Below are 114,345 nucleotides of genomic sequence, written 5' to 3'. Positions count from 1 at the left end.
CCTGGTCGTCGGCGTCCTGCTGCTCGGACCGGTGCACCGACTGGTCGCCGGCAAGCTGGACCGGCGCTGGACGCTGTTCGGCGCCGACGCGCTGCGCGCCGTGCTGATCGGCGTCGCGCCGTGGTGGATCGTGTGGCTCGGCTCCGGCCCGAAATCCGGGGCCGCCACCTACGTCCTGCTCGCCACCGTCTTCGTGACCGGTGCCGCCGAGCGCGTGTGGGCCGTCGCCAAGGACGCGGCCGTCCCCGGCCTGCTGCCGCCCGCCGACCCGTACGCCCCCGTCGCCGAGCAGCGGCCGTCCGCGGCCAACCTGGAGACCGTCCGCACCGTCGACCGGTTCACCGGCTGGGTCTCCCTGCCGCTCGCCGCCGTCGGCCTGGTCGTCTGCACCCTGGTCAACAACGTCTTCGCGGCGCTCGGCTCGGACTGGCTCCGGGCCCACCAGGTGACCGTCGCCGCCCTCGGCGCGGCCGGCCTGTTCACCGCCTCCGCCGTCCGCGGCTACCTCCAGCAGCTGGCCGTCGGCCCGGTCACCGTCGCCCCGTACCCGCCGCTGCGGGGCCTGCGCGCCCCGACCGACGCGGCCAACCCGGCGCCCACCACCACCCGTGCCGGAGACGCTCCGCGTCGCCCCTCCCGTGTCCCCGCCCTCAAGAAGGGCCGCACCGGTAGCGCCCCCTACTTCACCTTCGCCGTCGCCGCCGCCTACGCCTCGATGGCCGGCGTCGCCGCCCTCGCGCTGCTCACCGCCGCCGAGCACCGGGCCGGGCCGATCGGCTACGGCCTGCTCGTGCTCGCCGCCACCGGCGCGCCGGCCGCCGGCGTCCGGCTCACCCGGGCCACCCTGCCCGCCCTCTCCCGCCGCCGGCTGCTCGCGCTGGCGCTGATCACCGAGGGCGTGACCCTGATCCTGGCCGGGCTCGTGCTCGACTACGTCCTGGTCCTCCTGCTCACCGTGCTGGCCGGCCTCGCCGCCGGGATCGTCGTCTCGGCCGGGCGCACCCTGCTCGCCCAGGAGGTCGAGGAGGCCCGGCTGCCCAAGGTCACCGAGCACCTGTACGCGGTGCTGCGGGCCGTCGTCGGCGCCGCGCTGGTCGCCGTCCCGCTGATCGCCGCCGCCTACGGCGACGTCGAGTACGGCACGGTCGAGCCCGGCTCGTTCACCTTCATCCACGGCGGCGCGGCCCTCGCCGTCGCCACCGCCGGCCTGCTCACCCTGGTGCTCGCCGCCGTCGTGCTGGTCAAGACCGACGACCGGCGCGGCACCGCCCCGTTCGGCCGCGACCTGATCGACGCCGTGCGCGGCGGCAGCGGCCCTGCGGCGCACCGCACCACCGGCACCGGTTTCTTCATCGCCCTGGAGGGAGGCGACGGCGCCGGCAAGTCCACCCAGGCCCAGGCGCTCGCCGAGTGGATCCGCGGCAAGGGCCACGAGGTCGTGCTGACCCGCGAGCCCGGCGGCAGCCCGGTCGGGCAGCGGCTGCGCGGCCTCGTCCTGGACGTCGGCAACACCGGCCTCTCGCACCGCGCCGAGGCCCTGATCTACGCGGCCGACCGCGCCGAGCACGTCGAGAACGTCATCCGTCCCGCCCTCGCGCGCGGCGCCGTCGTCATCACCGACCGGTACATGGACTCCTCCATCGCCTACCAGGGCGCCGGGCGCGACCTCGCCGCGACCGAGGTCGCGCGGATCTCCCGCTGGGCCACCGGCGGCCTGGTGCCCGACCTGACCGTCGTCCTGGACGTCGACCCGACCAAGGCCCGGGAGCGCTTCACCGAGGCGCTGGACCGGCTGGAGTCCGAGCCGACCGAGTTCCACCAGCGGGTCCGGGCCGGCTTCCTCGCCCTCGCGGCGGCCGACCCGGCGCGCTACCTGATCGTCGACGGCAGCCAGGCGCCCGGCTTCGTCACCACCGCGATCCGCCACCGGCTCGACCGCGAGCTGCCCCTCTCCGAGCAGGAGAAGGCCGCCCGCGCCGAGCAGGAGCGGCTCGCGCGGGAGGAGGCCGAGCGGCGCGCCGCCGAGGAGGCCCGCAAGAAGGCCGAGGCGGAGGCCGCCGAGCGCAAGCGGCAGGAGCTCCTGGAGCAGCTGCGGGCCGAGCAGGCCGAGCAGGAGCGGCTGGCCAAGGAGGAGGCCGAGCGGGTCGCCGCCGAGGCGCGCCGCAAGGCCGAGGAGGAGGCGCGGCGCCGCGCCGAGGAGGAAGCCCGCCGACGGGCCGAGCAGGAGGCGCGCCGCAAGGCCGAGGAGGAGGCCCGCCTCGCCGCCGAGGCCGCCGAGCGCAAGCGGCTCGCCGCCGAGGCGGCCGCGCAGGCGGAGCTCCAGCGGCAGCGGGAGCTCCAGCGCGAGGAGCAGCGCCGCCGGGCGGAGGAGGCGCTGCAGCGCGCCGAGGAGGCCCGGCTGGCCCAGGCCGCCGCGCTCGCCGCGGCTGCTGCCGCGGCCGAGACGGCGGCGGGGCGTGCCGGGGACGCGGCCACCACGCAGCTGCGGGCGCCGGAGGGCGCCGGGACGCCGGGTGCTTCGGGTTCGGTTCAGGAAGCCGACGAGACCACGCGCGAGCTGTCGCTGCGGGACCGGCAGCCGGTCGCGGAGCAGACCGCGAAGCTGCCGGCGGTTCCGCCCGCTCCGTCCGCTCCGCCAGTTGCGGGCGCTGCGGCGGAGGAGACCGCGGTGCTGCCGCGGGTGCCGGGCGGGGCGGCCGCCGACGAGACGGCGAAGCTGCCGCGGGTGGCGGCCGGGCCGACTGCGGCGGACGAGACCGCCGTGCTGCCGAAGGTGGCGGCAGAGGACGACCGGACCGCGGTGCTGCCGAAGGTCGAGCCCGGCCGTGCCGAGGACCGGGTCCCCCCGGGCCTGTGGCGCGAGGAGCCCGCGGAGACCACCCGGGAGCTCCCGGTGGTCGGCGAGGGGCAGACCCCGGCCGACGCCGCCGAGGCGCGCCCGCGGCCGGACTGGGCCGAGGAGACGCCGATGGACGACCTCCCGAGCCTCACCGACACGCTGCTCGGCTCGCGCGACGAATGGTCCCGCTGGGAGCAGGACGACGACCCCGGCCAGGGCCCGCGGCCTCCGCGCGGCGAGGCCGGCGCGGGCAGCGGCGCCGAGGCCGGCGACGACCATGGCAAGGGCAAGGGCCGCCGCTGGGGGCGCAAGAGCTGATCCCGCGCTGCGGGTGGTGCGAACGGACGACGGGCGGCGTCACCGGGCCGAGGAGGCCGGGTGGCGCCGCTTGCGTCTGCAGGGAGGGGGCGGAGGCGCGCTCGGACTTTCCGTTGCGCGCGGGCGGGGTGGCGGGCGTCCGGCGGGACTCGGGTTGCCCGCGGTGTCGCTCGGCGGGGCCGGGCGGGGCGGCTCGGCTGTGCCGGCGCCGCGGTGATGCGGAGCCGCGGTGAGGGTCGGTCGGCCAGGGCGGCAGAGCCGTCGCCCGGACGGCGCAGTGGGTGTCGGGGCGGGCACGTATGCTCGACGGCGGAGCGCAGCCGTACGGAGCTTGGGAGCAGCAGTGGCCGTCTGGGACGACCTGGTGGGCCAGGAGCGGGTGGTCGAGCAGCTGACGGCCGCCGCGATGGCGGCCGGGGCGACGGTGGCGGCCGGCCGCGGCGCCGGGCCGGCCGAGGGGGCCAACGCCTCCCTGATGACGCACGCCTGGCTGTTCACCGGGCCGCCCGGGGCCGGGCAGGTCACGGCCGCGCGGGCGTTCGCCGCGGCGCTCCAGTGCACCAGTCCGGACCTCGCGCTCGGCGGTACGCCCGGGTGCGGGTTCTGCGAGGGCTGCCACACCGTGCTGGCCGGCAGCCACGCGGACGTGAAGTACGTCCGGACCGACGGGCTGTCGATCGGCGTCGGCGACATGCGCGACCTCGTGCTGCGCGCCTCCAGCTACCCGACCGGCGGGCGCTGGTCGGTGATCCTCGTGGACGCCGCGCACCGGCTCACCGAGGCCGCCGCGAACGCGCTGCTCAAGGGCGTCGAGGAGCCCTCCCCCCGGACGGTCTGGCTGCTCTGCGCGCCGTCCGTCCAGGACGTGCTGCCGACCATCCGCTCGCGCTGCCGCCTGCTCGTGCTGCGCACCCCGGCCGCCGAGGCGGTCGCCGACATGCTGGTCCGCCGCGACGGCGTCGACCCGGGCACGGCGCGCCTGGCCGCGCTCGCCGGGCAGGGTGACGTCGAGCGCTCCCGCCGCCTGGCCATCGACGAGCAGGCCAGGACCCGGCGCACCGAGGTGCTGCGGATCCCCCTGGAGGTCTCCGACATCGGTGGCTGCCTGGCCGCCGCCCAGCGCCTGGTGGACACCGCCAAGGCCGACGCCGAGGCGCTCGCCGAGACGCAGGACGCCAAGGAGACCGACGACCTGAAGGCCGTCTACGGCGCCGCCGAGGGCGGCAAGGCGCCGCGCGGCATGGCCGGTGCGGTCAAGGAGCTGGAGAAGCGGCAGAAGAGCCGGGCCACCCGCACCCGTCGCGAGACCCTCGGCGTCGCGCTGCTCGACCTGCTCGGCTTCTACCGCGACGTGCTCGCGCTCCAGCTCGGCTCCACCGGCGCGCTGGCCAACGAGGACCAGCGGCAGGTGCTGAACCGGGTCGCCCAGGCGGGCCCGGCGGAGGGCACGCTGCGCCGCATCGAGGCGGTGCTCGCGTGCCGCCGGGCGCTGGACCGCAACGTCGATCCGCTGCTCGCGGTCGAGGCGATGACGGTGGCGCTGCGCGCGGGCTGAGGCGCTCACGGTGCGGCGAGCGGGCTGAGGCGCTCACGGTGCGGAGCGCGGGCCGCTCCGGGGGCGGGCGCGTTCCGCTTCCCGCCCTACCCGGGTGTCCCACCTTCGAGTGAACGGGCGATACGCGCCGGGCACACCCGCGTGTGACGGCCGGGTCGTCCCGCACGCTGGGGGCCGACTGCGCCCCGGTGCCGGGGCAGTCTGTCCCGTACGGCGCCGGGTCCGCCCCGGTCGTCCGGTCCTCCGCCCTAGGTGGTGCGTCCCGTGGTCCGTTCGCTCCTCGTCATCCCCCTGCTCGCGGCCGCCCTCGGCGGCCTCTGGCTGGCCCGCGGGGCCCACCAGCGTTGGCGCGACCTGCGGGCCGCCCAGGTGTACGAGTTGGCCGGGGACCGGTGGCCGATGCTGCTGAGGGCGGCCGGCGCGATGGTCTGCGGAGTGTGCGTCACGGCGCTGACGCTGCTCACCGCCTTCGGCGCGTTCGGTGGGATGAACCGGACCGACGACGAGTCGGCGGAGCGCGCGGAGCCCGCCGTGGACGCGCCCGCCGCGAGCGGGGCGCAGGGCGCCGGCCCCCGGCAGCAAGCGGTGCCGCCCACCGCCGAGGCCGCCGTGGCCCAGGCCGCGGCGGCGACGTCGCCGGCCGCCGTGCCGAGCCGGTTCGACAGCGTCGGCCACCCGGGCGGCGGGGAACTGCTGCAGTCCGCCGTGCTCGGGCCCGACGGCAAGCCGCGCAACGTCCGGGTCTGGCTGCCGCCGCAGTACGCCAAGGAGCCGAACGCCCGCTTCCCGGTCGTCGTGATGCAGGCCGCGACCCCGCGCAAGACCGCCGACGCCGAGGTCCCGGACGTCTTCGAGGGCATCGGCTCGGCCCTGCAGACCGGCAAGGCGCGGCCGTTCATCCTGGTCGCCCCCGAGGCGCCGAACGGCACCGCGCACCCCTGCGACCTCGTCGCCGCCGCCCCGCAGGCCGTCGCCGACGACGTGGCGCTGCGCACCACCATCGCCGCCACCTTCCGCGCGATGCCGCCCGGACCGGCCTCCTGGGGCACGCTCGGCGTCGAGGGCGGCGCGCCGTGCGCCGCGGCGGCCGGGCTGGCCCGCCCGGACCTGTACGGCGCCGCGGCGGCCGTCTCGGGGCGGTACGACGCCGCCGCGCTCACCCAGGCCGGCGCGGAGGCGCCCGCGGGGACGGCGGCGAAGCTGATGCTCGCCGCCGCGAAGGCGGACGCCGCCGGGCTCGACGCGGCGCGCAAGCTCCAGGCCGCCCTGCACGGCGGGGCGGGGCCCGCAGCCAAGGCTGACGTGCGGATCTCGGACAACGTGCAGGACTTCACGCCCGACCGGGAGCGGCTGCGGCTCGTGCGGCAGGCGGCGCAGTACCTGGCCGACACGCTGGGGAAGGCCTCCTGAGCAGGGCTTTTCACGGGCACTTCGCTGCCCGGTACCCCGGGCGGGTACCGGGCAGCCGCCGTTGGCCGGGCTCGCGGGGTGAGCCGGGGCGGACGGTCCCCACGCAGCGAAGGCGATCGAGTGGGTCGAACGAAGGGATCCGGATGAAGGCCACCGGGCGGGTACTGGCCGCGACGCTCGTCGCGGCCGAACTGTTGGCGGGCGGGTTGCTGGCGGGCGGGTGCAGCGCGGGCGGGCCCGGTCCGGGCGGCGGGGCGGTGTCCCGGCCGGGGAACGGCGCGTCGCCCGCGTCATCGCCGGGTTCGCCGCCCGCCGAGGTCACCCCGCTGGAGCCGTTGCCCGCCGAGGCGCCCGCCGAGCTCGGCGCGTACTACGGGCAGCGGCTGGCGTGGCAGCCGTGTGACGACGGGTTCGAGTGCACCACCTTCAAGGTGCCCGTCGACTACGGCCGCCCCGCTGACGGCGACCTCACCCTGACGGCCGTCCGCGCCCCCGCGATCCCCGGGGCGGGCGTGGGGGCGGCGGGGGCTGGTACGGGGACCGGGACGGGGGCAGCAGGGATGGGGGCCTCGCCGGCGGCCGGGGGCCGGATCGGTTCGCTGCTGCTCAACCCGGGCGGGCCCGGCGGCTCGGCGGTCGAGTACGTGGAGGCCGCCGCCCGGACGTACGACGGCGGGGTCCGCGCCCGGTACGACCTCGTCGGGCTCGACCCGCGCGGCGTCGGCCGCAGCAGCCCCGTCACCTGCCTGACCGGCGAGCGGATGGACGCCTTCACGTCCGTCGACTTCACCCCCACCGACCAGCGAGAGGTCGACGCCCTGGTCGCCGCCGACAAGGAGTTCGCGGAGGGCTGCCGGCAGCGGGCGGGCGCGGCGCTCGGCCACGTCAGCACCGTCGAGGCCGCCCGCGACATGGACGTGCTGCGCGCGCTCCTCGGCGACGAGCGGCTGAGCTACGTCGGCAAGTCCTACGGCACGTTCCTGGGCGCCACGTACGCCGGGCTCTTCCCCGGCCGGGTCGGGCGGTTCGTCCTGGACGGCGCGATGGACCCGTCCCTCGACTCCGTGGCCGGCAACCGGACCCAGGCCGGCGGCTTCGAGACCGCCTGGGCCGCATTCGCCAAGGACTGCGCCCGGCGCGACGACTGTCCGCTCGGCCGCACCGAGCAGGAGGTCGGCGAGCGGCTGGTGGCCCTGCTGGCGACCGTCCGCGCCCAGCCGCTGGCCACCACGGACGGCGGCCGCCGGCTCAGCCACGCCCAGGCCACCACGGGCGTCCTCGAAGCGATGTACGCCGACTTCCTCTGGCCCACGCTGCGCGGCGCGCTCACCGACGCCAAGGCCGGGGACGGCACCGGCCTGCTGAAGCTCTCGGACTCGTACTACGGGCGCGAGCCGGACGGCTCCTACCCCAATCTGATGTTCGCCAACACGGCCGTGAACTGCCTCGACCTGCCCGCCCCCTTCGCCGGCCCGGAGGACGTCCGGCGGGCGGTGCCGGACTTCGAGCGCGCCTCGCCGCATTTCGGGCGCGACATGGCGTGGATGGCGCTGACCTGCACCTACTGGCCGGTGAAGGCCACCGGCTCGGCGCACACCGTCCGGGCCGCGGGCGCCGCCCCGATCGTCGTCGTCGGCACCACCCGCGACCCCGCCACGCCGTACGCGTGGGCCCAGGCGCTGGCGGGCCAACTGGAGTCCGGGCGGCTGCTCACCTACGACGGGGACGGGCACACCGCGTACGGGCGGCACAACGCGTGCGTGGACGGCGCCGTCAACCGCTACCTGCTGACGGGCGAACCGCCGGAGCAGGGCAAGCGCTGCGGCCGGTAGGCGAGCGGGGTGGTGGGTGAGTGGGGCCGGTGGGCGAGTGGGGGCCGTCTCACCAGGTAGTTTCAGCTTCAATCGGTCCCCGGTGCGACGTTACGATGAGCGCCTCCCCGCCCCCTCCCCTCCCCGGAGCGCACCGTGCTCGGTGTCAACAACCTGGCGACGTACGTCCTCGGCGCCCTCGTCATCGTCCTGCTGCCCGGCCCCAACTCCCTGTACGTGCTGTCCGTCGCCGCCCGCAAGGGCGTCCGGACCGGCTACCGGGCCGCTGCCGGCGTCTTCGTCGGCGACTTCACCCTCATAAGCCTCACCTCGCTGGGCGCCGCCTCGCTGCTGAAGGCCAACCCGGCCGTCTTCGCGGTGGTGAAGTTCGGCGGCGCGGCCTACCTGCTCTGGATCGGCTTCGGCATGCTCCGCGCGGCCCGCCAGCTGTGGCGCGAGCACCGCGCCGCCGCCGACGCCGGCGCCAGCGCGGACGAGCAGGCCACCGGGGCCGTCGAGCGGCCGTTCCGGCGCGCGCTCGTGATCAGCCTGCTGAACCCGAAGGCGATCCTGTTCCTGCTGTCCTTCTTCACGCAGTTCGTGGACCCGTCCTACGGTCAGCCGGCGTTCTCCTTCGCCCTGCTCGGCGGGATCCTGCAGACGTTCAGCTTCCTCTACCTCACCCTGCTGATCTTCGCCGGCACCACCCTCGCCACCGCCTTCCGCCGCCGCAAGCGGCTCTCCGCCACCCTCACCAGCGGGGTCGCCGTCCTCTTCGCCGGCTTCGCCGCCAAGCTCGCCGTCTCCTCCGCCTGACCCCCGCCGAGACATCCCGGTACGGATCACCCGCGAACCTGTGTAGACTGGCCCGCGTTGCCAGCACGTACGGCAGCGGCGCCGCCTTAGCTCAGTTGGCCAGAGCAACGCACTCGTAATGCGTAGGTCGCGGGTTCGAATCCCGCAGGCGGCTCAGTGAAGGCCCAGGTCGGATAGCCCCTGACCTGGGCCTTTTGCCATTCCGTGACCTAATGGCGGGAGGCAGTCCGAGCCGATGTGTTCCGCCGAGGGTCAGGTGCGGCCAAAGTGCGGCCATCAGTGCAATTGCACTGCACGGGTGCGGCCAGGGAGTCGATCCAACGATCGGCGCCCGTCGGGTGGCTACTGTGGCACCCCTACAAAGCGCGGGATTGCAGGGCCGAGCGGGCGACGGCCTGCCGCCCGATGGCCAGCGAAGATCGGCAGGCGACCGTTTGCACCTTTTCAAGATCATCAACCACTGAGGGGTATGAGCGAATCGCTGAGCCCGTGGCCGGAGCCTGCTGGGGATGAGGAGGGGGCCGTGCCCACCCGCCGCGTGGACGCAAAGGGCCATCAAGCCGGTAGCCAGGGCCGGTCGGGCGAGCTGGTGATCATCTTCCACGCAGTGGCCGGGGCGGCGGTCGCGGTATATGCGGCCAGCCAATCAGTCCCTCTGACAATCGCCACTTTGGTCGTCGCTGCGGGGTTAGCCGGATGGTGGATCGCCCGCGGGCAGTAGCACCGCGGCTGACTCGATCTAGACCCCGCCATCGGATCGGAGACCCGACGCCATTGTCCGGCACCAACCAACCCTTGGGCTTCGTGGAGTTCTGTAAAGGCGAACTCCGTGGGCTGGTCCGTCACCTGTGCATGGCGGGGTACGACCAGCACGTCGCTGAGGACGCTGCCCAGGACGCGATGATCGAGCTGCTTCGGGTCTGGGACGGCGAGACGATCCGAGATCCGAGAGCCTGGGTTCGCCGGGTAGCCGGCCGTAAGGCCGCCGACGCCGTGCGATCGGAGCGCCGACTGCGAGAGGTCCAGGGGTTGGCAGTAGCTCAGGCGGAGACGCTGGTGCCCGACACGGTGGAGGCGGAGAGCAGGGAAGAGGCCGAGGTGGTCCTTCGGCTCCTTCGGACACTCCCGCAGGTGCAGCAGCAGGTGATGGCCTGGGAGTTCGACGGCTATAAGGCGGCGGACATCGCGGAGCACATGGGTATGAAGGCCAACACGGTCAGATCCAACCTCCGCCACGCCCATGAGCACCTCAAGCGGATGTTGAGCGCGGAGAACGAGGAGGTCGGGGCCTGATGAGCGAGTCTGAGCTGTCCGATGCGGCCGACTTCAGCGACTGGATGCGCCGGGCGGCCAAGCGAATGGAAGAGACCCTGGTGTCCGACGCGAGGCTTGCGGAGATGATGGAGGCGATCCTCGGCTCGGGGGGCGCGCGTGATCTGAAAGAACATCACGCCTTCGAGCAGGTGCTGGAACGCACCGGGACCGATGCCTTTGTCGCAGTGCGTGAGCTGGTCCGTCGGAGGAACCCCGCAGCGATTCGAGCCGAGAGGGCCGCCGACCTCTACGGGCTTCCGGTCTTCAACGGGCTCCGTGATCACGATGCCGGCGACAACCTTGGGCGCCACCTGAAGGTTGTCAGCGACGAGCCGAGCGATGTCGCCTTGGGGACGTTTCATCGGGCAAAGCCGGAAGTTGAGAAGCTGCTGATGGGCGTGCAGCTCTACGGCGATGCCGGATTGGCACTGCGGGAGCTGTACCAGAACGCCCTCGACGCCTGCCGCTACCGAGTCGCGCGCTACGAGTACCTCTCGCGGACCAGCGGAGACGACTGGTCGTATGAGCCTGAGATTACTTTCCGGCACGGACGAGACGAACAAGGGCGGGACTACCTCGACTGTGCAGACAACGGCGTTGGGATGGACGTGGAGGTCATCCGTGAACTGTTCTCACGGGCTGGCGCGAGGTTCGTCGAGTCGCAGAACTACCGTGCGGAATTGACGGACTGGAAGGTCTGCGACCCTCCTGTGGAGCTGGTGCCCAACAGCCGGTTCGGAATCGGAGTGCTCAGCTACTTCATGCTGGCCGACCAGATCGAGGTCACTACGTGCCGAATGGACCGGCACGGAAGAAGCGGACCCGAGCTGAGGCTTGCCATTGGCGGTGCTGGCCAGTTGTATCGCATCGCGCAAGTTCGAGAGCGTGGTGAACCTGGAACAACGGTCAGGTTGCTGCTTCGGGAGTCGTCGGATCGCCATGGCTGGAGTGAGGCCAACCTCGCGAAGTCGCTGGAGCGGGTTCTAGGCGTCGCTGAGTTCCCCACGTCCTTCGTCGGCAAGGAGGCTCGCCTGGCCTGGATCCCTGGCGAGCTTCGACCAAGCCGAAGCCTTGCTGGCCAGGCCAGAGGAGTCCGGGCTGATGGGTGGACGGTTCCCTGTCTCCAAGGCCGGGTCGTATGGTGCGAAGACGGGGGAGCGCTGCTTCTGGACGGTCTGCTGGTAGAGCCTGGCGCCGACAGCAGGATCCTCGAAGGCAGCGGCTACGGGACGTTGCGTGGCGTCGTGGTCAATCTGCCTGCACAGCCAGAGTTGGAGCTTTCAGTTGACCGGAGCTTCCTCCGCAGTGACGTCTCAGCTCAGGTGGAGGCGATGCTGTCTGCCGCAGCCGATGAGCTGGTGGCTGCGAAGCCAGCTCTTGTCACAACGGCGTGGCTAGCCGATATCGATCGGCATTGTCCTGTGGTGGCGGAGGCTGTCAGAGCAGCTCTGGACCGCCGCAAGGAAGGCGGGCCAAACGGCCAACTGCACGATGGAGTGGGTAATGAGAGTGAATGACCCGTGGCGCCGAAGGCTGGACGAGATCGCACTGGTGACTCAGTAGCAGACGCAACAACCGGCTCCGAGACAGCGTGGTTGCTGTCTCGGAGCCGGTTGTTGCCTGGGTGGTCAGGCCGACTTCGCCTCGTCGGGGTCGCTGGCCGGGCGGGTCGGGGGACGCATCTGCGGGATGGTCCGGGGCGTGGCCCGGGTGCTGTCAGGGACGGCGGCGAGCTGGGGCCGCGCGTGCGGGACGAGCTGGACGACCTTCTCGGCCGCGTCGCGGGCGAGATCGTCCAGGACCGACTGGTAGATGTCCCGGGTGATCCGGGTGTCGGAGTGCCCGAGGGTGTCGGAGACGACCTTGATATCGACTCCAGCGGCGAGCATGAGCGTCGCGGCGACGTGCCGAAGGTCGTGCAGGCGGATCGGCGGCAGGCCGGCGGCCTCCACGAGGCGCTCGAAGAGGTCGCTGACCTTGCCCGGGTGGAGGAGGGAGCCGTCCTCCTGGGTGAAGATCCGGCCGGTGTTCTGCCAGGCGTCGCCCCATTCCGCCCGCTCGCGCTCCTGGCGGAGCTTGTGGGCCTGGAGACCGTCGAACGTCTCGTTGTCGAGCGCCAGCAGGCGGATGCCGGAGTCGGTCTTGGGTGCCCCCTCGTGGATATCCCACCCGTCCTGGACGAGCTGGGTGGCGATGGCCAGGGAGCGCTGGGCTGCGGAGAGGTCCTCCCAGCGGGCTCCGCACGTCTCGCCGCGACGGGTGCCCCGGAAGGCGATGATCCGCCAGAACATGTAGAGCCGGTCCTCGGAGACGAAGTTGAGGAAGGCAGCAGTCTGCTCTGGAGTCCAGACCATCACGGGGCTGGGCTTGCGCCCGGTCTCCTGCCAGCGGGCGATCCGCTCGTCGGTCCAGATGAGCGCCTTCGGCTTGGTACCGGGCAGCAGCTCGACGTGCTCGAACGGGTTGAACGGGCTGAGGACCTGCTGCGCGATGGCCACGTTGAGGGCCGCACGGCCCGTCGCCTTGATGTGGGGCTGGGTGTTGAGGCCGGTGATCCGACGGAAGGGCGGCATCTGGTCGAGCTGGGCACGCAGCCACTTCCGGCGGGCGCGGTTCTCGGCGCCGCGGTTCGGGATCCCCTTCAACTCGTCCTGGATCGCCCGACGCTGGGCGTTCTGCTCCTGGATCAGGATGTTGGTCTCGTTGATCGAGTCGAACATCGCGTCCACGTGGTGCACCCGGAGCTTGTCGAGCCGGAGGTGGCCCAAGTGGGGCTTGAGGTGGACGCGAACGTCGCACTCGTAACGCTTGTACCCGGTGACCCGGAGGCGCTTGCGTCCGGCGAGCCAGCGATCAAGCCACTCTGCAACAGTGACCTTCGAGTTGAGCGTCTGCCCGGTCTTGAACCGACGGAGGGTCTCGTCGTAGTCGGGGAGGGGTTCCTTCGCCGCCGCGCAAGCTTCGAGCAGGTCGCTGATCGCCTGCTGGCCGGTCGGGTCGTCCTTCTCGGGGATCGCCATCAGGGCGATGACCTTCGACAACTCCTCCTTCGCGTCGGCGGCGGTGGTGAACCCACCTCGACGAAAGCGCCGTCGGCTGTTGTCCTGGCGAGGCACCAGCTCCTGGGTGACGTACCAAACGCCGTGCCGGGAGCTGGACGCCTTCGGGCACTTCGCGCCGTACGGCTTGCCGGTTTCCGGGTTCCGGCAGGCGCACCGTCGGGAGACGGTTCCGTTCTTCACGTGCGGTCCTCTACGGTGATTCGTCCTCGGCCTGGTCGGCGACCGTGAGGCCGTCGGGGAGTGCGGGCGGGACGAGACCCCGCTCACGCATCCGCTGCCGGAAGGAGGCCAGCTCCTTGCGGTCAGCGTCCGCGTACTCCTCATAACCGGCGGCCAGCCCCAGAAGGGCCGCCTTGCGATCCGGGGCCGTTGTAGTGCTGGCCGCCCGCCGCCGGTCTGTCGCGAGGGTGGCGGATGCTCTGGCTGCGGCGACGAGGTCCGCGTGAGCCCGGAAGGTGTCCAGCACTTCGCGAGCGCTTCCCGGCGGCGCCGGGTCTGCGATCGGCGTTTCCCCGGTGAACCAGGCGAGCGCGTCCCAGGTGGACACCCCACGATTGGGTAGCGGATCGACCGTCTCGGCTGTCCCCAGAGGGAACAGCAGGGTGATCGGCGGCGCGCCGAGCACGTCCGCCAGGACCAGGAAATCCGTGAGCGTGATACTCGTTCGTCGGCCCGATTCCAGGTTCTTGATCGTCTGGTCGGTGATGTCCGGGAGGCCGCGTTCGGCGCAGCCCTCCGCGACGGCCGCCATGGTGAGGCCGGCTGCCTTTCGTGCCTCACGTAGGGAGCGCACGACCTGGGCGGTGAACGCCGCTGGCCAAGAGTCTGAGGTCATGCATGCACTTTATGGCCAGAGAAAGTGCTGCTGCAACTCCGTGATACAACGTTTCGCGTCACACCAGCACGAACATCGACTAGGAGAGCGTCATGACTGCACCTTCCTCTGGTGGCATGACCGCCGACGAACTGCTCGCACTTCCGGTGGCCATCGACCTCGACACGGCCAACCGGGCGCTCGGAATCGGCCGCTCCACCGGTTACGGACTGGCGAAGGCGGGGGAGTACCCGGTCCGCGTTCTGCGGTTGGGCAGCACCTACCGGGTGGTGACGTCAGAGCTTCTGAAGCTGCTGGGCATGGAACGTCAGACGGGTTCCGTCCCGCTGACGACTGAACCTGCGAAGGAGCACAGGCTCTGCGCGTGAGGGCGCAGTAGGTGCAACCTGACCAGAGGGCGGTGGTCACCATCAGATGGTCACCGCCCCCCACCCCGGCCTCCCGGCCGTCCCCCGAGTGGCTGCTCGCGTACAGGGGCCCGAGAGCGGCGGGCACCGCCAGCACGAGGCGTTCGGCAACCGGTGCCAGGTCGCCGTCGATGGTGACTAGCACGTCCAAGTCGGACCAGATGTCGAGCGCCCGGCCGTCCCCGGCCGCAGACCCGGCCACCTCCAGCTTCTGCACGGCGGGCTCGTCGGCCGCCAGCGCCCGCAGCACCGGCAGGGCCTCGGCCTGCCAGCCCGCGCGGGGCAGCTCCCCGGCGCCCGCGGACGGCCGTGGCCCAGCAGCGGTTCCATCAGCACCTCCAGGTCAAGCGGGTGCCGGCTGGCTTGGCCGGCACCCGGATCGGATCAGTGGGTGTCGGCGCCGTCCCGGCCGCGTGTCTGAGCGGGGACGGTGGTGTCGTACTGGCGGGCCTGGAGCAGGTACCCCTCGCGGTAGTGGGTCGCGGGCTGGCGGGCCATGAGGTCGGCGTGCGTGCCTTCCTCGATGAGCCGGCCGTGGTCCAGGACGAAGATGTGGTCGGCCTTGGCGGTGGCGCCGAGGCGGTGTGTGATCAGGACGACGGTGACGCCGAGGTCGGTGAGGTGGCGGATCTGCTCGAACGCGGCGACTTCGGCCTGCGGGTCGAGGGCGGAGGTGGGCTCGTCGACGACGACCAGCGCCGGAAGCCGGTTGTCCTGGTCGGGGGTGGTCAGGCGCAGGCGGGTACGGGCCAGGGCGACCTTCTGCCACTGGCCGCCGGACAGCTGGACGCCGCCCTCGAAGCCCTTGGCCAGCAGGGTCTTCCACCCGCGGGGCAGCTCGTCGATCACCGGCTGGAGGTCGGCGTAGTCGGCGGCGGCGTCCAGGTGCTCCTGGCCGAGGGGGACCTCGGGCCGGCCGAGCATCAGGTTGGCCCGCAGGGTGAAGATCCACCGCTGGAAGTTCTGCGCGAGCAGGGCGACGCTGCGGAACTGCTGGTGCCGGTCGGCGAGGGCGGTGTCGACGCCGTCCCACAACACTCGGCCCTGATGAGGCTGGTAGACGCCGCACAGGATGTTGGCCAGCGTGGACTTGCCCGAGCCGTTCGAGCCGACCAACGCGATGACCTTCCCCCGCGGGACGGTCAGGCTGACCTTGTCGAGCGCCGGGACCTCGCGGCCGGGGTAGCTGAACGTCACCTCTTCGACCGTGATCGTCTCCGGGCGTTCCGGCAGAGGCGTCCCGCCGGTGGGGATCGCCCGGCGGTGGCCGTCGCGGCGCAGCTGGTCGAGGTCGCGGACGAACAGGCTCTCCTCGTAGAGGCGGTTGACCTGGGAGACGAGGCCGCCGATGCTCGCGGAGCCGGTTCGGAGGGCGACGACGGCGGTGCCGGCGGCGGCGAGCGGGATGGAGCCGTCCACGACGAGCCATCCGAGCAGGGCGAAGGCGCCGGTGGTGGCGAGACCGGCGAGGGCGGCGGTGACCAGGTCCGTGCGGGCGCGGGCTCCGGCGAGGCGGGCTTGCTCCTGTTCGGCGGAGGCGGCCATCTGCTCGTAGTGGTGGAGCAGGAAGGGGCCGCTGGCGTGGACGCGCTGCTCGGCCGCCGAGTAGGGGCGGATCATCATGTCCGCCAGCGCACTGCTGGCGCGGGAGTGCTGGAGCCAGGCCCGGGTGGAGGCGTACTGGCGGCGGGCGGTGAGCACCGCTCCCCAGCCGCGCGGCGCGGTGATCAGTACCAGCATCGGCAGCAGCGCCGGGTGGAGGACGGACAGCACGCCGGCGGCGGAGACGAGGGAGAGGCCAGCGGTGAGGACGGAGGTGGCCTGGCCGATGATGTTCTGCAGTGACATCGCGCCCCACCGGGCGCTGTCGACCTCCGCAAGGAACTCGGGGTCCTCGATGGCCTCCAGCTCGGAGCGGCTGACGATGCCCAGGAACTCGACGGTGGCCCGGCGGAAGACCGCCGGCTCCAGCCGGCCGCCAGCCCAGGTGGAGAGCGCCGACAGGACCGAGGAGAGCGCGGCAAGCACGCCGACGGTGACGACCGCCGGGAGCGCGGCGCGCAGAACCTGCCCGACCTCCCCGGGCGCCAGGATCGCCGACAGGGCACGGTTGGTGGCGATCAGCGCGGCAGCCGCTGCAAGCCCGCGCAGCACCTCGGCACCGACCAGCGCGATCAGGGCCCGGCGGTCGGCCTGCCACGCCATCCGCCCGGCCAGACGCAGGAAGCGGGGCATCTGCCGGGCCACTGCCCAGAACGTCACCTCCCCGCTGGCCATCTCGTGCTTGGCCCAGCCGTAGTCGTAGCGCATCGGCCCGCCGAACAGCAGCTGCTCGCTGGCGGAGACGCCTTCGTCGGTCACGGGCGCGGTCGGATCGGTCGGTCGGTTCTTCAAGCGTTCTCCTCAACTGTGCGGACACTGCTGCGGGGTGGGTGTTACTCGTTCCCGGGCGGAGAGAGCGGGCCGGGGGCCAGGCGTTCCAGCAGCCGGTCCACGCTGCCGTCGGGCCGGTAGAGCGTGCGGTAGGCGTAGGGGTGCCGTCCGCCGGGCAGCGCGGCGACGCCCTCCTCGGTGACGGTGCGGCTCTCGGTGATTGCGAGCAGCCGCAGGTCGACGTCCGCCGGCAGAACCGTCTGCTCCCCCGTGAGCGGGCGGCGGTGACGGCCGGCCATCTCAGGCCCCGACAAGGGCGCGCAGGTCCTCCGAGGCGTCCCAGCCGTAGGTGGAGAACCCCCGCCCGTCGCCGGAGAGATAGGCGGTGAGCGCGGCGTGCGAGGTGGGGAACATCGGGGTCGGCAGCGTGTCGGCGTCCACCCAGACGACGGCGAGGTGCTTGTCCGGCTCGGTGTTCGTCAACTCGCCGCTCCAGGACGTCGCGGCGAAGACCGAGAGCAGGAACGGGCCCTTGCCGTCCCACCCGGCCTTGACCTGGATGGTGTGGACCAGCCGCAGCTCCGCCGGGGCGACGACCAGGCCCGCCTCCTCGCGCAGCTCGCGGGCCGCGGCCTCGTCGAGGCGCTCGCCCTCCTCGGCCTTGCCACCGGGGACGGTCCAGGCGGGCACCTTGGACCAGGAGTCGTTGGCGTAGTGGACGCAGGCGACCTTTCCCGCCTTCTCGTCGTGGACGATGACGCATACGGCCTGACGCAGTGACTGCACGGATGCTCCAACCGGTAGAGGGTGAAGGGGTGTTTATGCAACGGGGTTCGGGTCGCGCAGCAGGTCCAGGACGGTTCGGGCGTAGCCGAGGACCTCCTCGTCGCGGTGGTGGTCCAGGGCCCAGCGCAGGGCGGCGGGGCAGTCGATCGCGGCCCACGCCCGGCACGCCGCCCGCTCCTGCGGCGTGAGTTCGCGGCCGTAGCCTGCGGTGAACGCGGAACGCAGGTCGGAGCGGTGGGGTGTGAGCTGGAGCGTGACCCGCATCAGGTCGTGGCGGGCCGGGGCTTCGACGTGGCTGCGTTCGAAGTCGATCACCCCAAGCGTCAGCCGGCCGCCGTCGCGGCGCACGATCCAGTTCCGGGGGCCGAAGTCGCCGTGGCAGTATGCGAGCGCGGTGGGCGGGGGTTCGGCACGGGTGGCCTCGGCAAGGACCTCGACGTCCTCGTTCGACAGACGGGCGTCGCGGGCACGGGCGAGCGCCCGTTCGCGTTCCTGAGCCCAGGGCAGGTACTCGCCGACGGGCGCGTCGGCCGTCGGCTGCGCGTGGATCGTGGCCAGGAGCGGCCCGGCCTGCCGGTACACCTCCTGCTCCTCGGCGGCGGAGAGGGCGGTGCTGATGACGGGGGTGCCGGGCAGGGCGGTGGTGACGACGAGCAGCGAGGGGGCGTCGGCGGCCAGCAGGGACGGGGCCTGGCCTGCGCCGAGGGCCGGGGCGAGCAGACGGTAGGCGGCGGTCTCCCGTTCGTGCATGAGCGTGTTCTTGTGGCGCTTGGCGAACAGGCGGCGCCCGCGTTCGTCGACGACCTCCCAGACGCTCGGGAACCCGGCGCGGTCGTGGGAGCGCACGCCCAGCAGCTCGTACGGACCTGCCGCCTCGCGCAGCAGTCGGTCGGCGTCCCGCGGCAGGCGGGGCGTGGTCATGCCGGCCAGCCGACGGCGGACAGGGCCTTGCCGCGGGTGATCTCGCCGAGGGCGTGCGCGGTGTAGGGAACGATGTCGTCCGGCAGCCGGTCGAGCGGCCACCAGCGCAGCTCCGCGCACTTGTGCGGCTCCGCGTTGCGGAGCTGGCCGCCGTAGCAGGTGGGGCGGAAGAAGAGCTGGAGGCGGCTGCGGCCGTCGTCGGCGTCGAGGTGGTGCAGGGTGTGGACGAGGGTGAGGTCCTCCTCGGCGATGAGGATGCCGAGTTCCTCCTCGGCCTCGCGCGTCATCGACCGGGTGACCGTCTCCCCGGGCTGCATGTGCCCGGCGGGAACGTGCCACAAGCCGTTCGCGTAGCCGGTATTGCGGCGCCGGCCGAGCAGCACCAAGCCCTCGTCGAGCAGGACGAGATGGACACCGACGATCAGGGTCGGCGGCTCCGCATCGGGCACGCCGGTTGCCGGGCGGCCGGTGCCGCCGAGCCGGGTCACGAGCTGCTCCCGGCGGGCGGGTTGGCCGCCGTGCTGAGGAAGGGCAGGTAGTGCCGCAGGTAGGGCGGGACAGTCAGCGAGGGGATCTCGTCGAGGGGGACCATGCGTACGGCCAGGCCCTCGTCGCCGAGCCGCAGTTCGCTCTCGTCTCCGTCCCAGTCGGCGTGCAGGACGCGGGTGAGCGGGTGGACGAGTTCGTGGTGCGGGCCGGGGACCGGCCGCAGACCGGTGACCTCGATCCCGGCCTCTTCCAGGACTTCGCGGGCGGCGGCCTCCTGCGGGCTCTCCTCGCCCTCGCGCCAGCCACCGATCGGCGTCCAGTGGCCGGGCCAGGCGATGCCCGGGTTGTGATCGCGGTGGTGCATCAGCAGCCGCCCCTGTCGGTCGGTGACGAACGCCATGATCCCCTCGAAGTCGTCGGGCGGTCCGGGGCGTTCCAGGTAGAGCGTCTGGCCGCAGCGCTGGGCGCGCATGATCTGCAGGAGCCGCTGGTAGCGGGCCGGTTCCATGAGAGCGCCCCAGTCGTGGGCGCTCTCGAACCGCCATTCGGTGTGCTCAGCCGGATCGAGGCGGATCCGGGCCTGCTGCTCCTCGGTGAGGACGCCGCCGTCGAAGACGTAGCCGCAGACCGGTACGGGGTACTCGGTGCCGGCCTGCTCGTGGATGACGGCGACCAGGCGCCGCCGGGTGATCACCTCGGGGTTCTCGGCGGCGAGGTCGAGGCCCAGCTCCTCCTCGGCCTCGCGCAGGGCGGTGGTGAAGGGCGTCTCGCCGTGCTCGACGTTGCCGCCGGGGAAGTTCCACACGGCCGGGTTGATGGTCGAGCGCATCCCCAGGACGCGGCCCTGCGGGTCGGTGACCAAGAGGCAGCCGTAGGTGCTGGGCCGGGCGATGGTGGTGACGTATCCGCCGACCGGCCGCCAGCCCGGGATGCTCAGGCGCCGGGTGAGCCACTCGATCACCGCGCGTTGCCTGTCGCTGGTCGGCGGCAGCGAGTCCGGGTGCGCCCACTGGTGGCTGTCGTGGTCCCTGGAGAGGGCGACCTCGGTGCCGTCCGGCACGACGCCGGTGAAGACGAACTGCCGTACGCGCCGCCCGCGCTGGTTGGTGAAGTCCAGGTGCCGCACGTACTCCAGGGCCAGGCCGGTGAGCCCGGTCTCCTCAGCGAGTTCGCGGGCCGCGCCGGCGGGCACCGCCTCGCCGTCCTCCCGGCCGCCGCCCGGGTACTCCCACAGGCCCGGCAGGACGTCGTGCGGGGACCGGCGGATCATCAGGACCCGGCCCGAGCCGTCGCGCACCACGACGCCGACGCCGATCCGCTCGATGCCCTCGCGGAAGGCGAGTTCGGTGAGTACGCCGAAGTCGATCACTGAGCGGGCTCCTCGATGTCGCGGGCGGCCACCGAGCGCAGGTGGTCCTCGAAGAAGCTGCGGGCATCGCCGCCCATCCGGGCGAGCATCACCAGGGCGGACAGCGCCACGTCGCAGGTCTCCCGGCGCACGTCGTCCCAGTCGTGCGAGAAACCCTTGCGCGGGTTGACACCGAGCGCCCCGATGACCGCTTCCGCGACCTCCCCCGCCTCCTCCTGCAACTTGAGGGCCTGCACCGTCCACCGCTGCTCGTCACTGCGGTCATCATGTGAATCAAGCCTGATTGCAAGGGAGTTGACCGTTTGCCAGATCTGTTCCATAGGTGAGGATCCTGTCCCTGTTCGAGTGGCCCGATCAAGTACTCCGCCGATATGGCGGTTCCCGGCGAGCCCGGGTCATTTCGATTCCTCCGCTGGGCAGAGGCCGGCGCACAACAGGCTGATAGTGGCGACAGTTGTCACGAGACGAGCACCGCCGCGATGCGGTCGTCGAGACGCTTGACGTCCCTGGTGCTGGTGAGGGCCGTGTACTGGTTGAGGCTGGCCGTGTACCAGCCGAGGGCGACGTCGGGCTGTCCGGCGCGCTCGGCGGCCTGGCCGAGGAACTCGGTGGTGCGGGCGGTCCAGTGGCGGTGGCCGGTGTCGGCGAACTCGCGCCGGGCCTGAAGGAGTGTGGCGACGGCGAGATCGTGCTGGTCCGAGAGGGAGTAGCCCTCGCCGAGGTAGGCCAGCGCGCTGGCGGCGTCGAGCGGGTCGGGCGGCTGGAGGGCGGTGAGATCGGCTCGGGCCGTGCGCAGGACGGGGAGGGCGAAGTCGGTGTTCCCCTGGCGGGCGGCGGCGGAGCCGAGGAGCATTCCGGCGAGTCCCGCGCCCCTGCGGTCGTTGAGGTCGGCGTAGAGGCCGAGAGCGTCTCCGAGGAAGACCTGGGCCTCGTCGTTGAGCCCGGCGTCGTGGAGGGCCGCCCCGATCCCGCTGGTGTACTGGGCGACGCCGGCGCGGTCGCCTGCGGCTCGTGCCAGGGCTGCGGCTCGGGAGTAGTGGGTGGCGGCCTCGGAGTAGCGTTCGGCGGCGACCAGGCCCAGGGCGAGGATGGAGGACATTTCGCGGATCGCTACAGGGTCGCCCCGGCGCAGTGCGGCCCGCAGCCCGGCCTCGTACACGATGATCCACATCGTGACGTCGCGGTGGTAGTGGAAGAGGGGCCAGAGGTCGGAGGCGAGCGCGCAGGCAACCGCCGGGTCGTCGCAGGAGACGGCGGTGATCATGGCCGCTCCGACGGCGGGGGCGATGGCCTCCAGCCAGGCGAGGGCCTCGTGCCGGTTGGTGAACCGGAGCGGCTCCACCGGGTGCCCGAGCAGCGACGGTCGGGGCAGGGCGCGGTGGTGCGGAGTTAGGAGCTGGGCGCAGGCGCGGGTGGCCTGGAGAAGGTGGGTGAGGTAGCCGGCGGTGGCTTCGGCGGCGGCGAGCCTGGCCGGTGCTCCGACGCCGATGGCGGCAGAGCGGACGACGGGGGGCAGCGTGTAGAGGTCGCCGCGGACGGCTGCGCGGTGGGCGGTGTCGAGCAGCCCCCGGGCGGCCAGCTCGGTGAGGAGCACCGTGGCTTGGTCGCGGGTGGTGCCGGTCGCGGCGGCGCTGGAGGCGAGGTCGAGGTCGGGAGCCGGGACGAGAGCGAGCCGCTGCAGGAAGCCGGCCTCCCGCGGGGACAGGTGGGCGAGGGCGGTGTCGACGGCGTCGCGCACGGGGTTGTCCGATCGGGTCGTGCCTGACGGGGAGGGTGCGGGTAGGCCGGCGCTCAGCGGCAGGTCCGGCTGGAGGACGAGTTCGGCGGCGGCGAGCACGATCGCCAGTGGCATCCCGCCGTGGAAGGCGACAAGGGCCGCTGCCCCGGCCGGGTCGCGCCTGGTGCGTTCCTCGCCGACGATCCGCGACAGCAGCTGCAGACCGTGCTCGGCCGCGAGCGGTTCGAGGTGGTGGTGGACGGCGCCGTGGGCAAGCAGCGCCGGCAGCGGCTCGCGGCTGGTGACCACGAGCAGGCAGCCCGGCGTGGCCGGAACGAGCGGCAGCACCTGCCCGGCATCGGCAGCGTCCTCCAGCACCACCAACAGGCGCCGCCGGGCGGTCTCGCTGCGCCACAGGCCGATCAGGTCCTGCTCGGCCCAGGGCAGCGGGGCGTGCTCGCCGAGGCCGAGCGAGCGCAGCAGTGACCGCGCGACCTCGGACACCGTGGCGGGGCCGCCCGGGGCGTCGGCGCGAAGCCGGGCCACCAGCTGGCCGTCCGGGTACCGGTCCGTGACCTGGTGGCCCAGCTTCGTTGCCAGGGTCCGCTTGCCGACACCGTCCGAGCCGGTGATCACCACGACGGGCGCGCACCCGTCCGCCGCCGACGCCTGGCCGAGAACGGCGCCTATGGACAGCAGGGACTCCTCCCGCCCGGTGAACACCGCTGGAATGGAAGCGAGTTGGCGCGGAACCGGCGCCAGTGCCGAGGGCGGACCCGGGTGGAGAGGCACGCCTGCGGTGATGTGCCCGGCTCGGGCGGCGACCCCCACCCCTGAGCCGTCAGTCGTCCTGCGCACCTCGCCCCCGCCCACTACGCGACCACGGCGGCCGGCGCCGCCTGCTCGACGGCGGCGCGAGGGCGTGGCGGGTGGAACCGGGCCGCCCGGGGCCAGAGTCGGACGGCGGCATCGGCCAGGGCCCAGTGCGAGAACGCCTGCGGGTAGTTCCCGAGCTGGCGTTGCGCGAGGGGGTCGTACTCCTCGGCGAGCAGGCCGAGGCCGCTGCGTAGAGCCAGGATCCGGTCGAACAGCCCGGTGGCCTGGCCGTGGTGGCCGATGGCGGCGAGACCCTCGGCGAGCCAGAACGAGCAGGCGAGGAAGGCGCCCTCATGGCCGGCGAGGCCATCCACGTTGGCGCCGGGCTCCTCGCGGGTGGCGTAGCGCAGCACCAGGCCGTACTCGGTGAGGTGGTGCTGGATGGCCTGGGTGGTGGCGATGACGCGCTTGTCGTCGGCGGGCAGGAAACCGACCTGGGAGATGAGCAGCAGGGAGGCGTCGAGGTCCTCGCCGCCGTAGTACTGGGTGAACACCCCACGCTCGTCGACGCCGTGGGCGCAGACGTCGTGGTGGATCTCCTCGCGCAGCTCGGCGAGGCGGACCAGGACAGCCGGGTCGGCGTCGGGGCGGCGCTCCAGCAGCCGGAGGGTGCGGTCCACGGCGACCCAGCACATGACCTTGGAGTGGGTGAAGTGCCGTGCCGCGCCCCGGATTTCCCAGATGCCCTCGTCCGGCTCGCGCCAGCGCAGCTCCACCTGCGCGGTCAGGGCGAGGAGCAGGGCGTCGACCTGCGGGTCTGCCGGCAGGCCCGCGTCCTCGGCGAGCAGCAGGGTGTCGGCGAGTTCGCCGAAGACGTCGACCTGGAGCTGGCCGGCGGCGCCGTTGCCGGTCCGCACCGGCCGGGAGCCTTCGTACCCGTCGAGGTGGTCCAGGACTTCCTCGTCGAGGTCGGTGTCGCCGTTGAGGCGGTAGATCGGCTGGAGGCGCACGGGGGTGACCGTGTCGATGAGCCAGCTCCGCCAGCGCCGGGCCTCCTCCAGTTGTCCGAGCCGGACCAGGGCGGCGATGGTCAGCGCGCTGTCGCGCAGCCACACGAACCGGTAGTCCCACTGCCGCTCGCCGCCGAGTTGCTCGGGCAGGGAGGTGGTGGGCGCGGCTACGATGCCGCCGCCCGGGTGGCACATGGCCTTGAGGGTGAGGGCGGAGCGCACCACGGCATCGCGGTAGGGGCCGCGGTAGGTGCACCCGCGCGCCCACTGGTCCCAGTACTCCACGGTCGCGTCCAGTTCGGCGAAGGCGTCCGGTGGGATGGGCGCTGGCCTGTTGGAGGGCTTCCAGGTGAGTGAGAGCGTGACGCTCTGGTGAGCGTGGAGGGAGAGGTCAGCCCGGCACACCCCGTCGCGGTTGACGGTGTGGGAGGGGCCGTCGAGCCAGTACGAGTGCGGGTAGGTGGTCGCCGACAGGCGCGGGGTGCCGTGGTTGAAGCGCTGGATGGTCGGCAGCGTGGCGCCGTAGTCGGTGCGGGGGCGGAAGACGGAGGCGACGCGCACCACGCCGCTGACGCACTCGACGATCCGGATGATCTGCGGTTCGGCGTCGTCGGTGACCGTGGGGGCGGGCATGAAGTCGGTGATCGCGAGAGTGCCGGTGTCGGTGTCCCACTCCTGGCGCAGGACGATGGTGTCGCCCAGGTACTGGCGGCGGTCGGCGGCCGGTGGCGGGGAGCCGTCGTAGACGGCCGGGCCGACGCGCCAGAAGCCGTGCTCCTCGCCGCCGAGCATCGAGGCGAAGACGGCCGGGGAGTCGAAGTCGGGCATACAGGCCCAGTTGATGGCGCCGTCCGGGCGGACCAGGGCAGCGGAGCGCGTGTTGCCGAGGAGGGCGAGGTCCTCGATCCGGAACGGAGCAGGGGCGCGGAGCATGGAGGTCCTGACGTGGGTGGGAGGGGTGGTGGTCAGCCGCGGACGGTGGTCGGGGTGGAGAGCGCGGTGAGGACGGCGGCGACGGTGTCGGCGAGCGTGTCCGCGACGGGCAGCCACGGCATGAGGTTGGAGAGCAGGACGCGGTTGGCCTGCTGGACGGGGTCGGCCGGATCGCAGCCGACGACCACCGTCCCGCCGTACGGGGAGAACAGGCCGGCCTCGTAGCAGTCGTGCACGCGCACATGGCCGATCGGGTTCCAGAACAGGACGGCGCTGGTGCGGCGGATGTTGCGGTCCTGCCAACCGAACGGCGCCCACGCGGCGTAGGGGTCGGTGGCCCGGTTGCGGGAGGGGCGGGGATTGAGGACGGTGCCCTCGAAGCCGGCGCTGGCCAGTAACTCGACCGCCTCCGACTGCCAGTCCGGGCAGCCGACGGTCGCCCCGGCGAGGAACACCGACGGCAGAGCGTCTGGCTCGTACGGCTCCGGGGCCTCGATGTAGCGCAGGGACGCGGTGGTGAAGGCACTGCCGGGGGCGGTGCCCCGGTCGTGGACGGGTGGCGAGGACATCGGCTCTCTGTGGTCGAAGGGGTGCGGCCCTGGCCCGAACGGCCGCCATGGGGTGGAGCGGGGTGAAGCTCAGCCGGTGCGGCGGGTGCCGGATGGGCGGGAGTCCTGCGGGGGTGCGCGGTGGTTGACCAGGCGGTCGGCGACGCCGAGGGTGGTCAGGGCGGCTGCGGCGAAGATGCCGAGGTAGATGGGCTGGCCGATCTCTGCGAGGTGCTTCAGCAGGTAGATCGCGCAGCCGCCGACGAGGACGCCGAGCAGGAAGCACAGCACGGCGAGGGTGATCCGCCCGGGTTTCGGCCGGGCGCTCACGGTGCCGCGCTCTTCGTCTCGGCGGCGCGGGCGAGCGGTTCGGCCGGCCACGTGGGGTCGATGTCGCTCAACAGCACCAGCTCGGCGAGGACCCCGACGACGACGGCCTGGGGTTGGGAGTCGACGTTCAACGTGGCGAGGAGGGTCTTGGTGTAGGTGCGCATCGTCGTCGGGGAGATGCCGAAGTCGGCGGTCAGCTCCGGGGTGCTGCGACCGCCCGCCCAGCCGCGGAGGATCTGCGACAGCCGCGGGGCGAGGGAGGGCTTGATGGTCAGTGCCCCGCTGGGGTGCACGGGCTGGGTGACGATCCGGTGGGCGGTGGCCCAGCCCGCGAGCTGGAGCACGGTGCGGGTGCCGGTCGTGACGAGGACCGCCTCGATCGCGCTGCGGACCCCGTCAGGGGCCAGCCGCGTCTCGGGGTCGGCGGCGATCTGTTCGAAGCTGGCTCCGGCGGCGGCCAGGACGATCAGCCGACGCTCGGCGGCGGCGAGGGCGGGCGAGGGGGCGGTGGGCACGGCGGCTTCTCCAACAGGGCGGTTCGGGCGGCTCACAGGTGCTGCGGGATCGGCGCAGCCGGTGCCGCCAGGTGGAACAGCAAACGGGCTCCGAACCGCTCGGCCTGCCCGGTGCCGACGACCAGCACCAGGTCGCCCTCGGCGGCCAGCTCGCCGATGCGCTGCTCGGGGCCGGGCTCGCACGGTCCCGAGCGGGCGCGCTGGACCTTGCCGTCGCCGAGCATGCGGCGGGCGGCCTGCGCTACGACGTCCAGCGGGTCGGGCACGGTGTGCTGGACCAGCGTGGTGCTGACCGGCAGCAGCAGCGCGTGGTCCACGCCCTTGAGCGCTGCACCGAGTTCGGCCGCGTGCTCGCTGGTGCGGGCGATGCCGTCCGGCTCCAGGACGACGAGGAGGGAGCCGTCGGTGAGCATCCGGGCGGCTTCCACGTCCTGGGCGACCTCGCGCGGGTGCCGTGCCCGGGAGTCGACCACCGCGATGCCGCGATGCGAACCGACCGTGGACAGCGAGCGCTCCACCCCGCGGAAGGAGGCGGCGCGCTCGGCGACGGCCTGCGGGTCCTCGCCGAGCACCAGGGCGGTGGCGATGGCCGCGCACACCGCCAGCGCGTGGTGGCGGCCAGCCACCGGGAGGACGAAGGCGTGGTCCGCCTCCTGGTAGCGCAGGACGACGCGGAAGTCCTCGCCGGTCCAGCGCGGTGTCATGATCCAGACGGTGGAGGCGGGGTCGGTGCCGACGGTGACCACCCGCTGGCCGGGCACTGGACGGTCGCCGAGGCGTTCGCGCAGGTTCGCCACGCTGGTGTCCCAGGTCGGCAGGACGACTACGCTCGCGTTACGGGCGAGCCGTTCGGCCGAGTCGAGCCCGGCGATGTTGTCCTCGAAGTGCGGGGCGTTGGCACTGGTGGCGAGGATCAGCGCGGCGGCGAACTTGGGCTCGCTGTGCAGGAAGTGCGGGGCGGGGCGGTGCTGCCATGCGCCGGGCGGAGCGGCCTCGTGGGTGCCGGCGTCCGGGCACAGGTCCACGACGATCCGGCCGCCGCCGCCAGCGTGCCCGGCGGCCCCGTCGCGGGCCGGGGCGGTCAGCACCCAGCCCGTCTGCCCGTCGTCGAGGACGTGCGCGAGGGCGGCTGCCGCAGTCGCGGTGCTGTGACTGCCCGCCACGGCCACCGCCCCGGAGGCGGCCTGGACGGAGATGGCCTTGAGCGCGAGGGCACGCCCGAGGATGGGCAGCCGCAGCACCTGGGCGCGGTCCAGCTCGGGGTGCGGCCCGGCGACGACGCCCGACCACACCACCGCCGTACGGTCGGTGCGCACGTGCCCGGCGTCGAACCCGACGAGGACCCGCACCCCCGCCGCTTCGAGAGCGGCGACGACGGGGTTGCGCTGGTCGGTCTCGCGGATGCTGCCGGTGACGTCGGCCCCGGCCTCGGCCAACCAGCGGGCCAGGCCCTCCATGCCGGGGGCGGCGACGTCGACCAGGTGCACGGCCGCCAACAGACCGGGCACGACCGGAAGCGGGTGGGTGCCGACAACGGTCTCGGGTCGGGTGGTGGTGTCCATGAGGTTCTCCAACAGGGAAGCGTGGTGTGGGGGTTGGGTCCGGACCGGGCGCGGGGAGGGGGATTCGACCCGCGACCGGCCCGGGGCTCATGCCTGAACGAGACCGCGCGCGACCTCGGCGTCGGTGACCACACGGGCGTGGTGGTCCACGTCCATGCGGGCGATCCGGGCCAGGTGCGCAACCACCCGTTCCTCCAGCAGCTCACCGGCCAGCGCGCTGGCCTCGAACACGGCGACGGCCTCCTCCAGCGACTGCGGCACCAGCGGCACGCCACGCTGCTCGTAGGCGTCGCCGCCGGTGGGCGGCGGGGGCTTGAGCCCGGCCTCGATGCCGTGCCGGATGCCGGCGAACACCGCGGCCAGGGCCAGCATCGGGTTGGCGTCCGCGCCCGGCAGCCGTACCTCCAGCCGCAGGCTGCGGCCGTGGCCGACCACCCGTACCGCGCACGTCCGGTTGTCCCGGCCCCAGGCGAGCCGGGCCGGTGCGAAGGAGTGCGGCTGCAGGCGCTTGTAGCTGTTCACGTACGGCGCCCACATCGGCGCGACCTCGGGCAGCACCGTCAGCAGCCCGGCCACCGCCTGCTCGCCCAGCTCCGACAGCTCGGTTCCGTCCTGCGGGTCGGCGGCCAGCACCGGCCGGTCATCGAAGTCGGCCAGCGACACGTGCAGATGCAGGCCGCTGCCGACGCCGGTGGACGGGGCGGCCATGAACGACGCCGTCAACCCGGCGTCCTCGGCGACCGTCTTCGCGGCGTGCTTGAACAGCACGTGCTGCTCGCACGCCGCCACCGCCGCCCCGTACGGGAAGGTCACCTCGATCTGACCGGGCGCACCTTCACCCTTGACGGCCTCGACCGGCAGGCCGGCGGCGGCCAGGACCTGGCGGAGCCGGCGTCCGAACTCCCGCACCGTGGGCGGCTGATCGAGCGCGTAGTCACGGTTGTCCCAGACCGCGGGGCGAAGACCGCGCCAGCCGGCCGCCGCCGCGTCCAGGGCGGTGCCCTCGTAGAGCACGAACTCCGTCTCGATCCCCACCGCCGGCACCACACCGGTCCCGGCGAGCCGGTGCAGATACTCGGCCAGCACCGTGCCCGGAGCCAGCGGGTGCGGCCACCCACCGCTGATCGGCTCGGCGAACACCAGCGCGGTGCCCGGCAGCCACGGCAGCAGCCGGGCCCGCCGGGTGTCGGGCAGCAGAGCGATATCACCGAACCCGGACTGCCAGGAGAACGGCCCGCTGACCGCCGGGGTCATGTCGAGGTCGGTCCCGAGCACGTAGCCGCACATCTCCGGGGACAGCGCCCCCGACCGTAGCCGCTCCACCAGCCGGGTTGCGTCGTACTCCTTGCCCTTGAGCCGGCCCTGCACGTCGACTGTCGCCAGCAGCACCGTGTCGATGCCGAAGGCCGAGACCAGATGCTCCAGCGGACCGGTCGGCGAGAGCGCCGTCGTCGGGGGCTTGGCCGCGCGGGAGCGGGCGGCCCGCATCGTCGCCCTCATACGATCTGCGCCTCGACCCGGGCCAGGTGAGGGTCCTCCACCACCGGCACGGAGAACTTGTTGCCAGCCAGCTTCCACCACGCCCACGCCAGCACGAGGACCACCGCGAGGGTGATGGGCGCGTAGTTGAACGTCTCGATGGTCACGGGGGCGCGCTGCGGCAGGCACACCAGCACCGTCAGGATCACCACCCACACCACGGCGGCGATCCCGATCGGCCTGCTCCACCGCCCCAGGTTCCACGGCCCGGGGACGAACCGGCTGCCCTGCCGCAGCCGCAGGTAGACGGGGATGATGTAGGAGGGGTTCATCCCGATGACGTTCACGGCCGTGACCGCGCCGTAGGCGACCGGAGACCAGAGCGACGGGACGGCCAGGACGAAGGCGACCGACACCGCCAGCCACACGGCGGGCACCGGCACGCCGTTGGCCGAGACCCGGCGCCACGTCGCCGATCCGGGCAGCGCACCGTCCCGCGAGAAGGCGTAGATCATCCGGCTTGCGGCGGTGGTCTCCGCGCTGCCGCAGAACAGCTGGGCCCCGATCACGACGAGCAGCAGCAGCTTCGCGCCGGTCGTCCCGACCGCGTCCAGGAAGATCTGGGCTGGCGGCACGGCGGCGCCGGACACGCCGGCGTAGTCCTGGACGGCGAACAGCAGGCCGGCCAGCAGCACGAACCCCGCCAGCAGGGAGACGTAGATCGAGCGGACGATGCCGCGCGGCGCGGCGACCCTGGCGTCCTTCGTCTCCTCCGACAGGTGCGCGGAGGCGTCGTAGCCGCAGAACGTGTAGCCGCCCAGCAGCAGACCGATTGCCGAGACGTAGAGGGGGTTCGTCCAGCCGGTTCCGTTCTCGAAGTGCGTGAACACCCAGGACAGGGACTGGTGGTGGGAGGGGACGACGGTGAGCACGGCGACGATCAGGGCGACCCCCAGCAGGTGCCACCACACCGAGACGCTGTTGAGCAGGCTCACGACGCGGACCCCGACGACGTTCAGCAGGGCGTGCAGCACCAGGACGCCCGCGAAGATCGTCAGGATAAGGCCCGGCGTCGGGGCGACCCCCCACTGCAGGCCGGCGAACGCGGCGATGAAGCTGGCGGCACCGTAGTCGATGCCGGCGATCCCGCCCAACAACCCGAGCAGGTTCAACCAGCCGGTCGTCCAGCCCCACCGCGGACCGCCGAGCCGCTGGGCCATGTAGTAGAGGCCGCCGGAGGTGGGGTAGGCGCTGGTGACCTCGGCGAGCGCTGCGCCGACCAGCAGCACGGCCAGGCCGACGGCTACCCAGCCCCACATCATCACGGCCGGGCCGCCGGTCACCAGCCCGAACCCGAACAGGGTCATGCATCCGGACAGGACGCTGATCACCGAGAAGGAGACGGCGAAGTTGCCGAACCCGCCCATCCGGCGGACGAGTTCGGGCTCGTAGCCCAGTGACCGAAGATGCTGGTCCTCGGGTCCGGACGCGGTGCGCTGAGGCCATGACATGGCGAAACTCCCAGGGGAAGTCGGGTAGTTGGCCCGGCACTGCGCCGGGCGGAAGACTGGTCGGCGGCGGTCAGCCGGCGGCGGCGTAGGACTGGGCCATTGCCTGCCGCAGCAGCTCGCTGGGTCGGTCCGCCAGGTTCTGCCAGGGCTGCACGGAGATGAACGGAGCCATCGCGGCGAAGACCTCGGCGGCCTCCCGGCGTTGGCGACTGGCCCAGAGCGCATGGGCGAGGTGGCTCTCATCCGTAACCGGCCACCGAGTGCCCCGTTCGCGGGCGGCCTGCCAGTGGCCGAAGGCACGTAGCACCGTGTCGCGGACCGTCTCGTCGTCCGTCCACTGCATCTGGACGGCCTCCTTGCGCTCGGCGCGGCGGTAGCGGTCGACGTACAGGTACAGCGGTAGCGCGTGGAGGGCGGAACCGCCTGGTGCGCTGGGCAGGTAGGTGGCGAGGAACTCGGTCGCCGGTCCTACTTCGTTACGGGCCAGCCAGAAGCGGAGCATCCGGTGGAACGCTTCCCGGCCCCACGGGTCGGTCCGGCGGGCCTGGTCGAACAGCCCCCATGGACCGGGCGGGAGCATCTTGTCCGGAGCCGGAACCCTGTGTTCGAGCCGCGCCTGTCCAAGGTCGAGCTGCGCGAGGGTGAGCAGTCCGAGCCACGGCACGGGATCGCCCCCGAGCACCGAAGCCGCCAGCCAGCACCACTGCCGGGCACCGCCTTCGAGCGTCACGGCGTCGCGCGAGTCCGGCTGCCGTTGGCCGGCCAGCAGAGCCTTATCGACGGCCACGCGAGTATGCAGCGTCGTCAGGCCGAACGCGGTGGGTTCCTCGGCGCCCCAGTGGCGCAGGACGTCGTTGTGGCCAGCCACCGCGCCGAGGACCTGTGTTCGAGTCGCCCACACTCCTGGGTCACCCCAGGAGTGGGCGAGAAGGGCCCTTGCCGAATACCACCGGCCGTGGCGCAGCTCCTCGACCGCAGCTCGCAGTTCTCCGTCGTGCCCAGCGGGGTGCTGCACGAGCTGATCCGAACCAGCAGTGGGTGCCGATGCCATGACCTCTTCCCCCTTCGTGATCTATCCAGTGGCAGCTCTCCGTTGCGGATCACGGATGCTGACGTGATGGCCAGCGCCGTGTCCGTCTCTACGGGCACGGACATGCCTCAGCGGTATGCGGAACTCAGGTTGGTGGCTTGGCTTCCCTCTAGCCCGGACACTGCGGTTATCAGTGCCGTCGAAGGAGAGCGAGGTGCGGGCGTGTTCGTTCGACCCCTGTCCGTCGGCCGGGGGCGAGCCGGGATGGCAATGTTGCGTGCAGGTCATACGGAACAGCAGACAACAGCGCCACAACAGGGCAGATTTGTTGCACCCGGTGGCATCCATGCGGGAACTTGGGCCGTGAGCTGCGGCCTTTCTGGAACTCAAAGTTCAGGGGAGCACGATGAAGCGGGCCGGGCTGCTTGCGCAGTGGCGTCGGGCGGCGGGCTTCACCCAGGACAAGCTGGCTGAGCGGCTCGGCGTCGACCGCTCGACCGTGCACCGGTGGGAAGCCGGCAAGTCGACTCCGCAACCCTGGCAGATTCCGCTGCTCGCCAGGACGGTCGGACGCAGTGCCGCGGAGCTCGAAGCGCTTTTCGACGGGCGACTGTACGACCGTCGGCCGGAGACTCAGGCCAGCACCCTCAATGGGTCGTCGCCCGATGAACTGCGCATCGTGTACTTGGACCTTGAGCGGCGGTACGACCGAGTCCCCTCGTCCACCCTGCTCGCCGAGGCCGGTCAGCACTTCGCCCGTCTTGATCACCTGGCACGTCAGTTCCGAGCCGGCCCCCAGCAGCGGGACGTGCTGACGCTCCAGGCCGAGACGAGCACCCTGATGGGGAAGCTTGTGTGGGACGCCTCGCAGCGACGCGACCACGGCGGCGCCCGGAAGTACTACTCCCAGGCCGCCGCGATTGCCCGACGCTTGCAGGACCCAGCTCTGGAGAGCCATGCTCTCCTACGGTCGAGCTTTGTCGACCTGTACGGCACCAAGGACGCCTCGACCGGTCTCGCGCTCGCCGAGGCGGCAGCGAGACGAGCAGCACCGGTCAGCCCGGCACTGGCGAGCCTGGCACTCCTGCATGCCGGCGAGGCACACGCCATGCTGGGCGACCGAGCTGAATGCGAGCGGAGCATCGGTCTCGCCCAAGACAACCTGGCGCACCTCGACGCTGATCCCGCCACCGACCTCGTCTCGCCGGACCAGGTCGGTCGCCTCGCCGGTTCGTGCTACCTCGAACTCGGCCAGCTCCGCCGCGCACAGGGCGAGCTGGAGGCCGTCGCCAGGAGCCTGGGTCATCGGCAGAAGTCACGGACGATCGTGCTGGGAAACCTGGCCCTCTCCCTCATCCGGCAGCGGCAGGTCGACGGCGCTCTCGAAGTTCTGGACCAAGCCGTTGACGAACTCGAACAGACCCGGGGCGGCGGAGGAATGAACCTGGTGTTCGCAGCTGCCCGGGAGCTGAAACCCTGGCGACGGGAGGTCCAGGTCCTGGACCTCCAGGACCGGCTGCTGTCCCTGATGGCGGCGCCCTGACCGAAGGAGACGATGCACCCGTGACGTTGAGCCGGGAGCAAGACAAGGCCGAACTGCGCGAGCGCGTCTGGGCGGCACTGGACGCCGCGTCGGCGGTCGAGGACGACACAGCGCACGGCAGGATCCCGGCCTTTCACGGCGCCGAGGCGGCAGCCCGTCGCCTCGCCGACCTGCCTGCCTGGCGCTCAGCCAAGATCATCAAGGTGGTGCCGGATACGGCACAGGAGCCTGTCCGTGCCCTCGCCTTGGAACAGCGGAAGGTGGTCTACATGGCCGTTCCCCGACTGGCGGCAGAGGCGCCGTTCTATGTCCTGGACCCCGCGCGCCTCAGTGTTCCCCCCGCCGTGGCCGCGGACCGGAGCAAGGTGCCGACGCTCACCAGCCCCGTGGACGTCGACGAGCTGGCACCGGTCGACGTCGTGGTTCTGGGGAGTGTGGCTGTTGACCTGACCGGAGCCCGGATCGGCAAGGGCGCCGGATACTCGGACATCGAGGCTGCCCTCCTGACCGAGGCCGGGCTGATCACGGAGACGACGGTGATCGTCACCACAGTGCACCGCCTCCAGGTGGTAGACGTGGTGCCGACGCAGGCTCACGACGTCAGAGTCGACCTGATCGTGACACCCGAAGAGGTGATCGCATGCCCCGGGCCGCGCACTGCCGCCCACATCCGGTGGGAGGACCTCCCGGAGGAGAAGATCGCTGCGATTCCGGCTCTCGCCAAGCGTCGAGCAGAACGCAGATGAACAGCGCGCGGTGACTGCGCGCGCGTCGAGGTGATCAAACCCGGCGGGCCGGTGGTAGCAAATGCTGCGGCTGACCACCGGCCCGGCCTACTCAGGCCGACTCCTCCTTGGGTGCGTAGCGCAGGAGGACCACATCGCCGACTGCCTCCGTACCGAGCAGGCGCATTCGGCGGGTGCTTCCACCGGGGTAGTTCGCGGGGTGGAGGAAGCGAGGTGCGGCAGCATCGCCGACGACGAGCGGCGCGACGGCAAGCTGGATCTCGTCGGCCAGGCCCTGGGAGAGGAACTGGGTGTGGATCTGGCCGCCGCCCTCGACCATGAGGCGTTCGACGCCGCGGGTAGCGAGGTCGTCGAGCAGCGCTCCGAAATCGACGCTGTCACCGGTGCTGACGACATCGGCCAGGCCGTCGAGTTCTTCGCGGAGCTTGGCAGCGGCGGAGTCGGTGGTGTAAACGACCTTCTCGCCACCGAAGTGCCAGAACTTGAGGTCGCGGCTCAGGTCGCCGCTGGCGCTGATCGTCACCTTGAGCGGGTACTCGGGCTTGCCGGCGGCGACGCGGGCGGCGCGGCGCTGCTCGCTGTTCACGAGCAGCCGGGGGTTGTCGCTGCGCAGGGTGTTGCCGCCGATGAGGATGGCGTCGGAGTCGGCCCGGACCTGGTCGACGCGGTCGAAGTCGGCCGGGTTCGACAGCAGGAGACGGTCAGGCGTGGCGTCGTCGATGTGACCATCGACGGAGGTCGCGACGCTAAGCAAGACGAAGGGGCGGGTGGACATAATGGTCCGTTCTCTCGGTGGCGCAGGGCGCATTTGGTGATCAGACTTCATGGAGTAGATGGCTGTCGAGGGCATCGCGGAACCGGTCGACTTCAGTGGCGCCCCGGCATCGTTGCAGGAGGCCGTCGAGGGTGGCCAGTTCGGTGAAGATCCTTGCGGAACCGGTGGTGACAGCGACGGCGAGCGCCGCCTCGCCGGTCGCGGCTGCCTGTTCGGGGCTGCTGGCGACGACCTGGGAGATGGCAGAGCGGGCGAGGTAGACACCGCGGTCGCGGCGGAAGTTGGGTGGCAGGGAGCGGAGCGCTTGCTCGAAGCCTGCAACCGCCTCGTGATGGCGCCCTAGCAGCGACAGCGATCGGGCACGCTGGGCTTCCACGTACGCGACATCGAGCCATCTGCCGCGACCGATCGGTGCCTCGGAAGGTTCGGCGACCAGCGCGAGAGCGCGGTCGAAGGTGTGCTGAGCGGTGAGCTCGTCGCCGAGAAGCGCATGCCCGTGTGCGCCATAGACCGCGCCCATGGCGCTCAGCCGACTGCCGGGCCGGGCGAGGCGCTGGGCATAGTCGGCGAGATCGACGGCGTCGACCGACTCCTTCATGTCGCCCGCCAGCTGAGCCTTCCTGGCGGTGATGTAGGCGGTCAGGTCGTGGTCGCCGCAGGCGCTCGCCCAGTCCGTTGCCCGGTCGGCCCAGTACTGGGCGGCGCGGTGGTCGCCCCCATCGTGATGCAGCCAACTGCAGAACTCCGCGTACTCCGCGAGGACCTGAAGCAGAGCCTGCCTGTCATGGCCGGCGGCGTCTCGCCGGAGCTGCTGAATGAGCTGGATGTGTTCCTGCGCCGTGGCGACGACCTCGCGCGGCCCGAGGACGTTGTCGCACTCGACTAGGGACCTACGGAGCGAGCGCAGACTCTCGACGGGGTGCAGCTCCAGCGTGGGTGTCGGCGGCTGCGCCTGGACCTCGGGTACTGCGAGCCCAGATAGGCGGGTTACTCCGGAGATGGCGGAAACGCCCTGCGCCAGGGCCTGACGCGGCATGGTGACGAAGATGATCCTCCCGTCGGCGGTTCGGCAGCCGACCCGAACCCCTCCGTCCATACGGGGCATCGTGGCGTCCCCGACCGTCGCACCGGCCGATCCGGGGGGCAGCGTGTCGCCTTTGGGGCGCTGATTCCGGTCGGCTTGGCTGCTCAAACCCGCAGCCACGCCAGCCGATGGAGTGACCGGCGAGGCCCGCAGGGCAGTGGAGAGTTCGTCCCGCTCGACCCTTAGCAGCCGGCACAGTTTCGCCATTTGCCACGGCTGGGGGGTGGTTCCGCCCCGCTCCCACCGGCCAACGGTCGAGCGATCGACGCCCATGGCCTCCGCCAAGGACTCTTGCGTGAAGCCCGAGTTCACGCGAAGCGCGATGAACCGCTCACGCCGCACCACCATCGCCCACCCCTCGACGCGCGGTATTCTCATCCGTCAAGTTGCCTTGTCAGCGGCACGTTTGCCGCACGGACGCCCCATCAGTGCACCAATTCTGCTCTGTTCGTGCGCGGCGCGCAGCGGTTCTCTGGTGCTTGCCGGAAAGCCCGGCGTAGCGAGGATGAGAGGGCAAACACATGGAGAACACCACGAAGGCCGTTGAGGACGACGGCCTGCTCGTCTCCCGGACGAAGGTCGCCGCGGCGCGCTCGCGCGACGAGCAGCCCTCCGACGGCGGCTCCACCGGCCGTACCGACACCAACGACTGACCGCTGACCATGGCCACCGACCTCTTCTCGGTGGCGGAGCGTCTGGGCGGGGAACACTTCCTCGCCCAGACGCTCGGCCGCAGCTTCAAGGTCGTACGCGGCGACGCCGCGTCATTCGCAGGGCTGATGAGCTGGGACGACCTCAACGGCATCCTGACCCACCACCGCCTGGAAGCTCCGCGCTTCCGGCTCGCAGCCAACGGTGAGCAGTTGCCCGTCCACACCTACTCTCGCCCTATCGTCACCCGCCGCAGCACCGTCTGGCATCAGCTGCAGCCGACCGAACTGCACAAGCGACTCGCGGAGGGGGCCACGCTCGTTCTCGACGCCGTCGATGAGTTGCACCCGGGTGTAGGTTTTCTGGCCGGCCAGCTCGAAGAGTGGTTGCGCACGGGCGTTCAGACCAATCTGTATGCGTCCTGGACCGGCACCGAGGGGTTCGGAGTTCACTGGGACGACCACGACGTCGTGGTCGTCCAGCTCGACGGTGCCAAGCGCTGGCGCATCTATGGGCCGACCAGGGCCGCACCGATGCACCGGGATGTCGACGTCCCGCAACCGCCGGAAGAGGAACCGATTGCGGACCTGGTGCTCACCGCCGGCGACGTGCTGTACCTGCCCCGAGGCTGGTGGCACGCAGTCGCAGCCTCGGAAGGCCAGCACTCACTCCACGTCACCTGCGGACTTCAGAGCACCACGGGCGCTGACCTGATCTCCTGGCTGTCAGAGATCCTTCGGGCCGACGAAGCGGTCCGGGCGGACGTGCCGCGCTTCGGCACGCCCGACGAGCAGCGTGCGTTCCTCGGCAGCATCGGCAAGCTCATCGCGGCGGAGCTGGCGAGCGACGATCTGCTCGCGCGGTTCACCGAGGCGCGCGACGCCAACGAGCGTGCGAGGCTCGCGCCGTCGCTGCCGCACGTCGCTGTTGTGCCTGCGGACCCGGATCTCCTCGTGCACCTGGTGACCACGCGCCACGTACTGTCCACCGCGCCCGACGGAGGAACGCGGCTGACCGCAGGCGGCGAGGAATGGACCTTCTCGTCGCGAGCCCAGCCGATGCTCGAGCTGCTCGCCGACCGTTCTCGGCACAGGCTCGGCGATCTCGCCCAGGCCGCAGAGATCAGCATCGAGCAGGCCGCCAGCGTCGTGGCCGAGCTCGTCGACGGCCAAGCCGCAGTGATCGGCGGGAGTGCATGACTGCCGAACTGGCGCTCGGAACCTATCGGTGCCGCGACGTTCCGGCTGCCGTACGGATGGCTGTGGCACAGGGCGCAGCCTGGGTGGACACCGCCCCGAACTACGCGGGTGGCCTTGCGGAGACGCTGCTCTCCACCGCCCTCTCGGAGCTGCCAGCCCTCAAGGTCTCCACGAAGGTCGGCTACATCCCGGCGGGCGCCATGCACGACGGCGTTCGCGCGGGGGCCCTGTCCGCCGAAGAAGCCGAGCGCGGGCACTCTCTCTCCTCGGCCTACATTGCTTGGCAGGTCGCCCGTAGCCGGCACGCGCTCGGGCGCGCTCCCGACCTGGTCTTCCTCCACAATCCCGAGCACGGCCTCGTTGATACGGATCTCGGCGATCGGCTCTACCAGGCGTTCGCCACCCTTGAGGCAGCATGCGATCGGCACGGCATCCCTGGCTACGGGATCTCCACGTGGACGGGGTTCGCCAGGAAGACCTTCGACCTGCCGACGCTGCTCGAAACCGCCACCAGGGTCGGCGGCCGGCAGCACCGCTTTCGAGCGGTGCAACTGCCCGTGTCGGTGGTCCACCTCGCGCCTATCGCGCAAGCACTCGACGGGTACGGGGTCTTGGTCGACGCCCAGGAGGCGGGAATCCAGGTATTCGCCTCCGCTCCGCTCCACGGCGGCGAGGTCCCGGACATGATCCACTCAGAACTGGCCGCCCTGATCTGGCCCGGAGCCGGCGCGGCCCAGGCCGCGCTGGCAGTCGCCGCGTCCGCCCCAGGAGTGAACCGAGTACTGCTGTCGACCAACAACACGGAACACTGGGCACAGGCCGCCGCCGCCGTCGGCAGGCCGCCGCTGCCGCCAGACGTTCTGCGAAGGGTCGTCGATGTACTCGGAACCTGAGCCCACCATCGCCGACCGGATGCGCGAGATGCATGCGGCTGCTGCCGCGATGCTGAACGTGGAACCGGCTGAGGGCCACGAGACGTGGGGCTGGCAAGGCCGCACTCTCAGCCGTCCGGTGACCTCCGCAGCCGGCGACGCTTGGCTGCGTCTGGTGGCGGCCCCGGAGGGCAAGGCCGGAGGCAAGCTCTGGGAGGGGCCGCTGGAGGCAGAGCGGAGCATGCCTTCGGCGGTTCCTCGCCCTCGGCTGCGCGAGCGGCGGACCTGGACGGACAGCAGCCACGGCTACCTCGCCGAGCTGTACGAACGTGTCGACGCCCCGGTCATCGCGCCGTCCGAGCCGGTGCTGCGGAAGGCCCCCGATCTGGGCGACGCATGGTGGGAGGAACTCGGGGCAGCGCTCGACGCCATCTCCGAGGTCCCGACCGACCGCGTCGCGGTTCGCCAGCACTACCTGGACCGGGCGATGCCGCAGTTCCTCGGATTCCCGGTCGACACCAGCGTTCCGGCCTGGAGCACCGCCCACGGCGATCTGCACTGGGCCAATCTCACCTCCCCCAAGCTCGCGATCCTCGACTGGGAAGGCTGGGGTATCGCGCCCGCCGGCTACGACATCGCCCTCCTCCACGCCTACAGCCTGCTGGTACCTGAAACGGCCGCCGAGATCCGTCACCGCTTCAGCCGCACGCTGGACTCGGAAAGTGGCCGTTTCGCTCAGCTCGTGGTGATCACCGAATTGCTACAGTCCACCACCCGCGGAGACCACCTCGACCTGGAGAAGCCCCTCCGCGAGCATCTGGCAAGGCTCAGGAGCACGATCCATGCAGTTACCTGACGAACCCACACGCACCCGCATGGAAGACGCGCACGCCACCGCAGCCGCGCACCTGGGAGTGACCTGTACCGGACGCCCCGCCTGGGGCTTCGCAGGCAGCACGATCGGACGCCGCGCCGGCACGCTCTGGTTGCGGGTCGCTTCCACCTCCCCGAGCAGCACTCGTAAGCGAGGCCACGGCATTACTGGCGCTGATGCCCTCGTTCCCGAGGACGTGCCCCGACCCCGGCTCCGCGGTGTACTCGACTGGACGGGAGGCGGGCACGGGTACCAGGCCGACCTCCTCGACTACGTCACTGACCCGGTGGTTTCCGACCATCCCGACCTGGCCACTGATCCCGGCCTGCCCGACTCCTGGTGGCGCAGCCTCCGGAGCGCGGTCGAGAGCCTGGCCACCGCCCAGGGCATGCGGACCACCGTCCGTGACGCATGGATCGAGCGCGCGTTCCCCCAGTACCTCGGTGTCCCGGCCCCTCGGACAGTCGAGCGGGTCACTGGCCACGGCGACTTCCACTGGGCCAACCTCAACGGTCCCACCCTGACCATCCTCGACTGGGAGCGCTGGGGCCTGGTTCCGATCGGCTTCGACGCCGGAATGCTCCACGCCAACAGCCTTCGCGTTCCAGCCGTTGCCGCCCGAATCCGGCAGGACTTCGCCGCCGTTCTCGCCACCCCGGCCGGGCGCATCGGCGAGCTAACGGCCCTCGCCGAGATGCTCCAGGCCGTGGCCCGAGGTTGGTATCCGCTTCTCGCTGGCCCGCTCGCCGACCGCGCCCGCGAACTGACCGGAGTCACTCCTCCGCAGGACGCCGCACCCGAAGTAACCGGGTGAGCCTTGGACCTTCGGCAGGATCCCATAGATCAAATCCTGGACCAGGTGGAGCAGCGCCTCGGTACTAGGTTGGACCGGCGCAGCGTGGTGCGGAAGCGCCGGACGGTCGGAGCCGGCACCGACCGCGGCAGCTGGATCCGGGTCGAACGCCGCCCCTGGGCGCGGGCACGGGAACAGGGCTGGGACGGATTCGAAGCTGCAGCGGTATTGGCCGGCGTGGCGATGCCACGTTGGTACGGGTCGGCGACGTGGCAGGACCCGGACGACGGGGCGATCTGGCACGTGGACGAGTCCTCGCTGCTGCTCGAGATCCCGGTCGGGGCCGCGGTGGTGACCGTCGACCCGGAGCTGCCGGACGATTGGTGGCGCTCGCTGAACGCCTCGCTGGAAGCGCTGGCCGTTCACCGAACGGCTCGGTTGGCGGCCCCGGATACGGAACGGATCACGCAGCAGCTGGTCGACGACACGATCAAGGCGGCCTTCCCCGGAGTGCACGAAACTCGGGTGGACCAGTGGTGTCCTGCTCACGCCGACCTGAACTGGGCGAACGTCACCGGCCCTGGCGAGTTCTGCATGTTCGACTGGGAAGACTGGGGAATGGCCCCACGAGGACTCGACTCGGCGTCGCTGTATGCCGCCTCCCTCGCCGTCCCGGCGCTCGCGGACCGCGTACGCCACGAGCGTCGGGCGGACCTTGAGAGCTGGGATGGCATGGTGATGCGCCTGTTCGTGCTGGCGAAGATCGCAGGGCCGCACGCCGACTCGGACGACCCCCGGATGGCACCGGCCCACGCCGAGGCCGAGCAGCTGATCCATGCGCTTCAGGATTCGTGACGGCCGTCCGAGTGTGTCACCAGACGAGCGGCTTCCCCTCGTGGCTGCCGCGGCCGGTCGGGATCAGTCGGACAGGCGTCCCAGCAGGGCGCCTTGGCCGGACTGGAGAATGTGCGCGGCCTCCAGCGGAATCCAGAAGCACTCGAAGTGGGTCGGTTCCTGCTCGCCGTCGTGATCCTCCTGGGAGGACCACCGCTCCGGGGTGGGCTCGGTGAGCTCCAGGTGGAAGACGTGCCGGTGCTGGATCTCGAACCGGTACGGGCTGATGTCGTACTCGGTCTCACCGAGCTTGCGCACGATCTTGAAGTCGGACAGGCCGGTCTCCTCCCGGGCCTCCCGCAGCGCGGCGGCCTCCGGAGTCTCCCCAGGGCGGATGCTGCCGGCCGGGACCTGGATGCCGACCTCCTCATAGGAGTAGTCGGTGTGCCGGAACACCAGCAGCCGCCCGTCGCGCACGACGTAGACGAGCACCTTCTCCTTGCAGACCTTCTCGGGCATCGGAACAACCTCCACATGGTCGGGAATAGTTATCTGGAGCCCGCGAAGCGCGGCCTCACTCCCTTGCCCAGCCGATCGACCGTCAGATGAGGAAGGCTGGGTGACGCGGGCCGGCAGGGCGAACGGCTTCTGGGGTTACGCGGGTGTGACTCCGGCGGCCGAGAGGAGTTGGCGGGCGCCGCTCACCAGTCGAGAGGCTTGCGCTCGTAGAAGAGTCCACCGGTGGGGCCGTCGTCGGGGAGGGTGGCGAGCCACACCGGTGTGTCGGCGGCGTCTTCGGGGGTGCGGTCGGTCTCGCCGTAGGCCATGCGGGTTGCCATGCGGCCGGGGGATGCGGCGTTGACGAGGATGCCGGTGCCGTCGAGTTCGGCGGCGAGGATCTGGGTGAGGGCGTTGAGGCCGGCCTTGGAAATCCGATAACTCACGTTCCCGGTGCCCATGTTGCTCTGTGAGCCGAGGTGGCTGGTGATGTTGACGATGCGGCCGTAGCCGTTCTTCCGCATCTCCTGAGCTGCTGCGGCGGCGAGCCGCCAGGCACCGAGGAGGTTTGTGTCCAGGGTGGCCCGGACTCGCTCGAAGTCCGGCGCGGCAGCGGCTTGGCCGCGGTCGACGGCGACAGCGGCGTTGTTGACCAAGACGTCCAGGCGTCCGAGCGGCGCGGCGACGTCGGCGATGCAGCGGGCGACGCTGGCCGGGTCGGTGACGTCGAGGTCGTGGGAATGGACGAACAGACCCTTGCGGCCGAGAGCTTCCGCCGCCTCCCGGCCGGCGAGACGGTCACGTACGCCGAGGACGACCTGCATGCCCTGTTCGGCGAGGCGGGTGGCGATGGCGAGGCCGAGACCGCGGTTTCCGCCGGAGACGAGGGCGACGCGGGAGACGGGTTGTGTGGTCATGCGACCAGTGTGGCGAGCAGTTGATCGAGGCGCTGGACTTTCGGGTCCTTGGCGGTGAACGGGAGTTCGGCGCGTGCGGCGACAGCGCGGGCGGCGTTCCGGTGTGATGGTGCAGCGGTGATCATCGGGATGGCCTTCTCCAGGAGGTGGACGGCGTGGTCGGCGTCGCCGAGCACGGTGTGCGTCCGGGCGTTCTGGATGGTGTAAGTGGCCAGGTCGCGGCGCTTGGCGGCTGGCATGAGGCCCAAGGCGGTGCCGTAGTGCTGCTGGGCGAGTCGCGGTCGGCGGAGGTCGGCGTGGCAAGTGGCGGTCTGGGCGTGGAACTCGGCGACGTCGAAGTAGCTGGTCCAGTCGGGATCTTCGTCGCTGCTGTCGGCGCGGGCCATCTGCGTCTCGGCTGCGGACAGCAGGCGGTCGCACTCGGCGGGGTCTCCGCAGGCCGCTGCCGCGCGGGCCTGCCGTAGCAGCAGCATGGCCAGGGTCCGGGGGGTCACCTTGCCTGCGCCCTCGACGGCGGCTTCCGCGAGCGAGAGCGAGTCAGCGAACAGGCCGTGGTCGTAGCACTGGAGGCTGAGCGACTTGATGATGTTGGCGCCCAGCGCGCGGTCGGTGGCGGCGTGAGCGGCGCGCAGGCCGCTGGCCCAGTACCGCTGTGCTGCGGCGTGGAGGCCGGCGTCGAAGGAGGACCACCCGGCGAGGCGGGCGAGCTCGGCGCCGAGGCGGAGCAGTCGCTGGCCGACCTTGTCGGAGTAGGACGCCTCCTTGAGGATGCCGGTGACCGTGTCGAGTTCGGCGTCCAGGAGCTGGCGGGCGCACGGTCCGCCGAGACGGGCCTCCAGGCGTCGGAGCCGGGGAAGGCCGTCCTCCAGGTCCGCGACTAGCTGGGTGTCGATGCGGCCTCCGGCGAGCGCTGCGGCCACCGGCTCGGGGGCTCGGGTGAGCCACTGGCCGGCGAGCGCGGTCAGGGCCTCGCCGCCGAGCTTCATGAATCCGCGTCGGTCGAGCATGGCGTGCTCCAGGGTGTCGTCCAACGACTGGAGCGTCCCCGCACGGGTCCAGGGGAAACCGGTGCGGACCGGACCGCCGTCCGGCAGCCAGCCGGGCCAGCCGAGCCGGTGCACTTCCCTCATCGGAACGCCGAGTTCGGCGGCGAGGGCTGCTTGGCTCTCCGCGTCCGGTTCGACGCCCCAGTGCTCCCACTTCCACGCCTTGCGCCGGTCGGCCGACCGGCGGGTGGGTTTGGCGACGATGTCGACGACGTCCTGGTAGGTCCAGCCCTTTTCCTCCCGCACCACGCTCAGCGGGTGAACCAGCCGAACCGGTGCGCGTAAGCCGGTCGACCGGCCCATTCCCAACCCCCGAGGTGTTCACCGGACCGTAGTCGGTCCACCACTGTGCGCTGATGGTACATCCGGGGCGGCTGAGGTCAGAAGACGACAGGAAGACGACAAACCCGCTCTGTTCACCAGCAGTTGATCGGGGGTTAGCTAGTGCTCCCCCCGACGGGTGCCCGGCTGGCTGAACTGCGGCTGGGCACCCCGGGGGGCCGGCCGGGGACCACATCAGGGACCTGACGCTGACCCGGCCGCACGACGAGATGACGTCCACCGACGGACGGACCACTCGCACTGATCACCGGGGCGTGACAAGCCAGCCGCGCCCGCACCCGTTTCACCGCGTACGCCGCTCCAGTCCGACGTGCCCTCGTGCCGCCGGGCGGGTCGGGCGTGCCCGAGCCTGGAGGAGCCCCATGCCCCGAAGGACCGCTGTCGTGACCGGCGGAGCCGGTTTCATCGGCTCCCACCTGTGTGACGCGCTGATCCGCGACGGCGCCGCCGTGGTCTGCGTGGACAACTTCCTGACCGGCAGCCGCGACAACATCGCGCACCTGCTCGACGCCGAGCACTTCGAGCTGGTCGAGCAGGACGTCAACGACAAGCTCGCCGTCGCGGGTGACGTGGAGGTGGTGTTCCATCTCGCCTCCCCGGCCTCCCCGGCGGACTACCTGCGCCACCCGATCCCGACGCTGTCGGTCGGCTCCATCGGCACGCTGAACGCGCTGGAGCTGGCGAAGGCGCGCGGGGCCCGGTTCGTCCTGGCCTCCACCTCCGAGGTGTACGGCGACCCGCACCAGCACCCGCAGACCGAGGCGTACTGGGGCAACGTCAACCCGATCGGCCCGCGCAGCGTCTACGACGAGGCCAAGCGCTTCGCGGAGGCCGCCACCGCCGCGTACCGCCGGGAGTTCGGCACCAACACCGCGATCGTGCGGATCTTTAACACCTTCGGTCCGCGGATGCGCACCGACGACGGCCGTGCGGTGCCGGCCTTCGTCACCCGGGCGCTGGCCGGCCAGCCTCTCCAGGTCGCCGGGGACGGCCACCAGAGCCGATCGCTGTGCTACGTGGAGGACACGGTGGCCGGGCTGCTGACGGTCGCCGCGAGCGACCACCCGGGCCCGGTCAACTTGGGCACGGAGGACGAGCGCACGGTGCTGGCCCTCGCCCACCTGGTCCTCGACCTCACCGGCTCCGCCGCGGAGGTCGAGTTCACCGCCCTGCCCGAGGACGACCCGGTCCGCCGCAGGCCCGACACCACCCTGGCCCGCGAGATGTTCGGGTGGGAGCCGCGGACGGCGATCGAGGACGGCCTGGCCGCCACCGTCGCCTGGTTCACCGAGCAGCTCGCCGCCGGAGCCACCCGGTGACCGCGCCGACCGCCGACGCCCTCGGCCAGCTCTGGGCGGACGGGTACACGGTCATCCCGGCCGTGGTCACCGATCCGCTGCTGGAGCGACTGCGTACCGAGGCCGACGCCCTGGTGGCCGCCTTCGAGGACGGCCACCGCAGCGACGACTTCTGGCACTTCACCCGCGAGGGCGAAAGCACCCCGGTGCTCTACCGCGTCCACAACCTTGAGCAGCAGCCGGGCGCCCCGCTCGCGGCCGGGCTGTTCGCCACCGGTCCGCTGCACCACCTCGCCGAGACCATCCTGGGCGGCCCGGCGCGAGCCCGGGTCATCGCCATGATCGTCAAGATGCCGCAGGTGGCCGCAGCCGTCCCCTGGCACCGCGACCGCACCGACGCCGAACCCGGCCGCGCCATCAACCTGAGCCTGTTCCTGGACGACTCCGACGCCTCCAACGGAGCCCTGGAGTTCGTCCCCGGCAGCCACCTGCTGGCCGACGACGCCGACGTGGAGCAGGTCCGAGCCGCCGGGCCCGTCCTGACGGTCGGCGCGAAGGCCGGCGACGTGGCCGTGCACGACGTGCGGACCGTCCACGCATCGCGCCCCAACCCCACCGCGCGCGCCCGCCGCAGCCTCGTCATCGAATTCGTCCCCGCACCCACGGAGGCACCGTGACCAGCACCGCACCCGCGCCCCGCCGCCCGAAGGTCGCCACCGTCACGGTCGGCACCAACGAAGCGCGCTGGCTGACCGCCTGCCTGTCCACCCTCCTCGCCAGCAACACCCCCGACCTCGACCTCACCGTCTGGTACGTCGACAACGCCTCCACCGACGGCAGCACCGCGCTGGTCCGCAACGACTTCCCCACGGTGCGGATCATCGAGAACGAGGCCAACCTCGGCTTCGCCCGCGCCAACAACGTCGGCATGCGCGCCGCCCTGGCCGACGGCGCCGACTACGTGTTCCTCGTCAACCCCGACACCCGCACCCCTGCCGACCTCGTCCACCAGCTGACCGACTTCATGGAGCAGTGGCCCACCTACGGCATCTGCGGCCCCATGCAGTACACCTACACCTCCGGCGACGGCGACGCCGTCGCCCTGGACGAGCACAACGAGTGGTCGCGCCTCGCGCTGAAGCTGGGCGAGGCCGACGGCTTCGTGGGCGACCGCCCGAACCGGCCCTCCCCGGCCGGCCCCGTCCACGGCCGCGCCCCTGCCACCCTGGAGCACGCCTACGTCCAGGGCGCCGCCTTCTTCGTGCGGGCCGAGGTCCTGCGCGCCCTCGGCCTGTTCGACCGGGTCTTCCACACCTACTACGAGGAGACCGACCTGTGCCGCCGGACCCGCTGGGCGGGCTGGCGGGTCGCCCTCAACCTGGACCTGGGCATCCAGCACTACGGCGGCGGCGGAACCGGCGCGAGCACCTACCGGCGGGTGCAGATGCGCCGCAACCGGTACTACTTCCTGCTCACCGACGTCACCTGGACGTGGCCCGCGATCCTCTCCCTGGCCGGGCGGTGGCTGCGCCAGGACCTGGCCGGCCGCTCGGTCGGCGGGAACACCACTGTGGTCCGCGGGTGGGCGGAGACGGCCACCGCCGCCTGGTGGCTGCTGCGACTTGCCCCGACCGTCGCCCGTCGCCGCCGCGCCCACCGCAGCCTCCTGCGCGGTACCGGGGGTGCGCGGTGACCAGGGTGCTGTTCGCCGGGGACTTCCACTGGCAGGCCGGATCGGCGCACATGGTCGCCGAGTACGTGCGCGCCGCCCCGGCGTTGGACTGCGAAGTCGCCCTCGCCGGGCCGCTGTGCCGCCTGGACGACCAGGTCCCCGGCCTGCTGCCGGTCGTCGACGACCTCGCCTGGGGCACGCACCTGGTCCTGGTCTTCGAGGGCCGGCAGTTCCTGGACGAGCGGCGGCTGGAGCTGTGCGAGCGCTTCCCGCGGAGCCGCCGGATCGTCCTGGACCCGGATGCCCACTGGGGCGAGCACACCGTACTCGGCGCCGACGACTCCGCCGGACCGTACGGCCACCAGCAGTGGCAGCAGCTGTACCGGCAGCTGAGCGACATCATCCTCCAGCCGCGCCTCGGCAAACTCCCCGACGGCACGCAGTTCTTCCCGTACTTCGGGATGCCCAAGCCGGTGCACAGGCCGGATCGGGCACCGGCCGCGACCTACGACCTCCAGTACGTCGGCGCGAACTGGTGGCGCTGGGACGCACTCGCCGACCTGGTCGAGGCTGCCCGATCGGCCCGGCCGCCGCTGACCCGCCTGCGGGTGGCCGGCCGCTGGTGGAGCGGCGACCCCCACCCCGAGCACCTCACCGCTACCGCCAACCGGCCCGGCTGGCTGGCCGAGCGCGGCGTCAAGGTCACCGGCCCCGTCCCGTTCGGCCAGGTCCTCACCCAGATGGCGAAGGCCGAGATCACTCCGGTCCTGGCCCGCCCCCTGCTCGCCCACCAGCACCTGCTCACCCCGCGCATGTTCGAGACCGTCGCGGCCGGCACCATGCCCGTCCTGCCGCCCGAACTCGCCTACACCACCGCCCTCTACGGCGAGGAGATCGCCCCGTTCCTGCTCGGCGGCGACCCGGCCGAGGACCTCGCGCGGCTCCTGCGCGACGGCCCCGCCAACCGCCAGCAGCTCGGCCGCGTCCAGGACGTACTCCGCCGCAGCTTCAACTACCGGCGTGTCCTGGGCGATCTCCTCGCCTTCACCCACTAGCCCGGGAGACTCCTGTGCCCAACATCCTGATCACCGGCGTCACCAGCTGCGAGAGTCGAGGGGTCGAGGCTCTCGTCCGCTCGCTGGCCACCGCGCTGACCACCACGGCGGACACCACGGTCACCGTCCTCACCCAGACCCCCGACCTGGACACCGCAGCGCTCGCCGGAAGCGGTGCCAGCTGCACCGCGGACCCGTTCGTCGTCTCCCGTTCCTGGGCCACGCAGCGGCCGGTCGAGACCGAGCAGCACCGCCGCGAACGCGCCTCCCGCCTCCTCAGGAACGCGGACCTGGTCCTGGCCACCGGGGGCGACCTGCACACCTCCGACTACGGCGTCTCCACCTCCTACCTCGCGGTGCTCGACCGGGCCCAGAATCTCGGCGTCCCCACCGCGATGGTCGGCCAGTCGGTGGGCCCGTTCACCGACCCGGCCGAGCAGGCCGCGTTCACCGCCACCGCCGGCCGCCTCGACCTGCTGACCGTCCGCGAGACCACCACCCTGGCCTACCTCGTCGGTGAACTCGCCTTACCCGCCGACCAGGTGCTGCTCTCCGCCGACCCCGCCTTCCTCCTCCGGCCGTCCAGCACCGACCGCACCGCGCACCTGCTCACCGACGCCGGCCTCGACGCCGCCCAGGAGTACGTGTGCCTGGCCCCGAGCCGGGGCGTCACCCGCTACAGCCCGATCACCGACGCCCAGCACCTGGACGCGCTCACCCGCCTCACTGACACCCTGTGGCGCGTCCGCCGCCAGCCGCTGGTCCTCGTCCCGCACTGCCACGACTCCCGCGAGCACAACGACGACCGCCTCCTGGCCCGGCAGATCGCGGCCCGCCTGCCCGACGTGCCGGTGCACGTGCTGGACGCCGCCGGCACCGGGGCCGCCGACTACAAGGCAGTCCTCGGCGGCGCGGAACTGGTCGTCTCCGAGCGACTGCACGCCTCGATCGGTGCCCTGTCCAGCGGAACCCCCGCCGTCGCCCTCGGCCACTCCCCGAAGTTCCACGGCGTCCTCGCCGACACCTACGGCCCCGGCGTCCCGGCCGGCGACGTCCACCACGACATCGCCGTGTTCACCAGCGACCCGGCCGCAGCCGGACACCTCGCCCACCTCGATGCCGACAAGCTCCGCGACCACCTCGCCACCCGGCTCCCCAACGCCGTCGCGCTCGCCACCGAGGACATCGCCCGGGTGCGCGCCCTCCTCAACTCCTGAAACACCCAACCTGATCGGAGAAGCAGCATGGCCCTTCACCTGGTGACCGGCGGAGCCGGATTCATCGGCTCCCACCTCGCCGACCGCCTTCTCGCCGCCGGACACGAGGTCGTCGTCCTGGACAACCTCGACGGCGGCAAGAAGGAGAACGTCCCCAACGGCGCGCAGATGGTGGTCGGCTCCATCGCCGACCGCGCCACCGTGGACGACCTGTTCGACTCCCACGCCTTCGACAGCGTCTTCCACCTGGCCGCGTTCGCCGCCGAGGGCATCAGCCACGCCGTCAAGGCCCACAACTACGAGGTCAACGTCCTCGGCAGCGCCCACATGATCAACGCCGCCCTGCGCAGCCGCGTCCGGTACTTCTCCTACGCCTCCTCCGTCGCCGTCTACGGCACCGGTCGCGTCCCGATGTGCGAGGACGACCACCCGCAGCCGGTCGACAGCTACGGCAACGCCAAGCTCACCATCGAACGCGAACTCGCCATCACCGCGCAGATGCAGGGTCTGCCGTTCACCGCGCTGCGGATGCACAACGTCTACGGCGAGCGGCAGAACATGGGCGACCCCCTGCGCAACGCCGTGGCGATCTTCCTCAACCAGATCATGCGCGGCGAGCCGATCACCGTGTACGGCGACGGCAGCCAGCGCCGCTCCTTCACCTACGTCCACGACATCGTCGGGTGCTTCCTCGACGCCGCCGACAACTCCCGGCACTGGAACCGGGTGATCAACGTCGGCAGCCAGCAGCCGTGCACCGTCCTGGAGATGGCCCAGGCGGTCCGGGAGGCGATGGGCGTCCCCGATCACCCGATCCGCCACCTCGCCACCCGCGAGGAAGTCCACGCCGCCTACACCAGCAGCGAACTCGCCCGGATGCTGCTCGGCAACTGGGAGGACACCCCGCTGGCCGACGGCCTCGCCGCCACCGCGGCCTGGGCCAAGGCCCACGGCCCCGTCACCCCGCGCAGCACGCTCACCCTCGAAACCGGCTCCGACACCCAGCCCGAGTGGTACACCACCGCCACCTCCCGGACGGACACCCCGTGACCAAGCCCCCCACGACCAGCGCCCCGGCCATCGCGACCATCGCCACCGACGTCGGCGGCGTTCTCTACTACGACGAACCCTTCGAACTCGCCTGGCTCCAAGGCGTCCTGGAGCGGGCCGGCGAAGCCGACCCGACCCTGACGATCGAGCGCTTCACCGCCGAGATGCGCCGCTTCTACCTCCAGCGGGCCAGTGCCACCGCCAGCCCCGGCCTCTACAGCCCGGCCGGCGCGCACGCCTGGACCGACGTCCGCCGCCGCTGGGCCGACCTCGCGCAGCTGGTCCCCGGCGCCGTCTCCGCGCTCGCCACCCTCGCCCAGCACCGGCCGGTGTGCGTGGTCGCCAACCAACCCCCGGAGTGCGAGGAGGTCCTGCGCGCCAGCGGAGCCACCGAGCACCTGGCCCTCATCGCCCTCGACACCACCGGGGGCATCGCCAAGCCCGACCCCGGCCTGCTCGGCTGGGCCATCGAGCAGCTCGGATGGAACCCCGCCACCACCCTGATGGTCGGCGACCGGCCCGACCACGACGCCGCCCCCGCCCAGCGCCTCGGCGCCCACGCCGCGCTCGTCACCCCGCCCACCGGCTGGAGCGCCCCACCCGGCACCGACCCGGACCTGGTCGCCGTGTACCGGGAGGTGCGGGCCGAACGCCTGGAGGTCCGCCGGCACCCCGCCGCCGACCACAGCCTCCACGCCCGCGACCTCGCCGAGCTGGCCGAACAGCTCACCGACCGCGCCCCGGCCCGGCGCCACACGGAGGTGCTCCGGTGACCACCACCCTCACCGTCGCGGTGTGCAGCAATCGGCCGGCCCTGCTCCTGACTGCGCTCGACCGGCTCTCCGGCGTCCTCGGCCCGGCCGACCACCTCGTGGTCGTCGTGGACACCGCCGCGGGCGCCGCCACCCAGCGGCGGCTCGCCGAGCCCGCCGATCGGCGCACCGTCCTGTTCAACGGGGCCACGATCGGCCTGTCCTACAGCCGCAACCTCGCGTTGAAGGAAGCCCCCACCCGGTACGTCGTGTTCGTGGACGACGACATCGTCCCCACCACCGACGCCGTCGAGAACCTGCGCACCGCCCTGACCGGCGGCGCGCACGTGGCCGGCACCCGGATCACCGCCGACCTCCAGGGCCGCCGCACCCCGTGGTGGCTGACCGCCGGGCAGCTGCACTACCTCGGCTCCCACCACCCGCAGCTGCCCGCCAGCATCTGGGGCGGGTGCTTCGCCCTCGACCGCGACCACGCCCGGCTGCTCGGCATCGACTTCGACAGCCGCCTGGGCCGGGTCGGCACCAACCTGGCCTCCGCCGAGGACACCACGCTGGTGCGCCGCCTCGCCCAACTCGGCGCGACCACCGCGGTTCTCCACGACACACAGGTCCGCCACCTGATCCCCGCCCACCGACTCCACCCGGGTTATCTCCTTCGCCGCGCGTACTGGCAGGGCCGCAGCGAAGTCCGCCGCCGCACCGCCCGCGCCGGGCTGCACAAGGAGTGGGGGCGCAACCGCTCCGGCGGACCCGGACTCCGCCCCGCCGCGCTCGCCGTCCTCTACACCGCAGCGGTGCTGGCTGGCATCGGCCGCGAACTCCTCGACCAGCCCCGGAGGCGCTCGTGAAGATCGCCATGCTCAACCCGCCCCACCGGTACGGGCAGGACACCAGCCAGTGGATCACCGTCCCGCCGCAGGGCTACGGCGGCATCCAGTGGGTGGTCGCCACCCTCATCGACGCCCTGCTGGCCGCCGGCCACGAGATCCTCCTCGTCGGAGCACCCGGCAGCACCGCCAGGTCGGGCCTGACCGTCTCCGACGCCACCACCTTCGACACCACCCGGGCCGCGCTCCGCGCGTTCGGCCCGGACGTGGTGCACGACCACACCAACGGCGAGCTGCTGCCCGCCGAACCCGACTGGCCCGCCGTGCGCACCCATCACCTCAACGGCGTGCCCGCCCACACGGCGAACGGCGTCTACCTCTCCCGCGCCCAGCGTCGGGCCGCCGGGTCCGCGGACGCGCCGGTCATCCGGCTGCCGGTCAACCCCGACCGCTACACCTACCGGGAGGAGAAGGAGGACTTCCTGCTGTTCCTCGGCCGCGTCTCCGTCCACAAGGGCGCCAGGGACGCCGCCGCCTTCGCCCAAGCCGCCGGCCTCCCGCTGAAACTTGCCGGACCCGCGTGGGAGCCGGACTACCTGCAGGGCATCCTCTCCGACTTCCCCGGCACCACCGAGTACGTCGGCGAGGTCGGAGGCAGCGACCGCACCGAACTGCTCGCCGCCGCCCGCGCGCTGCTCGTCCTCTCCCAGCCGTTCGGCGGCCCCTTCGGAGGCGAGTGGATCGAGCCCGGGGCCACCGTCGTCGCCGAGGCCGCCGTCAGCGGCACCCCGGTCATCGCCAGCGACAACGGCTGCCTTGCCGAGATCGCCCCGCACATCGGCACCGTCTTACCGGTCGAGCAGACGCCTACCAAGGAAGAGGCCGCCAAGATCCTGGCCAACCTCCCCGCCCCGGAGTACCTGCGCCTCACCGCCATCGAGCACTGGGGCCACCACGTGATCGCCTCGAAGTACCAGGAGGTCTACCGCCGCGCCGCCGCGGGCGGCATCTGGACCTGACCGATGTTCAGCGCGAGCGCTTCCCGGCCGCGATCCGCTGCCGGGCAGCCTCGTACAGGACCGCGGTCGTGGCGTTCGCAGCGTTCAACGAACTGGCCGCCCCCGTCATCGGGATGCTCACCGTGAAGTCGCACAGCTCCCGCCACGCGCTGGACAGCCCGGTCGTTTCATTGCCCACCAGCAGCAGCACCGGCTGTGTCAGATCGAAGTCGTAGACATCGGCGTCGCCCTTCTCGTCCGTGCCCACAAGGACCAGCGGGCGACCGGCGGCACGCTGCTGCTCCACCCAGGCCATCACCTCGTTCGGCCCCGGCACGCGGACGGACGGCAGCGAGAACAGGCTGCCTGTGGTCGCCCGCACGGCCTTCGGGTCGTAGACGTCGGCGGCGTGGCCGGAGACGATCATCCCGTGTGCGCCGAAGGCGTCCGCCGACCGGATGATGCTCCCGATGTTGCCCGGCGTGGTCGGCCGGTCGAAGAGGACCCCGAGAAAGTCCGGCCCGACCTTGATCCGGCCAAGATCGTCCGCCGGCAGGCCGACTACCGCGATCACCTCGGGCGCACCCTCGGCCTTCTCGCCCAGCTCCGCCAGCAGCTCCGGCGCCATCACGATCCGCTCCGCCCGCGTCGTCCGGAGCAGCTCCTGCGCCCATGCCGACAGCTTCCGCCGGTCGTCGTAGAGCAGCGCGTGGATCGGCCAGCCGTACTCCACCGCCAGCGAGATCGGCCGAACCCCCTGGACCAGGAACTCGCCCAGCTGGTTCCGCTTCTTCCGGTTGGTGAGCGTGGCCTCCCACAACTGGAACCGGGCGTTGCGGGCGGTGATCCGCTGGATCGCTGGCACCTGTCCTCCAAGGGTGAGCCGACTACTTCGATGCGTTCCGACCACGGCGGAGTCCGCACCAGCGCAGCTAGAAACCCTACACCGGCGGAACTCTTCGACAGTGCTCGCGAGGCTGCTGGCAATCGCTAGCGCAGAAGGATGAAAGTCAGGGCGGCGGTGCCGCCCAGGGCTGTTCCGGCAAGGATCTGCGGGATGGTGTGGGCCTTGAGGATGATCCGGGACCATCCGATGGCGATGGCACCGAGAGCGGTGGGGATTGCCCAGGGGCCGAAGACCAGTAGAAGGATCATGACGGTGCCGCCCGCCACGGAGTTGTGGATCGAGATCTGCCAGCCGATGGTGACCAGCAACGAGGAGACCAGGCCGACGAGCATGGCGACCACGAGCGCGGAGACGTCGGCGGGAGCGTCCAGGACGTAGAGCAGGGTGATGCCGGCGGCCACTGAGATGAGGCTGAGCGCCATCGGGACGACTCGCTGGCGCCGGACCCGGATGTGCTTGTCGGTGAGTTCACCGCGCTTGACGCCGAGCAGGACGATGCTGATGGGGATGACGCCGCAGAAGAGGGCGGCGAGGAGTCCCCAGCCGAGTCCGGCCCAGGAGTGCGTGCTGTGCCAGCCGACGAGGAGGAGCAGAACGATGACGAGGTTGGCCGGAGCGAGGACATCCGTGATGACCTTGGCGGTCTTCTGGGGCGGGGTGCAGTCCGAGAAGGCCGGCGGGGCGGGCGGTGCGAAGGTCACGGGGTAGCTCCTGAGAAGGTGGAACGGGAGTTGCTGAGCCGTTCGACATGCTGTCGGGCGAACGTGATGGCGAGCTCGGAGAAGTAGGCGTCAGACAGATCAAGCAGCAGTCGAGCCTCGCTGTCGAGATCGTGCCCGGCCTGGGCGGGCACCTCGGGATTTGCTGTCCGAGCGAGTCCTGCAGTGCGCGCCTCGCGGGAGGCCCGTAGCCAGCAGGCGTCGGCGGCCGTAGTGGCTGCAGAGCCCGTGAGACCAGCATCCTCGACGTGGTCTGCCGCGCGGAGCCGGACTGACATGGGAGCGCTGCCATTCAGGATGAGCATGGCGTCGCGGATCTCGATCGTGCGTCGGTACAAACGGTCGCGGGTGTCGCGGACGTCGATGGCGTCGCGCACCCGGTGCCGTCTGTGCCCGTACCGGATCTGCGGGGCGGCCTCACTGAGGTGGTCCCACAGCGGGTACAGCTTGATCAGATAGCGGTGGTGAAGTAGGGCGGCTCGGACCTTCGGATACGCCGGCATGGTGCTCCCGACGGAGATCAGAAGCAATGGAACCAGTGCCAAGAGGCCGTTCAGCACCGTGTCCGTGTCCGCAGACAAGGGCTGGACGTCGAACCGGGCGAAGAACAGCATCGATGCTCGGTGTACCGAGTAGAAGATGCCGATGCTCGTGCCGAGGCAGATGAGTCCCAGCCCCCGGCGAAGCAGCGCCGGACCTGGCCTGCGGGACCAGAGCCACGAGAGCCGTGAGGCGGTCAGCATGGCCCACCCGAAGTACGTCGTCCAGACGAGAACGTAGGCCAGGACCAACGAGTCGTCGGGATAGGCCGTCAGCAGATCTACGGCCTCGTGCGGACGCTCGGCGATCGTGAACAATACGACCATTACCGTGAGCGTCATCGCCGGAACGACGACGCCAGCACGCAGCAGTCGTCGTGACCCGTCTGCTGTTGTGCTCGGTCGCGAGCTGGCCGATGCGGCGGCCAGGAAATCCAGCACGAAAGCCGCCGCTGTAACCGCCGCCATGTGCTTCAGCAACGCGGAGAAGCTGTTGACCCCGAGTGTCGCATCCAGCCACCGGGCAGCGTTATCAGTGGAGAAGCACATCTCTAAGGCGAGTACGAAGAAGGCCGCCCACAGGGACCGCTTCTGCTTGTTTCGCCAAGCTCCTGGGGCGCGCCAGATCGTGATCGCCCACAGGGCGAAGCAGACGCTCAGATTGATTACGGTCATGTTCGTTTACTCGGTCAGGGCGTTCAGGAGATGGCTCGACAGGGGGTCGTCGGGCCGCCGGGCGGCTTCCTCCGATTGGCGGATCCGACGGGCGAGCACGCCGGCGAGCCCTTCGGCCTCCTTCTCGTCTGCGTGCGTATAGCTCGTGCGGCCGAGCAGGCTGACGATTCGATTGATCGGGAATCCGGCCCACTCTTCAACCGAGAGGACATCTGCGAGGCTTCGGCGCTGACCAGCGGTGTCGTCCGGTGTCTCGTGCTCGTCCGTCGGCAGGCACGAGTGCCCGAGCAGCATGTGACACAGCTCGTGAAGAATGATGTGCGATCGGTGCAACGGGCTGGTCGCGTTTTCAACGAAGATGTGATCCGCATTTTCCAACGCGATCCAGGCGCCACAAGGAACCTTGTTGGACGTTCCCTTGTGCTCTATCGCGTGTATGTGGATAGGCCGCCCGCGCCTTGAAGCAATGTTCTCGCACAGCTTCTCGATGGTGAACGGGATCGGTATATCAAGGCTGGCCGCAACAGCAGAGAAATCGCCGCTATCTCCGCCATCCTGGCCGCCCTTCCTGCGCCAGTTACGCATCAGCTTTTTCCCGTTCTAAATTCCTCCACGCCCCCCTTGTTTCAGGGGGTTAAGCATAGGCGAGGGATGGATCGGCTGAATGTGACCGGCGCAACTTCCGCCAGCCTGAGACTGCGGAGCGTTAAGGCATGACGGGTGCAGATCTGGAGACGTCGATGCGCCAGCGACGAGCCGTGACTTACCGTGACGATTCGTGTTATGGAAGCGTGATCTGATCGCAGATTAGACGATCATGTGGTGGTTGAACCCTTAGCTGCCTGACATTTTGTCGTTCTCGAGCCCCTCTAGGGAGCGGGCGCGCTCGATGAAGCCGGCGAGTGTTGAGAGGGTCTCCTTGGACAGGCCGTCGGCGCGAAGCGCGAGGTTGCGGACGTCCTGGTCCTTGATGAGCCGCTCCAGGTCCTGCTGGCTGGCCGGCGAGTCGTCCTCTGGTGAGGCCGGGGGCTCGTCGTCGTCGATGAAGAAGCTCGCCCGGACCTTGAACACCGCAGCCAAGGCCTTGAGGGTCGACGTGGTCGGATTGCCCTTCGTGCCACTGCGGAGCTTCTGGATCAAGCTGGCGCTGATACTCCCGCCCTGATCGCCCGACTCGGCCGCCCAGGCGGCGGTCAGGTCGGCCACCTCCGTGTTCGTGAACCGCTTCCCGGTCTTGGGGTTCGGGACGGTCTCGAACAGGTGGTTCAGTCTGTGCTGGAAGTCTCCCACTGCGATGCTCCATCGGGGTGCGGCGATACACGCACTCTAGTGCGTCCCGGGCGCGCGCGGGGAACTTGGGTGCACTTTAGTCTCCTCTTCCCGCGTACTTTGGTGTACGTTGTTGCCGACCGCAGGGCGCACCAAAGTCCGTCTCTGCTGGTCAGCGGGGAGAAACGGGGTGGATGTGTGCGCCCTGATCGCCCTATGGTTCTGGTCCCGGCGCGAAGGCCGGCGGGGCGCGAGAGGGGGGTCGATGCCGTAGTCACGGCCGGAAATGAGACCGGCGTCCTGGAGCTACCAACTCCTGGACGCCGGGCCAGCGCACCCGAGGGGCGCCGATTCACTACTACGCGAGCAGCGGGACTTCTTTGCACGAGACTCCGCTGCGCGCGCTCCTACGAACCACGGAGTATCGCATGCTTGCCATGCCCAAGGAAACCCATTACCCGGCGACGAGCCCGAGCCAGCAGCGGCTCGCGGTCCAGCTGGCCGACATGATCCCGGGCGCGGTCGTCATCAGCGTCAGCCTCGCGGACCCCCGCCGCCAGTGGCCCCACCCTTACACGGTTGCCATCGACGCCGACGGCGAGCAGCTCCCGCTGAGCCGCACCACGACCAAGGTGGCCGCCCGGTGGGTGCTGCGGACCTGGCCGAACGCGGACTGGACGCGCCCGCACACGCTCGACCTCCGCACCGGACAGCTCAACGTCGGCACGGCCTCCGCGGTTCGGGGCCGCTGATATGGCCCGAATCCGATCGGTCAAGCCGGAGACCTGGGTCTCCGAGACACTGGCCGAGGTGTCGATCCCGGCCATGGTCACCTTTCTCGGGATGACCAACCACGCCGACGACCACGGCCGCCACCGCGACAACGCGGCGATCGTGTACGGCCTCATCTGGCCGATGCGCGAAGAGATCAATCGCGCCGACGTCGAGGACCACCTCCAGCAGCTCGCCACCGCCGGAGCCGTCTGCCGGTACACCGGTTGCGACGGTCGCCGGTACTTCCACTACCCGACCTGGCGCAACCACCAGAAGATCGACAAGCCGTCGCTCAGCCGCCTTCCGGCCTGCCCGCACTGCGAGCCGGAACGGTGCGGTGTCTGCAAGGGCCCGTGCATCCAGCGCTCCGCCCTCGCTGCCGCAGCGAGCAACCTCGCCGAGGACCACGCGAGCGCTCCCGGAGTGTTCGCCGAAGTCTCGGCGAGTGCTCCCACAGCTGTCGACCAGAGTCAGGAGCCCTCGGGCCCGACAGCCGTAGCGGGTGGCAGCAGCGTCTCCCCGGAGGCCACCGCTGGCCACGATCCCTCTGTGCCTAGCAAGAAAGCCACAGGTCAGGCGGCATTCGCCGAAGGCTCTCCGAAGGCTCGCCGAAGCGTCCGGGATCCCTCGGCGCCTGGATCCAGGATCTTGGATCCTGGATCGTCTTCCCCTACGGGGCGGCTAGCGCCCGAGGCAGACGTCGTCGGGGCCAACCAGCTCGTCGGCGAGTACGTCGCCTCCTGCGCTCAGCGCCCGCCGGGCAGCGTCCTCGGCCACCTCGGCAAGGTCGTCAAGGCCCTGCTGGACGAGGGCATCGCGGTCGAGCACGTCCGGGCCGGGCTGCGGCGATTCGCCGAGATCCAGGGGCACCCCTCCCGGCTGCCGAGCCTGGTCAACGACGCCATGAACGTACGAGGCGCCGGTTTGGCGCGGCCGGGATTCCGGCCTAACGTGCCCGCTCACCAGGCGTGGACCAACCCCGTCGACGCTGCCACCGCCTACGCCGAGGAGCTGTGATGCGCACCCACCGCGACCCGCAGACCCTCGCCGACGCCCCCTCGGTGCTCGACCGGATGGCCCGCATCCTCGCCGCCCGGGGCATCGACCAGCACGCGGTCGACGCCCTGCCGGACGAGCCGGAGCCCTACTCGGCGGAGGAGGCGCTGTCGGCCGGGCTGCCGCCGCGCTACCGCGACGCGCTCGCCACGCACCCGCAGGTCCGGGCCTGGGTGCGGCAGGTCGCCGCCGAGGCCACCGCCCCGAGCACCGGCGCCCGCCGCCAGGTCACCACCGGCCCCAGCCTGCTGATGGCCGGAGTCGTCGGCGCGGGCAAGACGCACGAGGCGTACGGCGCGGTCCGCGCCCTCGTGCAGGCCGGCATCGGCGTGCGCTGGCGCGCCACCACCGCCGCCGACCTCTACGCGGAGCTGCGACCCAGCTCGGACACCGACTCCGAGCGGGTCCTCGCCGCCTACAGCCGGGTGCCGCTGCTGATCCTCGACGACCTCGGCGCCGCCAAGTCGAGCGAGTTCGTCGAAGAGCAGACCTATCGGCTGATCAACCGCCGGTACAACCACATGCTCCCGACCCTGATCACCACGAACCTGCAGATCAGGGACCTCAAGACCCACCTCGGTGACCGCGTCACCTCCCGGCTCGCCCAGATGACCACCCGGGTCGAGTTCGAGCTGGTCGACCGCAGACGCCTCCAGCGCGCCGCCTGACAGCCGCAGCGCCCGGCCGCCCCACGGCGCGCCGGCAGACCTTCACCGACCCAGCGCCCTCTCCGCCGACGCCGACCTCGCGCGCGGAGAGCGATCGGAGCAACCCCGCATGACCACCACGACCAGCCCTGCCCGCCACCGCTCGCTCGGCGACCACACCTGGCACGACCAGGCCGTCTGCACCCCGACCGAGTACAACCCCATCGACCCGGAGACCTTCTTCCCCGGGCCGGAGGAAGCCGACAAGATCGCCACCGCCAAGGCCCTGTGCGCCCAGTGCCCGGTCGCCCGCATCTGCCTGGACGCCGCCCTGGAGACGGGCGACACCCACGGCATCAGGGGCGGCTACACCGAGGAGGAGCGCGAACCCCTGCACGCCAAGATCAACGACCGCCTCGACTACAGCCGCGTCAACGCCACCCTGGCCGGGCGCGACATCTCCCTCACGAAGGCCGAGCGCCGCGCGGTCGTCCTCGCCGGGTACCGGCAGGGCGTCCCCGTCGACCGCCTTGCCTGGCTCCTCAAGATCAGCCCGGAGCACGCCCTCAAGCTCTACCGCGAGACCCGCCGCGCGATCCGCCACCGCCAGATCGCCGAGGAAGCCACCCGCGCCGCCTCGGCCGCCCACGGCACTACCAGCACCGCGCAGCTGACCTGCGCCGACTTCGGGACGGTCGCATGAGCACCGCCACCACCACCGCCCCGACCGCCGCCCACGTCACCGCCTGGGACCGGGCCGTCGTCATCGCCCTCGGCGCCTCCGGCTGCGCGCTGAGCTTCTCCGCCCTCCAGCAGATGGCCGTCGCCATCCACGTCCGAGGCTTCCTCACCTACCTCTTCCCGATCATCGTCGACGGCTTCATCGCCTACGGCGTCCGCGCGCTGCTGGTCCTGCGCACCGCACCGCTGAGGGCCCGGATCTACGTGTGGACGCTCTTCGGCGCGGCCACCGGGACGAGCCTGTGGGCCAACGCCCTGCACGCCGTCCGGCTGAACGAGCAGAACGCGACGGCCGGCCTCCGGCTGGGCGACACGGTGGTCGCGGTGCTGTCCACCATCGCTCCGCTCGCCCTGGCCGGGGCCGTCCACCTCTACATCCTCATCGCCCGAGGACCGGTCAGCCCCACTGACCGGGACGGTCACGCTGACCGACCGGCCGAGACTGACCGAGGTCAGGTCACCCCGGACCGAGGTCAGGTCACCGCCGAGGAGACCGGACTGACCGAGCGCCCGGTGGCGCTGACCGCCGGTCAGGACAGCGCCGGTCGCCCCGCCCCCGGTCAGCCGGTCACCCGCCCGGTCACCGCCACGGTCAGCCGCCCGGTCACCGAGCTGACCGCGCAGCCACAGCTGACCCCGGTCGGCGCGGTCAGCCTGACCAAGCCCTCTGACCTGGGCGGTCACCCGGACACCGACCGGCCGGTCACTGACCGACCGCCGGTCGAGCCGCCGGTCGCCGCCCCGCCGGTCAGCCCCACCGAGGCCACCGGACAGCCGGTCAAGCCGCTGGTCACCGCGCCGCCGGTCACTGACCGGGGCGCTGACCGCCGCCCTGACCTGGACACCGAAGAACTGCTGGCCATCGCCCGCGAGGCGGTCAGGCAGGAGGACAAGCTGACCCGCAAGGTGGTCGCGCAGGCGATCCGCGGTCAGCAGATCCCCCTGTCCAGCGACACCCTGACCCAGCTGATGGCCCAGCTCCGCGAACAGCACGGTCAGCCGGTCAGCGCCAACAGGGACTGACCGACCCCTGACCGCTGGGGTGACCGACCAGGCCACCCCGGCGGTCACCCACCCGCACCACCGCCGAACGGGAGCACCCCACCATGCGTACCACCCCCGCCACCTGGGCCGAGGCGGACTCCTGGCTCGCCGTCCTCACCCAGCGCGGCCACGTCCACCGCGTCGAAACCGGTCCGGACGGCGCCCGCAGCGTCCAGTGCGGCCGGCACTCGCGCCCCTGGACCCTCCACCACCCCGTCCTCGCCCTCGACTTCGTAGAGGACCTCCTCCTCGAAATCCGCCAGCGCGACAGCGAGGCCAGCCGGTGACCGCCTACGACCAGGACGGGACCACGCAGGCGCCGGAGAGTGACCGGGATCAGGCTCCTGGCGGAGCAAGTTGTGGGGTAAGGAGTCCTTACCCCGCCCCCGCCCCCAAGGGGGCGGAGGCTCCCCGGTCGTCGGCAGACCCAGGGGGGCCTGCCGACGACCGGGGAGTCGGCCCAGGGGTGCCGACGGACGAGGAGGAACAGCAGAACCCGCTGACCGCCGAAGCCGTCCGTGCAGCTACCCGCCGCCGCCTGCGCCAGAGCGTGCCGCGCACGAACCGCGTCTGCCCCCGCTTCAGCGACACCGAGTGGGCGCTCCTCCAGCGCGCCGCCGCCCGAGCCGAACTCGCCCCGGGCGGCTACACCGCTGCCGCCGCGCTCGCCGCCGCCGCGAGCGCCGACCCGAACGCCGCCGTCGCTGACTTCCGGCGCGGCATCCAGGAGCTGATGGAGTCCAACCGCCAGCTCGGCGGTATCGGGAACAACTTGAACCAGGTCGCCCACTTCCTGAACGCCGGCGGCCAGCCCGCAGGCGATCTCCGGCAGCTCCTGCGGCGCGTCGAAGCCTCAATCGACGCGGTCGACCAGGCCGTCGACTGGCTGGTCCGCCGGTGATCCCCAAGATCCGTACCGGCACCGACCGCTCCTTCCCCCTCATCGACTACCTCTTCGGCCCCGGCAAGCACGAGGAGCACACCGACCAGCACCTCGTCGCCTCCTGGAACAACTTCGCGCCCGACCCCGGCCCCAACCCTGAACCACACCAGGTCGCCAAGCTCGCTAACCAGCTCGACCAGCCGGTCAAAGCCCTCGGCCAGCAGGCACCAGCCAAAAGGATCTGGCACTGCTCGGTGCGGACCGCTCCTGGTGACCGGCTCCTCGACGACGCCGAGTGGGCGGCCATCGCCCGACGCATCGTCCACGCCACCGGTATCGCCCCCGAGGGCGACACCGCCGCCTGCCGTTGGGTCGCCGTACGCCACGCAGACGACCACATCCACATCGCCGCCACCCTGGTGCGCCAGGACGGCCGCCTCGCTGGCCTCTCGTTCGACCGCCGCAAGGCGCAGGCCGAGGCCCGCCTCATAGAGAAGGACTACGGCCTGCGCCAGCTCACCCCCGGCGACGGAACCGCCGCCAAGACCCCCACCAGCCAGGAACGGTGGAAGGCCGAGCGGACCGGCCGCACCGAGACCCCCCGCGAGACCCTGCGCGAAGCCGTCCGCCAGGCCGTCGCCGGAGTCGCCACCGAGCAGGAGTTCTTCGACCGCCTGCGAGAGGCCGGCCTCCGCGTCAAACTCCGGCACGCCCCCAGCGGCGACGTCCTCGGCTACAACGTCGCCCTTCCCGGCGACCGCAACGCGGACAAGGAACCGGTCTGGTTCGCCGGGTCCACCCTCGCCCCGGACCTCTCCCTCCCGCGGATCCGCCGCCGCCTGACCGACGGACCCGTCGACACCACACAGCCCCGCCTCGCGAACACCCGGGGCGACCGGTCCGCTCCTGCCCGACAGCGGCGGGACGCAGCCGGAATCGCCGAACGCGCCGCCGCCGTCCTCGACGAGGGCGACGACGAGGCTGCCGCTCAACTCGTCGGCGCCGGCGAACTCCTCGACGCACTCGCCCAGACCTCACCAGCCGCCACCCGCACCGAACTGCGAGACGCCGCACGTGCCTTCGAGCGAGCCACCCGCAGCCACGTCCGCGCCGAGAACGCCGACATCCGCGCTCTGCGCTCGGCCGCCCGAGGAATAGTCCACGCCGGCGGGGCGCTGGGGCGTGGAGAGGACGGCGGTACCACCGCGATGGTCCTGTCCACCCTGGTCCTACTCGCTCTGGCCGCCGCCCGCTGGCACTCCGCCCGGGGCCACGCCCAGCAGGCAGCAGCATCACGGCAGGCCGCCGACCACCTGCGTGCCGCCTACCAACAGAGCGCCGCCACCCCCATGCGAGCGATGCGCGAGCGGGGCCAGGCCCTGCCCGAGCCCGAACGCCGCCGCCACGAAGCCGCCATCCGGGTGGCCCTCGGCGAACCGGAGAACCACGCCGACACCGGACGCCGACACGATGCCCTGGCCGCCACCCTCGCCGAGGCCGAGAAGGCCGGCCACGACCCCAAGGCCCTCCTGGAGGAAGCGACCTCCTGGCGCGAACTCGACACCGCGCGCAATACCGACGACGTGCTGGTCTGGCGCATCCGCCGCATCGCCAACCTGACCGCCAACCCCGCGCAACCCGACAAGACGAAGGCCAGGACCACCAGGACCAAGCCCGCACTCGGGTACGCAGGCACCCGTGCCGAAACGCCAGCACCCGCCCGTTCGACCACCGACCCGCGACATCCGGCACCCCGGCGCTGACCAGCAGGCCCGGCGAATGCACCGCCGTCCGCTTGGCCGGCACTCCGAAACCCCTCGACACCCAGTTCCACCAGGTGTTACCCAAGAAGCAGCACCGCCCGAACGGAGAGCCCGTGCCCAGAACCACCGAACAGCCCACCACCATCACCACCCCGCCCGCGCCGCTCGTCCAAGGAGCGGTGGACTGCGACCCGCTGTTGCAGCTGGCGTACGAGACGGCCCCGCTGAGCGGTCCCGACGCGCTCCGCGGGGCGAAGTGCCCGCACGAGCTGGCGCTGCGCGGCATACCCGTGGTGTGCTCCGCCTGCCGGGCCCGGCGCGACTGGCTGCTGATCAACCACCGTCGCAACGTCTGGGTCCGCTGCCGCTGCGGAAGCGAGTGGCTCGAGCCCGAGATCACCCGCAAGGACTTCGACGAGATGCTCTCCGACCCGAGCTGGACGTACTACCCCACACTCGAACGGGCGCGGATCGCACTGGGGTTCGACGGGACGTTCGCCGGGCTCTACCTGGAGTAGGGAACAGCGAAGGGGTCGCCACCGATACGGTGGCGACCCCTTCGCTGTGGTGATGGTCAGTGTTCGGTGTCGGCGGGTCCATCGGGTGCAGGCAGGCTGCCGTTCCGGGACAGCCGGTGGAGGCTGAGCCGGACAGCGGCCGGGCGCAGAGCGAGATCGGCAGCGAGGACGTCGGTACCGATGCCGGGTTCCTGGTGCAGGCGCTGAAGTACGAGCTGGTCGGTTCGGGCGTCGGCGGCTCGTGCGACGCCGTAGCCGGCGAGGGCGGCCCCGCCCATGAGGAGAAGGCCGATGGCGCACACCGCGTAGGCGTCGGAGATCGCCGCGACGACTGCGGCGGCAGCGCCGAGCGCGGCGACGCAGCCGCAGGCCGCCAGCGGGACGGTCCGGCGGTGAGGATGGTCGGTCATGGGTGGATAGGTCCTTCCTGACAGCGCCGCAGCCGCTGTCAGTTGCGGTTGGTCGACTTGGGAAGCTCTCCCCGGAAGCCGCAGCCGGGGCACTCGTCTTCCGCCTCGATGTGGCCCTCGTACCAGCCGTGCACGGCGGCGTGCAGGATCGCCTGCTCGACGGTGGCCTCGCCGGTGCGTACGGAGTTGACGGCGTTCGCGACGATCAACTGGAGCACGGCGGAGTCCGGCGAGGGAAACGGCGGGGAGGGCATCGGAGAAGCGCTCATGGGTGGAGCGTACGTCCGTGCCGGTCAGTTGCCGGCCGTGTCGGCGTCGGTGACCAGGTCGCTGCGGTACCCCTGGCCGAGCGGCTTCCAGTTGTGGAAGGTCGCTGGCTTCCAGCGCGGGCGGTCCGGAATGCTCTCGTCGTCAGGGGCGGGCAGGGCACCTCGGCTCTTGCGGCTGCGGGCGGCACCAACGCTGATCCCCAGGTGCGCGGCGACCTCGGGGTAGCCCCAGAGCTGAGGGTCGGCGGCCATGCTGTTCCTTCCTCGGTGTTCGGTGACGAGGGTACGCGGGATAGGTGGGTGGGCATACGGCGAGGCCGCCCTGCCGGTGGCGGGGCGGCCTTCTGCGGGGGACGTCAGAGTTCGGCCAGGCGGTTGGAGAGTTCGAGGGCGGCGGTGGCGATGGCCAGGGCGGAGCACAGGCCGGTGACCTCGTGGACGGTGGGGCGGACGAGGTGCGGCCAGTCGTCGGGGGCGGCGTGCCAGGAGGCGAGGTGGACCTCGGTGGTGGCCAGGCCGAGGTGGGCGGTGACGTCCCAGCCCGTGCGGCTGGCGGCCTCCCACCGCAGGCTGATGAGGCCGAGGGGAAGACGGGGGGCGTCGGTGGGCAGCCACAGGACGCTGATGGGGTGGGAGGGGTGGGCGGGCGCGCGGCGGACCAGGGCGCCGCGGACTCCGGCCGGCATCGGCCGCAGGGCGAGACCGTCGAGCGCGACGCCGGTTCCGGGGTACTGGCGGTAGGTGATGCTGTGCTCCTTGATCGGGGGACGGTGGCGCGGGCGGGGGTCAGGCCCAGGCGAGGTGCTCCCGGACGGCGGGCGGGAGGTAGCCGTCCTGGCCGTCCTCGCCGATGTAGGCGATGCCGTCGTGGACGACGACGTCCGTGCCGACGTAGTGGGCGAACGGCCAGTCGGGGTTGACGGCGAGGCGGACCCGCAGGTTCGGGTCGAGGTTCTGGAGCTGGGCGAGAAGGTCGCGGACGGTGAAGTACTGGGGCATGGCGAATCTCCGGCAGGACGGGGTGAGGTGGTTGGGTGTCCGGGCGGTTGGTCACGGGAGGTCGAGGCGGAGCAGGCCGCGCAGGACAGCGGGTCCACTCGGGGTGGCCTGGGTGTGGGTGGCGAGGTGCCGCTTGCGGGACTCGTTGACGTAGCCCTTGCCGGATCCCTTGAACTGCCAGGAGCCGCATGTGCAGATGGCCTGGGAGTATGAGCGGCCGGGGCAGTCAGGGTGGAGCGGCTTCCCGGAGCTGGTGTGCCTGTGGTCCGGCGGGCAGAGGGAGCCGTCGGCGTGGTGGTTGGTCAGCGGGGCGCGGTGGGTGGTCATCAGGTCCTCTCGGGCGGTAGCGCGGTGGGCTGGGCGACGGGGAGGCCGGTGGCGGCGCGGCTGGATGAGGACGAGGTCGTCGGCGGGCCACGGGTCGCAGGTGTCCCAGGGGTGGCCGGTGGTGAGGACGACGGTGCCGTCGGGACCATGGACGTCGGGAAGGCCGCAGACGCCGCAGCCGCAGGTCGGGTCGTACGGTTCGGGTCGAGCCCGGTAGGGGCCGGAGGCGAAGTAGCCGGTGCGGTGGAGCCGCCCGAGCCCTGCGGCGTGGAAGGCGGAGACGATCAGGTCTCCGGCGCGGACCTGGTCGGCGCGGACGATCCGCAGGCCGACGCTGGCGAGGATGCGGCGGCTCGCGGGGTGTTCGGTGGTCGCGGTGACCACCACCTGGTGAAAGTCGACTCGGTGGCTGTTCGTGGGCCTCTCTCCTTCTGGGGCGCAGGGCTTCTCCGGGCACACGGGCTTCGAGCGCTCAGGTGGCCAGGGTGAGCGCGCGGCGGGCGACAGGGGCGGCTGCCTCGATTTCGAGCCTGGCGGGGAGTGGACCGGTCGAGGTGGCGGCGTGGCGCTTGGTGAGCCAGCGGGCGACCGTTTCGGTACAGGCGGCGGTGTCGTCCGCGAGGGAGAGGCTTCCGTCGCCGAGGTAGATGTCCATCACGTCCTCTTCGTTGGGGTCGAAGGGTGAGGTCGGCTCGGGGTAGAAGCAGGCGAGCCAGGCAGTGTGGAACTCGGCGGGGCGCGCGATCTGTCCGTCGTCGTCGGTGATCAGGATCTCTCCGCCGGGGATCAGCAGGGATAGCGCGAAGTAGCCGCCGCCGGTGTGGATGGGCTCGAAGGCGAGGCCGCGTTGTCGCAGGGCCTGGTAGATCGGGCGCCCGGCGACGGGGCTCTCGCCGTCGGGCAGTTCGTCGGTGAGGGCGGACTCGATGGTGCGGACGAAGGCCAACGCGTTCTCCTGCGGTCGGTTGGACGGGTGGACGGTGCGAGTCGGGTTTTGGCGGGTAACGGGCACGATGCGGGCCGGGGGCTTCACACCGCCGAGCGTTCATGGACGGCAGAGGCCGGTGTGGTCGATGGGCAGCGGGCAGCCGTCGAGGCACGGATGCCCGTCCCGGGCCTGCTGGGTGTCGAGCGTTTCGTGGCAATCGACGCACAGCGCGGGGGCCCCGGCCAGCTCGGTGGCGTTGGCGAGGAAACCGATGCCACCGCAGCGATGGCACGCATCGGGGTCCAGCGGCGGATGAGCGGTACTGAACTCGGGGGCCATGATGGGCAGTTCCCTTCACTTGGAGCAGGGGCGGTGTGGCGTGGCGAGCTCAGCGCCGGGTGCTCGACGAGGGTGCGCAGTACGGGAGGACGACCTCGACCGGTGTGTGACGGTCGAACCGGGCCTGCCCACCGGGCTGGCGCTCGGTGCCGTGGACGATGAGGTGGTCCAGTCGAGGGGGACAAGGAGTCCCCCGGGATGGGGAGTTGGCCGATGTCAGCGGGTGGCGTTGGCGATGAGCGCGGCCAGGAATCCGGCGACGGCCACGGAGGGCGTGTGGATGCCGAACTCCTGGGTCCACGGCGTGGCATCGGTGCCGGTGGGCTGGACCTGGATGCGCCAGACGATGCCGCGCTGCCAGGCGCCGGGGTCCTCCGGCAGCCAGCCGACGTACACCCGGCCGTCCGGGCTGGTGCAGTGGACGTTCGCCTCCGGGGTGTCGACCATCGCCCAGCCGAGGCCGCTGAGGAGGGCGAGCACGGGCTCCGCGCAGTGGTCGGAGGAGAGCCAGGAGTGGTCCTCGGCGGCGGGGCGGACGGGGGCGGGCAGGAGGCTGTTGGGGGTGTTCACGGGGGCTGGTCCCTTCGTTGACCTGCGGTTTCGGCGACGTGAGTACTTTGACATGCGCCATGCCGAAGTTCGTAGTCGTTATCGGCGATCGGACTCTGCCGTGGGCGAACTGAAGGGGAATGGATCGGGGCGCCCGGGTGCTGAACCAGGGTTGCGGCGCGAGGCCGTACGGGGCGAAGGGGGACGACGGCGTTGGTGGCGAATAGAGGCCGGGACATGGCGGCGCTGGAGTGCAAGATCCGCAGCGCGGGGCGGGCCTGGACGATGGGCGACATCACGGTGATCGGCGAGGGCCAGTGGGCCGTGCGCACCGTGAGCCGCGCCGAGCGGCAGCAGGACGACGCGGTGGCGGCACGGCTGGCGGACGGGCAGCGGGTCGAGCTGACCGTGGAGGAGATGGCCCGCGCGGTGGGCGCCATGGATCCGGGCGCCCACCGCGACCAGGCCGAGGGTTGACCGTCGGTCTATCGGCGGTTCGTCGACGCCGGCGCTCGTGCGGCGGCGGCCGAGGGGGCGGGCCGGTCGGCGGACAGGCCCAGGGGGCGGGAGGGCGCGGTGCGGGCGGTGGCAGCCCGTACGCGTTGGGCGTCTCGGCCGCCGTCGGCCCTGAGCGCGTTCTCGCGGGCGTCGACGAGGTTGCGGATCGCCGTCAGGGCGGTGTTGCTCTCGGCGAAGGCGGTCCGCAGGGCGCTCGCCGTGTCCGTGATGCGGTCGAGGTCGTAGAACGCGGGCACGTGGCCGGGCCGGGTGAGCGCGTGCAGGCGGTCTTGGTGCACGGCGATGGAGTTGGAGACCACGGTGAGGTGGCTCCTGGTGTGCATGGCGGCGCGCAGCAGGGGGTCCTCGACGGGCTGGCGGACCGCCGCCTTCTCCAGTTCGGCGATTGGCCGGCCCCAGGCGTTCTCGATCATCGAGTCGGCGTGGTCGAGGGCGGTGAGATCGGACACGGTGTTCTCCAACGGGGGTCTGCTCAGCGGGTGCGGGTGGCGGCGGCCTGGTGCTCGGCGTACAGCTGGACGGCGTGGTCGAGGGTGAGCCCGCCCAGCTTCTTGCGGGCGCGGGCGGCGCGGCCGTGGACAGTGGCGGCTCGGGCGCTTTGCTGGTGCGCGATGTCGGCGATGGTGTAGCCCTCCGTGAGGTGGCGGAGGACGGTGGCTTCGGCGGGGGTGAGGGGCTGGCCGAGCAGGGGCTTGCTCACAACGGGCTCCTTCGGGGTGTTGTCGCCGAGCTCGCGCGGAGGGGCACGGGCGGCGTCGGCGTGGTGGCTGGTAGCGGCTGGCTCAAGGACGGGGAGGCGGTCGAGCGGGCGGTAGCCGCGCGGATGCGTGCGACTTCCATCGGGGTCGGCGTGGTCGGCGTCGCGGTGGCCTCGGCCGGGAGGTGGTCCAGGTCGATGCGCCGCATGGACCGCTGGACCGGGGCCGGGTCGGTGACGGCGGTGGTCAGCGCCGTCAGGAGGTGCTCGGGCAGCCGCGAGGAGGCGGTGGCGTACCAGACCTGGCCGGGCGGTCCGACCTCGAACAGCCAGCGCTCGGTGTCGCCGGCCATCTCGGCGTCGTGCCGCAGGGGCTTGTCCCGGACGTGGAGCCGGACGAAGCGGTCCGGGGACTGGTAGGTGAGGAAGGGGGTGGCGGGATCCAGGGTCCACCCTTCGCCGAGGAGCCCGAGGCACGTGTCGACTCCCGCGGTCCGGCCGTCGCGGCTCAGGTACGCACCGGGACCGCGGGTGTAGGCGTCGGCAAGAGCGGTGGTGAAGTCCGTGACGACCTCGGGCGGCGTCTGGTGATCGAAGCTGACCAGCCACTCGGGCGGGGCGAAGGCGTCCGGGCCCGCGCTGACCTTCCACAGGATCGGGCCGTCGCTTTCGGGAAGGTGCGCCAGGCGAGCACGCAGATCCGGTGAGGCGACGAAGGTGTTGCCCTCTTCGTCCCGGCTCTGAGCCCAGCCGGCATCGAGCAGCGGCTGGATGGCCTCGGACCCATCGGCGTCCGCGTTGGCGAGGTAGCGCGGGGCGATCCGGTACGAGCGGGGCTTGTCTGTCGCCTTGGCCGAGTTGGGCATGGCAGTTCCTCCTTGCGGGTCAGCGGCTACGGGCGGCGGGCGCGGGCGCCGGAAGCGCTGCAGCCCGGGTGGCGGTGGTGTAGGCGAGGACGGAGGCGTTCGCAGATGGCACGGGTGCTGAGCGGGCGGTCGCCGCCTGGATCCGCGCGACCTCCAAGGGGCTCGGCGCGGTCGGCGCCGCAGTGGCCTGGGGTGGAAGACGTTCCATCTGGGAGGGCCGCAGGTATCGCGGGACCGGAACTGGGCTGGTGATGGCGGTGGTGAGCGTGTCCAGGAGGTGGTCGGGGAGGTTCGAGGAGGCGGTGGCGTACCAGCGGTGGCCGGCAGGTCCGACCTCGAACATCCAACGCTCGCTGTCGCCGGCCATCTCGGTCTCGTGGCGAAGGAAGCTGAGCCGCCGGTGCAGTGCCACGAGCCCGTCGGGCGACCGGAAGACGGCCGTTGCCCGCTCGGTTTCGAGACGCCAACCGTGTTCGTCGAGCAGATGGTCCGTCACGTCGTAGCCGCCGGTGTCACCGTGCAGCACGGAGCTGGGCGCCGTGGAGTGGGCGACGGCGAGGGCGGCGGTGAACTCGCCGACGATCTCGGGTGGGGCGGACAGGTCGAGGGTCACCTGCCACTCGGGCGGGGCGAAGGCGTCGGGATGGGCGTTGATCACCCACAGCTCGCCGCGCTCGCCCTCGGGCAGGAAGCCGAGGCGGACCGTGTGGTCGGGCGAGGCGACGAAGACGTTGCCCAGGTCGTCGCGGCTCAGCGCCCATCCCGCGTCGAGCAGGGGCTGCAGGCCAGGGTCGCCCGTGTGGGTGGGGCCAGCCAGGAAGCGGGGCGCGACCTGGTACTCGCGCGCCCTGGCGATGGTGTTCGGCATCGGACCCCCGGTGGTCAGCGGCGCCGCGCGGCAGGCGCGGGCGGGGAAGCGGGCGTGGTGGACGGACCGGGTCGAGCTGCGGGTGACGGGTGCGGGTGGTCGCTCCCGGAGATCCGCCGCACGGTCACGAGGGCCAAGTGGCGGGTCGGTATGTCGCCGACGAGCCGCTGCACGGGCTTCGGGCTGCTGAACGCGAGGGCCGCGTGCACGAGCGGATAGAAGGGCACGCCGAGCGTGAACTCCGCACGCCACGAGGGATGTTGCGGGTCGCCCGCGAGCATGCTCCATGACGGCGGGGCCAGTCCGGCGACCTCGGCGTTGTGGGGCTGGTGGCCGACGCGGTGCCGGTAGACGGCGGTCCGGTCCGGCGCCACCTGGTCGTGGAAGCCCTTGGGGCTCTCGTCGGGCAGCCAGCCGCGGTCGGCCAGGACGGAGGCCGGGGTGTCGGGTCGGTAGCGCGTGCCTCCGCACAGGTAGTCGCGGTGCCGGGTGCGCAGACCGTCGGCGAGCACGGTGGTGAAGGCGGAGGTGATCTCGGCGGGCGTGCCGGGGCCGAAGGTGGCCCGCCACAGAGGCTCGGATCCGGGGTCGGCGAAGCCGTGGACGGTCCAGGCAGGGCGGTCGGCCGGTCCTTCAGCGGTGAGGACGGCGGTTCGGCAGGGGCTGGTGAAGCGGACGGTGCCGTCGGGCGTCTGCGTGCGGCTCCATCCGTGGACGGTGGCCAGCGGGGCAGTGATCAGTCGGCCGTCGCCGGAGCCGGCGAGGCGCAGTGGCAGGACGAGCAGAGGGGTGATGGCGGACACGGGGCTGTTCCTTGAGCTGGCGGGGAGCGGGCCCGCACGCCGGATCTGGCGGCATCGATGCGGCGGGCGGGCCCGTGGCTGCGGCGGCGGGCGGGTCTGTGCCGGGTGATCACGGCGCTCACCGGCCCCGGGCGAGGCTGGAGGTAGCCCGCGCGGCGGCGGGTGCGGGGGACTGCTGTTGCGCGGAGTGGCTGAACAGCGCGGCCGGCACCGGGGTCCGGCGTAGCGCCGCCGCCGTGCGTATGCCGTGGCTACCGTCGACCGGGCCGGCCATGGTGCGGACGGCGGTTGGCACCGGGATGGTGGACACGGCGGTGTGGCGGTCCTCCCAGCGCTGGACGGCCGCGTAGACCGGTCCGAGCGCCTGGCCGGCTTCGGTGAGGGTGTACGGATCGCCGTGTCGGGTCCCGGTCCGGGTGACCAGGCCGTCTTCCTGAAGCCGGGCAAGGCGGGGGGTGATCAACTGCTCGTAGACGCCGACGGCCTCGGCGAGATGGGTGAACCGGAGGCTGCCGTGCTCGGCCAGCAGTTGGACGACCTTGGTGGTGTGGAGCGGCTGCAGGCGACGCAGTGCGTCCTCGATCCGGTCGTTGCGACTCATGGGGGTGCGGTCGATGTGCTCCGACGACCACTGCACCAGGGACCGGTACACAGGCCCGAGGGTGAGCGCCTGCGGGCTGAGGCGGTATGGCGCCGTCCGGTCGAACTCGGCGTCCCGCTGCACGAGGCCGGCCTCGTGCATGGTGGCCAGCCGCTTGCTCATGAACGGCTGACTGACCGAGGGAAAGTACTGGGCGAGGTCGCGCACCCGCATCTCCGGGCCGTACTTGGCGATGGTGTGGACGACACCAGTGGTCCACTTCGGGGCGAGCCGGCGCAGGACGCCTTCGACGCGCTGGGCGTCGGCGTCGGTGAGGCCGGGGTCGGCAGGCTGAGTGAGCATGGTCGTTTCTCCGGGTCAGCGGGTGCGGGCAGCGGGCAGCAGCAGGTCGCGGGAGTTCACTCGGCTGCCTCCATGCGGGCGAGCAGCGAGCGGACCAGGGTGGGGAGGCTGCCGGGGCCGTCGCTGATCCGGACGTCGCTGGCGGCCTCGTCGACGATGTACTGGGCGTCCTCGATCAGGCCGCTGCTGATCTCCATGCAGGCATCGGTGATGGCGGCTGCGGCGCGCAGGGAGTCGGCCAGGACCTCGACGTAGGAGCCGGACGTCATCCCGGCGGCGTCGGCGGCGGCGCGGATCGCCGCCAGCTCCAGTGCGCTGAAGGAGTAGTCGAACTCCTCGTCGTCCTCGTCCGGGTCGAGTACGGCCTCGGTCCCCGGCACGAGTGCGGGGATGCCGGCGCGGGTGCAGATCGCGTCCACCGCCGCGGTGAGGTCGGCGAGGGACTCGGTCAGCCAGCCCAGGGCGGAGGCGTAGGAGGCGAGCGCGAACAGGCCGACGGGGGTGGCCGGCAGCGGCTCGTCGAGCCGGTTCTCCAGCCGGAGGTTCAGCTCGCCGACCACGCGGGGCCCGGCGGCGAGCGGGCCCAGGACCGGGTGGAGGTAGGAGCGGGTGGCCGGGGTGGGGTACTCGGCGGTGAGGATTCCGGCGACGGCCTGGGCGGCGTCGGTGAGCCAGCCGGCGAGGTCGGAGCGGCTGGGCGTGGCGGCGGTGGTCATCATCGGGCCTTTCGGGAAGTGGTGGGGGCGAAGCCGGGCGAGGCGGTGGTGTAGGCGGGGGTGACGGCGCCGCGGTTCTGCGGGGGGCGTGCGGAGCGGGCGCGGGCCGCTCGGACGCGGGCTTCCTGGGCTGCTCGGACCTGTGCTTCCCGAGCCGGGTCCAGGCCGTCGGGCGTGTTGAGGCCGGTGCGGCCCAGTCGGTTCTGGGCGGAGCGGTAGACCGCGTAGTCGAGCCGGGGGCCGGCGGCGACGAGGTAGACCTCGCGGGAGTGCTGGGAGGTGGGCGGGGCGTCGCGGAACTGGACCACCAGGCGGTGGCTGGCCCACTGGCCACCGGCGCCGAGGACGATCTTGTGGTAGCCCTCCAGGCGTCCATCGAGGCGGCTGGCGACGCGCTCGCCGTGGACCAGGTCCTGCAGGTGCAGCAGCGCCTGGTCACGGATGGGTTCGGGGAGCTGGCGCAGGTCGGCAATGGCGTCCGGGTGCGCGGCGAAGGCGAACTTGGCGCGGCTCACAGCGACCGTCCGAGGGACTTCGAGGTGTTGAGGTGCGCGGCGGGCGCGGCGGGCGCGGGGCTCGGCATCGGGGGGAGCGAGGTGGTGCGGGCGAGCGCGGCGTGCTTGCGCAGGGCCTCCGCGTCGACGCGGTACTCAGGGGCCTCGGGCAGCGGGGTGGAGCGATCCTCCAACCAGGACTCGGCGGCGGCGTGGTCGGCGAAAGCCCCCTCGCGCACCGTGTAGGTGTACGGGTCCGGCTGGAGTTCCTCGATGAACAGGCGGACGGGCAAGTCCTTGTCCTGGCGGTCGACGGCGATGCTCCAGCCCTCGGTGTCGTCTCCGTCGATGACCTGGTAGTCGACGATCTCAAGGCGCTCGCCCGAGTTCCGGATGCGGTCCTCGACCTGGATGGTCAGCTCGTCGGCGGGCTTGGGGACGTCGACAATCGGCGCGAGCTTGTCAGGTGGGCAGCCGCGGTTGACGAGCCAGTTCTGCGCGAACGCGAAGGTGGCGTGCTCGGACCTGCGCATGCTGAACGTGGCCTGGCTGCTGTCGCGGACGACATCGAAGGAGGCCAGGTTGGGCATGTTGGGGTAGCCCCAGGTGGCCGAGGCGTCGAAGGCGACGATGAAACTGCGCTCGCCCACATCGTGCTGGGAGATCGTCTTGAAGTCGCTGACCCAGGTGGAGTCGTACAGATCGGCAGTGTGCTCGTCGGCGGGCTCCAGGCCGTAGAGCCGGAAGTCGGTGTCCTTCATGCGGCAAGTCCCAGCTGGTCGGGCGTGGTGAGCAGGCGGTGGTTGGGCCGGGCCGGGCTGGTGGTGCACGCGGCGAACGGTCCGTCGGGGGCACGGAGTTGGAGGAGCACGTGGTCGAGGTGGTCGCGGTGCCACGTTGAGGGACCGCTGAGGCCGGCCTCGACATCGGTCAGCTGCTGCCAGGCGAGCCAGAGTCCGTGGAGGCGTGCGACGGCCTCCGGGTGCTCGTACCAGCGCGAGCACCAGGGGCGGGTGGAACTGATCTCCCGCCCGTAGGTCGGCAGGAGCACGTGGGTGACCCAGTTGCCCAGGGCGGCCAGCTCGGCGGCGTACTCGGCTCCGCCCATGGCGAGGATGAACACCGAGGCCGGGCCGTCGGGCTCGGCCTCGGTGGAGTCCGTCTGCGGCGTCTCGTCGCCGGGGGTGCTGAAGGCGTCGGTTTCGGCACCGAGGCGGTCGAGGAGGACGCCGTGCTGGCGGACCTCGGCGATGGTGCGGGCGAGGGTACTTGCGAGGTCGTCGAGGTCTTCGTCGGGGATGCGGATCGGCTCGGGCTCGGGGGTGCCCGTGGTCGGGTCGGACATGGCACTTCCAGGTGGTTCGAGTGGGCGGGAGGGGCGGAGAGCGGGGGTGTGGGCGGTCTTCCTCGACGGGGCATGGGCAGGCTCCAGAGGTGCGGGTGGGAAGAGGATCCGCAGATCCGGCGGTTTGGTACGGCCGCCAATTCGTGCTAGACGCAGGTGGGTTGGGCGGTTTCGGCGATGAGCTGCGATCCGAGGGCGACGGCGTCGGCGAGGGTGTCGGCGAGCGGGTGTCCGGCGGCGGCGAGCTTGGCGGGGTGGTGGAGCCCGCCGGTGTGGAGGACCGCGTGCGCGCCGTTGGCGTGGGCGGCGTCCGCGTCGTCGACGGCGTCGCCGACCAGCAGCACCCGGTGGCCCTGGCCGGTGAGACCGAGGGCGTCGAGGTGGGCGGCCAGCGGGCCGGCCTTGGTGCCGCCGGAGGAGCCGGTGCGCCCCTCGATCCGCTCGAAGAAGTGCCCGATCCCGGCCTCGTTCACCTCGGCGAGGAGGGTGTCGTGCGGGCACAGCGACAGCAGCGACTGGGTGTGCCCGGCCTCGTGCAGCGCCGTCAGCAGCTCGACGGCGCCGTCCCGGATCCGTACGGGCTGGGCGCGCAGGTGGTCGAGGAACGCCCCGTCGCTGGCCAGCCACTCCTGCTCGGTGATCTCGCGGCCGAGCAGGCGGGCGTAGAAGTTCGGGATCGGCACGGTGTGCTTGGCCCGGTAGGTATCCCGGTCGACCGGAGCACCGCCGAGGGCGGGCAAGGTCGCGTTCAGCGCCTTGACGTGGTCGTCGAGTCTATCCTTGACAGTTCCATTCCAGTCCCACACAACGTGCATGGGCATAAAGGGAGTTGAGGTGGCGAAGGTGGTGGTCACGGCCGGTTCTTTCAGATGGAGCGGGGGTGGTCAGGTGGAGAGCAGGTGGTTGAAACGCCGCAGCAGCCACAGCGCGACGCAGGCCCCGGCGAGTGGGACGAGGGAGACGAGCAGCGGACCCGCCGCACTCGCGAGGGAGGCGAGGCCGGTGCCGGCGGCCTGGCCGACGCCGATGCAGGCGATGAGCCAGGCGAACGCCTCGGTCGATTCGCCCTCGGGACTGAGGCGGTCGACGGTCAGGAAGGCGGCGGTCAGCAGCGGGGCGAGGAAGCTGCCGGGCAGGACGGCGCCGAGCACGGCGACGGCGGGCACCGGGTCGGGCAGCAGCACCATCCACCCGGCGGCGAAGCCGATCGAGGCGGCCACCAGGTGGCGGGCCGGGGAGCCGGGCCAGGCCCTGCGGCCGTAGGCCAGGCCGCCGAGCATGCTGCCCACCGACAGCGCGGCCGGCATGACGCCGACCAGCCAACTGGCGTGGTGGCGCTCGGCGGCGGCGAGGGCGAGCACGTTCACCGCGCCGAGCGCGACGCCGGTGCCGGTGAGAGCGGCGAACAGCACTCGCAGGCCCGGCACCCGCAGCGGCCCCATTCGGTGCGCGCGCTCGGCCGGTGCGCTCGGCCTCCAGGCGAGGGAGGGCTCGGCGGTGACGACCAGGCCGGCGCCGAGCAGGCCGAGCGCCGCGGTCGCGGTCAACGCGGCGGGGGCACCGGCACCGGCCGCGAAGCCGGTGGCCAGCAGCGGGCCGATCACGAACACCAGCCCCTGGGTGCTGCTGTCCAGGGAGAGCGCAGCGCGCCGGCGGGCGGGGTCGGGCAGGACCTGCGGCCACAGCGCCCGAAGGCCCGCCTCCAGCGGCGGAGTCGCAAGACCGGCGACCAGCACGGTCAGCGCGGCGAGCACCGGATGCCGCGTCGGGCCGGTGCACGGCAGCAGCAGGAACGCCGTGCTCGCGGCCGGGGCGGCGCCGTAGAGGATCGCGGTCTGGCCGTAGCGGTCCACCAGGCGGCCGAGCAGCGGCTGGCCGATCGCGGCGGCCAGCCCGTACAGGGCACCGAGCAGCCCGGCCAAGGCGAGTGAGCCGTGCTCGGCCCGCACCAGCAGCAGGATCGCGACCGGGGCCATGCCGGTGGGCAGGCGGCCGATCAGAGTTCCGCCCAGCAGGCGGGCGACATGCGGCGAGCCCAGGACAGCTCGATAGCTGCTGTCCTGGGCCCGGCCAACGGGGGTCGTGCTCAAGGAGAGTCCTTCGGTCGTGCGGTGGTCGGCGGCGCGCGGGCAGGCGCCCGGCGGGCCGGGGCATACGCAGGCATGGCAGCCCCCTCGGTTCGTGCGGCTGCCGGGGAGAAGAGTCCGGAGAATCCGCGATTTGGTACGGCCGGGAAAAGCGGGTAGAAGCCCCCTACAGGGCCCGGCACAGCGGGCAGCGGGAAACGGGCGGGGCAAGCAACTCAAGTGCCCTGGCAGCCTGTTGGGGAACGACGCCATTGCCGAGGGCGGTGAGCTGGGCGGGGCGGCCGAGTCCGGGCGTGGCGGTCACCCAGCCCGCCGGAAGCCCCTGCATCCACTCCACGAACTCGGCGCGCAGCCGTCCGCCCTCGTCGGTGGCCGGCGGCGCGGGACGGGTGAGGCTCTCCCATCGGGCGATGGCGGAGGCGTACGGCCCCCACCGTCCGTGGTCTGCTCCGACGGCGGGTTCGCCCAGAGCGGCAGGACCACCGCCGACAGCGGTGGTCGCCAGCCCTTCCCCGGCCGCCGTCCAGGCGTGCCGGAGTCGGATGCCCTCGGTGTCGGCAGCAGCGAGGCTGCCGCGGACGGCAGGCTCAGGTCCCCGTTCCCGTGGCGCTGGTTCGGGGAGCCCTTGACCCCGTCGCTGGCCTTCGGCGTCGGCAGCAGCCACTCCACCTCGTCGGCCAGGTTCGGCCCGTGGCCGCCGCTCTTGCGCTTCGAAGGGTGCTGGCTGCCGCCGTTCTTCGCGATGTTGCTCGTCGGCGTCTTCAGCACCGTGGTCGGCGGGCCAGGCAGTGAGGAAGACCCGGGCCCGGTGGTGGGGTGCTCCGACGTCGGAGGCGCGAAGAACGAGCCACCGCGCGTCGTACCGGAGCTGGGCCAGGGTGCCGAGTACGGCGCCAAGTGCCCGCAGAGGAGGGAGAGTTGCGTCGTCTCCCAGACACCACGGGCAGGGTTCCAGGTCGCCAGCGGAACCTGGGGAGGTGAGGAGTCCTCGTACATTCTCGACCACCAGGAGGCAGGGGCGGAGGGCTTCGACAGCGCGCGCCACGTGCAGCCAAAGCCCGGATCGGGTATGGGAGTTGAGGCCGGACCTCCGGCCAGCGACCGAGACGTCTTTGACACGGGAAGCCGGCCGTCAGGACGCCGACCCGCGGAACGTTCGCCCAGTCGATCGCCGTGATGTCGCCGAGGTTGGGCACACCGGGCCAGTGACGCGCCAGGATCGCTGACGGAGCGGCCTCGACTTCGGCGTGCCAGGCGACCCGCCCGCCGAGAGCCGTCTGGACACCGAGATCAAGCCCGCCGTATCCGCTGCATAGACTCCCGATCAGCGGACCCGGTGAGGAGTTCGGTATCGAGGCCGTCATCGCCGCCCCCTCGTGGAGGCCGTGGCCGCCACAGGAGCGGCAGCGGTAGAGTGCTGGACGAGCGGGGCATGGTGCCCGTCCCGGCCGGCAGGGGTCGAGCGGGAGAGCGCGGCCTGCTGGAGTCGGACGGACGGCGGCGAGATGGCAGAGGCGGCGTTCCGGAGGATCTGGCTGGCCTCGGCCAGGTCGTCGCGTGCCGTCTCGACGGCGTGTTCGACGAGTTCGCCGGCGATCGTGTGCGCGTCCTCGTAACTGGGCTCACCGCGCTTGTCCGCCGTGCGGGCGACGAAGGCGAGCTGCTGGGCGACGGTACCGAGGGCGGATGCGGCTTGGGCGACGCTGCCGATGGCGTTGGCGAACGCCTCGGCGGTGAGCACCGTGTGCTCCAGCGGCGCTGATTCGTCCGCACGGAACAGATACTCGTCACCCATCTCGACGATGGAGCCGCCGAGTTCGGTGATCTGCCGGCCCACGCTGACCGGATCGGGTAGACGGAACGGGGCGCTCACCTGGGGCAGCTTGGCGCGTTGGGCGTCGATCGCGGTCGCCGTGGCGTGCAGCAGCAGCGCCTCCGACATGGGGCTGTTCACGGGCTGCTCCGAAGGTGACGGGAGGGCGAGGTGCGGCTGCGCGGCGTTGTCGCGGTGCGCGACCGTACGAGGGGAACGGTGGGAGTCACGGCCTGCGGGGCGGACTGCCGTGCGGCGCTGCGGGACAGAGCCGCGTGCACCCGGGCCGATGGGTCGGAGCGCTCCGCGGGATCGTCCACCTCGCTGCTAGTGGATGGGCGTCCGGTGGCCGTGCGCCAGCGGGCGCGAACCTCGTCGAGCGGGCCGAGGGCGTGCAGGGCCTGGCCGATGAGGCGGCCGGGCACCAGGGCCTCGTCCTCGGCCAGGGCCTTGATCGTCGTGGCGGCTCCGGCGGCGGTGCGGACGACGGAGGAGCGGATGACCTGGTCACCCAGCCACTCGGCCGAGCCGGCCCCAGGTCCGCCGAAGAGACTGTCGAGCTGTTCGCGCGAGAGCGTTCCGTCGGCCAGCAGGCCACGCCGTTGGACCTCCCACAGGGCGGTCACCTGGTCGATCGGCTCACCTCGGTGGTGGAGCGCGCCCAGGCAGCGGTAGACCTGGCCATGTCCGGGGTCGGCGAAGTCGCCGGGCCGCAGCCAGTCGTAGACCTCGGCCATCGCCGCAGGCTGGCTGACGAGGACGGCTAGCAGGAACCGCTCGTCCTCGGCCTCTTCCGGCCCCACCGGGCGGGGCGGCTTCGCGCTCGTCCCCGCATCGGGCGGCGCCACCGGCCGAGGCTCGGTCCCCCAGCGCCGGGCGAGGTCGCCGAGCACGCCCGCCAGGACATCGGCGTGGTGCAGAACGCCTTCGACCTGCTGCTGCTCGGCGTCGATCCGGGCGACCTGCTCCAGGCGGACGGCGTGCTTGGTCACTGTCCGGTGGATAGCTCCTTCGAGCACCATCCGCCCGTAGACCGGGGCGTTCTGCGGACGCGGGCAGGCGGCGATCAGGGTGTGCGCATAGGAGGCACTCAACCCGCGAACGTGGCGGCCGGCCTCGGCGACGGTACTCGTCAGCCATGTCAAGGGCACCGTGCCGTCCGCTGCGCGGATCGGACGCTCCTGGCTGCTGACCGTCCGCATCGCGGCGAACAGAGCTTGGTGGACAGGTCGGTAGAAGTCGGCGGGCTTCAACCAGGACAGCGCGTCGAGCTGGTCCGGGTCGAGGAGAACCGCGCCGAGGAGGGCCTGCTCACCCTTGAACAGCGCGTCCATCACCACCAACCCTTCCGGGCTGCTACCCGCTGCTCTCGCAGCCGGGCGACCGCTTGGTCGGCAGCGGCCATATCGGCAGCGAAGCGATCCAGCTCACCGGTGAAGGCCGGGTCCGTCGCCAGGATCGAACCGGCGCCGGTGACCAGCCACCATTGGCCACCACGGCGGACGACCGGGGCTCCCGCCAACCGCTCGGAGCGCGGAACGCGGGAGGGGCGGGCGCGTTCAGACATAGGTAACTCCTGCTGAAAATACGGGGGTTGAGGAGGTGGGCATGGGGCCCGGAGTTGACCGACTGGAGCCGTCGGTGGCTGTGGCGGACGACGGGCCGGCACGGGATGCGAGCCCGTCGGTTTGGCCCGCACTCGCGGAGCGGGGTGACGCGGTCGGGGTGTCCCAGATGCTCACGACGCCAGACCGAAGTCGTCGCGATCAACGGACTTGGCCAGGGCGCGCTCGGTGATCGCCTTGGTGGCGCGGGCGGAGGCCGGACCGATCTCCTTCGCCGAGCGCTCCTTGTACCAGGGCTTGAGGTCGAGCATCGCCACCCGCATACCGGTGGCGAACAGCAGGATCTTGCCCTTGGGCAGCGCGCGGATCTGATCCGGCGGCAGGATGCGCTCGGTGCGCATCGACACGGACGTGGACTTGCCGCCGTCGGAGGTGGAGACGGAGGTGGTCTGCACGTCGTGCTCGCCAATCTGCCGCGACAGCTTGTCCGCGAAGTCGGCGTCGTCGATGCCGCTTCCGACGATCTTGACGGTGGCGGCGGACCAGAGGGCGTCCATGCCGGCCTCGCCCCAACAGCGCTGGCCCTGCCGGTAGGACTGCAGGATGGTCATCGGGATGACGCCCCGGCTTCCCAGGTGGGAGTACAGGTCTGGCAGGTCGGAGATCTTGCAGACGTTGGCGGCCTCGTCGAGGACGCACAGCGCCGGTGGGTCGAGCCGTCCGCCGGAGCGCTCGGCGACGATCACGGCCGCCCGCATCACCGCGTCGGCCGCCGCCGCGATGATCGCGCTCGCGCTGCCGCCGCCGTCCTTGCTGAGCAGGTACAGGGTGTCGCGGGAGGTGGCGAAGTCGAACGGCTTGAACTCCGGCAGCCCCTCCGTCGGGGTGACCCAGGCGGCGATTTCCGGGTCGAGCAGGCAACTCGCGTACTGCCGCGCCGTCTCGTAGATGCCGTCACGAGTCTCGGTCGCACCGCTGACGGTGCCCTGGAGCTGGGCGGCGACGGCGTGGTGGCCGGCGTCGGCGAGCAGATCGACGGGAGTGCGGTCGGCCGGGGAGGCGAGCCAGGCCAGTACGTCGGTGATCGGGCGCCGGTGGCTCGCGGCGGCGAGGAACAGGGCGCCCAAGGTGTTGCTCGCCGCGGTCGACCAGAAGTCGGAGCCGTTGGATTCGTCCACGGAGGCGGTGACGAAGTGCCCGGCGAGCCGCTTCGCGCCGGCGAGGTCGCGGGCGTCGGCGAGGATGTCCCACCACATCTCGCGTGGGTGGTGGGCGATCTGCTGCGGGTCGAGCGTCCAGACCTTCCCCACCTTCGACCGCGCATGGACGGTGGTGGTGTAGGCGTCGTTGGCCGCTTTGTTCGAGGTGAGCAGGACGGGGCCGGGGGCGGCGAGGATCGCCGGGATCGCCAGGCCGGACGTTTTGCCGGAGCGCGGTGCCATGATGGCGACGAGGACGTCCTCCCAGGAGGCGCGGACCTCAGCCTTGCCCGGAGAGAGCGTGCCGACGAGGATGCCCCGGTCATTCGGTGCGACCTCTTTTACACTCCCGGCCGCTCAGGCTTGGGCGCAGGCTGCGGGCCTTGGCGGTGACCTCCTTGTCCAGCAGCGGGGCGAGATCGGCCTTGCGGGCGAGACCGCTCTTCGCGCCACCGCGCCAGCGCATCCACAGCACCAGGGCGGCGGTGGCCAGGATCAGGGTGAGTAGGCCGGGGACGATCCGGGCCCCGACCAGCAGGGCGGTGGCGCTCAGGTGTGGCCACAGCACGTCGGGGTGAAGCATGGCGTCGGTGGCGCGGAACGGGGCCCACGGGCCGTTTCCGACAAGCGCGTTGGCGATGTTGCCGGTCAGCCAGGCGAGGGAGCCGAAGGCGAGGGCGGCGCCGAGGACGCCGAAGAGGAGATAGAGGAGCGCGTCGGACCCGGTGGTGGTAGACGGCGCGCTGGTGCGCGGGGAGGGCAAGGCGGTTCCTGGGTGTGCGAGCGGGCGGGGGCGGGGCGGGGCGCGCTCGGCTCTCGTGCGGATCACGAGGTCTGCTCCTTGGCGTCGAGGGGAAACGTTTCAGCGAGTGTGGTCGGCGGGGCGTGCCGCGGGCGGAGCTGCCGGAGCCGGTGCGGCTGCGGATGCCGAAGCGGCTGCTTGACGGCTGGTGGCGCGAGAGGAGTTGGCGCCGGGGGAGTGGGAGAGTGCGGCCTGCTGCCGCTTGGCGTCGGGGACGGTCTCCGCCCGTTCGGCACCCATGACGTCGTGCAGCAGCTCTCGGGTCCGCAGGACCTGGACCATGCCGTGGTGCCGGGGGTCGCTGAGCGCGGCCGGCAGCATGGCGACGGTGTCGATGGCGGCCTCCAGCTCTTGCTGGGCTTGGGCCAGCATCTGCTGGGCAGCGGCCAGCCGTGCCCACACGTTCAGGGCCGGGTTGCCGTGGACGTTGTCGAAGTCGAGCCGCGCCCTGGCCCAGTCGGCGGAGGCGGCGACCAGCTCGGTGAGCTGCGGCAGCGGACCGACGAGGGCGCTGGTGGCTTCCTCGATGATCCCGGCGACCTCCTGTGGGCTCGCCGTCACTTCGAGCCGCGAGATCATGCCGGGCATCGAGTACGGGTCGGCGGCGGGCGGCGGGAAGTAGCGGATCTGAAGAGGTTCTGCCGTCGGGCCGTGGGCGAGGCGGATGTTGTGCTGCATCGCCGCGCCGATCGCCTCGCCGATCGATGGGTAGTGCTCGGGCATGTCGCGAACTCCCTTTAGGGGCAGGGCTGGTGGTCACCGGATGCGGCCTGCGGGCCGGGGGCTGGCCGCCGAGGGGGGTGCGGCGGCGGCCGGATCCGCGACGCTCCTTCCTCGGGCGGTGACGGCGGGGGAGGCGGAGCGGGCGGCCTCGGTGGCGGCAACGGAGTAGGGGACGGCGGCCGAGGCAGTGTCGGCGGGGGCCTGGTGGGACCGGGCGCGCTGTACGTCGTCGAGTGCGCCGGCCAGTTCGCCCTGGGCGGCGGAGATGAAGTCGGCCGCGAAGCCGAACCGGTCGGAGAGCGCGAACTGGTCGGGGTCGAGGTCGGTGATCTGCTCGGACGCCGCCTCCATGGCCTCGTGGACGCGGTCGAGGACGCCGCCGTGGGGATCGAGCAGCTCGTCGAGCACCCCCGAGAGCTCGCCGAAATCGGCGGCACCGCGGATCCGATCGGTGAGCTGGAGGACCTGCTCGCCCGCGGTGGTGAGCCGCTGCCGCTCGGCGCGGCCGGGAAGCAGCTCAGTGTCGAGCCTGGGGTCGAGGTCGACGTCGTAGCGGGCGGCCCGCAGCATCTCGGCGGCGTGCGTGGCGATCGCGGCGCGGTCGGCCGTCGCGGTGGTGGTGGGCAGCCGGTGCCGCCGGCCGTACCAGTCCGCCTTCTCCAGGAAGCCGGCGTGCTTGATCAGGGCTGCGGACAGGTCGTCGCTGGAGCCCCTGGCGACGACGCTGCCGCTCGGCTCGATGGTGATGCTGATCGGCGGGATGGGCATGCGGTAGTCCTTGGCGGTCGTGACGGAAGGGACGGACCGGGTGAGATGGCCGAGGTCGGCGGCGATGCGGTGGCACTCGGCCTGCGCGTGGAAGGCGTCCCGGTAGGTGCTGTGGACGCTGCCGTCCTCGCGGACGACGGTGGCGACGATGTGCACGCACCGGTCGAGGTTGCGGATCGCCGCCCACCGGCAGCCAACCGGGTCGCCGGCAGGGGCGATCCCGGTCGCGGAGAGCAGACGTCGGGCGACGTCGGCCCACTGAGCGTCGGTCAGGTCCGGGTGGCGGGGGTCAGAGCGCACTGAGCACATCCACACCGGCCGCTCGGGGGCCCGGGAGCCGATCCGTAGGGCAGGGGCGTCCAGCACACCACCGCCGAGGACCTCCTGCGGGTCGCCGAAGAGGGGCAGCTGCTTGTCGGCGCCGCGGTAGTCGGCGCCGATCAGCCGGGGCCGCAGCCGGTAGCGCGGGTGGTCGTGCCCGTAGAGGGCGGGAATCAGTGCGGCCGTGGTGGTGGCGCGCTGCAAGTGGGCGATCACGGCGTCCCCTCTCGGACGGACGGCGGGGCCCGGTGGTCGGGCGGGCGGGGAAAGAATCCGCGGATTCGGCGGTTTGGCCCGGCCGGAGAACGGTGGTAGAGGCCGGACTCCAGCCGGGCGGCTCGGTGGAGTCAGCGCGGCGAGGTGAGGCCGTGGTCGCGGGCGAAGTCCTCGCAGGCGAAGCGGGCGAAGAGCTGGTCGTTGTGCAGCCGAGCCCAGTAGCCGTCCTGGCGGATGACGGTGGCGACGATGTCCAGCCCGTCGGCGGTGTTCCGCAGGGCCGCCCAGCGGCAGGCAGCGGGGTCGTCATCCGGCTCGATGCCGGTCGCGTCGAGAACCTCCCTGGTCAGCTCGAACCAGTCGTCGTCGGTGAGCGCGACGGAGGAGGTGCTGCGAATCGCGCAGTGCCAGGTGAGACGACGGGACGGGGCGTGGCCCGTCCGGGGCTTGCGCAGTGCCAGCGGCTCGTCCAGCAGCACCGCGAGCTGCGGCAGGACGATGTGCTCCTGGGCGGTCAGTTCGAGTGACCACGAGGTGAGCAGGTAGGGGGCGAAGTCGGGATCGGCGGCGTGCAGCTCTGCAAGGAGGTCGGTGGTGCTCTCGGTGCGACGGACGGTGCAGCTCAGGGGAGACGAAGGCATTGGCGTGGTGAGTTCCGAATCGGGTTGCGCAGTAGCTGAGTTGGGGCTGGCTCCCCGCGCCTGGGGCAGGGAGCCAGCAGGTCAGACGAACGGGTTCTCGGTCGGCCGGTCGGCGTCCACGGCGGCCTCCAGCAGCTCCTCCAGGTCGCCCGGCTCGGAGCTGCGCTGGTCGATCCACCAGCCGGCCCGGGTGACGGTGCGGGCGCGGTCCTCGACCAGCTCCCAGGCCGCCTCGGACATGCCCCCCTCAAGGACGAGAGCGGTGTAGGCGGCGGCCAGTATCTGGTGGCGGCACCGCACACCCCAAGCGATGCCCCGCTCCGTGCCCTCCAGCGGCGGCATCCGGTACTGCTCGGACCAGGCATCCGACTCTGCCTGCTCGGCGGCGCGCTTGGCCTCCAGCCACGCGGCCTTGTCCGCCTCGTCGCCAGCCTTCGCCGCGCGCCAGCACTCGGTACAGTCCTGCTTGGCGAGCCAGTCGGCGAACCCGGCCCGGCGGTCGGCCGGGCGGTCGCCGAGGTCCCTCACGCTCTCGTGGCCGCACGAGTGGGTGATCGTCCAGACCTTCTTCACGGCCATCGAATCTGCTCCTTGATCGTCGGGGTGGTGGTCATCGGGCGCGGGCGAACGCGATGCGCGGGTCGACCGCTGCTGGCGGCGGAGCGGTCGGGACGGCGGACTTGGCGGGGGAAGCCGACCGGGCCGCGGGGCTCTTGGCAAGGGCGGCCTCGTTGACGCGGAACTTGTGCGTGGTGAACGCCTGGTCGGCCGGGGCGCGGCGGGCGGCGACGGCCTCGGCGAGCTGGGGCTGCAGTGCCACCTGGTAGTTGCCGCGCTGCAGCGCCACCGTGGTGCGGGCGACCGCGTCGAGGGATTGGGCCGGGGTGGCGGCCGGCGGGGCGAGGTAGATGTCCAGGGCCTGGTGGTGGCGCCAGCCGTCGACCTCCAGGAAGACGGCCGGGCTGAGCGGTTGGCTGCCGCCGACGGCGGCGACGACGCCAAGGCGGGGGTGTTCGGCGAAGGCGACGTCGGGGCCTGGGTCGGGATCCGGGTGTCGCGGTGGCGCAGGTGCGGCAGTTCGAGTCCGCGCGGGTTCGGCGGCGGGCCCGGCTGCCGGTGCCAGGCCGGTGTCGACCCGGTAGCCGGCGCCGTTGAGCAGCTTCACGGCGAAGGCGGTTCGGTCGGCCGGTTCGCGGTGCTGGTCGGTCAGCGCGTACAGGGTCGGGTGGCCGGGGACTCGCTGGAACTCGAGCCGCTCCAGCATCCACTGGGCGGCGGCCGACTGGGTCGGCAGGTCGGCGACGATGCCGTGATCAGGGTGGCGGCCGATGGCGACGTCGGGCAGGGCACGGGGAACTTCGGCAGACACGGGCGGGCTCCACTTGGGGCGGTAGGTGGTAGGTGGTGGCGGGGTGGGGTCTGTCGGGGCGGGACACGGCTGGGCTCCTTTCGGGCGGGCTGTCAGCGGCGGGGGCCGGCCGACCGTACGGGCGTAACGGCAGCGCTCGGCACGGCCTCGGCGGCGTGAGCGGTCGGAGTGCGGAGAACGGTTGGGGAGGTCGCGAGCGCCGCCTCGACCCGGGCGTCGGTACCGGTTGTGGGGCGGACGGTGGGCAAGACCGGGCGGGAGTGATGAGGGTGCGCGGCGTGCCGGTCGGCGAGGTCGCCGCGCATCGCTCGGATCTCACGCACGTAGCCGTCCGCCTTGTCCGCGATGTAGCGCAGGCGGGCGGCGTAGTGCGGATCGGCGCCGCCGCCCAGCTCTTTCCACCAGGCCGCCGTCTGGTTGAGCACGCCGACTACCTGGTCCAGCACGCCGTCTCCAGGCGCGGTCAGCTCGCTGAGCGCCTCCACCACCTCGCCGGTGTGGCTGGCCTTCGCGATGTTCGCCCCGAGTTCCGCGAGCGGCCGGGACGGGAGGGCAACGGGCGCGGCTTCCGGGTCGATCAGGCCGGCCGGGCAGTTGACGCCGAAGCTCTCGGCCCGCAGGTAGTCGACCGCCCGGGTCACGGCCGTTCGGCGTTCGGCGGAGTCGACCATCGCGGCCGGGAGCCGGTGGTAGGTCTCCCGTCCGTAGCGGACCACCGGGATGAATCCCGCGCGGTGCAGCAGCGACTCGGCCCGGACCAGGCGGTCCCGCACGTCCTGCTGGGACGGCACGCCGCGTTGGTCCAGGTGATCGTCGATGCAGGCGAGCATCGGCCCGACGTTGGTGCCGTGCTGCTGGTTGAGCATCCCCGGCTGGCTGTTGTACAAGGTCGTGAGATCGCCCCCTCGTTCGAGCCAGCCCACGAACCAGCCGTTCTGCGGACCCATCTGCTCCAACCCGCATTGGTCCTCGTCGTACAGGGGACCGGCGACCAGAGAGCTGCCGTCTGGGAGCTGGGCGTCGATGTAGTCGCCGGTCTCGAAGTCGATGGTGAAGTCGACGTCCCGCTGCATCAGGAGAGTGGTGATGTCCGCGAACCTGCCGGCCGGGGACGGCCGACGGGTGTGGGCGGTGACGCCGAGACTGTCTTCGGCGAACTGGACGGACTGCATGGTGTGCTCCTGGGCGGTGGCGGCTCCTGCGGAGCCGCGGCTGGGCTGTCGATGGTCCGGAGAATCGACGGTTTGGCTTGGCCGGAATCCGGTGATAGGGGCCGGTCACCGGGGGCGGCGGATGGCCGTGGTGGAAGGCGGGCCTCGATTCGGGAGGCGAGGGTGGTGCTGGGTGGTTGGAGCGTCAGCGCTGGAGATCCGCGTACCGGTCCAGGTAGAGGCTGGAGTCGGCGCCGGAGGCGTAGTCCTCCCACTGCGACGAGTCCTCGGTGTACTGCTCCAGCAGAGCGGACTTGACCTTGGCAGGGAGCTGGTCGAATTCCTCGAGACCGAATAGCAGGTCAAGATCGAGGGGGCCGATGGAGGACGGGTCGATCGTCCAGTTGGCAATGACATGGGCGGCCTGGGCCTGAACGAGGACGGCGTAGGCGGAGGCGTCGAGTCCGGCGTTCTCGCACTCGGAGGCGGCAAGGGACTCAAGAGCGTCAGGAAGGCTGACGCCGTCCTCAAGGGCGAACCTGACCATGGAGACCAGGCTTGCTACCGCTCCGCGAAGCTGGTTCCGGAGGTCTCGGTCGGTGAGCCAGAATCCGGTGGTACCGGGCTCGAACGGGGTGGTGCTGGCGGGGGTCATCGGGACTCCTACGTGCTGTGTGATGGTCAAGTAGCGGGAGGGATCTCCGGACAGGAACGTCAGGCCGTCATGCGGAAGTCGGTGTCGTAGAGCTGGCGTTCGCGCAGGTGGAGGAGGTGCTGCACGATGAAGGACAGGCCCGCGACCTTCCACAGACCCCGGCCGCGGGGGAGTGCGGCTATCGCCTGGGCTTCGACGCCGGTGAGGCCGAGCAGGGCCATGGAGGCCGCGATCTGGTCGGGTTCCTGCCGGTAGATGATCCGGGTGCTGCAGTCGGCGAGGAGGCCCTCGGCGAGGACGCGACCGCGTGATCCGGCGTCGCCCGCGGACAGCAGGTCGGAGAGCCGGTGCAGGATCAGCAGGTTGGCGATCCCGAGACCACGGGACAGCTTCCACTGCTGCTGCATGCGCTCCAGCAGGCCGACGTGCCGCATGATCCGCCACGCCTCGTCGTAGATCACCCAGCGCCTGCCGCCGTCGGGGTCGGCGAGCGCAGACTCCATCCACGCGCTTGCGCAGGTCATCGCCAGCACCAGGGCCGTGTCGTCGCCACTGCTGCCGAGACGGGACAGGTCGATGGAGAGCATCGGCGCGTTCGGGTCGAACGTCACGGTGGACGGCGCGTCGAACATGCCGCTGAGGTCACCGTGGACGAGTCGGCGCAGGGCGTGGGCGAGGTCGTCGACCGCGTGGCCGAGGCCGCCGGCCTCCTCGCCGAGCGCGGCGTCCAGGCGCTCGGGGCGGCCGAGGGCGTGGGCGATGTCGCCGAGCAGCGGCGCTGTCCCCGCCGCCTCGGCCTCGGCGACGACCAGGTCCAGGGCGACGTCGAGCCCGGTGTGCTCCATCGGCAGAAGATCGCGCTTGAGCACGGTGGCCGCCAGGCTCGCCAGCAGCAGGAGCCGCCGCTTGCGGACCTCGCCGGTCCAGTCCTCCTCGCTGACGCCGACCGGCCGGGCGGGCGCGTCCAAGGGGTTCAACTTCCCAGGCAGACCGGGGCCGAGGGCGATGGTCTGCCCGCCGAGCGCCTCGGCCAGTCCGCTCCACTCGCCCTTCGGATCCGACGGAATGTAGATCTTGTACCCGTGGGCGATGGACCGGGTGGCGATGGACTTCGCCAGCGCCGACTTGCCCATGCCGATCACGCCGCACAGCACCGCGTTGGGGTTCGTGAAGCCCTCGATCCGGCCGGAGTTGTAGAGGGTGAACGGGTCGAAGCAGAAGCTCCCTTCGGCGTGGAGGTCGCGGCCGATGAAGGTCCCTTCGGCGCCGAGGCCGGCCTCCGCCAGGAACGGGTAGGCCCCGCCCGCGACGGCGGTGGTCATGCGGTGCTTGGGCAGGTGGAGCCGGCCGCCGCGGGCGGAGGACGGTCCGGGCCGCCCGGAGGCCGGGTAGGTGGCCTGGAGTTCGGGGTCGACGCCCTCGAACTCGCGGCGCGTGGCCGGAGCCTGGGCGCGGCGGGCCTTGGTGCGGGCCTCGGCGAACTCGGCGCGGGCGGCGCGCTGCTGGGCGCGGGAGGACTTGCGGGGGACGAACAGGGGGCTGGCGGTGGCGCGGTTCCTGGGCATGATCACGGGTTCCGGGGTCAGTGGCGGACGAGGCCGGTGAACGGGGAGTGGAGGTCGGCGGGGGTGGTGCGGCGGCGGACCAGATGGGCGGCCTGCTGGTGGCGGCGGCAGATGGTCAGCTCCGGCGCGCCCTCGGGGAGGCGGGCCCGGCAGGCTTCGGCGGCGGGGACCTCGCCGCTGCCGGGCCGGGGGGAGGAGTGGTAGGCGGCGTGGAGGTGCTCGGCTGCCTGCCACAGGCGGGTGCGGGTGGCCTTGAGGTGGTCGCCCTCGCCCGGCAGGAGCGGGGAGGTGCGCTGGGCGTGGGCGTCGAGGAGGCCGTGCAGGGCGACGAGGTGGGCGTGCAGGGAGTCCAGCTCGGCTCGGGAGGCGACGAGCGGGCCTGCAGGGATGTTCAGGGCGCGGTGGAAGTTGATCGCGGCGGTCGCGTACGGGACGAAGTCCTGCGCGGTGGCGGTGGTGGCCGGCATCGGGGGGCTCTTTCGGCAGAGGTGGTGGTGGCCGGCATCAGGCGGCGATGGCGAAGGGCAGGGCGCAGGTGGTGAACGCCTCGGCCTGCTGCCAGGTGAGCGGGCGCAGGTCGAGCTGGGCGCCGACGGCGGCGGTCTCCACGACGGCGCAGGCGGAGCGCAGCTCTTCCTCGGTGTCGGCGGAGACGGTCAGCAGGCCGGTCAGGGCGACGTCGGCGTGGCCGGCGATCAGCTGGCGCTCGCGGGCCTGGATGTCCTGGTACTCCACCGAGTCGGCTTCGGAGGCGACCTGGCCCTTGCGGGCGCGCTCGGCCGAGTCGGCGATCACGCTGGCCTTCTTGCGCTGGACGTCGCGCATCGCGGAGTCCAGGTCCTTCGGCTCGTAGGCGAGGGAGATGGTGCGGCGCACGCCGGAGGCGAACATCACCTGGTGGAGGAAGCCGGGGTTGGTCTCGGTGCGGGGCCAGTTCTCCACCCAGTAGGTGGTGTGGTGCGCGGAGTCGGTGGAGATGTGGTCGGCCTTCTCCACCACGACCACCGGCCCGGCCGCTGCGGGGACGGCCGCGGGGCGGCCGTCCTCGGACCAGCGGTCCAGTGCCGCAAGGGACTTGGGGTCGTAGGCGGTGCGGGCGACGGCGGCGATCTCGGTGGCGGACAGCCAGCCGTTCGGGTTGAGGCCGGCGGTGCGGGCGGACTGCTCGAAGGCGGAGGTCAGCTGGGCGAGGACCGCGAAGCCGCCGCTGAGGCCGCCGCCGGCCTGGTTGATCAGACGCCGGGCCGCCTTGAAGTCCAGCGCGATGGCGACGTAGGACTCGTGCGGGGCGGCGGCCGGGCCCGCGTTCTGGATCAGCTCGCCGTAGAGGGCACCGGCCAGCGGGGCGTCCGGCTTGCCGTGTTCCTCCCAGTACCGGCGGAGCGCGTCACCGGAGTCGGGGACGGTGCGCTCGATCACCTGGATGCGGGCGACGTGCCCGGTGCGGGCGAGCGCCGCCAGCGCGCGGCCCCAGCCGTTGACGTTGGCGTTCTGGGTGGCGGGGTCGAGCAGCGCGTAGGCGCGGGAGGAGACCTTGACGACCGCGGTGAGGGTGCCGGCGTGCGGGTCGTGGACCGCGCCGTAGCGGCGGTCCGGGGCGGTGACCACGCGCAGGTTGGCCGCGCTGCCGGGCAGGTGCAGCAGTCCCTCGCGCACCGGCCGACGGGAGGGGCGGGCGAGCCAGACCATCTGACCCCGGAATCGGCGCAGCGCGTAGCGGACGGCGATCGGCGCCCAGTCGGCGAGGGTGCGGCCCCGGTAGCGGATGAAGACGAACGCGGCGACGGCGGCCCACAGGGGGATGAGCTGGAGGGCGCCGACGACGCCGCGGGTGACGAGGACGGCGAGCAGGAGCGGGCCGGTGGCCGAGACGGTGATCAGCTGCGAGGCGCTGAGCCCGAGCAGGATGCCGCGCTTGGAGCGGTGAGGGAACTTGACGGACGTGGGGGCGGTGTCGGGCTTCGGGATGGAGGACATCGAGGTTCCAGAAGGGGTGAGCGTGCAGGCGGAGGGCGAAGGCGCGGCGCTCTTCTGGACGTCATGGCTGGACTCCTTCAGGGATGGAGTGGTGGCGGGGCCCCGGGGCGGGCCACGGGCTTCGGCCCGCCCCGGGTGATGGTCCGTCCGGTCAGGAGCCGGACGCGGGCGGCTGGTGCGGGTAGACGAACCGGACGGGATCCGGTGCGGACGTTCCCGCCGGAGACGGTCCGCCGGCCGAGCGTCCTTCCGGAGCGGGAGCAGGGGCCGGGGGAGCGGAGGAGGACACGGGCGGCGCCGAGGGCGTGGACGGGGCCGTGCTCGGGGGTGTGACCGTCCCGGTGAAGATGCCCTGGGTGCTCGGGGCGACCGAGGCGTCCTGCTTCCCGCCGTCGTCCTGCGCTTCTCCGCTGCCGCCGTTGGGAGCGGGGCGGGTGATCAGGGCCGGGAGGCCGGGACGGGTGACCAGGGCGCGGCCGCGGTCGCCTTCGGCGTTCGGGTCCTCGCCGAACCGGAACTTGGTCTGCGGCTGGGGCGGGCCGGCGTCGATGCCTTCCTTGCTGATGCGCCCGGTCGGGTCGATGCCGCCGGTGCCGCCGCCGTTCATGCCGGGGACTTGGCTGGGGCCCTGCGGCGCGGGGGTGCCGGTGCCCATCTGCATGGCGAGGCTTCCGGCGGTCTTCGCCGCTCCGGCCGCCACCGCCACGCCGGCCACGCCGGTGCGGTGGAGGTCGTCGTGTCCGCCGCCGTCGGTCGCCCAGTGGACGAACTTGTAGACGGCGTACGGGCACAGCAGCACCAGCACCATGATCACGATTCCGGCCATCGCGTCGGACAGCGCGCCGAGCCCGTCCTTGGCATCGGTGTTGCCGATCGCCGAGACGCCGACGAGGAACACCACGGTCATCAGCAGTTTGGACACCACCAGGGTGGCGGTGGCCTCGATCCAGCCGCGCCGCCAGCGCTTGGCGACCTCCCAGCCGCCGCCGGCTCCGGCGAACGCCGCGAGCGCGACCAGGACCAGGACGCCGACCTTGCGGGCGACCATCACGCCCCAGTAGAGGAACGCGCCGATCGCGCAGCCGACCGCGACGAGCGAGGGGATCGCCCAGCCGAGGGGGAACATCGCCCCCAGCTGGGACACCTTCACCAGGCGCCGGATCGCGTCGTCCACCGAAGTGTTCGCGGCTTTGAACAGCCCGGCCGACAGCGCGTCCACCGTGGTGACGGCCACGGCGGTGAAACTGATCGCGCAGAAGGAGAACAGGACACCGGTCATGGTGCCCCAGGCGGCTTGGGCGAGAGCGCGCTCGTCCCGTCGCCAGGCGGCCAGGATCAGCTGCGCGCAGAACGTGCCGACGGTCAGGATCAGGCCGATCGGCAGGACCAGCTGGTAGTTGTCCCGGAACCAGGGGGCCGACAGGTCGATGGCGGTGGTCTGGTCGACCGCCTTGGAGGCGAGGTCGACGGCGCTGGCCGCCAGCTCGCCCATGGACTTGGCGATCCACGCGCCGATGCCGTCGGTGATGGACTTACCGGGGTTCGAGGCGAAGCTGACCGCGTCGACCACGGTGCAGACCTGGCTCATGAGGGGTATGTCGCAGACACCCACGAGGGGAACCTCCTTTCTTGTTCGGGACGGTCAGGGCGCGACGGACGGCATCACGCCGACCAGAGCACAGGGACGGTCGGGGCGGCACTGGACGGCGAGGGTGGCCGAGCGGTCCTCGGCACCGCCCTGGGGCGCGCCGTTCCAGGAGATCGACTGCTTGCCGGAGACGGTCACGGCGTAGACGTACGCCTGGGTGATAGCCCCCGGATCGGCCTGCAGTGCGCGGGTGAACGACTCGGGGAAGTGCGCCTCGGCCGCGGTCGCGGTGGCGAACTGGCCGGAGTCGGCCATCCGCCCCCACAGCAGCGGCGAGGGCACCTGGCGCTCGACCGATTCGGCATCGACGTACTGGCCCTCGGTCGTCAGCCACCGGTGAAGGGCGGCCACCAGCTCGGGCTGCGAGTAGGCCCGGGTGTCGTACGACCACAGGGCCACCGCCGCCGCCTTCCCGAACGCGATCGGATCGCGAGTGTCCGGCGGGCCCGGCAAAGCAGCAGACCCACCGCCCGGTGCGGTCGACGGCGTCACCGGGACGGAGGCCGCAGCCGAGGGCGAACTCGGCTGCACAGAGGATGGATTGGGAGAAGGAGAGCGACTGTCGCGGGTGAGGTAGGAGAACACGCCGGCCAGGACGACGAGGACCACCAGGACCGCAGTGCCCAGCAGCGCCCGGCGGCGCACGAGGGCGCCGCCGGACATCCCGCTGCGGAAGGCGGAGGAGGGGTAACGTTTCTGCATGATCACTTGACCTGGCTGCCGAGCGCGCTGAAGAAGGCCACGACGCCGTTTGCCGCGCCGAGGAGCAGGGCGGCGCCCGCGCTGACGAGCACGCCCTTCTTGCCGTTGGCCTCGGCCTGGTGGCCGCCGGAGTGGTGGCCCCAGGCCCACACGCCGGCGCTGACCGCGAGGGCGCCGACCACCGCGATGATGCCGAACAAGTTCAGGGAGCCCATCACCTGCTTGAGCACGGTGAGGCCCGGCAGGCCGCCCTCGTTGGGGGTGATCCCCGGGTCGTAGGCGAGCTGGGTGACCGCGTCGGCGAGGTACGACATGAGAACTCCATGGGGAATGCGGGCACGCGAAGGTGCACCGAAGAGAAAAGGGGAAGGGGGGAGAAGCGCTGTGGGTTCCGGCCGTACTTGGCACTCGGAACCGCCGCGACCTGCGGTGATGCGCAGGTTTCCGGACGACTTGTCAGCCGGTCTTCCGGGTTGTGTTGTCGCGAAGGGCGGCATCGCGGCACCCGGGCGGAGGACTGTCGAGCTGGTGACCTGCGACTTTCCGAACGATCTGTCCCAAAGGACAAGTTCAACCGGAACCTCCAAGCGCCGGTCAGAGGACTCGGCGGGCAGCGAGGATCTCCGGCTGCCAGGAGGCGAGGGTCGAGACCTTGACCACGTCACCGGTCTTGGGGGCGTGGACGACGAGCCCGCCGCCGATGAACATCCCGACGTGCTCGGGCCGCAGGGCGTTGCCCCGGGTGAACAGCAGGTCGCCGGGCTTCAGGGCGCCGGCGGAGACGGCGGTGCCCTCGGTGACCTGCGTGTAGGTCGTCCGGGTCAAGGTGATTCCGGCGGCCTTGTATGCCATCTGCGTGAGCGAGGAGCAGTCGCAGCGGCCCATCGGGTCGGTGCCGTGCGAGTCGGCGCAGGTCCCGCCCCATTGGTACGGGGTGCCGAGCTGGCCGAGCGCCCAGCGGATCGCGGTCTGCACCTGCGGCGGTGCGTCGGCGGGGATCGCGTACCCCTCAGGGAGGGTGCCGGGCGGGATCGTCCCGAAGTTGCTCCCGTTGCCGCCCGCGGTCGAGCAGCCACTGCCAGCCGGTGGACTCGCGGTGGTGGGAGGGGTCGGCGACGGACTCGTGCTCGGCCCCGGTGACGCGGTCGAGCCGGACCCGGGGTCGGCCAGCAGCGGGGCGATGGCCTGCTGGAGCGCCGTCGCCAGCGGCTCCCACTTGGCGTAGGCGTCCGGATAGCCGGAGCGCTGAACCGCCTGCGCGGCCTGGGTGATCGTCATCGACTCCCAGCCGGAGACCTGCTTGAGCCCCTCGAAGAACTTCGTCGAGGCGTACACCGGCTGCATGATCTGCTCGGCCGTGCCCCAGCCCTGCGAAGGACGCTGCTGGAACAACCCGAGGCTGTCCCGGTCGCCGTAGCTGATGTTGCGCAGTCCGCTCTCCTGGAGCGCGGTCGCCAGCGCGACGATCTGCCCGCGCACGGGGATGTGCATCGCGACACCGGTGGCCTGGACGACCTTGGCGTTGGGGATCTGCTCGTCCGGCTTCTCCAGCCCGGCCACGCCCGGAGCGCTCAGCGGACTGGAGCCGTTCAGGATCGCCTTGACCTGCTGGGCGACGGCGGCGGTATCCACAGCCTGTGCATCGCCCGCGGGGATGCAGGTGGCGGAGGCGCTTCCGGCGGCGGCGACCACGATCGGCAGCGCCAGGGCCAGCGGGCCGGCGGCGACGAGGCCAAGGAGGGTTCCCGCGGACTTCCTCATCGTCGCCGCCGCTCGGCGGGGCGGACCGTCAGGGCGGCCAGGGTGGGCGGGTCAAGGCATGGCTGTGCCAGGGCATGCTGCATCGCAGCGGCTCCTCGGGTTCGTAGGAGACGCGGTGCCGGCCTCTCGTGCGAAGAAGTCGCCGGCACCGCGCCGGTGGTGATTCCGCCTCTGGGGCGGGCCCGGGTCAGGGGAGTTGGTAGCTCCCGGACGCCGGTCTCGGGTCAAGCGCGGCAGCCAGCCGCGCTCGTAATCTCAGCCGGAACACGAGGGTCTCCTGTAAGACGGCAAGGGTGTGGGTGAAGGTCCGGCCGGTGCCCCGTTGGACGAGACAACACAGGCCAACATGGGCCATCCCGGGCCGAGTTGGCCTGTTGCCCGGTTGGCATGGCGAGACAGTAGACGTGAAATCCGGCCGCACCAAACAGCGCCTCCGCCAGGTCCGGCGGCCCCGGTGCTGCCGTTAGGCCCGGCCGAGAATCGCGGCTACTGTCCGGTCTCCCCGCTCCCGGCGGCCGCAGCCGGGGCGCCACCGGGAGCGGGTCCATCCCTGCCCTGAGAGAGGCCCCCATGAGCACTTTCACCCTTCACCGAGGCGACGCCCTGACCGTCCTCAAGTCGCTGCCCGACGAGTCCGTCAACGCGGTCATCACCGACCCGCCGTACAACAGCGGCGGGCGGACCTCCTCCGAGCGCACCAGCCGCGACGCCCGCGCCAAGTACGTGACGAGTGGCTCCGCGCATGACCTGAAGACCTTCCCCGGCGAGAACCGCGACCAGCGCTCCTACCGCTCCTGGCTCACCGAACTGCTGACCGAGGCGTACCGGGCGAGCACCGAGCACTCGGTCGCGATGGTCTTCAGCGACTGGAGGCAGGAGCCGACGACGAGCGACGCGCTGCAGATGGCCGGGTGGACGTGGCAGGGCACCATCCCGTGGATCAAGCCCGCGAGCCGGCCGCGCAAGGGCGGCTTCAAGCAGTCCGCGGAGTTCATCACCTGGGGCGTCAAGGGCACCCTCGACAACAGCCGCGCGATCTACCTGCCCGGCCACTTCATCGCCAGCCAGCCCCGCAAGGATCGGGTCCACATCACCCAGAAGCCGCTGGAGATCATGCAGCAGCTCGTCCAGATCTGCCCCGAAGACGGCGTCGTCCTCGACCCCTTCACCGGCAGCGGCTCCACCGGTGTCGCCGCCCTCCGCGAGGGCCGGCGCTTCGTCGGCGTCGAACTCTCCCCGCACTACGCCGAGATCGCCGACCAGCGGCTGCGCGCCGAACTGACCAAGGACGACTTCGTCCTCGCCGGGCCGGAGGCGTGAGATGAGAACCCCAGAGGGCCGGCACCGCAGGGGCCGCAGACGCGAAAGGGCGGCTGGAGCATGAAGCTCCAGCCGCCCTTGTCCTTTCGTCAGGCCGCCTGGATCGCCCGCTCGATCAACGGCGCCGCCTTCTCCAGGTCGGCGGCCGAGGCGATCCGCACCTCCAGATCCCCGGTGCCCAGGTGCCCGATCCCGCGCATGTCGCGCGTGAAGCCCTCCTCGAGTTCCACCGTGTCCGGGTCCAGCCGCAGGTACAGCAGGATCGCCCGGTGCGAAGCCGACGGCCGGAAGATCACCGACGCCACGTTCTGCAGCCGCCGGTAGGCGATGTAGTGCTTGAGGACGACGGTCTCCACCTCGCCCGACGCGGTGAGCACCTCGTCCAGCTCAGCGTACAGATCCCGGAGACACTCCGGCACGTCGCCGGCGACCGGCAGCTCGGCCGCCGCCTCGGCGGCAGCCGCCGGCACCGAAGGCGTGGGCGATCTGCGCACGGCTGCCTGGCCGACGGCGGCGGAGACCGGCTCGACCAGCTGCAGGCTCAGCAGCCCGCCGTCGAAGATCCGGTAGCGGACCAGCTCGATCGGCCACTGCCGGCCCAGGTCACCGACAGCCACCCGGTCGTGGTGCGAGAACCCGGCCGCGATGCACAGCGCCCGGGGAGCGCGCCAGTCGACGGACTTGGCTGCTTCGGACCCCAGCTTCTCCCTGACGAGGGCCTCGAACTCGTGGCGGCTGCTCTTCAACCAGGTCAGGTAGGACACGGCCTGCGAGACGACCCCGCTGTCGTTGCCCTTCTTGAACTCGATCACGACCGGCGCGCCGTTCTCGTCCAGGCCGAGCGAGTCCACCCGGCCCCGGTGCCACGGACCGGTCGGGTACTCCGACGCCAGGAACCGGATACCGAGCATCGCCTCCATGCTCGCCTCCACCCGGCGCTGCAACTGCACCTCGAGCGCAACCGTCGAGCTGCGCAGCTCCACGTCCTGGCCGTCCTCCCCGAGTCGGAATACCTTCAGATCAGCCACCCACGCCCCCTTCGCACGACCGTACGGAGAGACCAATCCGGAAGAGGAACGCGGTATTCCTCCTCATTCCAGAATGGTGTAATCGTCCAGAGCGACTCCGCCCAGGCCGGCTCCGATGGGACGATGCGGGCATGACCGACGCCTTCCTTGGTGTTGTCGCACCAGGACCGCTGCATCCACTCCCGCAGCCCGTCAGTGCCAGCACATCCGCGCCGCCCCCGGCGTCGGCCACAGCCCGGCCCAGCAGGAAGAATGCTCGCCCCCGCACCGGGCCTGACTATCCGTCCGGGCATCTGGCTCTGATGCAGGCTCTCTCGCCGGGCCCCTCTACTGGGAAGGAACGAGCGATGGTCTTCGTCGGAGTCCACGGCCAGTGGGGCCGCGTCGACGTCACCCAGGCCGACCTCGGCTGCAGCCAAGACCGCGAGAGCATCTACAAGACCAAGAAGCCCGCGCCGCTGACCTGTTACGAATGCGAGTGGCGGCTGCACCTGGTCCACCGGACCCACGGCGCCTACGAGCTGTGGTTCCTGCGCCACGCCAACAACGCGCCCCATTGCGAGGCGAAGGCCGCCGGCGAGGGCCTGCAACACCACCTCCTCAAGCTCGACCTGGCCCACCACGCCCGCGCGGCCGGCTGGAGCGCCGAGTTCGAGGTCCCCGCGCCGGACGGCTCCTGGCGGGCGGACGTGCTGGCCACCTCCCCGGACGGGAAGCGCCGCGTGGCCCTGGAAGCCCAAATGGCGGCGATCGCCATCACCGACATCGAGGCGCGCACCGACCGCTACCGGACGGACGGGATCGAGGTGTGCTGGTTCACCGACCGCAAGACCGTACCGTGGCTGGATGCCGTGCCCTCCGTCCAGATCGCCCGACCCGACGATGGCGGTTCCGTCCAGGTCACCGCCGGGGCAGCCCGCTTCACCCCTGAATGGTGCGAGAACCGAGACGACTGCGAGCTGTGCGAGTGCGGGGAGTGCGGCGCCGGCGTTGACGGCCCGCTGCCGTGCGGCGGCCACGGCAAGTGGGAGACCGCCGAGCCCTTCGCCCTGAACCGCTTCGTTGCCGCGATCTGCATGAACAGCGCCCGCCCGCACTGGCTGCGGGCCAGCGGGCGCGGCCCCAAGGGAAGGTGGCGGTGGATTACCCGCGCCTACTTCGACCAGGAAGAAGCGCAGGTCCAGGCCGAGGCGGTACGCCAGCGGGCCATCGCGATCAAGGTCGAGGCATCCCGTCGCCGCGCCGAGGCCCAGAACGCCGCGGAACAGGACCACCAAGCGGCGATCGCCGCCCTGCTGCAGCGGCAGAAGGCGCTCCTCAAGCCGGTGGTCGAGTTCGTCTACCAGGAGGCCGGGCACTACCCGACCGTCGCGGACAGCGGCACCGGTGACTTCGCCATGGGCGTGCCCGTGTTCGTCCAGGGCCATCCCTACGCGGTCATCTGCCCCGTCGCCGGCCGCGTCGCCCAGCTTCGGGGCCGCCTCGCTCCGCTTATACTCATCGCCGCCACGGAACGCGAACGCCAACGCATCGCTGCCCAGGCGGGCCCCGGCCAACGCATCGAGGTCATCGCGCCCGACCCCATGGCGACGGCGCAGGTGCCGCTCCAGCAGGCAGGCAGCCTCACCGTCGAGCAGGCCGTAAACCGGATGATGGGCCTGGACCGCATGTAGAGCCCCGCCCGCTCCTGCGCGAAGCGACCGAAGCGACCCACCTCCGGCCAACGGCCGGCGGTACGCGTCGCCCGGGTCACCACAGCGGCAACTGCCCCGGATGCCGCCGGGAGTCCAACACACCCTTGCTTGGCCTCCTCCTCGTCGGCCCGACGGCCTCCGAGGACTCCCGGGGGCGGGGCAGCCTCGCAGCTGGCCGCTCCCGGGCGGTTGACGCTTCACAGACCCGCCCAACGACTGGAGGTCTCCACGTCCTGTAACCGCCGAGCCCGGCGGCCAGAGTGTTCTTCGCGCCCACAACGTCGGCGTGCTCGCGGTACCCGCAGGACGTGCACGCGAAGACGGCTTGGCTCTCGCGCGAATTCTTGTCCACGTTCCTGCACCGCGGGCAGGTCTGACTGGTGTAGGCGGGGTTCACCTTCCTGATGACCGTGCCGGTCGTGCGCGCCGCGCTGCGGCAGGCCAGCTCCAGAGCGAACCAGCCCTTGTCGCGGATCGATCGGTTCAGGCCACGCTTGCGCGCCACCCCGGTGCCCGGCCGCTCGGCGGTGCCGGCGGCCGAGGCGGTCATCGCCCGCACGTTCAGGTCCTCCAGGACCAGCAACGCGCAGCCGGTCACCAGGTTCCGGGCGGTCTTGGCGTTGAAGTCGGCGCGCCGGCGGCGAACCCGAGCCTGGAGAACGACGATGGCGTCCGCGGTCGCGTGCCACCGTGCCGAGCCGGTACGCCGACGCTGCAGCTGCCGGGACAGCCGACGATGCCGTTCGGTCTCGCCCGGCGTCATGAAGGCCCGGTCGAACATCCGCCCGTCGCTGGTCACCACCGCCTGCACGACACCGCGATCGATGCCCACCCGGCCGCGCTCCAGCGAGACGGTCGTCTCCTTCTCCGGCGTATCCACCCTGAACGCGATGTACCACTTCCCGCCATCGCGGGAGACGGTGGCGGCGCGGACCTCCCCGCCCAGCGGGCGCGACCAGCGGAACCGGACCCAGCCCAGCTTCGGCAACCGCGCCCGGCCCACATTGCGGGAGACCCGCTCCACCCGGATCAACTTGCCGTCCGGGAACCGCATCGACGGAGCCCAGCGACGCTGCGAACGCCACCGAACCCGGAACGGGCCGTGCCGCCGGCAGGCGCCCTCCAGGTCCCGAAGCACCTGCTGAAGGACGTGCGACGGCGCCTCGGCAAACCACGGGAAGTCGGCCTTCGCCTCCGCCATCTGTCGACACTGCTCGACATAGCCGATCGACCGGCCATGGCGCCGGTACTCCCGCTGTTGCTCCAGCCCGACGTTCCAAACCGTGCGACAGATCGAACCGAACGTCTCGGCCAGCATGGCCTGCTCGACGCTGAGTTCCAGCCGGTACCTCCGCCCGGTCAGCACCCGCCCTCCTCTCACCGGGTCCCGAAGCTACCGAGCGCCACCGCCCTCCGGGGCCGCTACGTCTTCTTGTCACTCCTATGGGTGACGCTCATTTGCGCGCCGGACAACGCCGAGCACCAGCGGCCCACAAGGCTCAGATGCCACCGTAATGAGACCCTGACCTGCGCCAGTTGGGTGGCGCAATACTGGCCCCGCTAGGCAGAGCGGTGCTTCGGGTGCCCTTGCGGGGCCAGTAGGCGCAGAGTAGAACGACGTTCTCAGTCTGCTCGGACCTCGGCGTTGGGATCGCTCTCCTCGATCGGCTCAACCAGGCCGTTCCGGAAGGCGATCCGATCAAACGGGCCCTCAGCAGAAATATGAATCTCGACGTCAACTGCGCCCGGCTGCTCGCGAAGCCAGGCGAGCGAGCGATAGAGGTCGCCGATCCCGGACTTATCGACCTTCGCGCGGATATCGACGTTCCGCACCACGTCGGCGGGGGCAGGAGGCGCCGGCGGAGTCGGCTGGGTGGTGGTCGAGACAGAACTGGGGCCGGCCCCAGCGCCAGCAGTGGCTTGCGGCTTGGGCGTGGGTTCAGCCGCGGGCTCCCCTGGGGAGGGAAATACCTCCTGCATGAGCTCCCGCGCGTAGTCATGCCACAGGATCGCCGAGTCATCGGAAAGATCGATCTCATCGGCAGGAACTCGCTCGCCGAGGCGAATCTGCCGCGAGTCGCGGGGGCGCAGCGATCCCTGCTCCTCCGAGAGGCCAACCACGTAGCCGAGCTCCGAGGAGGCCACTGCGTTTGCAACGGCGGTCGCAATCGCCTGCTTCTTCCAGAGCTTGGTGAACTCGTAGTAGCTGTAGAACCAGTCGACGAGTTCAGAGCACCTCACGATCTTCCGGTCGGGCCCGAGGCCGGACAGCGCCACAAGCTTGGACGCAGTCACCGAGCTAAAGACCCGCTGGCTCAGGGCTTCGACGACCCGCTCGTGGAGAGCCCTGCCCGCGGCCAGCATCGTCCGCAGATCGAAGGTCTCGAGGGAGTACGGGGCGTTGTCGCCAGCCCGAGGTCGAGCCGGCACCGCGACGGCGCTGTAGGCCATGCCCAGGGCCGCGGAGGCATCCCGCCGAGCATTCCCTGACTTCTCGCGCAGCTCGTCGATCTGCTCCGGGCTGAAGCCGTACTTCGCGGCCTTTGTCAGCAGCTTGTCGGCAGCCAAGCGCAGCCGAATGGCGTGGCGCGCCCGGTCGAACTGGGCGTTGTCGGGCAGCACGAAGGCAACGCCGTTTCGATACCGCCGCGCCCCAGCCTTGCCCGCCTGCTCAACGAACTTCCCGAGAGGCTCGCGGTCCTCAGACCAGTCCGGGTGGAGATAGCAAACGGTGAACAGGGGCTGCTCGTCAGCGATGCCACCAGGGCCGTCAGGCCAGAGAGAGACGCCGAGGCTTCCCCTCAGCTGCAGCTCAAGCTCAGACCGGACGTCAGCAAGAACCTCTTGCGACGTAAGCTTGTTCGCCTCGTCCCTAACGAGCTTGGTCAGGTTTGGCGTGGGCTCGAATCGGTACCGGCGGCCGGTGTAGTGGAGGTAGAGCTCCTCCTCGCGCAAGTCGTGCAGTGCCGCGAGGACAACGTTGCGGTCGAGGCCCGGCACCAGGACGCCGCGGACGAGGTCAGATTCGAGGACACCGCGGTCCTCGCCCTCGCGCGCCCCGAAGCTGTAGAGCATGACTGCACTCGCGACACGCGTGCCCACTGCAAGCTGCGAGATCGTCGGGCTGTCGGCGCCCAGGCGCCGGTCTACGGTGGCGGCACCGGATCCCGAGGAGGTGATGTCACTGGAGAGCACGGCAGTGAACCGCTCCCGCTCTCCGACCTGCGAGAAGAAGGCGCCGCGAACCTGCTCGTCGGTGAAGTCGATGTCTCCAGGACCGATCAGGGGGCTCTTGGCGCCGTTACGCCACAGGACGTGCACCACGGCGGCGAGGAACTGCAGTGCTCCGCGGGTCCGCTGGTAGGAGGGGAGTGAGCCCCAGCGGTGATACATGAGGTCGAGCAGGTCGGGGTGGAACGGGTAGGCAGCGAGAATCCGCTTCTCAAGGTTGTCGGCGGCGACTTCTGCTTCACGTCGGCCGTCGCTGGTCTCCGCCGTGGCAAGGAGTTGTTTCCGCAGGAGCTGAGCGTATGCGCGCGCGACCTCTCCATGGACCGTCTCATCGCCGATCTCGGCGAGCAGGCGCCGCTGCACCACGCGCAGAACCTCGTCATCAGCGACAGGCTCGCGCTTCGCGTCCACGCGGGCAACCAGCTTGTCAAGGTCGCTGAGGAGCCCCTCGGCACCGACAGCCTCACCAACGCTTGCCTGAAGGCTGTAGACCATGACGGCCTTCGGGTGGGAGCTGATCGCCTCGGTCAGTGCCTGGACAAAGAGCATGGCCTGGCGGCCCGCGGTGGACTCACCCCGGGGAATGGCCATCGCCTTCTCGACGAACACCAGCACCTCGTCGAGCAGGACGAGAGTCGGCCCGTCTCCGAGTACGCGGCGCAGGGTGTCGCCGCCAGGCGCGGAGCCTGCGCGGTCATGCTCAGCCACCAGCTCGTAGCGCCCGAGCTGTGCGCCCAGTTCGCCCCACAGCGTGGAAGTCTCGATCCCTGTTGCCTTCATCGGAGACAGGGGATCAAGCTCCTCGCCCGACAGGACGGCAACCTGAACGTCCCCGGGGTCTGCGATGTCCTTGAGCGCTGAGCAGGCGGAGATGGCGGCCTGCCGGTCGCGAACCAGGTGCAGCAGGGCTACGAGGCTGTGCGTTTTGCCCCCGCCGAACGGCGTGCGGAGCTGAAGGACATGCGACCCCTGACCGCCCGCAAGGACCTCCATGACGTCGTTGAGCAGCTCGCTCATCTTGGCCGTCAGGTAAGTCGCCTCGTAGAACTTGCCAGCGTCGGTGTAGACGGGGGCGATGCCCGGCCGACCACGGAACACGCCGGCCAGGTTGGCCGCGTACGTGCCCATGTCCAGCACGCCGGCGGCTACATCCTCGTGCGGGCGGGCGACGTCTGTCCACGGTGCCAGCCGGTACCCGGAGCTCACGGCGTTACTCCCCCTCGATCTCTGTGTGCGTGGCGACGTTTGTCACGCTAGATCAGTCCCTGTTCCCCAATGATGCTTCGCCATGAAACTAGCAGTCGCTCAGCGGCACTTGCCTCACGACTCTTAGCCTCATTGGCGGTTGAGCGCAGCGCTCGACCAGCAAGCGCCTGGATGAGCTGCTGGAGCCTCATCACGTCGACATTCACCGACAGCAGGTAGGGGCGGACGTCGGCCGGCTTGTGCTCGGCCCTCCAGAGCACTCCGTGCGCCACGTCGATGAGGGGCGCGGCGGTCGGCGGGGAGAGCTCGATCAGCGGCATCGTTCCTCCGCCGTCCACGTTCGGCTGGCCCAGCCGCTCGTCGTGGCCCCGGTCCTCGAAGTCCCGAAGGATCACGGCAGACTTCGCCTTCGACACATGCGGGTTTACGCCGTTCGTCAGACCGTTGGGACTGTCGAGGTCCGCTCCGGTCATTCTCGCCAGGTTGTTGGCCTCGTCGAAGGGCACCTGGCCATAGCCGTAGGAGTACTGGGCGGCGACGTAGTAGCGGGTCACTGGGTCGACACCGGCGAGCGACCCGAAGATCGCGTCGAGGACCCGGGTCTGCACCATCTCCAGGAAGCGTTCCGCAGGCAGGACGTCTCCGTTGTCCTGCTCGACTCGCTCGAAGCGCGTCAGGGCCCGGAGGCCGGCACCCACGGTCGCGATGACGAGATCGGCACCGGTGATGCCGAGGTTCTCCAGCCTCTCCAACCGCTCCTTGATGATGTCGTTGAGCTCGGCCATGACCTCGCCCTCGCTGCCCACCCCGGCGTTCGGGTTGCGCTTCCGAGCCACAAGGAAGATGGACGACGCCAGGCTAGCCGTGCCCCGACCAACCGCCCTCTCGGGCATCTCGGTATCGAGGGGCCACGCCTCAGTGATCGTAAAGCCCGCTACGCGCAGTGCCTCCACAAGGCTTGACCAGCCGGAGGTGGTCTTGTGCGCGTATACGCAGACCAGGGGAGCTCCTGGCTTCAGGACCCGATGCGCCTCACGGAATGCCTGCTCCATCAGCGTCTCGTAATGCTGACGCGCCGCGTCCTTACTTCCCGCGTGGCGGTATGCCGCGACGACCGCCTCACTCCTCTTGGGAGTGAGTTCCCCGCCAAGGTCGGTCGGGTAAAGGAACCCGACCGATCGCTTCAGCCAGACGTAGAAGAAGTCCGAAAGGTCCGCGTAGGAGATGTTGTCGTAGTAGGGCGGGTCGGTAACGACGGCGTCCTGTGAGTCGTTCGGAAGAGGCAGGGCGGCTGCAGAGCCGCGGACACACTTGGCAGGATTCCGAATGGTCGCCAGCCGGTCAACGAGGTTGGCCGTCTCCTTGAGGTACTTGCGCACGTCGCCGGAGGCGCCAGCGAAGGGGTTTGCCTCGTAGAAGTCCCAGACCATAGGTAGGGCCTGCCGTGCAAAAGTGTTGGTTCCGCCCTCATTCTTGGTGTCCAGGCGGCACAAGTTCGACAGTCGGTCGGCTACTCGGTTCAGAGCCATGGCCAAGGCCGTGGCAACAGCTGCAGCGCGCCCCTCATCCATTCCGCTCTCGCGAGCCGCGTCATGCACCTTACGGATGCCAACGGCAAGAGTGCTCAGGGCGAGAAGCTGGCGCGGAGTGAACAGATCTCGATAGTGCGAGAATCCGTACACCATGCAGGTTCCGCCGGTGATTCGCATCGTCCCGGGAAGCGGCTCATCGAGCGGGTCGATCGGCAATTCCGCCAACCGCTTCATGCATTCGGCATCGTCGGGGAGGTCATATTCCCCTACCGGAAGGTAGTCGCGACCGCGGCCCGAAGGCTTGAGTGCCAGGGCAGTCAGCGGTGCCGTGGTCATGCGACCGGCACGGGCCTCTTCCTTTACATACCGGCTCTCAACCGGAGCGCCGCAAATGCGGCAGGTCACTTCTCCGCCGCGTGATCCTTCTGCGGGATCGAAACCGAGACCTTCCTCGGTGGTGGCCTCCACAACCTCGTAGCGCAGGGACCACGTGGCGCGGTCAGCGACTGGCTTCAGAGCGATATAGCGCCCCTTCTTCCGGCCGAGCCATGTCTGACGGAGAAGGTGAGCGTCATGCTCAGGAGTGGCCGGGTTCGGGCAGCGGACCGCCCGGGTCCAGATGTAGGCGAGAGGAAGGCGCTTATCAGTGTCGGTAGCGCCGATCATCGTCTGACCAGTACCGCTATCGACCGCCGGGTACAGGTCTGACAGTGCCGTCCACGCCTCGTCGACCCAGGCGGTTCCCCATCGGCGAATGTCGTCGCCGAGTCCGGGATAGCTCTGCGGGTACTCCATGAGCATCCGCTCAATGAGATGCGCGACAGGGTTCAGCTCATTGGCAGTTACTTCGCACCCGAGCCGCAGTGCCTCCAGCGGGATGGCGCCCCCGCCGGAAAAGAGATCGACTACCTTCGGGGCTTCGCCGCCATTCGCCGCAAGGACCTCTTCTCGGGCGGTCTCGATGGGCTGCGCCGGGCCGCCCCAGGTGCAGAGGGCGTCGAAGAAGTCGGAGAGCTCGTCAACGGACCGGGTCCGCCCGGCCGCGGGCACGAGAGCGGCGTAGACGGCAGCACGAGAGGCCGCGAGAGGCCGGCGGGCCCACCAGAGGTGGAGGGACGCCGGGTGTCCGACGCGCCCTCCGACCTTCTCGCTCGCGCTGGTGCGGCTGATGACGTCGATCGGGATGACGTCTTCGATGAGCCGCTTTTCACTGCTGTCGCGCACGCTAGTCCTCTCGCCCCACGGTCTCTGTGTTGCCGACCGCGTGAGCTCGGATACTAGCGCCCGGCACCCGATACCCGGTGATTTGCCTGATGGCAGCGACGTTGGGAAGCGTGTGGTAGGGGTCCTGGACGCGCAGCAGATTCGGCCTCGACGTCGCGCTGTAGACGACGTAGAGCCAGAACCCCGCTCCCCAGCGCTGGGCGGCATACCACTCTGTACGGTACAGGCCCACGTCGCCGGCCGGAACGCCTCGGCCCTTGACCTCGATGCGACGCACCTCACTGGATCCGTCAGGCAGAGTCCTAGTGGAGCGGATGTCGAAGCCCGAGCCATCCCGCAGATCCCCAACGTACTCAGGGGTCCACCCTGCCTCGCGCTCGAACTCCATCGCTACGGCCACGGCGGCGTCCTCGACGGCCTTGCTCGGCCGCATGACATCGACGTCCGGATCGTCTGGGGCCGCAGGCGGGAGCACGGCTGCCGTGCCGAGGTGAGTCACCTTGCCCGGCCGGACGACGCCGAGGCGGTTGAGCGACTCCAGCTTCGACGCACGTCGGTGGCCGAGCTCCTTGAGCTGCCGGTCCGTGTTGTCGCGCAGAAGGCGGTACGAGTCGTCGCCGGCGTCGATCTTCGAGTTGTATGAGACCCAGCGATCCTCCAGGCGGCGCTTCTGGGCGGCCATCGCCTCGTTCAGGTAGGTGGCTCGAAGTCTGGCGTGTTCCAAGCGGTTGGTCCGCTCGGTGGAGGTGCGGGGAAGCTGCACCTTGACCCGCAGCCAGTCGGTGGCCAGCTTGATCTGGTCGGGAGAGGGCGGCTCCGCGTTGTCACCAGCAGATGGCGTGAGCGTGTGCAGAACGTCCGCTGGGCCTCGGTGGAGGCCATCGTGGTCCTCTATCACTGCCACAACCTCGGAGAAGACCTGCTCCGGGGAGCCGTGCAGGTCCTCGCCGACGATCTGGTACGAGAACAGGTGCACGAAATACGGTGCTGCGGTGCCCGGATCGATGAACACGGCTGCGCCCTGGGGCACGCCTTCGGCCGTCAGGTCTCGCTCGAGCGACTCGGCGAGGGCCGCGAAGAGAGGGTGGCCTGGGGAGCAGAGAGTCGCGTCTTCATGCTCAACTCGGTCGCGCTGTTCCTTGCGGAACGTGAGCTTGCGGTAGTCGGCAGCGGGGCGCCCGCGGTGCCGCACCGAGAGGAGGTCATCGCTGCGGAGAGCCGCCGGAACGTGCTCGACCCGCAGCAGCTGGTCAGCGCGCCGCTCTACCCGGAGGTGCTGTCGGCCTGCGGCCCGCAGGAAGAATTCTTCGACGTACTCCGGCATGAGGCGGCGCTCATCGGACAGGAAATTCTGTCCCCGGACCCACTCGATGTCGACATACTTCTTGGCGAGAGCGATTCCGGTGGCTTCCTCATACTCGGCCAGCTTCTCCGAGTCAAGGCGGTTGATCTCCGCCACTGCCGCATCGCGGTTTGCGCGAGTCGGATTTGCGAGCGTCTCCTTTACGAGGCGCTCGAAGTCGATACCGTTGATCGTCAACAGTTCGCCGATAACGTCGTAGACGCGGCCGTTGAGGTCCTGGCGCATGGCCTCCAGGCGGGCGTGCAGCCTCTCCAGGAGCTCACCTTCCACCGTGTTGGTGGCGCAGAAGTTGAAGATCCAGCAGTCGGCACTCTGACCGATCCGGTGAACGCGGCCCATACGCTGCTCAAGGCGAACGGGATTCCACGGCAGGTCGTAGTTGATCATCAAGTGGCAGAACTGAAGGTTGATTCCTTCGCCAGCCGCTTCAGTGGCGATGCAGATCTGCTTGTTCTGCCGGAAGTCATGCTGGATACGCTTGCGCTCCGCCGGCGGATGGCCTCCGTGGATAGTGCAAACGTCGTAACCCCACTCCTCCAAGTGCTGCCGCAGATACTCCAGCGTGTCCCTGTGCTCGGTGAAGATCAGCAGCTTCCCGCGGCCGTCCCGCAGCTCCTGGAATTCGGCCCGCTCCAGGCAGTCGCGAAGGGCAGCGAGCTTTCGCTCTTCTCCCTGGGAACGCACGCGGTCGGCATGCGCGACGAGCTTGCGCAGCTCGGCCACCTCAACGCGCAACTGTGAAATCTGTCCTGCGCTGCTGACCTCAGTGGCCAGCAGGTCGTCGACAGTCTCGTCGATATCATCCGACTCGGCCTCGACGTCGTCGAAGTCGCTGTCCGCCGGAATTCGGCCCAGCGCCGCCAGGCGGCGATTGCGGTCGGCCGGGCGCATCCCGGCGAGCTGCTCAGCCAGTTCTTCCAGCCGGTTCGCGCGCTTTGCGAGCGATGATCGAATTGCTCCGAGGCTGGATGCCAACCGTCGCTGGAGCACGGTACGGGCGAGTGCCACCGCGTTTCCGCGAGAGCCGCCGCTCGCCCCAAGGTAGGTATTGACGTACTGGGTGACGCTCAAATAAAGCTCGTACTCCGCGGGCGAGAGCTGGAAAGGCTGGGTGCGTACGTGGCGCTCGACGAAGAGCGCCCCATTGTGCTCATCGACGAGATCTTCCTTCTGGCGGCGAAGGAAGTAGGGGTTGTCGTCGTTGGCGATCTGCTTCTTTACCAGATCCGCTGTGGAGAACTGATCGGGGTCGAGCAGGCCGAGGAAGCGGGTGAACCTGTCCTCGTCTCCTGAGTGGGGCGTCGCCGTCAGCAGGAGAAGCCGGTCAGCCTGCTGCGCCACGCCCTCCACAACGGAGTAGCGCTTGGTCTTGACGACTCGCTCGTCTTGCCCCCGCTTGGTGAACGCGGACGCCTTGTGCGCCTCGTCCACGATCACAAGGTCCCACTGGTTTCGCAGGAGGTCATCGCGGACGTCATCGCGCTTGGCGAAGTCGAGACTGCTCACGATCAAGGGGTAGCGCTCCCAGGGGCTGCGTCCCACCTGGTGGCGTACCTGCTCTCCGCTCACCACCTCGAACTGCTCGTCGAACTTGTCCAGCATCTCGTCCTGCCACTGCGTGGTGAGCGGTGCCGGGCAGAGGATCAGCACGCGCTCGACGACACCACGGAGCTTCAACTCCTTGAGCAGCAGACCCGCCATGATCGTCTTGCCCGCGCCCGGGTCATCCGCAAGAACGAAGCGCAGCCGGGGCTGCGGCAGCATGTGGCGGTAGACGGCTTCGATCTGGTGAGGCAGCCCCCGGACGCCGCTCATGGACACAGCAAAGAGGGGATCGTGGGCGAAGGCGAGCCGGATGCGCTGAGACTCAACCCAGAGGAAGAGGTCCTGGGAGCTGACCAGTGCCGGCTGCACCGCAGACTGTGCCAGAGCCGCTTCCAGTTCGGCCTCGAAAACCTGAGTCTCGTCTGGGGCGCCGTTCGCGTGCCGGACCCGAACCAGGTAGACGTCCGAGCCGATCTCCTCGACGTGCTCGACCCTCACGGGATGCGCGAAGTGCCCATCCAGCATGATCAGGCGGTTCTTGGCACGCTCCTGCAGGTCACCCACGGTCGATCCTCCCGACACTCCCCACTGACGGTTCCAACGTATCGGATCGCGCCGACAATTCAGCGGGCTCGCGCTACGCCGGTGCTTGCGGTCAGTTGGCGGTGTTCAGCGAGTACCGTGCTGACTCGCTCCGGCACGAGCTGTTGGACCAAGGTGAATCGCCCGCGTGAGGAAGGCTGTACATGGTTCGGGAGACGCCGCGCGGGCGGTGCTGATCCACTCCATTGGTGTCGGTTGTGGAGTGCCTACATGTCGCGTGTTGGCCGAATCGGTCGCCTCGGTGTGGCCATGTGCGGCCGGTGTGCGGCCGGACGCCTCTGGACGAGGTAACACAGGATGGACGGGGCGACGAGCCGCACGTGCTCTGATCAGGCAAAACGGTACCCTGGAGCACGAGCCGGAACCGGGCATCATGAACGCTCGTGGTCTCGTAATGCGTAGGTCGCGGGTTCGAATCCCGCAGGCGGCTCAGTGAAGGCCCAGGTCATATAGCCCATGACCTGGGCCTTTTGCCATTCCTTGACGTGTGAGCAGGCGTCAGCGACGCCCTACAAGATCGCTTGCGTGAGCGATGCGTGAGCGCGGCTGTTGATCTTGGGTTAGCCCTTGGCCTTCTTGGCCTTGGTCTTCGCCTTCTTCGCGGCCTTCCGCTTGGCCTTCTCCGCTTCGGCGGCAGCCTTGGCGCGAGCTTCGGCCTCCGTCTTCCGCTGGAGGGGGACGAGCTTCGCGGCAGCCTCGGCCGCACCCTTGGCGATCTCGGGCAGGACGCTGGTGTAGGTGTCCGACGTGATCTTGATGGAGGAGTGGCCGAGCATCTCGGACACCACCTTCATGTCGACCCCGCCGGCGAGGGCGAGCGTGGCCGCGCCGTGGCGGAGGTCGTGCAGGCGGATCGGCGGCAGCCCGGATGCGGCGATCAGTCGCGCGAACATCTCGGTGACCTTGCCGGGGTGGAGCCAGGACCCGTCCTCGTTGGTGAAGACCCGGCCGGTGTTCTTCCAGGCAGGCCCCCAGTCGTTCCGCTCCTTCTGCTGCCGCTCGCGGTGGCGCCGCATGACGGCCACCGTGTCGTCGTCCAGCGCCACGGTCCGGAAGCTCCCGTCGGTCTTGGGGTCGGACTCCTCGACCTCCCAGCCGTCCTGCACGAGCTGGGTCGTCACGGTCAGCGAGCTGTCGTCGAGGTTGGTCTCGGACCACAGCTGCCCGCACGCCTCGCCTCGGCGAAGACCGCGGAAGGCGATCACGTGCCACATCGCGTACAGGCGGTCGTCAGCGACGAAATCGAGGAACGCGCCGGTCTGTTGCGGCGTCCAGACCATCACGGGGGAGGGCTTCACGCCGGTCTCCCGCCACTGCGCGACCCGCTCGGGTGTCCACACCAGACCCTTGGGCTTGGTGGCCGGGTCGAGCTTGACGTGGGCGGCCGGGTTGAGGGTGATCAGGCCCTCGGGGATCGCGGCGTTCAGGGCGGTCCGGAGCGTGGCCCGGATGCGCTGGCGGGTGGCCGCGCCGGTCGTCCGCCGGAAGGGCGGCATCTCGGCGAGTTCGGCGCGCAGAGCCTTGCGGCGGGCGCGGTTCTCCACGCCCTTGATCGGTACCGTGGCGAGCTCGGCCTTCAGCGCGTGCCGCAGGGCGTTGTTCTCCAGGATTTCCTCGTTGGCGTCGGCGATGGCCGTGAACATCTCGGCGAGCGTGCTCACCCGCAGCCGGTCGACGCGGATGTGCCCGATGCGGGGCTTGAGGTGGACCCGCACGTCACACTCGTAGCGGGTGATGCCGGACTTGCGGATCTTCTTGCCAGCCAACCAGGTATCGAGCCACTCGCCGACGGTGACGCGGCTGGACAGATCCTGACCGGCCTTCAGGCGGTTGCGGGTCTCCTCGATGTCGGGCAGCTGGGCCTTCTCATCGGCGACATTCACCAGGAGCTCGGCGACCAGGGCCAGGTCGTCGGGATCCTCCTTGCCGAGGGCGAGCAGACCGCGAACGTGGTCGAGGTCGGCCTGTGCCTCCTTCAGCGTCCCGTAGCCGGCGCGGTTGAACGAACGGCGCATGCCGTCTTCGGCGTTGGGCAGCTCCTGGCGTATGGAGTAGGAGCCGTGCTTCCGGCTGCCGAGCTTCGGGCACGCCTTGCCGAGCGGCCTACCGGTCTCGGCGTCGCGGCAGTAACAGCGGTGGTAGGTGGAACCCTTCATTCGTCCTCCAGGTCGAAATCGGTTTTGAGTGGTGGGAGTTCGGCGTTCAGGAACTTGAGGCTCGGCGCGAGGTCGGGTACCTCGCAGCCCGTCTCGCGCATTCTTGCTCTGACGGGCTGAAGCCGAAGACGGACGGAATCGATGAAAGCGGTGCGCTTCTCCTCCGACCCGGGTGACCAGTTCTCCCGGTCGAAGTTGAATTCCAGCTGGAACGCGTCGTGATGTTCGCGCTGCAGCTCCTGCCAGATTCGGGCGTGCTCGCGGAGGAGGTAGAGATCGAATGTTCCGGGTGAGTGCGGGTGCTCTCCGGTGAAGCGGCTGAAGGCCGACCAGCGGCCGATGTCCTTCCCGGGCAGGTAGTTGACATGGCCGCCGAGGGCAGGTGAGAAGACCAGGTCGGCGGGTGCGACGTCTAGGGCCTCGGCTACCACGATGAGCTCCGGAATCGTGATCGTCTTTCGCCGGCCGGACTCCCAGTTCGCGATCACGTTCCTGGGCACCTCGTGGCCCAGGCGCCGGGTCTCGTCGGCCAGCTCCTGCGCGGTCATTTCCAGGTCTTTCCTTGTGCGGGTGATCGCTTCGATCACGTCCTTGGTGATCTGGTCGTGCCAGTCGAGCACGTCCTCGTCGACGGCGGACCAGTCTGCATAGCGGCCGTGTGTCATATCGACACAATAGCTACTGCCAAGCTCTTATCCGCTGCGGCACTCCGCCGCCGCCCCCTCCCGGGGAGATCTCAGATTTGGAGTTCATGTGCGAACTGATATGACGTCGGCAGCGGTGCATGGAATGGGCCGGGCTGAGCTGCTTGCACTCCCGGCGGCCATCGACCTCGATACCGCGAACCGCGCCATCGGCTTGGGGCGCAGTAAGGGCTACGAGCTGGCCCGCCTCGGCGCCTACCCCTGCCGGGTCCTGCGGCTGGGCAAGAAGTACCGCGTGATCACGGCGGATCTCCTGCGGCTGCTCGGCATCGACGCGACGGCCGGGGGAGCCGCGGCGGCTGATGCAGCTTGACGTGGAGAGAGCTCGATCTACAAGCCTGTCTGCCAT

At 71.2% G+C, this 114,345-nt stretch carries 111 protein-coding genes, 1 tRNA gene and 2 pseudogenes (1 of these 114 only partly in view); 39 read left to right on the top strand and 75 right to left on the bottom strand.

Annotation, left to right across the window (positions count from 1 at the left end; all coding sequences use genetic code 11):
* The 8 genes from tmk to PUR71_RS29365 all read left to right on the top strand — a co-directional run.
* Positions 1–3,157, top strand: the 3' portion of a protein-coding gene (tmk, locus tag PUR71_RS29400) for a dTMP kinase (RefSeq protein WP_329930185.1). 302 nt of this gene lie to the left of the window's left edge; 3,157 of the gene's 3,459 nt are visible here — the last part of the coding sequence; its start codon lies beyond the left edge, outside the window; its stop codon occupies positions 3,155–3,157.
* Positions 3,158–3,500: 343 nt separating this feature from the next.
* Positions 3,501–4,712, top strand: coding sequence for a DNA polymerase III subunit delta' (locus PUR71_RS29395; protein WP_329930184.1), 1,212 nt, complete (start codon positions 3,501–3,503; stop codon positions 4,710–4,712).
* Positions 4,713–4,976: 264 nt separating this feature from the next.
* Positions 4,977–6,122 (top strand): hypothetical protein, encoded by a 1,146-nt coding sequence (locus tag PUR71_RS29390; RefSeq protein ID WP_329930183.1) that lies wholly within the window; start codon positions 4,977–4,979, stop codon positions 6,120–6,122.
* 143 nt (positions 6,123–6,265) lie between these two features.
* A complete protein-coding gene (locus PUR71_RS29385) occupies positions 6,266–7,954 on the top strand; it encodes an alpha/beta hydrolase (RefSeq protein WP_329930182.1) in 1,689 nt (562 codons plus the stop codon).
* A gap of 135 nt (positions 7,955–8,089) precedes the next feature.
* Positions 8,090–8,749 (top strand): leucine efflux protein LeuE, encoded by a 660-nt coding sequence (leuE, locus tag PUR71_RS29380; RefSeq protein ID WP_329930181.1) that lies wholly within the window; start codon positions 8,090–8,092, stop codon positions 8,747–8,749.
* Between the two features lie 80 nt (positions 8,750–8,829).
* Positions 8,830–8,903: transfer RNA gene (locus tag PUR71_RS29375), tRNA-Thr, on the top strand.
* A gap of 650 nt (positions 8,904–9,553) precedes the next feature.
* A complete protein-coding gene (locus PUR71_RS29370; protein WP_329930214.1) occupies positions 9,554–10,042 on the top strand; it encodes an RNA polymerase sigma factor in 489 nt (162 codons plus the stop codon).
* A complete protein-coding gene (locus PUR71_RS29365; RefSeq protein ID WP_329930180.1) occupies positions 10,042–11,580 on the top strand; it encodes a hypothetical protein in 1,539 nt (512 codons plus the stop codon). The genes PUR71_RS29370 and PUR71_RS29365 overlap by 1 nt, the downstream gene beginning before the upstream one ends.
* 111 nt (positions 11,581–11,691) lie before the next feature.
* On the opposite strand, the gene PUR71_RS29360 is transcribed toward PUR71_RS29365, so the two are convergent.
* Positions 11,692–13,305, bottom strand: coding sequence for a tyrosine-type recombinase/integrase (locus PUR71_RS29360; RefSeq protein WP_329930179.1), 1,614 nt, complete (start codon positions 13,303–13,305; stop codon positions 11,692–11,694).
* 10 nt (positions 13,306–13,315) lie between these two features.
* Positions 13,316–13,960 (bottom strand): helix-turn-helix transcriptional regulator, encoded by a 645-nt coding sequence (locus tag PUR71_RS29355; RefSeq protein ID WP_329930177.1) that lies wholly within the window; start codon positions 13,958–13,960, stop codon positions 13,316–13,318.
* A 116-nt stretch (positions 13,961–14,076) separates the two neighbouring features.
* Between PUR71_RS29355 and PUR71_RS29350 the strand changes: the two genes are divergently transcribed.
* On the top strand, positions 14,077–14,328 hold the full coding sequence (locus tag PUR71_RS29350; RefSeq protein ID WP_329930176.1) for a hypothetical protein: 252 nt from the start codon (positions 14,077–14,079) through the stop codon (positions 14,326–14,328).
* 423 nt (positions 14,329–14,751) lie between these two features.
* Here PUR71_RS29350 and PUR71_RS29345 read toward each other — a convergent pair whose 3' ends face one another.
* From PUR71_RS29345 to PUR71_RS29270, 16 genes are all read right to left on the bottom strand, one after another.
* Entirely contained in the window at positions 14,752–16,761 is a 2,010-nt protein-coding gene (locus PUR71_RS29345; RefSeq protein WP_329930175.1) for an ABC transporter ATP-binding protein, read from the bottom strand.
* A 41-nt stretch (positions 16,762–16,802) separates the two neighbouring features.
* Positions 16,803–17,039 (bottom strand): hypothetical protein, encoded by a 237-nt coding sequence (locus tag PUR71_RS29340; protein WP_329930174.1) that lies wholly within the window; start codon positions 17,037–17,039, stop codon positions 16,803–16,805.
* A gap of 1 nt (position 17,040) precedes the next feature.
* Complete coding sequence (locus tag PUR71_RS29335) at positions 17,041–17,526, bottom strand: NUDIX domain-containing protein (protein WP_329930173.1); 486 nt, start codon at positions 17,524–17,526, stop codon at positions 17,041–17,043.
* 33 nt (positions 17,527–17,559) lie between these two features.
* Positions 17,560–18,447, bottom strand: a complete 888-nt coding sequence (locus PUR71_RS29330; RefSeq protein ID WP_329930172.1) for a phosphotransferase family protein — start codon at positions 18,445–18,447, stop codon at positions 17,560–17,562.
* On the bottom strand, positions 18,444–18,935 hold the full coding sequence (locus tag PUR71_RS29325; protein ID WP_329930171.1) for an NUDIX hydrolase: 492 nt from the start codon (positions 18,933–18,935) through the stop codon (positions 18,444–18,446). The genes PUR71_RS29330 and PUR71_RS29325 overlap by 4 nt, the downstream gene beginning before the upstream one ends.
* On the bottom strand, positions 18,932–20,305 hold the full coding sequence (locus PUR71_RS29320) for an NUDIX hydrolase (RefSeq protein WP_329930170.1): 1,374 nt from the start codon (positions 20,303–20,305) through the stop codon (positions 18,932–18,934). The genes PUR71_RS29325 and PUR71_RS29320 overlap by 4 nt, the downstream gene beginning before the upstream one ends.
* The gene (locus tag PUR71_RS29315; RefSeq protein ID WP_329930169.1) at positions 20,302–20,625 is read right to left on the bottom strand and encodes a MazG-like family protein; all 324 of its coding nucleotides are present in this window, start codon (positions 20,623–20,625) and stop codon (positions 20,302–20,304) included. Before PUR71_RS29315 ends, PUR71_RS29320 begins: the two co-directional genes overlap by 4 nt.
* Positions 20,626–20,762: 137 nt before the next feature.
* The gene (locus PUR71_RS29310) at positions 20,763–22,745 is read right to left on the bottom strand and encodes an NB-ARC domain-containing protein (protein ID WP_329930168.1); all 1,983 of its coding nucleotides are present in this window, start codon (positions 22,743–22,745) and stop codon (positions 20,763–20,765) included.
* Between the two features lie 149 nt (positions 22,746–22,894).
* Positions 22,895–24,781 (bottom strand): glycoside hydrolase family 15 protein, encoded by a 1,887-nt coding sequence (locus PUR71_RS29305; protein ID WP_329930167.1) that lies wholly within the window; start codon positions 24,779–24,781, stop codon positions 22,895–22,897.
* Positions 24,782–24,813: 32 nt separating this feature from the next.
* Positions 24,814–25,350, bottom strand: a complete 537-nt coding sequence (locus PUR71_RS29300; RefSeq protein ID WP_329930166.1) for a hypothetical protein — start codon at positions 25,348–25,350, stop codon at positions 24,814–24,816.
* 69 nt (positions 25,351–25,419) lie between these two features.
* A complete protein-coding gene (locus PUR71_RS29295; RefSeq protein ID WP_329930165.1) occupies positions 25,420–25,659 on the bottom strand; it encodes a hypothetical protein in 240 nt (79 codons plus the stop codon).
* Positions 25,656–26,174, bottom strand: coding sequence for a helix-turn-helix transcriptional regulator (locus PUR71_RS29290; RefSeq protein WP_329930164.1), 519 nt, complete (start codon positions 26,172–26,174; stop codon positions 25,656–25,658). The genes PUR71_RS29295 and PUR71_RS29290 overlap by 4 nt, the downstream gene beginning before the upstream one ends.
* Positions 26,175–26,206: 32 nt before the next feature.
* A complete protein-coding gene (locus PUR71_RS29285) occupies positions 26,207–27,736 on the bottom strand; it encodes a Mur ligase domain-containing protein (protein ID WP_329930163.1) in 1,530 nt (509 codons plus the stop codon).
* An 87-nt stretch (positions 27,737–27,823) separates the two neighbouring features.
* Complete coding sequence (locus PUR71_RS29280; RefSeq protein WP_329930162.1) at positions 27,824–29,236, bottom strand: glutamine synthetase family protein; 1,413 nt, start codon at positions 29,234–29,236, stop codon at positions 27,824–27,826.
* Positions 29,233–30,726 (bottom strand): amino acid permease, encoded by a 1,494-nt coding sequence (locus PUR71_RS29275; protein ID WP_329930161.1) that lies wholly within the window; start codon positions 30,724–30,726, stop codon positions 29,233–29,235. Before PUR71_RS29275 ends, PUR71_RS29280 begins: the two co-directional genes overlap by 4 nt.
* A 70-nt stretch (positions 30,727–30,796) precedes the next feature.
* Positions 30,797–31,594 (bottom strand): hypothetical protein, encoded by a 798-nt coding sequence (locus PUR71_RS29270; protein WP_329930160.1) that lies wholly within the window; start codon positions 31,592–31,594, stop codon positions 30,797–30,799.
* A 568-nt stretch (positions 31,595–32,162) separates the two neighbouring features.
* On the opposite strand from PUR71_RS29270, the gene PUR71_RS29265 reads away from it, so the two are divergent.
* Together PUR71_RS29265 and PUR71_RS29260 are read left to right on the top strand one after the other, a co-directional pair.
* Positions 32,163–33,299: a helix-turn-helix transcriptional regulator gene (locus tag PUR71_RS29265; RefSeq protein WP_329930159.1), complete on the top strand. Its 1,137-nt coding sequence runs from the start codon at positions 32,163–32,165 to the stop codon at positions 33,297–33,299.
* 20 nt (positions 33,300–33,319) lie between these two features.
* Positions 33,320–34,045: a 5-formyltetrahydrofolate cyclo-ligase gene (locus PUR71_RS29260; protein ID WP_329930158.1), complete on the top strand. Its 726-nt coding sequence runs from the start codon at positions 33,320–33,322 to the stop codon at positions 34,043–34,045.
* Positions 34,046–34,136: 91 nt separating this feature from the next.
* On the opposite strand, the gene PUR71_RS29255 is transcribed toward PUR71_RS29260, so the two are convergent.
* A complete protein-coding gene (locus PUR71_RS29255; protein ID WP_329930157.1) occupies positions 34,137–34,820 on the bottom strand; it encodes a RibD family protein in 684 nt (227 codons plus the stop codon).
* Between the two features lie 40 nt (positions 34,821–34,860).
* A complete protein-coding gene (locus tag PUR71_RS29250; RefSeq protein WP_329930156.1) occupies positions 34,861–36,252 on the bottom strand; it encodes a helix-turn-helix transcriptional regulator in 1,392 nt (463 codons plus the stop codon).
* 173 nt (positions 36,253–36,425) lie between these two features.
* Between PUR71_RS29250 and PUR71_RS29245 the strand changes: the two genes are divergently transcribed.
* Genes PUR71_RS29245 through PUR71_RS29220 form a run of 6 tightly spaced genes read left to right on the top strand, consistent with a single transcriptional unit; the run spans position 36,426 to position 41,148 of the window.
* On the top strand, positions 36,426–36,557 hold the full coding sequence (locus tag PUR71_RS29245; protein ID WP_329930155.1) for a hypothetical protein: 132 nt from the start codon (positions 36,426–36,428) through the stop codon (positions 36,555–36,557).
* Positions 36,558–36,566: 9 nt separating this feature from the next.
* Positions 36,567–37,754, top strand: a complete 1,188-nt coding sequence (locus PUR71_RS29240) for a cupin domain-containing protein (RefSeq protein WP_329930154.1) — start codon at positions 36,567–36,569, stop codon at positions 37,752–37,754.
* Positions 37,751–38,647 (top strand): aldo/keto reductase, encoded by an 897-nt coding sequence (locus PUR71_RS29235; protein WP_329930153.1) that lies wholly within the window; start codon positions 37,751–37,753, stop codon positions 38,645–38,647. Before PUR71_RS29240 ends, PUR71_RS29235 begins: the two co-directional genes overlap by 4 nt.
* Complete coding sequence (locus PUR71_RS29230) at positions 38,631–39,482, top strand: hypothetical protein (RefSeq protein WP_329930152.1); 852 nt, start codon at positions 38,631–38,633, stop codon at positions 39,480–39,482. The genes PUR71_RS29235 and PUR71_RS29230 overlap by 17 nt, the downstream gene beginning before the upstream one ends.
* Complete coding sequence (locus PUR71_RS29225; protein ID WP_329930151.1) at positions 39,469–40,314, top strand: hypothetical protein; 846 nt, start codon at positions 39,469–39,471, stop codon at positions 40,312–40,314. Before PUR71_RS29230 ends, PUR71_RS29225 begins: the two co-directional genes overlap by 14 nt.
* 45 nt (positions 40,315–40,359) lie before the next feature.
* The gene (locus PUR71_RS29220; RefSeq protein ID WP_443077607.1) at positions 40,360–41,148 is read left to right on the top strand and encodes a hypothetical protein; all 789 of its coding nucleotides are present in this window, start codon (positions 40,360–40,362) and stop codon (positions 41,146–41,148) included.
* Between the two features lie 63 nt (positions 41,149–41,211).
* On the opposite strand, the gene PUR71_RS29215 is transcribed toward PUR71_RS29220, so the two are convergent.
* The 3 genes from PUR71_RS29215 to PUR71_RS29205 all read right to left on the bottom strand — a co-directional run bounded on the left by PUR71_RS29215 (position 41,212) and on the right by PUR71_RS29205 (position 43,837).
* Positions 41,212–41,646 carry an NUDIX hydrolase gene (locus tag PUR71_RS29215; protein WP_329930149.1) on the bottom strand — a complete coding sequence of 145 codons (435 nt, stop codon included), beginning with the start codon at positions 41,644–41,646 and terminating at the stop codon, positions 41,212–41,214.
* Positions 41,647–41,828: 182 nt separating this feature from the next.
* Positions 41,829–42,542: an SDR family NAD(P)-dependent oxidoreductase gene (locus PUR71_RS29210; protein ID WP_329930148.1), complete on the bottom strand. Its 714-nt coding sequence runs from the start codon at positions 42,540–42,542 to the stop codon at positions 41,829–41,831.
* Positions 42,539–43,837, bottom strand: coding sequence for a hypothetical protein (locus tag PUR71_RS29205; protein ID WP_329930147.1), 1,299 nt, complete (start codon positions 43,835–43,837; stop codon positions 42,539–42,541). The genes PUR71_RS29210 and PUR71_RS29205 overlap by 4 nt, the downstream gene beginning before the upstream one ends.
* A gap of 476 nt (positions 43,838–44,313) precedes the next feature.
* On the opposite strand from PUR71_RS29205, the gene PUR71_RS29200 reads away from it, so the two are divergent.
* The 9 genes from PUR71_RS29200 to PUR71_RS29160 are packed head-to-tail and all read left to right on the top strand — an operon-like array spanning position 44,314 to position 52,841.
* Positions 44,314–45,249: an NAD-dependent epimerase/dehydratase family protein gene (locus PUR71_RS29200; protein ID WP_329930146.1), complete on the top strand. Its 936-nt coding sequence runs from the start codon at positions 44,314–44,316 to the stop codon at positions 45,247–45,249.
* Positions 45,246–45,905 (top strand): phytanoyl-CoA dioxygenase family protein, encoded by a 660-nt coding sequence (locus PUR71_RS29195; protein ID WP_329930145.1) that lies wholly within the window; start codon positions 45,246–45,248, stop codon positions 45,903–45,905. Before PUR71_RS29200 ends, PUR71_RS29195 begins: the two co-directional genes overlap by 4 nt.
* Positions 45,902–46,921, top strand: coding sequence for a glycosyltransferase family 2 protein (locus tag PUR71_RS29190; protein WP_329930144.1), 1,020 nt, complete (start codon positions 45,902–45,904; stop codon positions 46,919–46,921). The genes PUR71_RS29195 and PUR71_RS29190 overlap by 4 nt, the downstream gene beginning before the upstream one ends.
* Positions 46,918–47,955: a glycosyltransferase family protein gene (locus PUR71_RS29185; protein WP_329930143.1), complete on the top strand. Its 1,038-nt coding sequence runs from the start codon at positions 46,918–46,920 to the stop codon at positions 47,953–47,955. The genes PUR71_RS29190 and PUR71_RS29185 overlap by 4 nt, the downstream gene beginning before the upstream one ends.
* Before the next feature lie 14 nt (positions 47,956–47,969).
* A complete protein-coding gene (locus tag PUR71_RS29180; protein WP_329930142.1) occupies positions 47,970–49,172 on the top strand; it encodes a polysaccharide pyruvyl transferase family protein in 1,203 nt (400 codons plus the stop codon).
* A 27-nt stretch (positions 49,173–49,199) separates the two neighbouring features.
* On the top strand, positions 49,200–50,222 hold the full coding sequence (locus tag PUR71_RS29175; protein ID WP_329930141.1) for an NAD-dependent epimerase/dehydratase family protein: 1,023 nt from the start codon (positions 49,200–49,202) through the stop codon (positions 50,220–50,222).
* Entirely contained in the window at positions 50,219–50,995 is a 777-nt protein-coding gene (locus PUR71_RS29170; protein ID WP_329930140.1) for an HAD family hydrolase, read from the top strand. The genes PUR71_RS29175 and PUR71_RS29170 overlap by 4 nt, the downstream gene beginning before the upstream one ends.
* Complete coding sequence (locus tag PUR71_RS29165; protein ID WP_329930139.1) at positions 50,992–51,843, top strand: glycosyltransferase family 2 protein; 852 nt, start codon at positions 50,992–50,994, stop codon at positions 51,841–51,843. Before PUR71_RS29170 ends, PUR71_RS29165 begins: the two co-directional genes overlap by 4 nt.
* Positions 51,840–52,841 (top strand): glycosyltransferase, encoded by a 1,002-nt coding sequence (locus PUR71_RS29160; protein ID WP_329930138.1) that lies wholly within the window; start codon positions 51,840–51,842, stop codon positions 52,839–52,841. Before PUR71_RS29165 ends, PUR71_RS29160 begins: the two co-directional genes overlap by 4 nt.
* A 7-nt stretch (positions 52,842–52,848) precedes the next feature.
* Here the strand turns inward: PUR71_RS29160 and PUR71_RS29155 are convergent, their stop codons facing one another.
* From PUR71_RS29155 to PUR71_RS29135, 5 genes are all read right to left on the bottom strand, one after another.
* The gene (locus PUR71_RS29155) at positions 52,849–53,685 is read right to left on the bottom strand and encodes an RNA methyltransferase (protein WP_329930137.1); all 837 of its coding nucleotides are present in this window, start codon (positions 53,683–53,685) and stop codon (positions 52,849–52,851) included.
* Between the two features lie 125 nt (positions 53,686–53,810).
* The gene (locus tag PUR71_RS29150; RefSeq protein ID WP_329930136.1) at positions 53,811–54,428 is read right to left on the bottom strand and encodes a hypothetical protein; all 618 of its coding nucleotides are present in this window, start codon (positions 54,426–54,428) and stop codon (positions 53,811–53,813) included.
* Positions 54,425–55,660: an MAB_1171c family putative transporter gene (locus tag PUR71_RS29145; protein WP_329930135.1), complete on the bottom strand. Its 1,236-nt coding sequence runs from the start codon at positions 55,658–55,660 to the stop codon at positions 54,425–54,427. Before PUR71_RS29145 ends, PUR71_RS29150 begins: the two co-directional genes overlap by 4 nt.
* Before the next feature lie 6 nt (positions 55,661–55,666).
* Positions 55,667–56,245, bottom strand: coding sequence for a hypothetical protein (locus tag PUR71_RS29140; RefSeq protein ID WP_329930134.1), 579 nt, complete (start codon positions 56,243–56,245; stop codon positions 55,667–55,669).
* Positions 56,246–56,494: 249 nt separating this feature from the next.
* Positions 56,495–56,950, bottom strand: coding sequence for a transcriptional regulator (locus tag PUR71_RS29135; RefSeq protein WP_329930133.1), 456 nt, complete (start codon positions 56,948–56,950; stop codon positions 56,495–56,497).
* A 416-nt stretch (positions 56,951–57,366) separates the two neighbouring features.
* Here PUR71_RS29135 and PUR71_RS29130 point away from each other — a divergent pair, with 416 nt between their 5' ends.
* From PUR71_RS29130 to PUR71_RS29090, 9 genes are all read left to right on the top strand, one after another.
* The gene (locus PUR71_RS29130) at positions 57,367–57,681 is read left to right on the top strand and encodes a transcriptional regulator (RefSeq protein WP_329930132.1); all 315 of its coding nucleotides are present in this window, start codon (positions 57,367–57,369) and stop codon (positions 57,679–57,681) included.
* 1 nt (position 57,682) lies between these two features.
* A complete protein-coding gene (locus PUR71_RS29125) occupies positions 57,683–58,720 on the top strand; it encodes a hypothetical protein (RefSeq protein ID WP_329930131.1) in 1,038 nt (345 codons plus the stop codon).
* Positions 58,720–59,427: an ATP-binding protein gene (locus PUR71_RS29120; protein ID WP_329930130.1), complete on the top strand. Its 708-nt coding sequence runs from the start codon at positions 58,720–58,722 to the stop codon at positions 59,425–59,427. Before PUR71_RS29125 ends, PUR71_RS29120 begins: the two co-directional genes overlap by 1 nt.
* A gap of 109 nt (positions 59,428–59,536) precedes the next feature.
* On the top strand, positions 59,537–60,109 hold the full coding sequence (locus PUR71_RS29115; protein WP_329930129.1) for a WhiB family transcriptional regulator: 573 nt from the start codon (positions 59,537–59,539) through the stop codon (positions 60,107–60,109).
* The gene (locus tag PUR71_RS29110) at positions 60,106–61,170 is read left to right on the top strand and encodes a DUF2637 domain-containing protein (RefSeq protein WP_329930128.1); all 1,065 of its coding nucleotides are present in this window, start codon (positions 60,106–60,108) and stop codon (positions 61,168–61,170) included. The genes PUR71_RS29115 and PUR71_RS29110 overlap by 4 nt, the downstream gene beginning before the upstream one ends.
* 83 nt (positions 61,171–61,253) lie before the next feature.
* On the top strand, positions 61,254–61,478 hold the full coding sequence (locus PUR71_RS29105) for a hypothetical protein (RefSeq protein ID WP_329930127.1): 225 nt from the start codon (positions 61,254–61,256) through the stop codon (positions 61,476–61,478).
* A gap of 179 nt (positions 61,479–61,657) precedes the next feature.
* On the top strand, positions 61,658–62,092 hold the full coding sequence (locus PUR71_RS29100; RefSeq protein WP_329930126.1) for a MobC family plasmid mobilization relaxosome protein: 435 nt from the start codon (positions 61,658–61,660) through the stop codon (positions 62,090–62,092).
* Positions 62,089–63,837 carry a mobilization protein gene (locus tag PUR71_RS29095; protein WP_329930125.1) on the top strand — a complete coding sequence of 583 codons (1,749 nt, stop codon included), beginning with the start codon at positions 62,089–62,091 and terminating at the stop codon, positions 63,835–63,837. Before PUR71_RS29100 ends, PUR71_RS29095 begins: the two co-directional genes overlap by 4 nt.
* A gap of 113 nt (positions 63,838–63,950) precedes the next feature.
* Entirely contained in the window at positions 63,951–64,355 is a 405-nt protein-coding gene (locus PUR71_RS29090) for a hypothetical protein (protein WP_329930124.1), read from the top strand.
* 56 nt (positions 64,356–64,411) lie between these two features.
* On the opposite strand, the gene PUR71_RS29085 is transcribed toward PUR71_RS29090, so the two are convergent.
* The 9 genes from PUR71_RS29085 to PUR71_RS29045 form a co-directional block, all read right to left on the bottom strand.
* On the bottom strand, positions 64,412–64,765 hold the full coding sequence (locus PUR71_RS29085) for a hypothetical protein (protein WP_329930123.1): 354 nt from the start codon (positions 64,763–64,765) through the stop codon (positions 64,412–64,414).
* 38 nt (positions 64,766–64,803) lie between these two features.
* A complete protein-coding gene (locus PUR71_RS29080; protein WP_329930122.1) occupies positions 64,804–65,034 on the bottom strand; it encodes a hypothetical protein in 231 nt (76 codons plus the stop codon).
* A gap of 24 nt (positions 65,035–65,058) precedes the next feature.
* Positions 65,059–65,286, bottom strand: a complete 228-nt coding sequence (locus PUR71_RS29075; RefSeq protein ID WP_329930121.1) for a MarR family transcriptional regulator — start codon at positions 65,284–65,286, stop codon at positions 65,059–65,061.
* Between the two features lie 104 nt (positions 65,287–65,390).
* A complete protein-coding gene (locus PUR71_RS29070) occupies positions 65,391–65,720 on the bottom strand; it encodes an esterase (RefSeq protein WP_329930120.1) in 330 nt (109 codons plus the stop codon).
* Between the two features lie 100 nt (positions 65,721–65,820).
* Positions 65,821–66,033, bottom strand: coding sequence for a hypothetical protein (locus tag PUR71_RS29065; RefSeq protein WP_329930119.1), 213 nt, complete (start codon positions 66,031–66,033; stop codon positions 65,821–65,823).
* Positions 66,034–66,084: 51 nt separating this feature from the next.
* Positions 66,085–66,747 carry a hypothetical protein gene (locus tag PUR71_RS29060; RefSeq protein WP_329930118.1) on the bottom strand — a complete coding sequence of 221 codons (663 nt, stop codon included), beginning with the start codon at positions 66,745–66,747 and terminating at the stop codon, positions 66,085–66,087.
* An 85-nt stretch (positions 66,748–66,832) separates the two neighbouring features.
* Positions 66,833–67,306: a hypothetical protein gene (locus PUR71_RS29055; protein ID WP_329930117.1), complete on the bottom strand. Its 474-nt coding sequence runs from the start codon at positions 67,304–67,306 to the stop codon at positions 66,833–66,835.
* 99 nt (positions 67,307–67,405) lie between these two features.
* Entirely contained in the window at positions 67,406–67,627 is a 222-nt protein-coding gene (locus PUR71_RS29050; protein WP_329930116.1) for a hypothetical protein, read from the bottom strand.
* 216 nt (positions 67,628–67,843) lie between these two features.
* On the bottom strand, positions 67,844–68,197 hold the full coding sequence (locus tag PUR71_RS29045; protein ID WP_329930115.1) for a DUF317 domain-containing protein: 354 nt from the start codon (positions 68,195–68,197) through the stop codon (positions 67,844–67,846).
* Between the two features lie 216 nt (positions 68,198–68,413).
* Between PUR71_RS29045 and PUR71_RS29040 the strand changes: the two genes are divergently transcribed.
* Entirely contained in the window at positions 68,414–68,653 is a 240-nt protein-coding gene (locus PUR71_RS29040) for a hypothetical protein (protein WP_329930114.1), read from the top strand.
* An 8-nt stretch (positions 68,654–68,661) separates the two neighbouring features.
* On the opposite strand, the gene PUR71_RS29035 is transcribed toward PUR71_RS29040, so the two are convergent.
* The 31 genes and pseudogenes from PUR71_RS29035 to PUR71_RS28885 all read right to left on the bottom strand — a co-directional run bounded on the left by PUR71_RS29035 (position 68,662) and on the right by PUR71_RS28885 (position 96,390).
* Complete coding sequence (locus tag PUR71_RS29035) at positions 68,662–69,144, bottom strand: hypothetical protein (protein WP_329930113.1); 483 nt, start codon at positions 69,142–69,144, stop codon at positions 68,662–68,664.
* Between the two features lie 23 nt (positions 69,145–69,167).
* Entirely contained in the window at positions 69,168–69,395 is a 228-nt protein-coding gene (locus tag PUR71_RS29030) for a LuxR C-terminal-related transcriptional regulator (RefSeq protein WP_329930112.1), read from the bottom strand.
* The gene (locus tag PUR71_RS29025; protein ID WP_329930111.1) at positions 69,392–70,258 is read right to left on the bottom strand and encodes a DUF317 domain-containing protein; all 867 of its coding nucleotides are present in this window, start codon (positions 70,256–70,258) and stop codon (positions 69,392–69,394) included. The genes PUR71_RS29030 and PUR71_RS29025 overlap by 4 nt, the downstream gene beginning before the upstream one ends.
* A gap of 19 nt (positions 70,259–70,277) precedes the next feature.
* Positions 70,278–71,126 (bottom strand): DUF317 domain-containing protein, encoded by an 849-nt coding sequence (locus PUR71_RS29020; RefSeq protein ID WP_329930110.1) that lies wholly within the window; start codon positions 71,124–71,126, stop codon positions 70,278–70,280.
* 14 nt (positions 71,127–71,140) lie between these two features.
* Positions 71,141–71,929, bottom strand: a complete 789-nt coding sequence (locus PUR71_RS29015) for a DUF317 domain-containing protein (protein ID WP_329930109.1) — start codon at positions 71,927–71,929, stop codon at positions 71,141–71,143.
* 118 nt (positions 71,930–72,047) lie between these two features.
* Positions 72,048–72,872 (bottom strand): winged helix-turn-helix transcriptional regulator, encoded by an 825-nt coding sequence (locus tag PUR71_RS29010; RefSeq protein ID WP_329930108.1) that lies wholly within the window; start codon positions 72,870–72,872, stop codon positions 72,048–72,050.
* A gap of 56 nt (positions 72,873–72,928) precedes the next feature.
* Entirely contained in the window at positions 72,929–73,591 is a 663-nt protein-coding gene (locus PUR71_RS29005; protein ID WP_443077606.1) for a hypothetical protein, read from the bottom strand.
* A complete protein-coding gene (locus PUR71_RS29000; protein WP_329930106.1) occupies positions 73,588–74,103 on the bottom strand; it encodes a hypothetical protein in 516 nt (171 codons plus the stop codon). Before PUR71_RS29000 ends, PUR71_RS29005 begins: the two co-directional genes overlap by 4 nt.
* A complete protein-coding gene (locus PUR71_RS28995; protein WP_329930105.1) occupies positions 74,100–74,843 on the bottom strand; it encodes a glycosyl hydrolase in 744 nt (247 codons plus the stop codon). The genes PUR71_RS29000 and PUR71_RS28995 overlap by 4 nt, the downstream gene beginning before the upstream one ends.
* Positions 74,840–75,427, bottom strand: coding sequence for a DUF4913 domain-containing protein (locus PUR71_RS28990; RefSeq protein WP_329930104.1), 588 nt, complete (start codon positions 75,425–75,427; stop codon positions 74,840–74,842). Before PUR71_RS28990 ends, PUR71_RS28995 begins: the two co-directional genes overlap by 4 nt.
* A gap of 146 nt (positions 75,428–75,573) precedes the next feature.
* The gene (locus PUR71_RS28985; protein ID WP_329930103.1) at positions 75,574–76,248 is read right to left on the bottom strand and encodes an HAD family hydrolase; all 675 of its coding nucleotides are present in this window, start codon (positions 76,246–76,248) and stop codon (positions 75,574–75,576) included.
* A 63-nt stretch (positions 76,249–76,311) separates the two neighbouring features.
* Positions 76,312–77,517 carry an MFS transporter gene (locus tag PUR71_RS28980; protein WP_329930102.1) on the bottom strand — a complete coding sequence of 402 codons (1,206 nt, stop codon included), beginning with the start codon at positions 77,515–77,517 and terminating at the stop codon, positions 76,312–76,314.
* 163 nt (positions 77,518–77,680) lie between these two features.
* Complete coding sequence (locus tag PUR71_RS28975; protein WP_329930213.1) at positions 77,681–78,565, bottom strand: DNA cytosine methyltransferase; 885 nt, start codon at positions 78,563–78,565, stop codon at positions 77,681–77,683.
* A gap of 121 nt (positions 78,566–78,686) precedes the next feature.
* Positions 78,687–78,878 (bottom strand): annotated as a pseudogene (locus PUR71_RS28970) (DNA cytosine methyltransferase); the annotation flags it as partial.
* A complete protein-coding gene (locus PUR71_RS28965) occupies positions 78,875–79,468 on the bottom strand; it encodes a hypothetical protein (RefSeq protein WP_329930101.1) in 594 nt (197 codons plus the stop codon). The gene PUR71_RS28965 and the pseudogene PUR71_RS28970, both read right to left, overlap by 4 nt.
* Positions 79,465–80,661, bottom strand: a complete 1,197-nt coding sequence (locus tag PUR71_RS28960) for a DnaB-like helicase N-terminal domain-containing protein (RefSeq protein WP_329930100.1) — start codon at positions 80,659–80,661, stop codon at positions 79,465–79,467. The genes PUR71_RS28965 and PUR71_RS28960 overlap by 4 nt, the downstream gene beginning before the upstream one ends.
* 404 nt (positions 80,662–81,065) lie before the next feature.
* Positions 81,066–82,854: pseudogene (locus tag PUR71_RS28955) on the bottom strand (type IV secretory system conjugative DNA transfer family protein).
* 99 nt (positions 82,855–82,953) lie between these two features.
* Complete coding sequence (locus PUR71_RS28950; protein ID WP_329930099.1) at positions 82,954–83,616, bottom strand: hypothetical protein; 663 nt, start codon at positions 83,614–83,616, stop codon at positions 82,954–82,956.
* Between the two features lie 33 nt (positions 83,617–83,649).
* Entirely contained in the window at positions 83,650–84,921 is a 1,272-nt protein-coding gene (locus PUR71_RS28945) for a hypothetical protein (protein WP_329930098.1), read from the bottom strand.
* A 131-nt stretch (positions 84,922–85,052) separates the two neighbouring features.
* On the bottom strand, positions 85,053–85,562 hold the full coding sequence (locus tag PUR71_RS28940; RefSeq protein WP_329930097.1) for a hypothetical protein: 510 nt from the start codon (positions 85,560–85,562) through the stop codon (positions 85,053–85,055).
* 81 nt (positions 85,563–85,643) lie between these two features.
* Positions 85,644–86,141, bottom strand: a complete 498-nt coding sequence (locus tag PUR71_RS28935; protein WP_329930096.1) for a hypothetical protein — start codon at positions 86,139–86,141, stop codon at positions 85,644–85,646.
* A gap of 31 nt (positions 86,142–86,172) precedes the next feature.
* A complete protein-coding gene (locus PUR71_RS28930) occupies positions 86,173–86,931 on the bottom strand; it encodes a hypothetical protein (RefSeq protein ID WP_329930095.1) in 759 nt (252 codons plus the stop codon).
* A 92-nt stretch (positions 86,932–87,023) separates the two neighbouring features.
* Complete coding sequence (locus PUR71_RS28925; protein ID WP_329930094.1) at positions 87,024–88,103, bottom strand: hypothetical protein; 1,080 nt, start codon at positions 88,101–88,103, stop codon at positions 87,024–87,026.
* A 184-nt stretch (positions 88,104–88,287) separates the two neighbouring features.
* Complete coding sequence (locus PUR71_RS28920; RefSeq protein ID WP_329930093.1) at positions 88,288–88,629, bottom strand: hypothetical protein; 342 nt, start codon at positions 88,627–88,629, stop codon at positions 88,288–88,290.
* Between the two features lie 167 nt (positions 88,630–88,796).
* Positions 88,797–90,302 carry an ATP-binding protein gene (locus PUR71_RS28915; protein WP_329930092.1) on the bottom strand — a complete coding sequence of 502 codons (1,506 nt, stop codon included), beginning with the start codon at positions 90,300–90,302 and terminating at the stop codon, positions 88,797–88,799.
* Positions 90,303–90,319: 17 nt separating this feature from the next.
* Positions 90,320–90,769 (bottom strand): DUF6238 family protein, encoded by a 450-nt coding sequence (locus tag PUR71_RS28910; RefSeq protein WP_329930091.1) that lies wholly within the window; start codon positions 90,767–90,769, stop codon positions 90,320–90,322.
* Positions 90,770–90,806: 37 nt separating this feature from the next.
* On the bottom strand, positions 90,807–92,279 hold the full coding sequence (locus tag PUR71_RS28905; protein ID WP_329930090.1) for a PrgI family protein: 1,473 nt from the start codon (positions 92,277–92,279) through the stop codon (positions 90,807–90,809).
* Positions 92,280–92,430: 151 nt separating this feature from the next.
* Complete coding sequence (locus PUR71_RS28900; RefSeq protein ID WP_329930089.1) at positions 92,431–93,891, bottom strand: SCO6881 family protein; 1,461 nt, start codon at positions 93,889–93,891, stop codon at positions 92,431–92,433.
* Between the two features lie 30 nt (positions 93,892–93,921).
* Positions 93,922–94,629 carry a hypothetical protein gene (locus PUR71_RS28895; protein ID WP_329930088.1) on the bottom strand — a complete coding sequence of 236 codons (708 nt, stop codon included), beginning with the start codon at positions 94,627–94,629 and terminating at the stop codon, positions 93,922–93,924.
* Positions 94,630–94,631: 2 nt separating this feature from the next.
* Positions 94,632–94,943 (bottom strand): DUF6112 family protein, encoded by a 312-nt coding sequence (locus tag PUR71_RS28890; RefSeq protein WP_329930087.1) that lies wholly within the window; start codon positions 94,941–94,943, stop codon positions 94,632–94,634.
* Positions 94,944–95,223: 280 nt separating this feature from the next.
* Positions 95,224–96,390, bottom strand: a complete 1,167-nt coding sequence (locus PUR71_RS28885) for a C40 family peptidase (protein WP_329930086.1) — start codon at positions 96,388–96,390, stop codon at positions 95,224–95,226.
* Positions 96,391–96,960: 570 nt separating this feature from the next.
* Between PUR71_RS28885 and PUR71_RS28880 the strand changes: the two genes are divergently transcribed.
* Positions 96,961–97,710 (top strand): DNA-methyltransferase, encoded by a 750-nt coding sequence (locus PUR71_RS28880; RefSeq protein WP_329930085.1) that lies wholly within the window; start codon positions 96,961–96,963, stop codon positions 97,708–97,710.
* Positions 97,711–97,799: 89 nt separating this feature from the next.
* Here PUR71_RS28880 and PUR71_RS28875 read toward each other — a convergent pair whose 3' ends face one another.
* Positions 97,800–98,738, bottom strand: a complete 939-nt coding sequence (locus PUR71_RS28875) for a DUF5655 domain-containing protein (RefSeq protein ID WP_329930084.1) — start codon at positions 98,736–98,738, stop codon at positions 97,800–97,802.
* Positions 98,739–99,085: 347 nt separating this feature from the next.
* Here PUR71_RS28875 and PUR71_RS28870 point away from each other — a divergent pair, with 347 nt between their 5' ends.
* Positions 99,086–100,411, top strand: a complete 1,326-nt coding sequence (locus PUR71_RS28870) for a competence protein CoiA family protein (RefSeq protein WP_329930083.1) — start codon at positions 99,086–99,088, stop codon at positions 100,409–100,411.
* Between the two features lie 76 nt (positions 100,412–100,487).
* Here the strand turns inward: PUR71_RS28870 and PUR71_RS28865 are convergent, their stop codons facing one another.
* From PUR71_RS28865 to PUR71_RS28840, 6 genes are all read right to left on the bottom strand, one after another.
* Positions 100,488–101,798, bottom strand: a complete 1,311-nt coding sequence (locus PUR71_RS28865) for an RNA-guided endonuclease InsQ/TnpB family protein (protein ID WP_329930082.1) — start codon at positions 101,796–101,798, stop codon at positions 100,488–100,490.
* A 257-nt stretch (positions 101,799–102,055) separates the two neighbouring features.
* The gene (locus PUR71_RS28860; RefSeq protein ID WP_329930081.1) at positions 102,056–104,869 is read right to left on the bottom strand and encodes an ATP-binding protein; all 2,814 of its coding nucleotides are present in this window, start codon (positions 104,867–104,869) and stop codon (positions 102,056–102,058) included.
* A 47-nt stretch (positions 104,870–104,916) separates the two neighbouring features.
* Positions 104,917–107,625, bottom strand: coding sequence for a DUF1156 domain-containing protein (locus tag PUR71_RS28855; RefSeq protein WP_329930080.1), 2,709 nt, complete (start codon positions 107,623–107,625; stop codon positions 104,917–104,919).
* Between the two features lies 1 nt (position 107,626).
* Positions 107,627–111,097, bottom strand: a complete 3,471-nt coding sequence (locus tag PUR71_RS28850; protein WP_329930079.1) for a helicase-related protein — start codon at positions 111,095–111,097, stop codon at positions 107,627–107,629.
* A 599-nt stretch (positions 111,098–111,696) separates the two neighbouring features.
* Positions 111,697–113,292 (bottom strand): tyrosine-type recombinase/integrase, encoded by a 1,596-nt coding sequence (locus tag PUR71_RS28845; RefSeq protein ID WP_329930078.1) that lies wholly within the window; start codon positions 113,290–113,292, stop codon positions 111,697–111,699.
* The gene (locus tag PUR71_RS28840; RefSeq protein ID WP_329930077.1) at positions 113,289–113,957 is read right to left on the bottom strand and encodes a helix-turn-helix domain-containing protein; all 669 of its coding nucleotides are present in this window, start codon (positions 113,955–113,957) and stop codon (positions 113,289–113,291) included. Before PUR71_RS28840 ends, PUR71_RS28845 begins: the two co-directional genes overlap by 4 nt.
* 100 nt (positions 113,958–114,057) lie before the next feature.
* Here PUR71_RS28840 and PUR71_RS28835 point away from each other — a divergent pair, with 100 nt between their 5' ends.
* Complete coding sequence (locus tag PUR71_RS28835) at positions 114,058–114,309, top strand: hypothetical protein (protein ID WP_329930076.1); 252 nt, start codon at positions 114,058–114,060, stop codon at positions 114,307–114,309.
* Positions 114,310–114,345 lie beyond the last annotated feature (36 nt).

Origin of the sequence: Streptomyces sp. SP17BM10, from assembly GCF_036322405.1 — a bacterium.
Lineage (GTDB): Bacteria > Actinomycetota > Actinomycetes > Streptomycetales > Streptomycetaceae > Kitasatospora.
Note: the sequence above shows the minus strand (reverse complement) of the source record. Positions and strands in the feature narration are given on the sequence as shown.

Coding starts and splice junctions, on each gene's coding strand:
- PUR71_RS29385 (WP_329930182.1), top strand. CDS start 6,266: ATGAAGGCCACCGGGCGGGTACTGGCCGCGACGCTCGTCGCGGCCGAA.
- PUR71_RS29365 (WP_329930180.1), top strand. CDS start 10,042: ATGAGCGAGTCTGAGCTGTCCGATGCGGCCGACTTCAGCGACTGGATG.
- PUR71_RS29355 (WP_329930177.1), bottom strand. CDS start 13,960: ATGACCTCAGACTCTTGGCCAGCGGCGTTCACCGCCCAGGTCGTGCGC.
- PUR71_RS29350 (WP_329930176.1), top strand. CDS start 14,077: ATGACCGCCGACGAACTGCTCGCACTTCCGGTGGCCATCGACCTCGAC.
- PUR71_RS29340 (WP_329930174.1), bottom strand. CDS start 17,039: ATGGCCGGCCGTCACCGCCGCCCGCTCACGGGGGAGCAGACGGTTCTG.
- PUR71_RS29330 (WP_329930172.1), bottom strand. CDS start 18,447: ATGACCACGCCCCGCCTGCCGCGGGACGCCGACCGACTGCTGCGCGAG.
- PUR71_RS29315 (WP_329930169.1), bottom strand. CDS start 20,625: ATGGAACAGATCTGGCAAACGGTCAACTCCCTTGCAATCAGGCTTGAT.
- PUR71_RS29305 (WP_329930167.1), bottom strand. CDS start 24,781: ATGCTCCGCGCCCCTGCTCCGTTCCGGATCGAGGACCTCGCCCTCCTC.
- PUR71_RS29300 (WP_329930166.1), bottom strand. CDS start 25,350: ATGTCCTCGCCACCCGTCCACGACCGGGGCACCGCCCCCGGCAGTGCC.
- PUR71_RS29285 (WP_329930163.1), bottom strand. CDS start 27,736: ATGGACACCACCACCCGACCCGAGACCGTTGTCGGCACCCACCCGCTT.
- PUR71_RS29280 (WP_329930162.1), bottom strand. CDS start 29,236: ATGAGGGCGACGATGCGGGCCGCCCGCTCCCGCGCGGCCAAGCCCCCG.
- PUR71_RS29275 (WP_329930161.1), bottom strand. CDS start 30,726: ATGTCATGGCCTCAGCGCACCGCGTCCGGACCCGAGGACCAGCATCTT.
- PUR71_RS29265 (WP_329930159.1), top strand. CDS start 32,163: ATGAAGCGGGCCGGGCTGCTTGCGCAGTGGCGTCGGGCGGCGGGCTTC.
- PUR71_RS29255 (WP_329930157.1), bottom strand. CDS start 34,820: ATGTCCACCCGCCCCTTCGTCTTGCTTAGCGTCGCGACCTCCGTCGAT.
- PUR71_RS29250 (WP_329930156.1), bottom strand. CDS start 36,252: ATGGTGGTGCGGCGTGAGCGGTTCATCGCGCTTCGCGTGAACTCGGGC.
- PUR71_RS29245 (WP_329930155.1), top strand. CDS start 36,426: ATGGAGAACACCACGAAGGCCGTTGAGGACGACGGCCTGCTCGTCTCC.
- PUR71_RS29240 (WP_329930154.1), top strand. CDS start 36,567: ATGGCCACCGACCTCTTCTCGGTGGCGGAGCGTCTGGGCGGGGAACAC.
- PUR71_RS29235 (WP_329930153.1), top strand. CDS start 37,751: ATGACTGCCGAACTGGCGCTCGGAACCTATCGGTGCCGCGACGTTCCG.
- PUR71_RS29230 (WP_329930152.1), top strand. CDS start 38,631: ATGTACTCGGAACCTGAGCCCACCATCGCCGACCGGATGCGCGAGATG.
- PUR71_RS29225 (WP_329930151.1), top strand. CDS start 39,469: ATGCAGTTACCTGACGAACCCACACGCACCCGCATGGAAGACGCGCAC.
- PUR71_RS29215 (WP_329930149.1), bottom strand. CDS start 41,646: ATGCCCGAGAAGGTCTGCAAGGAGAAGGTGCTCGTCTACGTCGTGCGC.
- PUR71_RS29210 (WP_329930148.1), bottom strand. CDS start 42,542: ATGACCACACAACCCGTCTCCCGCGTCGCCCTCGTCTCCGGCGGAAAC.
- PUR71_RS29175 (WP_329930141.1), top strand. CDS start 49,200: ATGGCCCTTCACCTGGTGACCGGCGGAGCCGGATTCATCGGCTCCCAC.
- PUR71_RS29145 (WP_329930135.1), bottom strand. CDS start 55,660: ATGACCGTAATCAATCTGAGCGTCTGCTTCGCCCTGTGGGCGATCACG.
- PUR71_RS29140 (WP_329930134.1), bottom strand. CDS start 56,245: ATGCGTAACTGGCGCAGGAAGGGCGGCCAGGATGGCGGAGATAGCGGC.
- PUR71_RS29130 (WP_329930132.1), top strand. CDS start 57,367: ATGCCCAAGGAAACCCATTACCCGGCGACGAGCCCGAGCCAGCAGCGG.
- PUR71_RS29125 (WP_329930131.1), top strand. CDS start 57,683: ATGGCCCGAATCCGATCGGTCAAGCCGGAGACCTGGGTCTCCGAGACA.
- PUR71_RS29120 (WP_329930130.1), top strand. CDS start 58,720: ATGCGCACCCACCGCGACCCGCAGACCCTCGCCGACGCCCCCTCGGTG.
- PUR71_RS29115 (WP_329930129.1), top strand. CDS start 59,537: ATGACCACCACGACCAGCCCTGCCCGCCACCGCTCGCTCGGCGACCAC.
- PUR71_RS29110 (WP_329930128.1), top strand. CDS start 60,106: ATGAGCACCGCCACCACCACCGCCCCGACCGCCGCCCACGTCACCGCC.
- PUR71_RS29105 (WP_329930127.1), top strand. CDS start 61,254: ATGCGTACCACCCCCGCCACCTGGGCCGAGGCGGACTCCTGGCTCGCC.
- PUR71_RS29085 (WP_329930123.1), bottom strand. CDS start 64,765: ATGACCGACCATCCTCACCGCCGGACCGTCCCGCTGGCGGCCTGCGGC.
- PUR71_RS29080 (WP_329930122.1), bottom strand. CDS start 65,034: ATGAGCGCTTCTCCGATGCCCTCCCCGCCGTTTCCCTCGCCGGACTCC.
- PUR71_RS29075 (WP_329930121.1), bottom strand. CDS start 65,286: ATGGCCGCCGACCCTCAGCTCTGGGGCTACCCCGAGGTCGCCGCGCAC.
- PUR71_RS29070 (WP_329930120.1), bottom strand. CDS start 65,720: ATGCCGGCCGGAGTCCGCGGCGCCCTGGTCCGCCGCGCGCCCGCCCAC.
- PUR71_RS29065 (WP_329930119.1), bottom strand. CDS start 66,033: ATGCCCCAGTACTTCACCGTCCGCGACCTTCTCGCCCAGCTCCAGAAC.
- PUR71_RS29050 (WP_329930116.1), bottom strand. CDS start 67,627: ATGGCCCCCGAGTTCAGTACCGCTCATCCGCCGCTGGACCCCGATGCG.
- PUR71_RS29040 (WP_329930114.1), top strand. CDS start 68,414: ATGGCGGCGCTGGAGTGCAAGATCCGCAGCGCGGGGCGGGCCTGGACG.
- PUR71_RS29025 (WP_329930111.1), bottom strand. CDS start 70,258: ATGCCCAACTCGGCCAAGGCGACAGACAAGCCCCGCTCGTACCGGATC.
- PUR71_RS29020 (WP_329930110.1), bottom strand. CDS start 71,126: ATGCCGAACACCATCGCCAGGGCGCGCGAGTACCAGGTCGCGCCCCGC.
- PUR71_RS29010 (WP_329930108.1), bottom strand. CDS start 72,872: ATGCTCACTCAGCCTGCCGACCCCGGCCTCACCGACGCCGACGCCCAG.
- PUR71_RS29005 (WP_443077606.1), bottom strand. CDS start 73,591: ATGATGACCACCGCCGCCACGCCCAGCCGCTCCGACCTCGCCGGCTGG.
- PUR71_RS28995 (WP_329930105.1), bottom strand. CDS start 74,843: ATGAAGGACACCGACTTCCGGCTCTACGGCCTGGAGCCCGCCGACGAG.
- PUR71_RS28990 (WP_329930104.1), bottom strand. CDS start 75,427: ATGTCCGACCCGACCACGGGCACCCCCGAGCCCGAGCCGATCCGCATC.
- PUR71_RS28985 (WP_329930103.1), bottom strand. CDS start 76,248: ATGCCCATGCACGTTGTGTGGGACTGGAATGGAACTGTCAAGGATAGA.
- PUR71_RS28960 (WP_329930100.1), bottom strand. CDS start 80,661: ATGGACGCGCTGTTCAAGGGTGAGCAGGCCCTCCTCGGCGCGGTTCTC.
- PUR71_RS28950 (WP_329930099.1), bottom strand. CDS start 83,616: ATGCCCGAGCACTACCCATCGATCGGCGAGGCGATCGGCGCGGCGATG.
- PUR71_RS28940 (WP_329930097.1), bottom strand. CDS start 85,562: ATGCCTTCGTCTCCCCTGAGCTGCACCGTCCGTCGCACCGAGAGCACC.
- PUR71_RS28935 (WP_329930096.1), bottom strand. CDS start 86,141: ATGGCCGTGAAGAAGGTCTGGACGATCACCCACTCGTGCGGCCACGAG.
- PUR71_RS28925 (WP_329930094.1), bottom strand. CDS start 88,103: ATGCAGTCCGTCCAGTTCGCCGAAGACAGTCTCGGCGTCACCGCCCAC.
- PUR71_RS28920 (WP_329930093.1), bottom strand. CDS start 88,629: ATGGTCAGGTTCGCCCTTGAGGACGGCGTCAGCCTTCCTGACGCTCTT.
- PUR71_RS28915 (WP_329930092.1), bottom strand. CDS start 90,302: ATGCCCAGGAACCGCGCCACCGCCAGCCCCCTGTTCGTCCCCCGCAAG.
- PUR71_RS28910 (WP_329930091.1), bottom strand. CDS start 90,769: ATGCCGGCCACCACCGCCACCGCGCAGGACTTCGTCCCGTACGCGACC.
- PUR71_RS28905 (WP_329930090.1), bottom strand. CDS start 92,279: ATGTCCTCCATCCCGAAGCCCGACACCGCCCCCACGTCCGTCAAGTTC.
- PUR71_RS28895 (WP_329930088.1), bottom strand. CDS start 94,629: ATGCAGAAACGTTACCCCTCCTCCGCCTTCCGCAGCGGGATGTCCGGC.
- PUR71_RS28890 (WP_329930087.1), bottom strand. CDS start 94,943: ATGTCGTACCTCGCCGACGCGGTCACCCAGCTCGCCTACGACCCGGGG.
- PUR71_RS28885 (WP_329930086.1), bottom strand. CDS start 96,390: ATGAGGAAGTCCGCGGGAACCCTCCTTGGCCTCGTCGCCGCCGGCCCG.
- PUR71_RS28880 (WP_329930085.1), top strand. CDS start 96,961: ATGAGCACTTTCACCCTTCACCGAGGCGACGCCCTGACCGTCCTCAAG.
- PUR71_RS28870 (WP_329930083.1), top strand. CDS start 99,086: ATGGTCTTCGTCGGAGTCCACGGCCAGTGGGGCCGCGTCGACGTCACC.
- PUR71_RS28845 (WP_329930078.1), bottom strand. CDS start 113,292: ATGAAGGGTTCCACCTACCACCGCTGTTACTGCCGCGACGCCGAGACC.
- PUR71_RS28840 (WP_329930077.1), bottom strand. CDS start 113,957: ATGACACACGGCCGCTATGCAGACTGGTCCGCCGTCGACGAGGACGTG.
- PUR71_RS28835 (WP_329930076.1), top strand. CDS start 114,058: ATGACGTCGGCAGCGGTGCATGGAATGGGCCGGGCTGAGCTGCTTGCA.